Below are 115,343 nucleotides of genomic sequence, written 5' to 3'. Positions count from 1 at the left end.
GTGACCCCGGGCAGCAGCTCGGACACCAGGGCCCGACACGTGCCGGGCGCGGCCCCGGCGTCCCGGTCGGCCTGCGCGCACTCGGCGGCCACCGTGTCGGCGTACAGCAGGTCGCGCGGCTCCTGCGGGACGAGCCCGACGCGGCGTACGAGGTCCCGCGGGGCCGTACGGTGCGGTACGGCACCGCCGGCGCGCACCGTACCGCCAACGGGCTCGACGAGCCCGACCAGCGCGGACAGCAGCGTCGACTTCCCGGCGCCGTTGCGGCCCATGAGGGCGATCGCCTCGCCGGCGGAGACGGACAGGTCGACGTGCCGGAGGGCGTCCACGCGACCGCGCCGGACGGCCAGGGAGCGGGCCTCGGCGACGGGGAGTGGAGCGCCGGGTGATGCGGTGCCGCGGGTGGCCGGGGTGCGGCGCCCGATAAAGAGGCGTCGGGCGAGAGGAGACGCGGCCGGTCGTCCCTCGGCGGCGGCTTGCGCGGACCGGCGGCGCCCGAGCATGCGGCGGGGGCGAGGTGTTGTGGCCGGGGGTTCGTGGGTGGCGGCCGGGTGCTCGTGGTCCGAGGCTGGCTGTTGGTGGGGCGCGGCCGGGGCTGGCTGTTCGTGGGGCGCGGCGGGGTGTTCGTGGGCTGCGGCCACGCGTCCGGGGGCTGCGGGCTGCTCGGGGCGGTCCTGTGCGAGGCGGTTGCGCTCGGCAGGTGCCTCCTCCGCCTTCCGGCCGCCCGGCTCTGCCCGCACGGCGGTCCCCGGCTCCCGCGTGGCGGCTTCCGGTTGCTGTGTGGTGGTCTCCCGTTTCTGCGCGGCGGCTTCCGGTTTCTGCGTGGCGGCGCCCGGCTCCCGCAGGACAGCGGCGCGCTGCTGCTGCGCGGCGGCTTGCGGTTCCTGTGCGGTGGTGTCCGGTTCCGGGGCGGCGGCGCCCGGCTGCCGGGGCGCGGCGGCGTGGTGTTCCTGTGCGGCGGTCTCTGGGTTCTGTGCGGCGGCTTCCGGTTTCTGTGTGGCGGCGCCCGGCTCCCGCAGGACAGCGGCGCGCTGCTCCCGCGCGGCGGCTTGCGGTTCCTGTGCGGTGGCCTCCGGCTCCCGCAGCGTGGCGGTGCTCTGCTTCTGCATGGCCGCCTCCGGTTCCCGTGCGGCGGCGCGATGCTCCCGTACGGCGGTCTCCGGGGTCCGTCCCGTCAGCCGTTCACGCAGGGCTGCCGCTCTGCGTCGGGCGTCTCGGACCGTCAGTGGCAGGGGGGACCAGCCTGCGGTTCGGGCCAGGGCCACCACCGGTGGAAAGACGGGGGAGACCGTCATCACGTCGGCCGGAGGGCCGAGCACCGGGGCGGCTCCTTGGCCTGGGAGCAGAAGGATCTGGTCGGCGTAGTGGATGACCCGCTCCAGGCGGTGTTCGGCCATCAGGATGGTGGTGCCGAGGTCGTGGACCAGGCGTTGGAGGACGGCCAGGACCTCCTCGGCGGCCGCCGGGTCCAGCGCAGAGGTCGGTTCGTCGAGCACGAGGACGCTCGGGTGGGCGGTGAGGACGGAGCCGATGGCGACGCGCTGCTGCTGGCCGCCGGAGAGGGTGGCGATCGGGCGGTCGCGCAGGCCGGCCAGGCCCAGCAGGTCCAGGGTCTCCTCCACGCGGCGGCGCATCACCTCCGGGGCGAGGCCCAACGACTCCATCCCGTAGGCGAGTTCCTCCTCCACCGTGTCCGTCACGAAGTGCGACAGCGGGTCCTGCCCGACGGTGCCGACCACGTCGGCGAGGTCGCGCGGCTTGTGGGTACGGGTGTCACGGCCGGCGACCGTCACCCGGCCGCGCAGGGTGCCGCCGGTGAAGTGCGGGACCAGGCCGCTCACCGCGCCCAGGACGGTGGACTTGCCGACGCCCGACGGGCCGACCAGCAGGACCAGTTCGCCCTCCGGCACCTCGAAGTCGACGCCCCGCACGGCGGGTTCGGGCGCCCCCTCGTACGTCACGGAGACGTTCTCGAAGCGGATCACGGCGGCTCCTCGGAGGCGGCGACGGGAGGTGGGGTGACGAAGGCGGGCAGCAGGCCCAGCAGGATGGCCGCGGCCGGCCAGAGCGGGAACTCGGGGGCGACCAGGGGGATGACGCCGGGGTGCAGCGCCGTCGGGTCTCGCTCGGCGGCCAGGGCGAGCAGTGCGGCCGCGGCCGCGCCCGACACGGTGACGAGCCAGGCGCGGGCGTCCCAGCGGTCGGGGCGGTAGCGGGTGCGGGGGGTGCGGCGGCCGCCCAGCCAGAGCCCGGCGAGTGCGGCCACGAGTCCGGTCAGGAGCACGGGCATGCCGTAGGTGCCGCCCTCCGCGGTGAGCAGTCCGTACGTTCCCGCGCACACACCGAGCAGGCCGGTCAGGGTGAGCGCGGTCGTCGTACGGCGGAGCGCGGGTGGGACGCGGACGGTACGGCCGTAGCCGCGGGCGTCCATCGCGGCCGCGAGGGCGACCGACCGCTCCAACGCGCCCTCCAGCACCGGCAGTCCGACGTGGAGGAGGCCGCGGATGCCTCGGTCGGGGCGGCCGCGCAGGCGGCGGGCGGCGCGCAGGCGGTGGACGTCGGCGATGAGGTTCGGGGCGAAGGTGAGGGCCACGACCACGGCCACGCCCGTCTCGTACAGGGCGCCGGGGAGGGCTTTGAGGAGGCGGGAGGGGTTCGCGAGGGCGTTCGCGGCGCCCACGCAGATGAGGAGGGTGGCGAGCTTCAGGCCGTCGTAGGCGGCGAAGAGGAGGCCCTCGGCGGTCACCCGGCCGCCCAGGCGGATGCCCTGTGCCCAGGTGGGGAGGGGGGCTTCGGGGACGGTGAGGAGGGTGTGGGTGCCGGGGATGGGGGAGCCGAGGAAGATCGCGAAGAGGAGGCGGATGGTGAGGACGGCGAGGGCGAGTTTGACGAAGGCGGTGTAGGAGCGGGCCCAGGGGGCGTCGGGGCGGCGGGTGGCCACGACGTACGCGGAGACGGTGATGAGGAGGGCGAGGAGGAGGGGGTTGGTGGTGCGGGTGGCGGCGGTGCCGAGGGCGAGGGCCCAGAGCCACCAGGCGCCGGGGTGCAGCTGTGCGTGGGGCTGAGCCGGGGGTGGATGCGCAGCCCGGCGCTGCGGGGTGCCTCCCCCACTCTCGGCTTCGCTCGAGCGGGGGGACCCCCACCGCCCACCCGTGCCGCCCCTGGGGGTACCTCCCAGGCCCTTAAGGCACTGGGGGAGGCACGACTGCCCGCAGCTACGTGGGTTCCTAAGCATGCCTGCGCCGTCTCGCCTGCCATACGGCTGTGCCGGCGAGCAGGGTGATGACGCCGAGGCCGGTGAGGAGGCCGAGGGAGGGGCCCTCGCTCTCGTTCGAGGTGTTGTTCTTCGTCGAGGTGTTGTTCGTCGACACCTGCTCCGCGCAGCCCTTCTCCGGGTAGCCCGCGATGGCGCACAGGAGGGCGTTGGGGTCGTAGCGGAGGGGCTTGGCGACCGAGGCCAGGGCCTCGGCGGTGGTCGCGTCGGAGGCGACGCGGGCGCAGGCCGTGCGGGGAGCCGGTGGCGTCTCGCCGGACGGCGCGTCGGTCGGGGTGCCGAAGTCGATGATCAGGGCGACGCGCTTCGTGCCGTCCTGGGCCGGGGTCCGGGCGCAGATAGGGCCGAAGGCGGCCGCGCCGCGCGGCTGGGCCGCGTTCGCCGAGTCGTCGCTCACCGCGAAGCGGAAGCCGTGGACGTCGCCGTCGGAGGGGCGGGCCGTGGAGGGACCCTCGGTGGCGTACGTCCAGCCCTTGCCGTCGTGGGTCCAGAAGGACCAGTAGCGGTAGCCGGTCGCCGCCCCTGCCGCGCCCGCGGTGGGCAGCGGCAGGAGCAGGGCGGACAGGGCGGACAGGGCCGACAGGAGTACGACGGTCAGGGCGCGGCGGCGGCTCACGGCTGCCGCTTCCGTGCCCGTACCACCACCACGACGCCGCCGGCCACGATCAGGAGGAGGATGCCGACGCCCGCGATCGCGGTGGCGCCCAGGGTCTTCTCGTCGTCCCGCTCGGGTGACCCGGTGGCGGGGGAGGCCGAGGCGGTGGCCGCGGCGGGCGTCTCCTTCGGGGCGGGGCCCGTCTTGTTCAGGCGGTCGACCAGGTCCGCGCCGCCGAAGTCGCGCGGGTCGGCGCCGGCGGCCAGGGAGGTCAGGATCAGCTGGGCGTAGGCCGCGGGGCCGCTCATGTCCGCCCAGCCTTCCGAGTTGGCCTTCAGCCAGGTCAGGGTCTCGGTGGCCTCGGCCTGGTGGCCGGCGGTCGCGAGGGCGAGGGCCGCGTCGGCGGTGTTGCCGATGTCGGGCTGGTTCTCGGCGCCGGGGAGCGTGGAGATCAGGTGGTGGTCCTCGGCCAGGGTCCGGACCAGGTAGGAGGCGGCGTTGAGGGCGGCCCGCTCCGGGTCGGTGGTCTTCTCGCAGCTCGGCGCGGACGTCGTCCGCTCGGTGTGGGCGCCGGCCAGCGTCCGGCCGAGACCGCCGAGGACGGCGGACGCCGTCGCGTCCGCGTTGGCGACGAGCTTGCCGTCCTTGTCGGGCTGGAAGGCGAAGGCGCCCGCGTCCGTGCCGCCGTCGCAGGGCAGGGCGAGGGCCAGCAGGGCGTCGTACGGGGACTTGCCGTCCTTGAGGACCTGCCGCGGCTCCACGCCCGCCGCGCTGAGCGCGCCGATCACGACGGAGGTCGAGTTGGTGTCGCTGGGGCTGCCGGGTGTGTACCCCCAGCCGCCGTCCTTGTTCTGGATCGACTTCAGCCAGGTGACGGCCTTGGCGGTCGCCGCATCGTGGCCGCCGAGCGCGTCCAGGGCCTGTACGGCGGCGGCCGTGCTGTTGGTGTCGACCATGAGCTGGGCGTCGCAGGGCTTGCCGGTGTCCGCGCGGAAGGCGGCGAAGGCGCCGTCGGCGCACTGCTGGCCGGCCAGCCAGCCGACCGCCGTGTCGGCCGGGACCACGCCCACGGCGTGCTGGGCGAGCAGGGCGTACGACTGGCGCCACACACCGTCGTACGTCGGGTCGGACAGGCCGTACAGGCCGTCGGGTATCGCCACGGTGGGGGTCGGCGACGGCGTGGCGGCCACGACGGGCGTGGCGGCGCCGATCACGGCGATGGCGGCGGTGGCGGCGGCCAGCGCCGCGGCGCTGCGGCGGACGTTCATGATCGGCGGGTGCCTCTCCCCTAGGGGGAGCCGGGCAGCGCGGGACATCCCGGCGGCTCGGCTCCGTAGACCTCGACGGTGCCTGTCGTACGGCGGCGGGTGCCGGCGCACGTGAGCCGGTCACGTCCCGTACGGGGCAGTCCGGCTCACCATCGGACGGACGGACGAACGGCCGACGACGGTTCACGGTTGCGGGTCAGCGCCGGAATTGCACCGGCTTCCCCCCGTACGGGTGTGATGACGACGCGGCTACTGTACCGGGCGGTAGGCGCGGCTCCGAGGGGCCCTGTGGCCCCCGGCTCAGCGGACCGCCGCGTACGCCACCGGGTCGCTCCCCGGGGCCGCCTCCGCGCGGCCCTGCTTCACCAGATGGCGCAGGTGGGCCTCCGCCTCCGCGACGGCGATGTTGCGGGAGGCGTGCGGGATGTCGGGCCAGGGCCGGTTCCACTCCATGCGCTCGGCGAGCTGCCAGGGGGTGAGGGGGGTGGAGAGGAGGGCGAGGAGGCCGGTGAGGCGGGACATGTGGTGGGTGAGCAGCTCGCGGACGCGGGCCGGGGCGTCGCTGAAGGGGTACTGGTGGGCGGGGAGGATCTCGGCGGGGGCGAGGCGGCCGACGCGTTCGAGGGAGTCGAGGTAGTCGCCGAGGGGGTCGGTGACGGTGGTGTCGTCGGGGTCCTCGTACAGGCCGATGTGCGGGGTGATCTCGGGGAGGAGGTGGTCGCCCGAGAACAGGCGGCCCTTGCCGGGGAGTTGGGCGGGGTGGTCCTCCTCCAGGTGGAGGCAGACGTGGCCGGGGGTGTGGCCGGGGGTCCAGATCGCGCGCAGGCGGCGGCCGGGGAGGTCGAGGAGTTCACCGGGGGTGATCTCGCGGTCGGGGAGGGCGGGGGAGAGGCCCGGGAGGGTGCGGCGGTGCGCCCTGCGCAAGGGAGCCACATGGTCGTCGGGCGCGCCGGCCGCCAGCAGCTTGTCCGCCATGTACGTGTACCAGCGCTCGGGGCGGGTCCCGCGGGCCCGCCGGACGATCGACGCGTCCGCCGCGTGCATCGCGATCCAGGCGCCCGACGCCTCGCGGACCTTGCCCGACAGGCCGTGGTGGTCGGGGTGGTGGTGGGTGATGACGACGCCGTGCAGCTCGGTGACGTCGGTGCCGAGGGACGTCAGGCCGGCGGTCAGGGTGTCCCAGGAGGCGGGGTCGTCCCAGCCGGTGTCGATCAGCACCGGGCCGCGGTCGGTGTCGACGACGTGGACGAGCGTGTGCCCGAGCGGGTTGTCCGGGATCGGGACCCGGATCGACCGGACGCCGCCGCCGTGATCGTACGTCTGCGCCATGGGCTCCCCAATCACCGCGCTCCGGCACCCTGACCGCCACTATAACTAGAACGCGTTTCGATGGGAGCCCGAGTCACTCGACGGCTGCCGGGTGGTGCGCGATGCGTGGACTCCTCGAAGGGGAACTGGTATCTGTTCCACAAGAATCTGATGGACCGTCAGAGAGTCTGTTCAGAGAGTCTGTCAGAGAGTTCGTCGGAGAGTTTCAGAGAGTCAGGCTCCGGGAGGCAGTCGGCCATGACCGAGCTCGTGGAACACGGACAGCTGTGCATCGGCGGGGAGTTGACCGACCCCCTCGGCAAGGGCGTCATCGAGGTGATCTCGCCGCACACGGAGGAGGTCATCGGACGGGTGCCGCACGCCTCGACGGCCGACGTGGACCGGGCGGTCGCGGTGGCGCGCAGAGCCTTCGACGAAGGGCCGTGGCCGCGGCTGCCGTTGGAGGAGCGGATCGCCGTCGTCACCCGCATCAAGGACGGGATCGCCGCCCGGCACGAGGAGATCGCCCGGGTGATCTCCGCCGAGAACGGCTCCCCGTACTCCTGGAGCGTCCTCGCCCAGGCGCTCGGCGCGATGATGGTGTGGGACGCGGCGATCACGGTCGCCCGGGACTTCACCTACGAGGAGCGGCGCGACGGGGTGCTCGGGCGGATCCTCGTACGGCGGGAGCCGGTCGGGGCCGTCGCGGCCGTCGTCCCCTGGAACGTGCCGCAGTTCGTCGCCGCCGCCAAGCTCGCCCCCGCGCTGCTGACCGGCTGCACGGTCGTCCTCAAGCCGTCGCCGGAGTCGCCGCTGGACGCGTACATCCTCGCGGAGATCGCGAAGGACGCCGGGCTCCCGGAGGGCGTGCTGTCGATCCTTCCGGCGGACCGCGAGGTCAGCGAGTACCTGGTCGGGCACCCAGGCGTGGACAAGGTCTCCTTCACCGGGTCGGTCGCCGCCGGCAAGCGGGTCATGGAGGTGGCGGCGCGCCATCTCACGCGCGTCACGCTGGAGCTGGGCGGCAAGTCGGCGGCCGTCGTACTCCCGGACGCGGACGTCGGGACGGCCGTCGCCGGTATCGTCCCGGCGGCCTGGATGAACAACGGCCAGGCGTGCGTGGCCCAGACCCGCATCCTCGTCCCGCGCTCCCGCTACGACGAGTTCGCCGACGCCTTCTCGGCCGCCGCGAGCGCGCTGGTCGTCGGCGACCCGCTCGACCCCGCCACCCAGGTCGGCCCGCTCGTGGCCCGCCGCCAGCAGCAGCGCAACCTCGACTACATCCGCATCGGGCAGGAGGAGGGCGCCAAGATCCTCGCCGGCGGCGGACGCCCGGCCGGCCTGGACCTCGGCTGGTACGTCGAACCGACCCTCTTCGGCGACGTCGACAACTCCATGCGCATCGCCCGGGAGGAGATCTTCGGCCCGGTGATCTGCCTGCTGCCCTACGGCGACGAGGCCGAAGCCGTGAAGATCGCGAACGACTCCGACTACGGGCTGAGCGGCAGCGTGTGGACCGCCGACGTGGAGCGCGGCATCGAGATCGCCCGCCAGGTCCGTACCGGCACGTACTCCGTGAACACCTTCAGCCTCGACATGCTGGGCCCCTTCGGCGGCTACAAGAACAGCGGACTGGGGAGGGAGTTCGGGCCCGAGGGGTACGGGGAGTACCTGGAGCACAAGATGATCCACCTGCCGGCGGGGGCGTAGGACCGATGGGCGACCGCTGGCACATCGAGGTCGACCGCTCCCTGTGCATCGGCTCGGCCCAGTGCGTCCACCGGGCGGCGGACGGCTTCCGGCTGGACGCGGCCCGGCAGTCCCACCCGGTCCATCCGGACACCGACGCGAACGAGCGGGTGCTGGAGGCGGCGGAGAACTGCCCGGTGGAGGCGATCGCGATCACGCTGCTGGGGAGCGGGGAGGCGGTGTTCCCGCCGGACGAGTAAAAAATTCCCCGTTCGGGTGGTTTATATCTCTCCAGGAGGTTTACCCTATAAGTGGCCTACGAGGCGAGTGAGGGAGTTCGACCGGAGTAGCCGACTTTGGCGAGACGCTACGGCATCCGCCGAGGCCGACATCGACGGTCGGGCTGAGAGGCCGGAAGGCAGCAGTAGGGCCGGAAGGCGACCCCCATAACCTGATCCGGACAATGCCGGCGAAGGGAACCCGTCTCGTAGGTTCTTTCTGTGCCCGGGGGCCTGCCGAAGGTCTGATCGGCCCGGCGGGCGGCGCGGTCCCGGTGCCGTCAGGCCGAGCCCGCCCCCGGGTCCGTCAGGTCGATCAAGCGGCACACCGTCTCGATGTCGATCTTCACCTGGGCGATGGAGGCGCGGCCCGAGAGCCAGGTGATCAGGGCCGAGTGCCACGTGTGCTCGATGACGCGGACCGCTGAGAGCTGCTCCGGGGTCGGCGTGTCGAGGCCCATCGCGTCGAGGATGATCGCGGTGGTCTGGCGGGACACCTGGTCGACCTCGGGGCTGACGCTGCGGTCGGCGAAGGTGAGCGCGCGGACCATGGCGTCGGCGAGGTGCGGTTCGCGCTGGAGGGCGCGGAAGGCGCGCATCAGCGTCTCCGCCACGCGCTCGGCGGCCGTGTCGCCCGCCGGGGGCTTCTTCTTCAGCGTGCCGTGCATGTGCTCCAGCTGGTCCTGCATGGTCGCGACCAGCAGATGCACCTTGGAGGGGAAGTAGCGGTAGAGGGTGCCGAGGGCGACCTGGGAGGACTCGGCGACCTCCCGCATCTGGACCGCGTCGAAACCGCCCCGGCTGGCGAGCTGTGCGCTCGCGTGCAGAATGCGCCGGCGGCGGGCCTCCTGCCGTTCGGTGAGAGGCGGCGAGGCCGGGTGTGCGCCACTGGTTTCCGCAGGCATTGGGTACCGTTCCGTGACAGTCGGTGAGCTGGTGATCACACAGCATGCCAGGGCCCGAGCCGTGGCGTGAATCACCTGATCCACTGGTCACAGTGCCCTTACCTGCCGGTAGATTCAGAGCCTCCCGAACGATCAAGTCTGAAACTTGTTCTAGATTAGCGTCCCGTCGTAGTCTCGCGGGACAGTGCAGGCAGAAGGGGGCCCAGAGTGACCGCTGAGGCCAGTCGGGCCCGGTCCGGGCAGGACTTGGCGGCCGACGGTGAGCGACCGCTCGACATCGCGCTTCTGACCTACAAAGGGAACCCGTTCTGCGGCGGGCAGGGCGTCTACGTACGGCACCTCTCGCGTGAGCTGGCCCGCCTCGGCCACCGTGTCGAGGTCATCGGCTCCCAGCCGTACCCGGTCCTCGACGAGGGCGCGGACTACGCGGACCGCCTGACCCTCACCGAGCTTCCCAGCCTCGACCTGTACCGCCAGCCGGACCCCTTCCGCACCCCCGGACGCGACGAGTACCGCGACTGGATCGACGCCCTCGAAGTCGCCACCATGTGGACCGGCGGCTTCCCCGAGCCGCTGACCTTCTCGCTGCGCGCCCGCCGCCATCTGCGGGCCCGGCGCGGCGAGTTCGACGTCGTGCACGACAACCAGACCCTCGGCTACGGCCTGCTCGGTGACGTCGGCGCGCCGCTCGTCACCACCATCCACCACCCCATCACCGTCGACCGGCAGTTGGAGCTGGACGCCGCCGAGGGCTGGCAGCGGCGGTACTCCGTGCGGCGCTGGTACGCGTTCACCCGCATGCAGAAGCGCGTCGCGCGCCGGCTGCCGTCCGTGCTCACCGTCTCCGGCACCTCCCGCCAGGAGATCGTCGACCATCTCGGCGTACGGGACGACCGCATCCACGTCGTCCACGTCGGCGCCGACACCGACCTGTTCTCCCCCGACCCGTCGGTGCCCGTCGTGCCGGGCCGGATCGTCACCACCTCCAGCGCGGACGTACCGCTCAAGGGCCTGGTCTTCCTCGTCGAGGCACTGGCGAAGGTCCGTACCGAACACCCGGGCGCCCACCTCGTCGTCGTGGGGAAGCGGCCGGCCGAGGGCCCGGTCGCGCAGGCGATCGAGCGGTACGGCCTCGAAGGCGCCGTCGAGTTCGTCAAGGGCATCTCGGACGCGGAACTGGTCGACCTGGTCCGCTCGGCCGAGGTCGCCTGTGTGCCGTCGCTCTACGAGGGCTTCTCACTGCCGGCGGCGGAGGCGATGGCCACCGGCACACCCCTGGTCGCCACCACCGGCGGGGCGATCCCCGAGGTCGCGGGGCGCGACGGGGAGACGTGCCTCGCGGTGCCGCCGGGCGACGCGGGGGCGCTGGCCGCCGGTCTGGGCCGACTGCTGGGCGACCCGGGCCTGCGTGCGCGGCTGGGCCGGGCCGGACGCGAACGGGTGCTACGGCACTTCACCTGGGCCCGCGCGGCCGAGGGCACGGTCGCCCGGTATCGCGAGGCCATCGCCGGTTCCGCCGCTCCCCACGCTGTACAAGCTGTCCCGACCCCCGAAAGCAGGGCCACGTGCTGACCGTCGACTTCTCCCGGTTCCCGCTCGCCCCGGGCGACCGCGTCCTGGACCTCGGCTGCGGGGCCGGCCGGCACGCGTTCGAGTGCTACCGGCGCGGCGCCCAGGTCGTCGCGCTGGACCAGAACGGCGAGGAGATCCGCGAGGTCGCGAAGTGGTTCGCGGCGATGAAGGAGGCCGGCGAGGCGCCCGAGGGGGCCACCGCGACCGCCATGGAGGGCGACGCGCTCGCCCTCCCCTTCCCCGACGAGTCCTTCGACGTCGTCATCATCTCCGAGGTGATGGAGCACATCCCCGACGACAAGGGCGTCCTCGCCGAGATGGTGCGGGTGCTCAGGCCGGGCGGCCGGATCGCCGTCACCGTCCCGCGCTACGGCCCCGAGAAGGTCTGCTGGACCCTCTCCGACGCCTACCACGAGGTCGAGGGCGGCCACATCCGCATCTACAAGGCGGACGAACTGCTCGCGAAGATACGCGAGGCGGGCCTCAAGCCCTACGGCACCCACCACGCGCACGCCCTGCACTCGCCGTACTGGTGGCTGAAGTGCGCGTTCGGCGTCGACAACGACAAGGCGCTGCCGGTGAAGGCGTACCACAAGCTGCTGGTCTGGGACATCATGAAGAAGCCGCTCGCCACCCGGGTCGCCGAGCAGGCGCTCAACCCGCTCATCGGCAAGAGCTTCGTGGTGTACGCGACCAAGCCCCACCTGCCCCGGGTGGACGCCAAGTGACCACCCCCCGCACCGAGCATCTCGTCCTGCCCGGGGTGCTCACCGCCGAGCAGGCCGCCGAGACCGTGCGCGGCATCCTCGCCGCGCAGCGGGAGGACGGGGCCATACCCTGGTTCCGCGGCCACCACCTGGACCCCTGGGACCACACCGAGGCCGCGATGGCCCTGGACGCGGCCGGCGAGCACGCGGCCGCCGAACGCGCCTACACCTGGCTGGCCCGGCACCAGAACGACGACGGCTCCTGGTACGCCGCCTACGCCGACGGCGCCTACGACGACGTCACCGACACCGGGCGAGAGACCAACTTCGTCGCCTACATAGCCGTAGGCGTGTGGCACCACTACCTCTCCACCGGCGACGACACGTTCCTGGACCGCATGTGGCCGGCCGTGTACGCGGCCGTCGAGTACGTGCTGCGGCTCCAGCAGCCCGGGGGGCAGATCGGCTGGCGGCGGGAGGACGACGGCACCGCCACCGCCGACGCCCTGCTCACCGGCTGCTCTTCGGTCCACCACGCCCTGCGCTGCGCGCTCGCCATCGCCGAGCAGCGCGAAGAGCCGCAGCCGGACTGGGAGTTGGCGGCGGGCGCGCTGCGGCACGCGATACGACGCCACCCCGAGCGGTTCCTCGACAAGGACCGCTACTCGATGGACTGGTACTACCCGGTGCTGGGCGGCGCGCTCACCGGCGCGGAGGCCAAGTCCCGCATCGAGGAAGGCTGGGACCGCTTCGTCGTGCCCGGCTTCGGCGTCCGCTGCGTCGTCCCCAACCCCTGGGTCACCGGCGGCGAGTCCGCCGAACTCGCCCTGGCGCTCTGGGCGATGGGCGAGTCCGACCGGGCCCTGGAGATCCTCCAGTCCATCCAGCACCTGCGCGACCCGGAGTCGGGCCTGTACTGGACCGGCTACGTCTTCGACGACGAGGCCATCTGGCCACGCGAACTGACCACCTGGACGGCCGGCTCCCTCCTCCTGGCCGTCGCGGCCCTCGGCGGCCACGAGGCGACCTGCGCGGTGTTCGGCGGAGAGCAACTGCCGAGGGGGCTGGACCCCGACTGCTGCACCTGATGACCTGATTACCAGCGGCGGCGGTGCCCACCGGGTTCCGCAGCGTCTTGCGCCCCAGGATGACTCAGGAGCAGCTTGGCGGGGCGGCCTGCGCAGGTTTTGTCAGCGGCGCTGCGCGGCGACGGCGCCCGTGTACGTCTCCCGAGTCAGGTCGTCCGGGCCGACGCCCAGCTCGGCGAGCACCGCGCGGATGTCGTCGAGAGCTGCGGCGAGTTCGTTCTCGTCGACGAGGGTCTCGACCTCGAGGAACGTACCGTCGATCTCGGGGACGCGGACCAGGGTGGCGAGCATCTTCCGGCCGCGCGCCTCGAACTGGTAGTTGCGGCACCGCTTCTCGAACGCGATGAGCACGACGTAGCCCAGGCCGCGCAGGATCGCGTGCGCGGCGTCGACGTCAGCGACGGCCGTCTCGTGCTCCGGCTTGGACCCGGATGCCTCGTCGACAGCGGCCGCCTTCCAGGTGAGTACCGTGCGGGTGCTGTCCGGCCCGTGCACCGTCCGCACCCGCAGCTCCTGGTCGGACTTCTCCAGCACGCCGTCCGGCCGGTCGTAGTACGTGTCCCGGTACACCTCGACCCGGGCCCGCGCCCGCTCCTCCAGCTGCCGCATGACCGCCTCCGGCGCGTGGACGCGCGCCTTCAGCTCCGCCTCGATCGGCACTGTCGCTCCCCTCTCGTTCACACTGTGCGCTCGGCGTCGGCGATGACCGCCTCGAACATTCGCCGGAAGCCCCGGAACAGGGGGCCATGCGGCGTGGCCATGACCTTGTACGTCGCCGACTCGTGGCCTTCCCAGCCCGTGTCGAAGGCGCCGACGAACATCGTGGCGTCCGTACGGATCAGCCGCCAAGTGGGCAGCATCTTGTACCGCCATACGCCGATGTCGCACGTGTCGGCGAGTTCGCGCAGCCGCGCCTCAGCGAGGCGTACGCCTCCGGCGAGGGACCCAGCGGACTCCCCGATTTCGGCGGCGCGCCGGGCCAGGGCGTCGCTGTCGGGGTCGAGCAGCGCCACGCGGACACGCAGGCTGCGGCTTCCCTGCTCGCGTGGCAGACAGGCGCGGAGCAGGCTGTCATTGAGCCCGACCAGTCCGAGGCCACGCACAGCCAGAACGTCCAGCTCCGCAGCCTCGCGGGCCTGCTGCTGGATCTCCGCGGCGGCAGCCTTCTGAGCGGCGTACACGCGCACGATCTCCGGAAAGGCAGCGAGGTCGAAGGCGGCCCCGCCGACGCGCTTCTCACGGCTGGCGGCGAGCCCCATGAGGTGGCGGGCGTCATCCGGCATGTGAAGGCCGTCCGCGATCCGCTCGTACACATCGAGTCGGGAAACCTCCCGACGGCCGTTGATGATCTCGTTGACGCGGGCCTGCGTCATGCCCGTCGCTGTGGCGATACGGGCCTGGCTCGCACCGGCGTACTGCTGCACGTGGCGGAAGACGGCACCCATGTCCCGGCAGCGCAGGGACTCGCGAACCTCAGCGCGTTCCCATGCCCAGTCGGGCAGTTCGATCGGTTCGAGCGCGGTCGGCATGTCGGCCCCCGGATTCCCATGGCGGGATTGGAAGTTATCTCACCGTGAGATTACCGGCGGGGGATCGCATGCCCATCGACTCGCGTACAAGGCTGACCACATGAAGGACCCCGGCGGTGGGCGAACACCCCGGGGCGTGGCCAACGCTGGATAGGAGCGCCGACGATGGCAACAAATACCATTCATCCGCTGGCAACGGCAGGGCGGGATGAGGTTCCGCCCACCGACCGCCCACTGGCCGGTGGCATGACGATGCGCGTCTACACCGTGGACCGGTACGGCACGATCACGGCCGACCGGGGCACGCGCACCGTGCCGTGCGAGGCCGACCCGTTCCCGGAGCTGATGAACACGGGCAACCCGCCGTGCCAGTGCCCGAGCCACCGAGCGCAGGTGATCCGGTGAGCGTCACGTTGGAGATCACGCCGGAGGTGCTCGCGTTCCTGGGCCTGCCCGCCCGGGAGGAGTTGGACGACGAGCAGCGGCGGGGCGCCGCGTGCGTGTGGTGCGGCCACGCGCTGAACGCCGTGTCGGCTGTCGATCTCGGGGAACAGGCGCCGCCGGAGCGGTGGTTCCCGCGTGCCTGCCGACCCTGTGTTGGTACGCGCGCGTGGCCGGGTTTCATCAACCACACCATGGCCTGTACGTCGAGGTGCGGGGGCCCGTCCGGGCTGCTGTGCGACACGGGTCGTCTGCTGAACCGGCTGTGGAAGCGGCACTGGGTGAGCTGCGACCGCTGCGGCAAGCGCATCGAGCCAGGCCAGTCGTACGACGAGTTCGTCCCGGAGTCCGGTACCGGCTTCCCGCCCACGGTGTATATGCACCGGGAGCCGTGCGAGCGACCGCCGCGCAGGTGGCAGCCGGCCTAACGCCCCCGGTGGCGACCAGGGTTCAGGGTCGCACCCCGAACACCCCTCCCGCCAAGGACCGCAAGCTTCGGCGGGAGGCCAGCAAGCCCCGCCCCTGCTGCGCAAGGCGCACGAGGTGCTGCCCAAGCTGCCGACCACCGCGCGGTCCTGCTAGCCCTGCGGCGCGGCGGGAAGGCCCCGGCTGGGCCCGGCACGGCCGATACGATGCCCACGCCCGACCACTCCGACGAGAGGACCCAGCCGTGCCCCAGCGCCGATTGGCCCGCGCGGCGGTGTTCTCGGCCGGGTCCTGGGGTACCGCCGTGGCCAAGATCCTGGCCGACGCCGGCACCAGCGTCATCGTGCACGCCCGCCGGGATGAGATCGCCGACGCGATCAACACACAGCACCGCAACCCCGGATACTTTCCGGACATCGAGCTGCCCGCCGCGCTGACCGCGACGACCGACCCGGCCGCCGCGCTGGACGACGCGGACTTCCTGGTGCTGTCCATCCCCGCGCAGACCCTGCGGACCAACCTCGCCGCGTAGGCGCCGCACATCGGGCCCGACACCGTGATCGTATCCCTGATGAAAGGCATCGAGCAGAGCAGCCATCTGCGGGCGAGCCAGATCATCACCGAGGTGACCAGCGTGAGCGCGGAGCGGATCGTGGTGCTGTCCGGCCCGAACCTGGCACGCGAGATCATGGACGGCCAGCCCGCCGCGGCCACCATCGCCTGCCCCGACGAGGGCGCCGCCCACCGCTTCCAAAAGGCATGCCACACCGGCTACTTCCGCCCCTACACCAGCACCGACGTGACCGGCTGCGAGCTGGGCGGCGCGGTGAAGAACGTCATCGCCCTCGCGGTCGGCATCGCCTCCGGCATGGGCCTGGGCCACAACGCACAGGCCATGCTCATCACCCGCGGCCTGGCGGAGACCACCCGGCTGGCGGTAGCCATGGGCGCCCACCCCGCCACCCTCGCAGGGCTTGCGGGCCTGGGCGACCTGGTCGCCACCTGCTCCTCCCCGCTGTCGCGCAACCGTACCTTCGGCACCCACCTCGGCCGGGGGCTGAGCGTCGAGGAGGCGACGGCCGCCACCCGGCAGACCACCGAGGGCGTCAAGTCCGCCCAAGCGATCTTCGCCCTGGCCCGCGCCCATGATGTCGAGATCCCGATCACGGAAGTGATCTCCGCCCTGCTGCACGGGAAGGTCACTCTCGACGAGGCCGCGGCCACTCTGATGCAGCGGCCTCCCAAGCCCGAGCGCTGACCCCCGGGCGCCCCCGCGGGCAGCCAGGGCGTGTGGGCTGCTGAACGGCCTGCTGGCGGGGAAGACTGCGGGTACCGCCGGCGGATGGGGAGGGGGCGGTCGCAGTGGCCGCAGCCAGTAGCAGGGAATCGGCGCTCAAGCGGGCTCGGCTCGCGCTGAACATGACGTTGGAGGAGGCGGCCGACGCGCTGAACGCGATCACGGGCGGGGCGACGGACGCGAGCCTGATGAGCGCGTGGGAGTCCGGCCGACGCCGTACGGGCAAACGGAACCGCGCGGGCCTTTGCCGGCTGTACCGCGAGCGCCCGGAGGTGTTGTTCGCCCACCAGGACGGCGCGGCCACGAGCGTGCTGGAGACCTCCGGCACCGCCGTGGTGGTTAAGGTTCTCACCCGCTGGACCGACTTGGTCGAGGCGATGGTCGACGTCGTCGCCGGCGCGCGCGAGCAGCTGGTCGTCACTGGCTCCCGCTCGCGGGAGAAGGCGTATCTCGCGGCGATCGAGACGGCCGTCGCCCAGCAGCCGGACATGGTCCACTACCGCGTGCTGTACGGCCCGCCACGTCACCGGGCGCTCGCCGATCACCTGCTGCGGCTGCTGGAGCTGCGCGATCCGTCCGCCCGCCGCAACGGCATCAAGACGCTCCACATCGGGATGGTGGAGCCCACCGAGGCGCTGGAACGGTTCTTCGTCGCCTCCGAGATCGCCGCCGTGGTGCCGCTGCCGTCCTTCCACGGGGCCGAGGGTTTCGACTGCGGCGTCTTACTCAGTCGTGAGGCGGCGGTGTGTCTGGTCCACCATGGGCGAGAGGCGTGCGCGTCCGCGCGGCCGGTGGAGACGATCGACGCCGTCCACTCACTGCCGGTATGGCACAACTAGGGGGCGAGGGAGAAGCGTGATCGAGGACTTGTCGCAGGCGGCCCGGGTTCGTACGGCGTCCGTGGTCGAGCTGGCCCAGGAGCTGATCCGCCGTCCGAGCCGGGCGGGGATCGACGACTACGGGCCCGTACTTGGCGTGCTGGAGGACTGGCTCACCGCCCGCGAGCTGCCGCACCGCCGCCTGCACGACGACTCCGGGAGCCTGGTGGGGCTGCTGGTGGAGATCCCCGGAGGGCGGCCCGGCGCGTGGTGGACGCTGGACGCGTGCGTGGACACCGCCCCGTATGGCGACGAGGCCGCGTGGTCGTTTCCGCCGGACTGCGGCGACGTCGTGGACGGCTGGCTGCGCGGCCGGGGTGCGGCGGACTCCAAGCTCGCCGCCGCGGTGTTCTGCCACATCGCCGCCGACCTCGCACCCCGCGCCGCTGACCTGGTCGGAGGGCTCGCCGTGCTCCTGGACGTCGACGAGCACACCGGCGGCTTCGGTGGCGCCCGCGCCTACCTCACCGACCCACACGCGGCCCGCCCTGCCGGGGTGATGATCGGCTATCCCGGCATGGACGAGGTCGTGGTCGGCGGCCGGGGCCTGTGGCGGGCCACGATCACTGTGCACGCCCCCTCCGGGCACTCCGGCTCCAGCAAGACCGTGGTCGGAGCCATCTCCCGCGCCGCCCACCTCGTACGGCTCCTGGACACCGCCGAACTGCCCGGCGCGGATGACGGCTCGGGGTTTCCCTTGCCGCCGAAGCTGTCGGTCACCGCCTTCCACGGCGGACAGGGTTTCTCGGTCACCCCCGACCGGGTCGACATCAACGTGGACGTCCGCACCACCCCGGCCTTCGACGCGCACGACGCGGAGACCCTCATCCGCAAGGCCGTCGCCGAGCTCGACGCGGAGCTGCCCGCCCCGGCGCCCACCGAGGTAACCCCGGTCGCCGCGTGGCCGCCGTTCCGCCTTGCCGAGGACGAGCAGCCCGCCGCCGCCCTCCTTGGCGCCGCCGCCGCGGCAGGGCTCACCGTCTGGGCGAAGACCGCGGGCCCGTCGAACATCGGCAACCTGCTCGCCGGGGAGGGCATCGCGGCCACCGCCGGTTTCGGGGTGCCGTACGAAGGGCTGCACGGCATCGACGAACGCGCCCACCTCGCCGAACTCTCCACGGTGTACGCCGTCTACCAGCGGGCCGTCCTCGGCCTCCTCGGAGGCTGACGTCCCAAGCCCATCCCAACCTCCTCCCAGATCCACTCCCAGCAAGTCCCCAACTCCGTCTCTGGGAACAGATCTTCAATCGCGGTGACATAGAGGCAGCACCACCTCCACAACCACCGAGACAAGGGAGGCCGGTCATGGCCGAGCAGACCATCGTCACCACCCAGCCCGCCGTCGAGAACACCGCCGCCACGGCGCCGAGCACCGGCGGCTTCGCGCCGCAGGTCAGCACCCAACCGGTGGCGACCCTCACCCTGGGCCGCCAGACGTTCAACGACTCGGACAAGTCCAACTACTTCGAGGGCTGACACGCCCAGGACACCACCGAGCACCCCGGGGGCCGGCCGTACAACGGTCGGCCCCCGGGCGCGTCTGAAGGGGAGGCGAACAGATGGAACGGGAGTGGATGACCGGCGGCACCGCCGCCCGGGGCGGAACGGAAGTCGAAGGGCTCGAAGGCGTCCGCCGGGCTCTGGCCGCGCGAGTACGCGCGGTCGCGGAGAGGCCGGTGGCGCTCGCGGTCGTGGGCGGCTGCCCGGTCACCGAGCAGGAGCTACGCGGCGCGCTTCCGGCTGTGCGGGCGGGCCGGTGGGCGGAGCTGACCCGGTGGCCGGGCTCGTACTGGGTGGTCGCGGCCAGCGGGCGGCAGCGGTTCGTGTGCGGCGACCTCGCAGGGATCCGGGCCGTCTACTACACGCCGCACGGGGAGGGGACGGCGTGGGCCAGCGAGCCGGGCCTGCTGGAGCGTCCGCTCGCGGCGGACATGCCGTTGCTGGCGGCCCGGCTGGCGGCGGGGGAACACCACTGGCCGCACCGCAGCCCGTACGAGCAGATCCGGCAGGTCCCCGGCGGGTTCGGGCTGCTGCTCGCGCCCGGGGCGCCGCCGCAGCTCGTCGACATCCGCCGCGTCGAGCCCGTGGACGAGCTGTGCGAAGGCGCCGAGCGGTTCGGCCGCGTCCTTGCCGACGCCGTCCAGCACCGGGTCCGCGCCGCCAGCGGGGTGGTGGGGGCGGATCTGTCCGGCGGGCTGGACTCCTCGGCGGCCGTCGTCCTCGCCGCCGGCGTTGGGACCGTGCACGCGGTCACGTACACCGACGGCTACACCAGCGGGGAGGACATGGCCTTCGCCGCCCGCGTCGCCGAACACACCGGGACGCGGCACACGGTCGCCACCGGAAGCGAAGAGCAGCTGCCTTTCGGCTTCCCCGCGGGTCAGCCAACCGGGGCGGAGCCGGTGCTGGATGCGGCGATGTACGCCATGGACACCGCCTACCTGCACCCCGTGCGAGGGCTGCCGCTGCACCTGACCGGGCACGGCGGGGACATCGTGCTCGACGCCTCCAGCTCCTGCTGGGTCCGCCTCCTTCAGGACGGCCGCCGCCGGGAGGCCCACCGCCAGGTCGTCGCGTTCTCCCGGCTGCGCAACGCCGCCCCCGGCCCCTACTGGAAGGCTCTCAAGCAGGCGGCCGACCTCGGCCGGGCCGGGTCCCTCGAACGCGCCGCCGAGGCCCTGGATCGCGGGCCCATCGTCCCGGAGGCCGCCGTGGGCGGCTGGTCGTGGTGCCGCCTCGGCGCGGGCGCGTCCTGGCTCACGGCGGACGGGCGGCACCAGGTGGCCGCGCTGCTACGGCAGGCCGTCCGCGACCGGCAGCCGGAGTACGCCGACGAGTTCGACCAGTGGGCCGCCCTGCGCTCGGTCGGCGCCTGCGCCCGCAGCTGGGCCCCGTACGCCGAGACGCTCGGCGTGACGCCGGTGTACCCGTACCTGGACAACGAGGTCGTCCGGGCCGCGTTCGCCGTCCCGGCCCTGGCCCGGCGCGGGCTGGTGACCTACAAGCCGCTGCTGCGGGCCGCGCTGCCCGGGCTTCCGGACTGGCTGACCTCCCGCCGCTCGAAGGGCTCATTCACGGCCCAGCGCATCGCCGGACTCGCCCGTCACCGGGACCTGCTGGGCGAGCTGATCGCGTCGAGTCCGCTCGCGGCCGGAGGGCTCATTGACCCTTCGGTCGTCCGTGCCGCGCTCGCGCAGGCGGCCCGGGGCCAGAGCGCCACGGTGATCGCCGACCTGCACCAGCTGATCGTGACGTGCTGGTGGCTCACCGGCCAGACGGCCTGGAAGGAGGTGGCGGCGTGCTGACCCCCGCCCTCCACGTCCATCACGCCATCGGTCCGTACGGCACAGCGGTGCTCGACATCCGGCGCGGGACGTGGCTCATGCTCGACCCGGACGCCTCGAAGATCTGGCACGCCGTCATCGTTCGCGGCGGCACGGCCGAACTCGCCGACGAGATCGCCGTCCCCACCGGTCAGGACCCGCAGGCCGTCGGCGAGCAGATCGCCGCGTTCGTCGCCGAGCTCCTGGCCGTCGGTGTGCTCGTCGACACCGCCCGTCCGGCCCGGCGAAGGCGGTGGTGGCGGTGACGGTCATGGTCCCCACCGCCCGGCCCACCGCGCCGAGGCGGGACCGCCTGGTCGCGGCCGTCGCACTCGCCCTCTCCCTGGCGATGAGTCGGTTGCCACTGCGCTGGCAGATCGCCGCCGCACGGCTACTGTGCGGCCTGCCCTACGCGCGCCTTGACCCCCTCGAAGCCCTCTACACGGCGGTACTGGCGGTGATCCCCTTCTGGTGGCCGGGCCGGATCGCCTGCATGGAGATCAGCCTCGCCACCGTCATCGCGACCGCCCTCACCGGCCACCGGGCCCGGTGGGTGCTCGGCGCGCGGTTCCTCCCCGATGCCGCGCACGCGTGGGTCGAGGTCCCCGAGGGCGCGGTCGGCCGGGACATCGGCGACGCCGTCGACCGGCCGTGGATGCCCGTCCTCGCCGTGCCGTAGGCGGCATCAGGGCCGCCGTGGTCCGGGCCGGCACTGTGCCTCCCCGCCCCGGACCACGGCATCACTCGAACGAGTGAATATGAGGTGTCGTGGCTGACGCCTGGTTGGGGCGACCTGCGCCGCCGGGCGGGGTGCGGAACAATCCCGTTGCCCGGCCTTTCGGTCCGGCTCCCTGATGGGGTCGTGAGTTCTTCCGTTTCCTCGCCGCCCGTCGCCGGCGCGAGCCAGCCGCCCGTGATGCGCCTGGTCTCCGACCGGCATTTCGAGGCGAGCGTCACCCTGTCCACATGGGCGATAGCGCGCCGACTGCCTCGCACCCTCGCCGAGGCGGCCCGGCTCGGCTGGCACACCGACCACCGCGCCGTCCTGGCCCTGCTCGGCTGCCAGATCGGCGCCGCCGTCCTCACCGCGACCGCGCTCGCGGCCACCACCCGCGTGCTGGCCGCCGTTTTCGCCGGCGGCGACATCGCCGCCGGGCTGCGCGAGGACCTGACCGCCGTGGTTGTCCTTGCCGTCGCCGCCTCCGGCCGCTACCTGCTCGACGCCGCCGCCCGCGCGGCCGCGGCCCGGCTCGCGCCGAAGGCCGTACGAGAAGCCGACCTTCAGGTCATCACCGCAGCCACCGCCGCCGAGCTGGTCGCGTACGAGGACCCGGACTTCGAGGACGCCCACGCCGCCGCCTCCGACGGGGCGGAGAAGACCGGCGACCTCATCCTCGACGCTCAACTGCTGACCTCCGCCGCCGCGCAGATGGCCGCCGCGGCGACCGTCGTCACCGTGCTCCACCCCGTGATGCTGCCTCTGCTGGTCCTCTCCGTCGTGCCGTGCGCGTGGGGCGCCGTACGCGGGGCGCGGATCGAGCACGCCGCGCATCACCGCAACCTCGCCGACTCCCGGTTGCGGAACGTGTTCCGCTCGTACACCACCGAGCGCAGTTCCGCCGACGAGGTCCGCGCGGGGACCATGGCCGGGTTCCTGATCCGCCAGTACCGCATCGTCTCCGGCCGCCTGGAGGCCGAACAGCTCACGGCCACCCGGCAGGCCCTGGTGGTGCAAGGGATCGGTGACGCGCTCACTGCGGTGGGCACCGCCGCGACCTGGGCCGTGCTCGTGCTCTTGGTGGCGAGCGGCCGGATGGAGCTCGCGGTCGCGGGAACCGCGGCCCTGGCGGTGCGGACCTCGGGGGCGGCGCTCGCCACAACGGTGCGGGCCGGGGCCCGCCTGTTCCGCACCTCGCTGTCCCTGGACGACTGGGTGCGCTTCCTCACGGTGGCCAAGCCATGGACGACCCGACGCGGCACTGCCGCCGTCGCCGAGGACGGGCCGCAGGTCATCACCGCCGAGGGCGTCTCCTTCACCTACCCCGGCGCCGACACGCCCGCGCTCGACGGCATCGACCTGGATCTCAAGCGCGGCGAGGTCATCGCCCTGGTGGGCGAGAACGGCGCCGGCAAGAGCACCCTCGCCCGGATCCTGACCGGCCTGTTCCTCCCCACGAGCGGTTCGGTGCGGTGGGACGGGGTCGATTTGGCGGACGCCGACTCGGCCGGCGTGCTCGCCCAGGTCGCGCTGGTCCCGCAGGACTACACCCGCTGGCCGCTGGCGGCCCGCGAGAACATCACCCTCGGCCAGCCCCGCGCCGAAGGCGACAGCGCCGTACACACCGCCGCCGAAGCCGCCGGCGCCGACAGCGTCATCGCCGCCCTGCCCCACGGCCTGGACACCTCGCTGGCCCGCTCCTGGTGGGGAGGACACGACCTCTCGGGCGGGCAGTGGCAGCGCATCGCGGTCGCCCGCGCCTTCCACCGCGACGCCCCCGTCCTCGTCATGGACGAGCCGACCGCCGCGCTCGACGCCCGCGCCGAGCACCGGATCTACACCCGGCTCAAGGCCCTCGCCGCGGGCCGGGCAACCGTGTTCATCACGCACCGGCTGGCCAACACCCGCCTCGCCGACCGGATCATCGTCCTCGACCAGGGCCGGATCTCCGAGATGGGCACGTACGACGAGCTGATCGAACAGGCCGGGGGCTTCTTCGAGATGCTGAAGCTCCAGGAGGACCGGGACTGATCCCCTCCGCGGCCGCGGCCGGCTATCACTGTCGCGCGCGGATCACGCCGATGATCAAGGAGCGGGCGGTCCCACCGCGTCGACGTCAGCGACGGCCGTCTCGTGCTCCGGCTTGGATCCGGATGCCTCGTCGACAGCGGCCGCCTTCCAGGTGAGTACCGTGCGGGTGCTGTCCGGCCCGTGCACCGTCCGCACCCGCAGCTCCTGGTCGGACTTCTCCAGCACGCCGTCCGGCCGGTCGTAGTACGTGTCCCGGTACACCTCGACCCGGGCCCGCGCCCGCTCCTCCAGCTGCCGCATGACCGCCTCCGGCGCGTGGACGCGCGCCTTCAGCTTCGCCTCGATCGGCACTGTCGCTCCCCTCTCGTTCACACGGTGCGCTCGGCGTCGGCGATGACCGCCTCGAACATTCGCCGGAAGCCCCGGAACAGGGGGCCATGCGGCGTGGCCATGACCTTGTACGTCGCCGACTCGTGGCCCTCCCAGCCGGCGTCGAAGGCGCCGACGAACATCGTGGCGTCCGTTGGGTTGTCCGGAATCGGTCTCACGCTTCGTCGCGGTGAGTGAGGTGGCCGTCGGTCAGCCGCCAGTAGTGCTGGTGGTCAGTCAATTGCCAGGTCTCGTCGGCGGCGATCGCTTGCGTGATCCATTCGTGGAGTTGCGGGAGGGCCTGGGCTCGTAGAACATCGCGGGTGGCTGCACGTTCAGCGGCATCGACGGGGTGGACGTCTATGCGGAAGCCGACCATGTTCGGGTGGATGCCGCGGCCGTAGCTGCGGGGGTACGGAGCGATCCATGCTGCTCCCAGGACGATGTTCCCGCTGTCATGTCCGGTGAGGAATGCCAGGTCCGTGACTCGGGTCATGTGGGGGCCGAGACACTCGTTGATGTCGGTGGTGGTCAGTGGCCAGGCACGGTGCCGGGGCAGTCTTCGATTTCGTGCGGACATGGCAAGCAGAATGGCAGAGGTGTTCGGCGGGGAGCAGCTGCCGACGGGGCTGGACGCGGACTGCTGCCGCTGATCACCGATCACCGATCACCCGCGGCGGCGGTGCAGCGTGCCGGCGGAAACACCCCGCCCATTTCCCCTGTGTTTGCGTGGAGTTGGGAATTCCGGGGGACGACGTTCGAGGGGATCGCTGATGATCCTGCCCCCTTGAGTGGCAGGAGGGACGTTGTCCGACGCCGGTGCACGTGCGATGGAGGAACCTAGACTCACCACCCGCAGGGTGCGGCACCGCCGCCGCGTCCCACGGCATGTCCTCGTCGCGCTGCCGCTCGCTGTGGCCGGGCTGATATCCCTGGGAGTCACGGGCAACACGCTCCGACCCTTCGACCGGATCATCACCCTGGACGCGCGCATGGCCTCCAAGTCCGACTACTTCCGTGACCCCGAGGTGCGCCGGCTGTTACTGGAGCACGGCATACGGGTCGACATCCGCCGGCTCGGCTCCCGCGGCATCGCCACGCAGTCCCTGCGCGGCATGGACGTCGTCTTCCCGTCCGGCCAGCCCGCCGCCAAGCTGGTCCTCGACCGGCAGGACCGCTCGGTGCGCTCGGTGCGGCCCTTCGTCACCCCGCTGGTCCTCGGCACCTTCCGCGCCTACGCAGAGACCCTGGTCGCGGCCGGCGTCGCCACTCGGCAGCAGACCCAGGGCGGCGCCCCGACGCTCTACTACGACCTGAACATGCCCGCCTTCATGAACCTGCTCGACGGTGTCCACGGCGGCAGCCCACGCGCGGACCAGGATCGCGACGGCAAGGAGGAAGGCGCCGACACCTGGAACGGCATCGGCTACGACAACTCCGGCGAGCACAGCAACAGCGGCCGTGTCCTGGTGCGTACCTCCAACGTCTGCGAGTCCAACTCCGCCGGCACCTACCTCAGCCTCCTCGCCTTCGTCGCCAACGGGAACAGCACGCCGGGCACCCAGAACGTCAACGACCCCGAGCTGGCCCGCGCGGCGGTGACCGCCGTCGCCGAGAAGATCAAGCCGCTGATCAACCTTCAGGGCATGTGGGCCGACGAACAGGCCGACAGCTACCTCTCCGACCTCGGCGAGAGCATCGCGCCCATCTCCCTCATCTACGAACACCAGTACCTGGCCCACCAAGTGGCCCACCACGCCAAGTACGACGAACAGGACACCTCCCGCGTCCTGCTCTACCCCACGCCCTACGCGCTCACCGAGCCCCAGCTCATCTCCCTCACCGACGACGGCGACCGGCTCGTCCAACTCATCGAGGAGGACGAGGCTTTGCGCGACCGCGCCATCGAACTCGGCTTCCGCGTCCGCTTCAAGGGCGAGTACGGCACCAGCGAACGCCTCAACGCCTACCTCGGCGAGCGCGACATCCAGGTGCCCGTCCCCAACCGCGATCAGACCAAGTCATACGAGCCCGAACTGAGCGTCCTCGAACAGATCATCGACTACGTGGGCAGCTGCCCGCCGCCCGACCGGAGCGCACCATGAGGGCCGCGCGCCGGGCAGTGACCGCCGTGTGCTCCCTCGCCCTGCTCGGCGCCCTCACGTCCGCCTGCACGACCGAGTCCGACCACACCACCCTGCGCGTCCTGGCGAGCCCGGAGCTGGCCGACGTAGAGCCCCTGCTGGACGAACTGAAGAAGGACACCGGCGTCGAGCTGGAGCTGGAGTACAGGGCGACCGCCGACCTCGCCGACCTCACGGGTCCCTCCGCGTCCTCCGCCGGTTCCACCGACCGCCCCTCCGGCCCCCAGCCCCCCGCCTACGACCTCGCCTGGCTCGCCTCCGACCGGTCCTTCCTCCTCCGTGTGCAGGAGTCCGGCGGCGCGCTCACCCGGCCCGAGTCCACCGCGATCATGCGCTCGCCCGTCGTCGTCGGCCTGACCCCCGCCTTCGCCAAGGAGCTGCGCGCGAGCGCTCCGGGCGGGCGGATCTCCTGGGCCGACGTCGCGGACGCCGCCGCCGACGGCCGGCTGCGCTTCGGCATGGCCGACCCGCGCCGCAGCGACACCGGGCGGGCCGCACTGGTCGGGGTGGCCACCGCGGCGGCCGGGACCGGCAGCGCGCTGCGTGAGGAGGACGTCTCCTGCGACCGGCTGCGCGGCTTCCGCTCCGGCCAGACCCTCACCGCCGCCAGCTCCCGCGACCTCCTCGCCGACTACGCCGCCCACCAGGACACCGCCGACGCCCTGATCGCCCACGAGTCGGAGCTGCTCTCCCTGAACGCCGGCGGCAAGCTGCGCCGGCCGCTGGAGCTGGTCTACCCCGACGACGGCATGGTGCTCTCCGACTTCCCGCTGCTGCTCCTCGACCCCGCCGAACGCACCGCGTACCGCAAGGTCGTCGACTGGCTGCTGAGCACCGACGTACAGAAGAAGCTGATGCAGCGTACCCAGCGGCGGCCCGTCAACCAGGACGTCCAGCCGTCCGAGCCGCTGCGCGCGCAGGTCGGCAACGCGCTGTCCTTCCCGGACCGGCTGGCCATCGTCGAGCGGCTCGTCCAGAACTACGGCGACCCGGCGCACCCCACGACCGACCAGGTCGTGTTCCTGCTGGACTTCTCGACCTCGATGCGCGGTGAGCGGATCGCCGAGCTGCGGGCCGCGTTCGCCGGGCTCAGCGGCGCCGACCCCACCTCCACGGGCAAGTTCGCCCGCTTCTACCGAGGCGAGCGGCTGACCGTCGTACGGTTCGGCGGGCGGGTGCTCCAGGAACACACCGTGACCGTGCGCGGCGACGCCGACCTCAAGAGCCTCGACCGGATCGTCGCCGAGGGCGGCTTCGACGATGCCACCGCCGTCTGGTCGGCCCTGGACCGTGGTTACGCCATCGCCGCCGACGCCGTACGGGAGGCGCCAGAACGGCCCGTCGCCATCGTGCTGATGACGGACGGCGAGAACAACTCGGGGATCCCCTACGCGGAGTTCCTGCGCCGCCACCGCGCGCTCGGCGGCGCGGCCGGGGCGGTGCCGACCTTCCCCGTCTACTTCGGAGAGGCCGACGCGGCAGCCCTGCGGCGGGCCGCCGAGGCGACCGGCGGCCGCATGGTCGACGCCGGACTCTCCTCCCTCACCGACGCGTTCAAGGAGATCCGTGGGTGTCATTGACAGTGCCTGGTGGAGCCTGTGGTGGCCGTGGCTGCTCGTCTGGGCGGTGACGGCGGGCTGCCTCGCCGTCCTGCTGCGGCACGCGCTCCTGCGCCTGGGCCGGTCGCGTCGCCGCCGCCGTACCAGCGGGCGCACGGTGCACGGCATGTGCTTCTTCCTGCACGAGAAACGGGTCATGGACCTCTACCAGCAGGGCGGCTTCAGCGCGGCCCTGGAACAGGAGGTCGCCGACCGGATCAACGTCGACAGCCGGGTCGGCGTGCTGGCGAAGCTGGGCTGGGGCTCGGCCGGCGGACACCGCAACGTCACCAAGGAGACCGTCACCGCCTACATCAAGGAAGAGACGCCGATCACCGTGATCCGGCTGCTCATGGACACCATGGGCAAGGAGGACGTCGTGGTGCACGCCGACCTCACCACCGGCGAGGTCACACCCAACCGGGCGCTCACCGACACCCTGCGCGAGCGGGGCGGCGACAGCCGGGTCGAACTGACCTCCCTCGGTGTCGCCTCCGCGCTGTCGATCACCGGCCGGTTCACCGCTCGCCGCGCCGAGAACGGGGACATCGAGCTGCGCGCCCGGTACGGCACGGGGCAGCCCGCCGCCCAGGTGTCCATCACCTGCGAGGCGTCCGGGGTCCGCGAGGGCTTCCAGAACGCCGACTACTTCACGGGGGAGTTCCAGGCCCGTTGCCTCGGCAAGGTGCCCACCTGGAACCGGGAGCGGGGGGAGCTGAAGCTGAACCCGATCGCCGTGTTCCTGTGACCGCCGTGACGTTCATGTGTTGAGCTCGGCCAGCACCCGCAGGGTGTCCGGGTCGGTGGCCAGGACCAGGAGGTCGGTCACCGGGCCCTTGCGCCAGGACTCCAGGCGTTCCGCGATGCGTTCGCGCGGGCCGACGAGGGAGATCTCGTCGGCGAAGGCGTCCGGGACGGCCAGCACGGCCTCCTCGCGGCGTCCGGCGAGGAACAGTTCCTGGATGCGCCGGGCCTCCTCCTCGTATCCCATGCGGGCCATGAGATCGGCGTGGAAGTTGCGGCTGGCGTGCCCCATGCCGCCGATGTAGAAGCCGAGCATGGCCTTCACCGGCAGCAGGCCCTCCACGAGGTCGTCGCACACCTTCACCCGGGCCATGGGGGCGACGAGGAACCCGTCCGGCAGCTCCGCCACCGCAGGCCCGTACGCGTCCGGCCGGCTCGGCGACCAGTACAGCGGCAGCCAGCCGTCGGCGATCGCCACCGTCTGCGCCACGTTCCGCGGCCCCTCCGCGCCGAGCAGCACGGGCAGATCGGCGCGGAGGGGATGCGTGATGGACTTCAGCGGCTTGCCCAACCCGGTCCCGTCCGCCCCCCGGTAGGGGTGCGCGTGGAACCGCCCGGCCACCTCCACCGGCGCCTGGCGCCGCAGCACCTGCCGTACGACGTCCACGTACTCCCGGGTCGCGGTCAGCGGCGACGCCGGGAACGGCCGCCCGTACCAGCCCTCGACCACCTGCGGCCCCGACAGCCCGAGCCCCAGCCGCATCCGCCCGCCGGAGAGATGGTCGAGGGTGAGCGCGTGCATGGCGGTGGTGACGGGGGAGCGGGCCGCCATCTGCGCGACGGCCGTTCCCAGTTTGATCGTCGAGGTGTGGGCCGCGATCCACGTCAACGGCGTGAACGCGTCCGACCCCCACGACTCCGCCGTCCACACGGAGTCGTACCCCAGCCGCTCCGCCTCCCGTGCGAGCGCCACATGACCGGGGTCGGGGCCGCGCCCCCAGTAGCCGAGTGCGAGGCCGAGCCGCATGGACACACCTCCTGACGAACCGTCAGATCTGTGAGCCCTGCGACTGTACGACAACGGCCCCCCGCCCGGAAGGGCGAGGGGCCGTGCACCGAGGCGAGGGGGCGACTCAGCCGCGCTGGATCCCGGAGGTGTCCCGCAGCACGCCGCGACGGCCGTCCTGCGTCTGCGCGACCAGACCCTGGCCACCCTGCTCCACCGCCAGGTACCAGGTGCCCGGCGCCAGTTCCGCGATCGGCATCGGCGAGCCGTCCTCCGAGTACAGCGGACGCGGCACCGGCACGGCGAACCAGAACGGCGAGAAGTCCGGGGCCGCCTGCGGCTGCGGCGCCGGCGCGGCGGCCGGCTGAGCGCCGTAGGGCTGCCCGGGCTGCGCCTGGCCCGGCTGCGGGTGCCCGTAGCCACCCGGCTGCCCCTGCTGAGGGGCGCCCGGGTACCCGTAACCCCCGGGCGGCTGCGCGCCGTAGGGCTGCGGAGCGGCCGGCTTCGGGGCCGGGAGCAGGGCGCCCTTGAGGGCGGGGACGAGGGGGGTGGCGACGGCGGCGCCGGCCATGACCAGCGTGGCGATCAGCGCCAGGATCAGGCCGATTCCGGCGTCGGGGCCGTCCCCGCCGCCAGGACCGTTGTTCGCGCCGCCGGCCGGGTCGAAGATGTTGCCGAGCGCGCTCCACGCGGCGAACACCGTGAAGGCGACGCCGAACTGACCCAGGTCCAGGCCGGCGACCTTGCGGGGCTGCGGCAGACCACGGGAGACGACGACGAGCGCTGCGCCGATGAGTCCCGCCAGCACGACGCTGAGCAGGACCGGCCCGCTCTCCCAAAGGTTGGGAAGGTCGTAGTTGTCCGGGACACCGTCGATCGAGTAGTTGTCGAGGAACGACGCGATGAACAGCAATACCGCTGCTCCGATCACCACGCCGTCGCCTCGAGTGAGGGAGCGGATATTCACTTCAAAGTCCTTCAGCTAAGTCGTCTCGTCATCGGTGGAGGCGTCGCTGTCACCATGTCGCCGTCAGGCCCCTGTGTGAAGCGCGGGGGTGGCCCCACATCGTAGAGAGGACACTATCGTCCGTACGATCAGGCTGTCCGCCCGGTTCCGAGCGCTGGGCGTCACCCGCGCAGGAACCTCACGATTCCCTCAGAGATCCCTTGCGCCGCCTTCTGTCGCCAGGTGCCGCTGGTCAGCAGGGCCGCGTCCGCGCTGTCGCGCATGTTGCCGCACTCGATGAACACCTTGGGAACCGTTGACAGATTGAGACCGCCCAGGTCCTCCCGCGTGACGAGACCGGTGCCGCCGCCGGCGTAGTTGGAGGGGGAAGTGCCGGTATTGCGGGCGAAGTCGGCGGCGATGTGTTCGCCGAGGGTTCGGGAAGGGCCGACGATGGGCCGGGTGTCGGCGGCGCCCGAGTGCACCGCGCCCGGCAGGATCACATGGAAGCCGCGGTTGCCCTTGCCCGAGCCGTCGGCGTGGATGGAGACCACCGCGTCGGCGTGCGCCTCGTTGCCGATCCGCGCCCGCTCGTCGATGCACGGCCCGTATGGCCGGTCGGCGTCCTGGGTCAGCCTGACCGTGGCGCCCTGCTCCTCCAACAGCGTGCGCAGCCGGTGCGCCACGTCCAGCGTGAACTCGGCCTCCGTGTAACCGGCGTTGGTGGATGTGCCGGTGGTGTCGCACTCCTTCCAGGTGGTGCCGATGTTCACCTTGCGGTTGATCTCGGCGGTGTGCTGGAAGTTGGCGGGGTTGTGTCCCGGGTCGATGACGATCGTCCGGCCCTTGAGCGGGGCGGCCGAGGTGTCGGCCTTTGCGTCGCCGTCCGTGGGGGAGGTGGCGGGAGGGGAGGGCGGGGACTTCTGCGCCGCCGACCCACCGCCGGTTCCGGCCGCACGCGCGGCCCCGTCGTCCGACCCGCCCACCGCCCCGTACACCAGCCACCCGGCCAGCGCCCCCGGCACCAGCGCGGCCAGAGCCACGACGAGCGGGCGGCGCAGCCGGGAGCGGCGGGTCCGCGGACCATCGAATTCCGGACCATCGATTTCCGGACCTGTGTACGACACGGCAGCCACCCTAACGGCCGATCCCGCCACCCACCGAGGCACGGCGGCCGGACTGATGACGCGGAAACGCCGGGACTACCCGGTCACCTTCGCGTCCCGGAACTCCGTGCCTTGTGGAGCCAGGCACACGAACCAGTCGTAGGGCGAGTTCACGACCGAGCGGATGGCCAAAGTGTTGGTGCCCGTCTCCCTGTCCAGCTCGGCCCTGCGCACCTCGGTGGTCGTACCGTCCTTCCAGGTGCAGGTCACACGCTGGGCGGTCTCGGCGACCCGGCCGATGACGAGGCGGTGCGGGTCGGCGGGGTCGTCGAGCGACTTGGCGTGGGCCACCAGGTCGTCTCCGGAGTGGGCGTCGCTCTCGGTGGTGACGCCCTTGAGGACGACCCTGCCGAGGGCCCGGGGCTCGTCGAGGCTCAGGCGCACGAAGTAGGCGCTCCGGCCCAGCAGGTCGGACGGCTCGTCCACCTCCGCTGGCTCTTCGCCGTGGGACCGCATCGCGTTCAGCAGGGCCTGGGCCTCCTCGACGTCCCCCGGGGCCGGCCACGCGTCCACGCTGAGCTTCCACGGCCTGCCCCCGTCGGAGCCGGTCGCCAGGGTGACCGTGGTGGCGGGCTGGAAGGTGTCCGAGAGTGAGGTCGCCGTCGGTGTCACCCGGTGGCCGTCGTCGCCGCCCGGCAGTCCCGTCACCGCCAGCGCTCCCGTCGACGCCGTCACCACCACGCTCGTGACCGCCGCGATGGCCCAGCGTCGTGCTCTGCGGCGGCGGCCGCCCCTAATGACAGCCTGAGTGGGGGCTATGCCGATCTCCACCTGGTCCGCAGCGTCGGCCAGCAGGTGGGTGATGTCGTCGTGGCTCATCACGTGGTTCGTCTCCCGGTCCGCGCTCATCACTTCCGCCCTCCATGTGCCGGCGTCTCCGCCAGTGCAGGTATGGCGCGCAGCTTCGCGATCCCCTTCGCCGCGTTGCTCTTCACCGCGCCGACCGAGCAGCCCATCGCCTCGGCGGCCTGCGTCTCGGTCAAGTCCTCCCAGTAGCGCAGCACTACCGCCTGCCGTTGCCGGGGCGGCAACTCGGCGAGCGCCTCCAGCAGGGTGTGACGGTCGTCGACCTGAGAGATGCGGTCGCCGGTGTCGGCGACCTCGTGCGTGACGCCCGAGTCGTCTCTCGGGGCGAGGACTTCCCGTAGTCGTCTGCGGTGCTTGCGCGCGTGAGTGTTGATCATCACGCGCCGTACATACGCCTCCGGGTCGTCGGCCGATCCGACCCGGCGCCAGGCGACGTAGGTCCGCTCCAGGGTCGACTGGACCAGATCCTCGGCGGCGTGCTGCTCCCCCGTGAGGAGAAAAGCCGTGCGCATCAGCCGGGGCCAGTAACCCGCGACAAAAGCCTGGAACTCTGCGGTCCCGGCCTGCTTCCCATCCCCCATGGACACCTCCTAGATGTCAAAAGGAGTCCATGAGCGGCGCCGATCGTTGCCTCACCGGCCGAACATTCTCGCGGACCTCAGTCGCTCGCCGCAGGCTTCCTCGGCAGCCACAGCAGCATCAGCACCACCCCGGCCACCAGCACGCCCGTGCTTGTGCGGAAGGCGAGTGCGTAGCCCTCCGTGAGGGCCTCGGGGGTGTCGCGGCCCGCCGTGCGGCTCGCGGCGATCGTGGACATCACGGCGAGGCCGAGGGAGCCGCCCATCGTGCGGGAGGTGTTGACCAGGCCGGAGACCAGCCCGGCGTCGCTCGGGGCGGTGCCCGAGGTGGCGAGGGAGGCCAGGGGGGTGGTCGTCACACCGGCGCCGAGCATCATCAGGATGCCGGGCAGCATGATGTCGGTGACGTAGGTGCCGTCGGCGGTCAGGGTGGACTGCCAGGCGAAGCCCGTCGCCGCGAGCAGGGTGCCCAGGGCGGCGACCGTGCGCGGGCCCGCCGCCCGCATGAGGCGCGGTGCAAGCTTGGAGCCGAGGACCACGGCCAGCGAGCTGGGCATCAGCGCCAGGCCCGCCTCCAGCGGGGTGTAGTCGAGCACGTTCTGCGCGTACAGGGTCATGAAGAACCACATGCAGAACATGGCGGACCCGTTCAGGAACATCGCCGCGTTCGCCGCCGACACCGACCGCAGCCGGAACAGCCCGAGCGGCATCAGCGGCACCGCCGTACGCGCCTCGACCGAGAGGAACGCGCAGAGCAGGGCCAGGCCGACGGCCAGCGGGACGAGGGTGGCCGACGCGGTCCAGCCCTCCGCCTCCGTCTGCGAGATGCCGTACGCCAGGGTGGCCAGCCCGGCCGTGACCAGCACCGCGCCCGGCAGGTCCAGCCGTCGGCCGTCCCCGGTGCGGCTCTCCACGAGCCAGCGCAGTGCCCCGGCGAGCAGGACCACGCCGACCGGCACGTTGATCAGCAGCACCCACCGCCACGACAGCGAGTCGACCAGTGCCCCGCCGACGAGTCCGCCGGCCGCCCCGCCGCCCGCGCCGACCGCCGTCCAGGTCGCGATCGCCCGCGCCCGCGCGGCGCCCTCCGGCACGGCGGAGGTGACGATCGTCAGCGTCGCCGGCGCCAGGATCGCCGCTCCCAGCCCCTGCACGGCCCGCGCGAGCAGCAGCTGCCAGTCGTCCCGCGCCAGCCCGCCGGCCAGCGAGGCCAGCGTGAACAGGGCGAGCCCGACGAGGAACATCCGCTTACGGCCGTAGAGGTCGCCCGCCCGTCCGCCGAGCAGCATGAACCCCGCGAAGGCGATGGCGTACGCGTTCACCACCCACTGCAGTCCGGAGGGGCTCAGGCCGAGGTCCGTGCGCATCGACGGCAGAGCGACGTTCACCACCGACACGTCGAGCACGACCAGGAACTGCCCGGCACACGCGAGAGCCACCAGCAGCCAGGCGCGGGGAGTGGTGGGAACTGGGGCGCGGGTGACGTCGGTGGCTTCGAGCATGCCGGTCATGGTCTCAGCCCGTCCGCGGCGCCTGCATCGGCATTTCGGCGTAGGGCGGGGGGCCGAGGGCGGGGGCGGGGCCGAGGAGTCGGCTGCGCGTGCCTGGACGAATCCGTACGGGCCTGCGGCCAGGTGCCGTCAAGGCGCGGGAGCGTATGGTGTCGCGCCGCCCTCCCCCATTGGGCGGCGCGACCGCCGACTCCGCACGCGCGTATCGCGCCGGGCCGTCGACCAGTGAAACGGTAGCCCCGGAAACCCCGGGCGTGTGACGGTCGTTCGACCCACATACCGGGAAGAGTGCGGACGACGGCGGAACCGGGGACGCGTCTCCACGCGAGGGGACGGGACGGGGGGACGAGTGGCGGGCGAGGAACAGCCTCCAGGCACCGGCACCGGTACTGGCACCCGCATCCGCACCGGCGTCCGCACCGGCACCGGCGTCCGCACCCCCACCAGCACCGGCCCCGCCCGGGAACCGGGCCCGGCGGAGCGCGAATACACCGGCTTCGCCCGGCGGTACGCGGGCCGGATCCGCCTCGTCGTGGTCGTCCTGTGCGCCGTGCTCGGCGCGGTCGCGATGCCCCTGGGCCCGCTGCCCGCGGCCGTGGCCCTCGGAGTGATCGGCTGGAGCGTCGTCGAGTACCGGCTGGCCCGCACGGGCCGCCGGCCCGGTCTTGTGCTGACCGCCGACACGGCGGTGATGACGGCGCTGTGCCTCGGCCAGGGGCTCACCGTACCGGCCGCGCAGACCCTGCACGGCAACACCTGGGTGCTGGTGATGATCAGCATGGTGATGACCGCCCACCAGCTGATGTACCCGCCCGTGCCCGCGCTGTCCGTCGCGGTGCTGCTGGCCGCCGCCGACCTGGCGGGCGCCGCGCTCGACCGCCCGGAGGGGTGGACCTACGCCCTGCCCAACGCGAGCTGGCTGCTGGTCCAGGCCGCACTCGCACAGGCGCTCCACCGCTTCGTACTGCGCAGGAGCCGGTCCGCCGACGCCGCGGCCGCGGCCGCGGCGAAGGAACGCCGGGGCTACGAGGTCGCGCGGGCCCAGCAGCGGGCCGAACGCGAGTTCCTGGCCACCCTGCACGACACGGCCTGCGCGACCCTGCTCATGGTCTCGTTGCACGGCAGGGACCTCGATCCCGGGGTGCTGCGCGGCCAGGCCGCGAAGGACCTGCGCACGCTCACGGCGGCGACTCTGCACAGCACCACCGGCGAAGCGGACGTGGCGGACGCGCTGCGCGCGGAGACCGTGGGCCGGCCGTTGTCCGTCCGGACCGAGTTCGACCCCGGGCTGGGTGCCATGTGGCGGCCCGCGGTCATGGCGCTGTGCGGCAGCGTGGGCGAGGCGCTGCGCAATGTGGAGCGTCACGCGGGCGTGGACCGCGCCACCGTGACGGCGAGCAGGGTGGGGGAGCGTGTGCTGGTCACCGTCAGCGACGAGGGGGCCGGATTCGACCCGGCCCGTGTGCCGGAGCACTGCCGCGGACTGGAGGGATCGATCATGGAACGCATGGCCTCGGTCGGCGGCGGGGCGACCGTCGACTCCCGGCCGGGCGAAGGCACCCGGATCCGTCTGGAGTGGCCCCTTGTCCGATGAACCCCCGGCCACGGCACCGTACGCGCCCCCGCACGTCGACGACGTCGCGGGGGACATCACCCAGGACCTGCACGGCGGCCTGCGCCATGCCGGGCTCGTCGTGCTGACCGCGATCCACGTCGGACTCGCCCTGCCCGGCCTGCTCGCCGGCCTGGACGACTACCGCCACCCGTGGATTCCGGTCACCGCCTACGGAGTGCTCACCCTGATCGTCGTGGGACACGCGCTGCTCGGGCGCACGGGCCGCGCGGGCTCGGCCGTCTGGACGGCCACGGCGCTGACGGCCGCCCTCGCGGCGGCGATCGCCGCGAGCTCCCAGCTGTCACCCGAGCACTTCTTCGCCAACCCGCACTGGTCGTTCCTGGAGCTCGGCTGGTTCGGGGTGCTGCTTCTGCTCGGGCGCCCGCTCGGGCTCACCCTGCTGTTCATCGGCGGCCATCTCACCGTCATGCTGGGGCTCCTGACGCTCACCGGTCTGCCGTCCCGCCCGGTCGCCGCGGGCATGGCGGTCAGCGCGTTGGCCGTCTGCGTCTTCCAGGTGGCGACAGCCGTGATGGCCGGCCTGCTGCGCACAGTGGCGGCGACGGCCGCCGCGACCACCCACGAGCAGGAGCGGGTCCGTACCGACGGCGAGGTGTCCGCGCGCGTCCAGGAGGACCAGCGCGCCCGCTACGGCGAACTGCGGGAGTCGGTGCTGCCGCTGCTCGCGGGCCTGGCGGACGGCTCGCTGGACCCCGCCGACGAGGCCGTACGCCGCCGCAGCGCGATCGAGGCGGCCCGGCTGCGGCGGCTGTTCGCCGAGCGGGACCACGCGGCCGACCTGCTGGTGCACGAACTGCGGGCCTGTATCGGCGTCGCCGAACGCAAGGGCGTGGACGTGCAGTTCGCCGTCCGGGGAGCCTCCGCTCCGGTGCCCCGGCCGCTGTGCCGGGCCCTGACCGAACCCGCCCTCGCCGCCCTGGCCACGGCGGAACGCACCGCCCGTGCGACCGTGGTGCGGGGCGGGGGGATGATCCGGGTCAGTGTCGTCACCGACGCGCCGGACGCGGAGATTCCGCGGCAGGGTGCGCACGGCGTCGAGATACGGACGCTGCGCCGCGACGGCCGCCTGTGGACCGAGGCGACCTACCGTCTCGACGGTCAGAGTCTCGACGGTCGGAGTCTCGACGGTCGGAGTCTCGACGGTCGGAGTCTCCACGGTCAGAGCTCGTCGAGCGAGACCAGACCGTCCTGAATCGCCCTGGCCACCAGGTTGGCCTTCGTCGGCGCGGGCCGGCCGGCGTTGGCGTACTTGATCCGCACCCGGTCCAGGTAGGTGTTCACCGTGCGCACCGAGATGCCCAGGCTCTCGCCCACCATGGCCTTGGACTCCGACTGGAACCACTCCAGCAGCACCTCGATCTCGCGGGGCGCCAGCGCGGGCCGCCCGCTGCCGACGTCACTGCCGAAGGCGCCCGCCAGCATCGGCGGCATGTACGGGCGGCAGTCGGCGGCGGCCAGGGTGGCGGCCACCAGATGGCTCTCGCCCTCGGCCTTCGTCAGATAGGTGAACGCCCCCAGGTCCAGGCAGGTCAGGGCGTCCTCCTGACTGTCGCGCATGGTGTAGACGATCACCTGCCGTTCCTGGGCGACGAGTTGTCTCAGCTCGCGGTAGGCAGGCGTGCCCGTGGACAGCTGCAGATCGAGGACGACCACGTCCGCCGCCGCCCCCGGGCCGCGGAGGGCGAGGGACACCTCGGGGCCCTTGGCCACGGTGACGATGGGGCGCTCCGAAGCCGCGTACCAGGACTCGATACCGGCGAGCACCACGGGGTGGTCGTCGATCAGGGCCACGGTCACGGGTCGTAGCGGCGAGGGCTCGGGTGCGAGGGGGGTGGGCTCGGGCATTCTGGCTGGCGTCTCCCGTCCTTGCGGCGGCTGCGCGGAACGGATTCCGCGCAGTCACTGAGCGCAACGCCCGGGAACCGGGAAGTGTTCCACGGGCCGGCCCGGCACGCAGGAGGGGGCGCTTCTCAGGGGTGTCGCCCCACCCCCTGTCGTGAAGCCGACGGGCGTGCGGCAGCATGGGCGCCCGGAAGGACGTACGACCGAGAGGACCCCCATGACCGCGGCGCCCAAGCCCGACATCCTGGCCGCGTTCCAGGCGGCGAAGGGGTTCATGCCCGTCGACGAGGGGCTCGCGCTGTACGCGGCCGCCGTCGAGGCGGGGAGGCTGGGGCTGCCGCTGCTGGAGGTCGGTACCTACTGCGGGCGGTCCACGATTCTGCTCGCCGACGCGGCCCGCGCCGCCGGTGTCACCGCGCTCACCGTCGACCATCACCGGGGGAGCGAGGAACAGCAGCCGGGCTGGGACTACCACGACCCGGAGACCGTCGACCCCGAGCTCGGCCTGATGGACACCCTGCCCCTCTTCCGCCGCGCCCTGCACCGGGCCCGCCTGGAGGAGCACGTGGTCGCGCTGGTCGGCCGCTCCCCGCAGATCGCCGCGCTGTGGAACACCCCGCTCGGCCTCGTCTTCATCGACGGCGGTCATACGGACGAGCACGCGAGCGCCGACTACGAGGGCTGGGCCCCGCATGTCGCCGAGGGCGGGCTCCTCGTCATCCATGACGTCTTTCCGCACCCCGAGGACGAGTTCACCGGGCAGGCCCCGTACCGCGTCTATCTGCGCGCCCTGGAGTCCGGGGACTTCACCGAGGTGTCGGACACCGGCTCGCTGCGGGTGCTGCGCCGCGGCTGACCGGTCAGCGCCGGGTCGACGACCGTCTCGCCGGTCAGCACCCGGCGGATCGCGTCGGCCAGCTCCGCCACCGGGCCGTCCTTGATCAAGAAACCGGCCGCGCCCGCGTCCAGGGCTCTTCGCAGCCGGTCCGGGCTGCCGGACGTCGCGAGCACCAGCACTCGGCAGTCGGGCATCTGTTCGCGCAGCTCGGCGGCCGCAGCGGGCAGACCGTCGTCCACGAGGACGACGTCCGGACGGTGGGCGAGGGCCGCGTCGGCGACCGACTCACCGGGCCCGACCTGTGCCACGACGCTGATGTCCGGCTCCATCCCCAGGGGCAGGGCGAGCGCGGCCCCGCGTGCCGTGCCGGGAGCCTCCGCGAGCAGGACCCTGATGGACCGGACGGGGCGGTCGTCCCGTGGCATCTCGTTCACGGACCAAGCGTAGGGAGGTGTACGGCCTCCCGCCCGACCTGACGCGGTGTCAGGAGTCTTCACAACTGGCGAGGGCTCGGCTATACAGAGGGCGCCGGACTGGAACGCGTTCTAGATCCCGCCCGGGACGACCTCGGCGCGGCCGACGGTGCGGACGGTCGCGCCGGGGTCTTGAGACCGTGAGCTCGTCGGATCAGTCAGACGTCAGGAGCCCCATGCCCATCGACGCAGCCAAGGCCCTCGCCGCCGAGCCCCGGACGGGAGAGATCTCCTGGACCGCCAAGGACGTCCTCCTCTACCACCTCGGCATCGGCGCCGGGCTGCCCGCCACCGATCCCGACGAGCTGCGCTACACCCTGGAGTCCCGGCTGCACGTCCTGCCGAGCTTCGCCACCGTCGCGGGGTCCGGCGCACCCGGCGTGATCAGCGGGCTGTCGATGCCGGGCGTCGAGGTCGACCTCGCCCGCGTGCTGCACGGCGGACAGTCCCTCACCCTCCACCGCCCGATCCCGCCGCAGGGCACCGCGACCGCCACCTCCCGGGTCGCCGCCGTGTACGACAAGGGCAAGGCCGCCGTCCTCGTCCTGCGCACCGAAGTCGCCGATGCCGACGGCCAGTTGTGGACCAACGACGCGCAGATCTTCGTACGGGGTGAAGGCGGCTGGGGCGGTGACCGCGGCCCGTCGGCACGGCTCGCCCCGCCCACCGGGGAGCCCCAGCGCGTCGTCGAGCGGCGGCTGCGCGAGGACCAGGCCCTCCTCTACCGCCTCTCCGGCGACTGGAACCCGCTGCACGCCGACCCCGAGTTCGCCGAGCTCGCCGGCTTCGACCGGCCCATCCTGCACGGGCTGTGCACCTACGGCATCACCCTGAAGGCCGTCGTCGACACGCTGCTCGGCGGGGACACCGGCCGGGTGCGGTCGTACGACACCCGGTTCGCCGGGGTCGTGTACCCCGGGGAGACCCTGCGCATCCGCATGTGGCGGACCGGGGGAGACGCCGTACGGGTCGCTGTGAGCGCTGCGGAGCGGGACGACGCGCCCGTCCTCGCCGACACCGTCGTCCGCCATGCCTGAGACATGCCTGAGACACCTGAGCCCTTGACGAGTTGAGGGGAGCCGCGCCATGCGCGCAGCCGTACTGCACGAGATCGGCCAGGAGAAGCTGGAGGTCCTCGACGACGTCGAGGCGGTGGGGTTCGGCCCCGGCAGGGTGCGGATCCGGGTGCGGGCCACCGGGCTGTGCCACTCGGACCTGTCCGCGATGAGCGGGGTCCTGCCGCAGCCCGGTCCCTTCGTGCCGGGCCACGAGGGCGCCGGCGAGGTCGTCGAGGTGGGGGAGGGGGTGACCCGGGTCAAGCCGGGTGACCGGGTCGTCGTGTGCTGGCTGCCCGCCTGCGGTGACTGCCCCGCCTGCCGGCGCGGGCAGACCCAGCTGTGCCTGGCCGGTTTCGTGAACGCCGGCACCCCCAACTTCCGGCGGCCCGGCGGTGATGTGTTCGGCTTCGCCGGCACCGGCACCTTCACCGAGGAGGTCGTCGTCGACGCGGGCTGCGCGGTGCCGATCCCCGACGACGTGCCCTTCGACATCGCGGCCCTGATCGGCTGCGGGGTGACGACCGGACTGGGCGCCGCGCTCAACACGGCCGATGTGCGGGCCGGTTCGTCGGTCGCCGTCATCGGCTGCGGAGGCGTCGGCATCTCCGCGATCCAGGGAGCGCGGCTGAAGGGCGCCGCCGAGATCGTCGCCGTCGACCCGGTCGCCGCCCGCCGGGAGGCCGCGCTCAGGTTCGGTGCCACGACGGTGGTTTCGCCGGAGGAGCTGCCCGGCGCCAAGCAGGAGATCACGGCCGGCGAGGGCTTCGACTACGTCTTCGAGGTCGTCGGCAGGTCGGCCACCGCCAGGACGGCCTACGAGACGACCCGGCGCGGCGGCACACTCGTGATCGTGGGCGCGGGCGCCATGGACGACCTCCTCCAGCTCAACATGTTCGAGCTGTTCTTCGACGAGAAGCGGATCCTGCCGTCCATGTACGGCGGCGGGGACGTGTTGCGCTCCTACGAGCGGACCATCGCCCTGTGGCGGGCCGGCCGCATCGATCTCGCGGGACTGATCACCCACCGGGTGCCGCTGGCCGAGGTCAACGAGGCACTGGACCAGATGCGCACCGGCACGGCCCTGCGCACCTGCATCGAGATCTGAGGAACCCCTGCCATGTCACTGCCACTTGAGGGTCTGTCGGCGATCGTCACCGGTGCCGGACGCGGGCTCGGTCGCGCCGAGGCGCTGGAGCTGGCCCGGCTCGGCGCGGCCGTCGTCGTCAACGACTACGGGCAGCCGGGGCGGGACGGCTCCGGCGAGGCGTCCGACGGACCCGCCGAGCAGGTCGCCGCCGAGATCCGCGCCGCGGGCGGCAAGGCGTTCGCGCACACCGGCGACATCGCCGACTTCGACCGGGCCCGCGAACTGGTCGGGTCGGCGGTCGCGGAGTTCGGCAAGCTGGACATCCTGGTCAACAACGCGGGCATCCTGCGCGACCGGATGGTGTTCTCCATGTCCGAGGAGGAGTGGGACGCGGTGATCCGGGTCCACCTCAAGGGCCACTTCAACACCATCCGGTTCGCCGCCGCGCACTGGCGGGAGCGGTCCAAGGCAGCGGGAGGGCCGGTGTACGGGCGGATCGTGAACACCTCGTCGGAGGCGTTCCTGGCCGGCTCGGCGGGTCAGCCCAACTACGCGGCGGCGAAGGGCGGAATCGTCGGCCTCACCACGTCCACCGCTCTGGCGCTCGCCCGGTACGGCGTCACCGCCAACGCCATCTGCCCGCGCGCCCGCACCCGGATGACCGAGGACGTCTTCGCCGGGTTCGAGCGCCCCGCCGAGGGCCTCGACCCGCTCGCCCCCGAGCATGTCGCCCCGCTCGTCGGCTACTTGGCCTCCCCGGCGGCCGGGCGGATCAGCGGGCAGCTGCTCGTCGTGCACGGCGGCATGGTCGCCGTCGTGGAACGGCCGCGTGTGGGGGCGAAGTTCGACAGCGAGGGCGACACCTTCACGTACGACGAGCTGGACGCCGTCCTCACGCCCCACTACGCGGGCCGGCCGGCGGGGGAGACGTTCGCGGCGGCGGAGGTGCTGGGGCTGCGGCGCGGCTGAGGCGGCACGCACGGCGAAGGGGGTGGCCGACGGCCACCCCCTCCTCGTGTTCCCTACGTACCGTCAGGCGGCCGCCTCGGCGTCCTGCCGGGCGGGCTTGCGGTGCCGGCCGCGGGGGGCCACGTCGCTGTCGTGCTGCGACACCGGCCCCCGGTGCCTGCCGTGCCCGGAGATCTTGTGGACCTCCTGGTCCTCGGAAGGCAGCGGCTGCGTGATGCTTGCGTCGCTCATCGGAAGAATTCACCCCGTCAACATGATCTTTCTTACAGCCGGGCGAGTGTAACCGCCGCACCACGGGGCGAATCCAGGCGGCCACGCCAACCGGCACTACTTCGTTACAAGTCGCGCCAGAGGGGCTTGCTGGAGAGGGACGGGGCGGCAGGAGCCGTCGGGTTCGGGTGCGGGTTCGGGTGTGGTTCCGGTGGGGGGCGTCGCGTCGGGCGGGTGCTGTTCGGGCGCGGGGGGCTGCGGTGCCGGAGATGCCGGTACGGCCACCTCGGCCACGCCGCAGGGCCGGTCCTGCGTGGCGTACGGCAGTCGCAGCACCCCGTCCGCCGTCCACAGCCCGGACCCGGCCAACCACCCCTCGGGCGCGGCGAGTTGATGCAGCTGCCGCTCCGCCGGGCGCCACACCCCCACCCAGCTGTCGAACGGCCCCTCGATCCGCAGGGCGACCCCGCAGCTCTCGGGGAGCAGCATCTGACCCGGCTGGATCGCGAACGGCGTCAGGGTGCACCCCGTCAGCCGCAGGGACTCCGGGAAGCGGACCGGGAGCGTGCTGCCGAGGACGCCCCAGCCGAGGCGCGGCTCGCCGGGTGAGGGCGCGTCGGACCCGATGAGCAGCAGTCCGCTGTCGGGGTCGGCGAGCAGCAGACGGTCGTCGCTGCCGGCGGCGATCTGCAGCAGCGGCGAGACCTCCCCGGCACGCTCCAGATCCACCACGATCGCCTTGGTCAGCCCGTCGGCCTCACGGTCCAGGGCGAGCATCCGGCCCGTACGGTCCAGCCAGACGCCGCCCGAGCAGCGGCCCGGGATCTCGGCGAGCCACTCCGGCCCGAAGGCGCCGCCGGCCACCTGCCACAGGGCGGTCGAGCGGCGGCCCACGGCGAGCGCGAAGGCCCGCTCCCCGCCGGGGGCGGGCGGCAGCAGTCGCAGCCGGGTCGCCTCGTCCGGGCACTCCACGGCGCCGAGGGGGAGTTCGCCGGTGCCGGGGCCGGTGGGATAGAGGAGGGAGAAGAGGTGGCGCCCGGCGGTCCGGCGGTGGATCAGCACCCGGCCGTCCGCCAGCGGCTGCACCTCCGTGCCGGGCTCCTCCGGCTGGTTGCCGGGCAGCGGTACGGCGTATGGCTCGGGCCCGTCGAGGGTCCAGCGCTCCGGGAACCAGGAGTCGCCGTCCAGGGCGAGACGCGCGGCGTAGGCGCCGTCCGACGTGATCGCACAGGGCGCGGGCGGCGCATGGGCTTCTTCTCCCGCCGGGGGTTCGATCGCACAGGCCGTCATGGGTCGGTCACCTCCAGCGACGAAGTTACGTTTTCGCGCGCACGGCCGTGGGTCCGGCGAGGTTCCGCTTCCCTCGTAAGAGTGGTGCAGAAGCGATTCGCCTCCGGCGGAAGGGGCGGATGTGCCTTGTTTGCCCACCGGGCACAGTGCGGTGCGGCCCCGCAGAGCGGGCAGGTAGCCTTTTCCCCGTGCCCCGTCTGTCTGAAGTCATCGCCGCGCTGGAGAAGCTGTGGCCCGCCGAGCGGGCCGAGTCCTGGGATGCGGTGGGGACCGTCGTGGGGGACCCCGAGCAGGAGGTCACCCGGGTCCTGTTCGCCGTCGACCCGGTGCAGGAGATCGTCGAGGAGGCGGTGAAGCTCGGGGCGGATCTGCTGGTCACGCATCATCCGCTGTATCTGCGGGGGACCACGACCGTCGCCGCCTCCACCTTCAAGGGACGGGTCGTCCACACCCTCATCAAGCACGACATCGCGCTGCACGTCGCCCACACCAACGCCGACACCGCCGACCCGGGCGTCAGCGACGCCCTCGCCGGCGCGCTCGACCTGCGCGTCGTACGGCCCCTCGTGCCCGACACGACCGATCCCGAGGGCCGCCGCGGCCTCGGCCGGATCTGCGCACTCGACCCCCCGCTGAGCCTGCGCGACTTCGCCGAGCGCGCCGCCGCCCGGCTGCCCGCCACCGCGCAGGGCATCCGGGTGGCCGGCGACCCGGACGCCGTCGTACGGACAGTCGCCGTCAGCGGCGGATCCGGCGACAGTCTCTTCGAGCACGTCCGCGCCGCAGGCGTCGACGCCTTCCTCACCGCGGACCTGCGCCACCACCCGGCGTCGGAATTCATGGCGGCTCGCGCCCACAGTCCTCTCGCGCTGCTCGACGCGGCGCACTGGGCCACCGAGTGGCCCTGGTGCGAGCTGGCCGCGAGCCAGCTCGACGAGATCTCCGACCGGCACGGCTGGAACCTGCGGGTCCATGTCTCCGCCACGGTCACCGACCCCTGGACCGCCCACGCGGCGTCCACCACCACAGCCACTCCACCCACCGACACTCCTGGAGCCCCCAACTGAACGCCGCGCCCGCCGACCAGATCCGACTCCTCGACGTCCAGGCCCTCGACGTACGCCTGCAGCAGCTCGCGCACCGCCGCAAGTCCCTGCCCGAGCACGCCGAGATCGAGTCGCTGACGAAGGACCTCACGCAGCTGCGCGACCTCCTGGTGGCCGCGCAGACCGAGGAGAGCGACTGCGCCCGCGAGCAGACCAAGGCCGAGCAGGACGTCGACCAGGTGCGCCAGCGCGCCACCCGCGACCAGCAGCGCCTCGACTCCGGCGCCGTCACCTCCCCCAAGGACCTGGAGAACCTCCAGCGCGAGATCGTCTCCCTCGCCAAGCGGCAGGGCGACCTGGAGGACGTCGTCCTGGAGGTCATGGAGCGCCGCGAGGCCGCGCAGGAGCGGGTCGCCGAGCTGACCGAGCGGGTCGGCGCCGTGCAGGGGAGGATCGACGACGCCACCGCGCGCCGGGACGCCGCCTTCGAGGAGATCGACGGCGAGGCCGCCACGGTGCGCAAGGAGCGCGAGGTCGTCGCCGGGGCCGTCCCCGCCGATCTGCTCAAGCTCTACGACAAGCTGCGTGAGCAGCAGGGCGGTATCGGCGCCGCCAAGCTGTACGCCCGCACCTGCCAGGGCTGCCGCCAGGAACTCGCCATCACCGAGCTGAACGAGATCCGCAAGGCCGCCCCGGACACGGTCGTGCGGTGCGAGAACTGCCGGCGCATCCTCGTGCGCACCGCCGAGTCCGGTCTGTAGGGGGCCGCTGCGGTGCGGGAGTTCATCGTCGAGACCGACGGCGGGTCGCGGGGCAACCCGGGACCCGCGGGGTACGGCAGCGTCGTCATCGACGCGGCGACGGGGCAGCCCCTCGTCGAGTGCGCCGAGTACCTGGGGGTCGTCACCAACAACGTCGCCGAGTACCGGGGGCTCGTCGCCGGGCTGCGGGCGGCGTACGACCTCGATCCGTCGGCCCGGGTGCACGTCCGGATGGACTCCAAGCTGGTCGTCGAGCAGATGACGGGGCGCTGGAAGATCAAGCACCCCGACATGAAGCCGCTCGCGGCCGAGGCGGCCCGGGTGTTCCCGCCCGGGCAGGTGACGTACGAGTGGATCCCGCGCGAGCGCAACAAGCACGCCGATCGGCTGGCGAACGAGGCGATGGACGCGGGCGCGGCGGGGGAGACCGACTTCGCCGTGCGCAGGGAGGCTCTCGGGGAGGCCGAGGAGGCCGCCGCCGTCTCGCCCGAGCCCCTCGCCGCCGGTGCCGCCCTCGCCGACGCCGACGTACGGGCCGCGCGCAGTGTGGCCGTGCCCTCGGTCGGCTGGGCCGCGGCTCCCGACCTCGGCGCGCCGGCCACCTTCGTGCTGCTGCGGCACGGGGAGACCCCGCTCACCCCGCAGAAGCGGTTCTCCGGCAGCGGCGGCACGGACCCGTCCCTGTCCGACGTCGGCCGTGAGCAGGCCGAGCGGGTCGGCGCCGCCCTCGCCCGGCGCGGCACCATCCAGCACATCGTGGCGTCCCCGCTCACCCGCACCCGGGAGACCGCCGGCCTCGTCGCCGCCCGCCTCGGCCTGGAGGTGACCATCGACGAGGGGCTGCGCGAAACGGACTTCGGCGCCTGGGAGGGGCTCACCTTCGGCGAGGTCCGCGACCGCTACCCCGACGACCTGAACACCTGGCTCGCCGACCCGGAGGCCCACCCCACCGGCGGCGGCGAGAGCTTCGCCGAGACCGCCGTCCGCATCGCCGCCACCCGCGACAAGCTGGTCGCCGCCCACGCGGGCCGCACCGTCCTCCTCGTCACCCACGTCACCCCGATCAAGACCTTCGTCCGCCTCGCCCTCGGAGCCCCACCCGAGTCCCTGTTCCGCATGGAACTCTCGGCGGCCTCCCTCTCGGCGATCGCCTACTACACCGACGGCAACGCGTCCGTCCGCCTGGTCAACGACACGTCACACCTACGACCCTGACGGCGGCCACCGGGCCGCGCCCGGGTGGACACCCTGAGCGGGACCGGCAGCCCGCACGCCGTTTGCCGTGCCGGGCCGATCGCCGTGTCCGTGCTGCTCGGGCGGCGCCGGGCGGCACCGCGAAGGGTCGGCGACAGCCGGCTGCCACACCGGGCGGTGGTCGGCGTGGGTGTCCGGTCGCGTGCAGAAGTGGGCCCCACCGTGTTGCGCACCTGCACTCGGCTGACAGCCGTGTCCGCGCCGCCACCGCGCCGCTGACCCGCGGCGGCCCGATCACCCGTGCCCCCTCCGCCCACCGCCTCCGGCACCGCGGCGGCGACCGCTCGGTTCGGGGCGGATGCGCCCGGCGTGCGCAGCGTCGCCTCTATCACCGGCAGCCCGCCGCCGACGGGCACCTGGCCATGCCCCTTGCGTCACCTGCTGGGCGGCCTGGACGCCCCGGCGGCGCCGGACATGTCCGTCCGGCCTGGGCTCGCGACGAGGGACGCGTCCGTCTCGTTGACCCGCGAGGGGGCGACCATCGTGCCCGTGTGCCTACCGCTTCCGGGACCGCGGCGGCGACCGCTCGGTTCGGGGCGGATGCGCCCGGCGTGCGCAGCGTCGCCTCTATCACCGGCAGCCCGGCCGCGACCAGCGTCCGGCCATGCACCCCTGCGTCAGCGGGTCAGTGGACCTCCGCCACCAGCACGTCCAGCGACCACGGCCGCCCCGCCCTCTCCGGTGCCGCCGCCTCCACCTCGTACCCGAGGTCCCGCAGCGCCTCGACCAGCTCGGCCGGGCCGGCCGGCGCGACACCGGACGTCAGCAGGCTCCGTACGATGCGGCCCTTGGTCGCCTTGTTGAAGTGGCTGACCACCTTCCGGGTCGGCGCGTGCAGCACCCGCACGGTCGCCGTCCGCCCCGCCAGGTCACCCTTCGGCTTCCACGCCGCCGCGTACGCCGACGACCGCAGATCCAGCACCAGCCCGTCCCCGGCGGCCTCCGGCAGCACCGTCGCCATCGGCGCCCGCCAGTGCGCGCCCAGCGCGCCGAGACCCGGGAGCCTCACCCCCATCGAGCAGCGGTACGACGGGATGCGGTCCGTCACCCGGACGGCACCCCACAGGCCGGAGAAGACCAGCAGCCACTGCGTCGCGCGCCGCCGGGCCGCCGCGTCCAGCGAGGCCAGGTCCAGGGCGTCGTAGAGCACACCGGTGTAGATCTCCCCGGCGGGCCGCGCCCCGGCCGTCCGCAGCCCCGCGTTCTTCCCGACCTCGCCGCGCAGCCCCTCGCTCAGCCCGAGCACCTCCCGCGCCTTGTCCTCGTCACCGGCGCACAGCTCGACCAGCTCGTCCAGCACGGCCGTACGGGCCTCGGTGAGACCCGGCAGCGACAGCGACTCCAGCTTGAGCGGGGCACCCCGCCCGGAGGACGCCTTGCCTTCGGAGGGCGGCAGCAGGACAAGCACGGGACATCTCCTTCGGTTGAGCTGGGAGAAAGCGTACGGGGCGCCGGACCGACGGATTCTGCTTAGGCTCGTGCCATGCCCCGCCGCCACATCCGCGTGACCGGCGCCCCCGAAGCCCCTCTCCGGGCCGCCCTCACCGCGCTGCGCACCAAGCTCGCCGTGCCCGACGGCTTCCCGGCCGCGGTCCTGACGGACGCGGACCGCGCGGCCCGCGCACCCAGGCTTCCGGAGTACGACGCCACCGACATCCCCTTCCTCACCCTCGACCCACCCGGCGCGACCGACCTCGACCAGGCCCTGCACCTGTCCCGGCAGGGCACCGGCTACCGCGTCCGGTACGCCATCGCCGACGTCGCCGCCTTCGTCGTACCGTCCGGACCGCTCGACCGGGAGACCCACCGGCGGGTCGCCACCCTGTACTTCCCCGACGGCAAGGTCCCCCTGCACCCGGCCGTCCTCGGCGACGACGCCGCAAGCCTGCTCCCGGACCGGACCCGCCCGGCCGTCCTGTGGACCATCGACCTCGACGCCGACGGCCGCACCCTCGCCGTCGACGTCCGCCGCGCCCTGGTCCGCAGCCGCGCCCAGCTGGACTACGCCGCCGTACAGCGGCGCATCGACGACGGCACGGCGGAGGAACCGCTCGCCCTGCTGAAGACCGTCGGCCGACTGCGCGAGGGCCTGGAGGCCGACCGGGGCGGGATCTCCCTCAACGTGCCCGAGCAGGAGATCCTCGCCCACGACCACGCCTACGAGCTCACCTACCGCGCCCCGCTGCCCGTCGAGGGCTGGAACGCCCAGCTCTCCCTGCTCACCGGGATGGCCGCCGCCGACCTGATGCTCGCCTACGGCACCGGCGTCCTGCGCACGCTCCCCGCCGCCCCCGACGGCGCCGTGGGCCGGCTCCACCGGGTCGCCCGCGCCCTGCACATCGACTGGCCGCACCACCACGTCTCGTACGCCCAGCTCGTCCGCTCCCTCGACCCGCGCCTGCCGCGCCACGCGGCCTTCCTCCAGGAGTGCACCACCCTGCTGCGCGGCGCCGGCTACACCGCCTTCCGCGACGGCAAGCTCCCCGACATCACCACCCACGCCGCCGTGGCCGCCCCCTACACGCACTGCACGGCCCCCCTGCGCCGCCTCGCCGACCGCTACGCCACCGAACTCTGCCTGGCCGCCATGGCCGGCCAGTCCCCGCCCGACTGGGTGACGGCCGCCCTCGACGCCCTGCCGGACGAGATGGCCGCCGGAGGCCGGCGCGCGAACGGCGTCGAGCGGGCCTGCGTCGACCTGGTCGAGGCGGCGCTGCTCCAGGACCGGGTCGGCGACACCTTCGACGGCTGTGTGGTGGACCTCGACGACGACCGGCCCACCACCGGCACCGTCCACCTGGAGTCCCCGGCGGTCATCGGCCGCATCGACGCCGACCACCCCCTCCCCCTGGGCGAACCCCTACGGGTCCGACTCACCCGCGCCGACCCCGCCGTACCGACGGTCCGCTTCACCCCCGCCTGAGCGCCGCCACGAGCGCGTCGGCGTCGTCGGCGTGGAAGCGCACGGTGTCGACCTCCCGGCGGCGGCCGAGCAGGCTCACATGGGCGAGCGGCTCGGCGAGTTCGACGGCGACGGAGGTCTGCCCGCCGACCGTGACGTCCAGCGCGCCCTCGGCCGGAGGGTGCGAGTAGCGCGCCTCCCGCCGCACCGCCGCGATCCGGTCCAGCGGGATCCGCAGATCGAGGTGGCCGGCGTTGCGGACCCGCAGGGTGTCGCCGGAGAGCACGTGCGGGCGGACCACGGTCGCCGCGTACAGCCCCGCGATGATGAAGAGGGTGTGCAGGTCCAGGACGAGCACCCCCTGATGGGCGGCCGGCCAGTCACGCAGCAGGACAGACATCCCGACCGTCTCGACCACGCACACGAAGCCGAGGCCCAGCATCATCGCCCCCTGCCCCCGCGCGTACCCGAAGGCCCGCCCGCCGTCCACGCCGTGCCGCCGCCGGCCCACCCAAAGCAACAGGCTGGCCAGCAACCGCAGTTCATGACGCACCAGCGCGCTCGCCACTCTCATGCTCCCTCCCCGGTCAGCAGGTCCATGGTCCGGCGGAGCGCCGCCGCCTGGGCCGGGGAGAAGTCCGCGTAGAGGGCGCGCAGGAAGGCGCTGCGGTGATCGACGGACGCGTCCGGCACCAGATCACGTGGTGTGCAGGCGGCGAGCGCCCGGGCGGCCGCCTCCACGCGCGGGTCGTCCGGCTCCGCGTCCGCCAGCCGGTCCAGCAGCGCGTACGCCTCCCGCGCCCGGGCCTGCGCCTCGGGCGAGCCGAGGCCCGCCCGCAACGCGGTCACCAGCGCTTCCCGGGCCTCGGGAGGCGCCGCCGTGTCGAGCATCGCGAGGATCTCGCGGTCCTTGGCGGCCATGGGGGAGCCGGAGACCGGGCTCAGCCCGGCGAACAGCTCGGCCAGCTCGGGCGACACGGGCCCCTCGGCGGGCACCTCCGGCGCCTCCAGCAGCACCCGCAGCCGCGCCCGCCGCTCCCTGATCGCCGCCTCCTGTCGGGCCAGGTCCGCGTCCAGCTCGCCCAGCACCTCCACGAGGTCCTTCCCGGCGTCGTCGGCGAGGACGTCCCGCACCTCCGCGAGGCCCATCCCCAGCTCGGTCAGCCGCCGGATCCGGGCGAGGACGACGGCGTGCCGGAGCGTGTAGTGCCGGTAGCCGTTCCCGAGCCGTTCCGGCTCGGGCAGCAGGCCCAGGTGGTGGTAGTGCCGGACGGTCCGCGTGGTGACGCCGACGGCCTCGGCGAGTTCTCCGATCCGCATGGGACCAGTAGAGACGTTGACGTCGCGGCAGGGTCAAGGGCGGAGGGTGGCTTGACGGCTAACGCCGTTAGTCGTAGGGTCGCGCCATGCGGCCGGGCTAACGGCGTTAGCCGGGCAGGTAGGTGTCCCTCAGGAGGCAGCCATGAACAGCAGCACAAGCACCACCACCACCAACGTCGGTGCGACGCTCACCGCACGCCGGGCCGCCTGGCTGGCCTGCGCTCTCTTCTGGTCGGCCTTCGCGGTCCTGGAGGCGGTGAACCACGGCTGGCTCGCCGGCACCCTGGCCGTAGCCTTCTTCATCGCCCCGGACCTGACCTTCCTGGTCGCCGTGAGCGACGCGCCCCGCATGGCGAAGGGGCAGCTGCCGCCGCGCGCGGTGCCGTACTACAACACGGCACACCGGGCGGCGATCCCCCTGACCCTGATCGTGCTCTACACCTTCGTGTCGCCGCTCGCCTGGGCGCCCGCCTTCGCCGCCCTGTGCGCCTGGCTCGCCCACATCTCGTACGATCGCGCCTTCGGGTACGGGCTGCGGACGAAGGAGGGCTTCCAGCGTGGCTGAGCGAGCGACGGCGGGGGAGCGGCTCGCGTCAAGGGCGCGAGAGGACGTGGGGGAGCGGCTGACCCCCAGGGCGCGGGAGATCGCGGCGGTCGCCCGCGCCATCCTGGAGGAGTCCGGACCGTCCGCCCTCACCATGCGCACCCTCGCCGACCGCCTGGGCATCAAGGCGCCCTCCCTCTACAAGCACTTCCCGGACAAGCAGGCGGTCGAGGTCGAGCTGATCGCCCAGCTGCTCGCGGAGTCGGCGGCGGCGATGGAGGCGGCGGAGGCCCGCGCCCCGGGCTCGCTGCCGGTGCTGGCCGAGGCGTACCGGACGTACGCCCTGGCCCACCCCCACCTCTACTGCCTGGCCACCGAACGCCCCCTGCCCCGCGACCTGCTCCCGCCGGGCCTGGAGGACCGCGCCGCCCAGCCCCTGCTGCGGACCTGCGGCGGCGACCTGGACCTGGCCCGCGCGGTGTGGGCCTTCGCCCACGGCATGGTCATCCTGGAGGTCCACGGCCGTTTCCCGCCCGACGCCGACCTCACGGCGGCCTGGAAACGGGGCCTGGCCACCCTGCGCCCCTGAGCGCGGCGGAACGGCCCCGCCGAGCCCGGTACCATGGTCGTCACGGCAGACGAGCCGGGCGGACGGCCGCGTGAAGCCCCCAGGGGCTTCCCGAGGAACGTCCGGGCTCCACAGGGCAGGGTGGTGGCTAACGGCCACCCGGGGTGACCCGCGGGACAGTGCCACAGAAAGCAAACCGCCCGGCGCTCAGGCGCTGGGTAAGGGTGAAACGGTGGTGTAAGAGACCACCAGTGCCCAGGGTGACCTGGGCAGCTAGGTAAACCCCACCCGGAGCAAGGTCAAGAGGGGCCGCTTGGAGACAGGCGACCCTGCGCGGACGTCCGAGGGCTGCCCGCCCGAGTCCGCGGGTAGACCGCACGAGGCCGGTGGCAACACCGGCCCTAGATGGATGGCCGTCGCCCCGGTCTCCGCGAGGAACCCGGGGAACAGAACCCGGCGTATAGCCCGACTCGTCTGCCAGTCTGTATTTCCGCAGGTCAGAGGCCATGTTTCTCGCTGAACAAAGTGTCCGGGTCGAATCCGGGTCGAATTCGGGCACGCGTATTGTCGTCCCTGTCTCGCCATTCATGCGACGAATCCGGGCATTCCGGGTGTTAAAGGTGGTCCAACGCTGGTCTGCAGTGGGCATTCAGGCAGCGGACGAGTTCGGAAGTACATGTACGAGGTGTCTTCTTTCCGACCCCCTCTGGCCTGGTTGCGCCCGAGTACCGATGGTCGCCCGGCGCCGCGCCGCCCTGTTCCGGGTGGATCGGCGACAGGGCTCGTGCAGCAGGTCGAGGTGGCCCTTCGTCTTCAGCGGAATCTTGAAGTGATCACCGGCGAAAGCATCTCGCTGACTGCTCCTGCCGGGAACCACTGGTTCCTGGCGAAGGCGGTCATGTGCGGCATGGTGTTCGGCTCCCGCCTCTGGGATTGTGGCGACATCGTCGGGACAGGCCGCACGGGGGGCGCAACACGACTTCCGTGTTGGGCATCTCCGTTGTATGGCCGGGGTTTTACGTGCTGAGCAGCTGCTGTCGCTGCCAGGCGCAGAGATGGCGGATCAGGTCGTGGTCCTCGTGGGCCGCGTCCATGGCGACCACGGCCTCCGTGAGCGGCTGTAGGGGTTCCGGCATTGGAAGGCGAAGGTGGTGGGGAGCGCCCAGTGGGTGGCGGTGACCGGTCGGGCGCCGTTGTGGATCATCGCTGTCGCCAGACCGAAGGACTCGGCGAAGCGCAGATCGCCGCCGCTCCCGCAGGCGATCAGCGCGACGCGCGGCGGCGCGGGCCAGAGCTGAGCGCCAGGCATGCCGTCCGCGCGCAACGGGAGCGTGCCGAGGAGAAGGTCCTCCGGTCTGGGGCTGGAGTGCCCGATCGAGCACACGTGTCCGGCGGGCGCCCACGACATCATCGTGCTGCGCGTGCTCGCCGTGAGGGCCGACGAGGACGGCAGCCCGGTGGTCTGGCATCGCCACCCGCTCAAGTCGCTGACCGAGTGACCGGGCGGCTTTGCGCCGGCTGGGTCACCCGCACCGGTCGGCGCATGACGGCCCGTCGACACCAGGGCCGTTTGGTCCGGCACCGCTGACGAAGAAGAGCGCGTCGCCCAGCAGGGCAGAGTTTGCGGTCCGGCCGGTACTCCTGGCCGGACCGCAGAGGCCGCAGATGCGTCACGGCCCAAGTCGCCGTTCTTGACGGTGACCCCGACCGGCTCTGCTCAGAACGGGTACCGCTCGATCTTCGCCTGCGCGGTCACCCACTGCACCTCGGTGAAGGTGTCGAGGTTGGCTCCGCCGCCGAAGCGACCGCCGGCCGCGGACGCCTTGGCGCCGCCGAAGGGTGCCACGGCCTCGTCGTCCACGGTCTGGTCGTTGATGTGGACGGCGCCGGACTCGATGCGTTCGGCGAGTTCCAATGCGCCGAACACGTCGTCGGTGAGGATGGCGACCGACAGGCCGTACTCGGAGCGGTTGATCAGCTCGATGGCCTCCTCGACGGTTTCGTAGACGGAGACGGGGGCGACCGGGCCGAAGACCTCGTCGGTGTACGCGGGCGCGTCGTGAGGAACGTCGGCCAGGACCGTGGGCCGGTAGAACAGCCCGTCGTAGCTTCCACCCGCAGCCAGACGCGCCCCCTGGGACACGCTGCGGGTGACGATGTCGTGGACCCTGTCACGCTGGCGCTCGTCGATGATCGGGCCGAGCATGTTCTGAGGATCGGTCGGGTCGCCGACGGTGATGGCCCCGGCCTTCTCCGCGAGCTTGGCCACGTACTGCTCGGCGACGGAGGCGTGCACCAGGTGGCGCCCCGTGGTCATGCAGATCTGTCCCTGGTGCAGGAAGGATCCCCAGGCTCCAGCCGACGCGGCCGCGTCGAGGTCGGCGTCGGGGAGTACGAGGAGGGCGTTGTTCCCGCCGAGTTCCAGGTGCACCTTCTTCAGCAGAGGCCCGGCGGCGGCACCGATCGCGCGGCCTGCGGCCGTCGAGCCGGTGAAGGATATGCAGGGCACGCCGGGATGGGTCACCAGCGTCTCACCGACATCGGCGCCGCCTGGCAGTACGTGCAGGAGCCCTTCGGGTAGCCCTGCCTCGGCCAGGAGTTGGGCGAGAGCCAGTCCTCCCGAGACCGGGGTGCGCGGGTCGGGCTTGAGGATGACGGCGTTGCCCAGGGCGAGCGCGGGCGCCACCGAGCGGATGGAGAGGATGGCGGGAAAGTTGAAGGGCGATATGACCCCGACCACCCCGAGGGGGACCCGGCGGGCGAGCGACATCCGTGGCCGTGTACTGCGGAGCAGCTCGCCGTAGGGCTCCGCGGCGAGGGCGGCGGCCTGGAAGAGCTCGGAGACCACCAGACCTGTCTCGAAGGCGGCCTTGCCCGTTCCCGACCCGGCCTCGGGAACGATCCAGCGCACCAGACGGTCGGGGTCGCTCTCCAGGGCGAACGCCGCCCTGCGGAACACCTCCGCCCGCTGGTCGTAGGGCAACTGGGCCCAGTCCCGCTGGGCCTTCGCCGCGCGTTCGACGGCTCGGTCGACGTCGGCGGGTGAGGCGGCGCCGACCGTGGCGAGCAGCCCGCCGGTGGCCGGTGCCGTCACTTCGAGGGTCCCGCCGTGGCCCTGGATCCAGGTGCCGTCGAAGATCCTGCCGTCCCATGGCAGGCGGTCGGGGGCTGACGAGGTCTCAACTGTCGTGCTCAAGGTGGTCTCCGGGGTCGGTGGGCGGCTCAAGGGGGTGGGCTCAGTGCCTGTCGCTGAGGGCGGACACGCTCTTGTCGAGGACGGCCTGGTCGGCCCAGCTGCCGTGGAAGCCGAACGGCACCCGCACGGGCAGCCGGACCTGGGCCAGCGGCTCTGTGACGAGGTCGGAGGCGTCGTGGATCAGCAACTCGCTCAGACCCGTCTCGGGGTTCCACCACAGGGTCAGCAGATAGCCGTCGTTCTCACTGGCCGGGTTGTCACGGGGGACGAACACCGGCTCGCTGGGGCTGGTGAGCGGGTGCGGTCCCTCGACGACGGTCGTGGAGTCCTTGAGGTAGTCGTGTACGGCCAGGCCGTCGGTCATGGTCTGAGGCGCCAGGTCGCGGGTGGTGACGAAGTAGCCGTAGCGGTGCCGGCGGCCGACGTAAGCGTCGTTGATCTTCGGGAATTCGCCGGCGATGCCGGAGACGCGGCGGTCACTGACCTTTCCGGTCGTCGTGTCGATCCGCCACTGCCATGAGTAGCCAGGGGGGAACCACTCGTGGGAGCCGAGTGGGGTGAGCGCGTCGGCGGGGCTGCCGATGCGGGAGATCCGGTGCATGTCGATGACGACCTCGTCACCGATCTCATAGGCGTTGTAGAAGTGTGTGGGTGCGAACATGCCGCCGGCCTCGTACCACTTCACCTCGTGGGTACGACGGTCCATGAGCACGATCTGGGTGCCGTGCGGCAGCACCGACTCGTCCCAGACCACGCCGGGGCGGCCCTGAGCGATCAGGTCGAGACGGAACAGGTTGGGCGCGACGAAGAAGATCGCGTAGTTCTCGCTCACGACGAAGTCGTGCATGAGTGCCGGGATGCCGATGTCGATGGTGTGGGAGTCGATGACCTGCCCGGTCCGGACATCGGCGCGGTACCAGGTGATGACGGGGCCGGTGGCGGCGAAGAACAGCAGGTCGCCGGTGGCCGGGTCGGTCTTGTAGTGGGCGGTGCACAGGACGTCGATGCCCCCGTGGAAGTCGTAGGCGCCGTACGTCTCCAGCGTCTGCGGGTGCATCGCCGTCGGCAAACCACCCTCGAAGTAGACGAGCAGGTGGTCGTCGAAGATACCCACATTGGTGTTGGCCACGTTCTTCGCGGGCGGGGCGCCCTTGGGCAGTCGCCCGGGCGTGCCGCCGTTGACGAAGCCGCTGTAGACGGCCTCGCCCTGCTCGACCTCGAACTTCATCGAGTCCGTCGCCACCCAGCCGGTACGGAAGGCCGCTTTGCCGTCCCGCAGGTAGAGCCCGGCCACCATCCCGTCGCCCTCCCACCAGTGGTAGCGGTCCAGGTTGCGGGGCTGGAAACGGGGGTTGGAGGAGATGCGGAACAGCGCGCCCGCGAGATCCTCCGGGATGGTGCCCTTCACGGGCAGGTCGTAGCCGTGGCTCTCCTCCGCCCACGGGGAGAAGGGGCCGTTCAGCCACTTGTTCTCCGTCGGCCAGTTCTGGCTGGGTCCGGCAGGCTGAGCCTGCGGCGCAACGGACATCGGTGTGGTCGCGACCACGGGGACGGACGGGGTGCTCATGAAGTCCCTTTCATGAAGTCCCCCTCGGCGGGGAACAGCCTCTGCGCCGGGGCTCTTCGGCTCATGGGCCGCTCCGCTGCCCGGTGGACACCACTTCGTGCCCGGCCCGGTCATCTTCGGATGTCGTCCTGCGCATGTCCTCGGCGCCGTACGACAGATTCGCGCCCCGGCTTTGTCGTCGCGGAGCAGTCGGGGCCCGCGGTCAGGGGGTGATGACCCGGCTGATCTCAAGCGCCAGGAGCAACGGCAGATGGTCCTGCGGCAGGGGCCGGCCCATCAGCTCTTCGGCCCGCTTGACCCGGTAGGCGACGGTGGTGGGCGCCACGAAGAGGTCCTCGGCGGCCAGGCTGCGGCTCCGTCCGTGCGCCAGGTACAGACGCAGCGTCTCCCGGATCACGGCAACCTTCGGGTCGGGGACGGCCAGCGGTCCCAGGACATCGCGCATATAGCGCTCGGCGTGCTCCGCGTTGGCGGTCAGCAGGGACAGCACAGCGATGTCGGCGTAGGCGTACGTGCCCGGGTTGTCGAGTGCCTGTGCCACCCGCTGGGTCTCCCGGGCCGCCAGGTGGCTGGCCCGGAAACCCTGGCTGCCCCTGGCCGGCGGCCCCAGCGCCGTGTAGGCACCGCCGGCGCAGCGTGCTGTCGGCGCCGTACCTTCGCGGATCAAGGAGTTGAGATCCCCCGGCGGTTGCCCGGGCCAGCTCAGCCATACCCATACCTCGGACGTGCCGGTAGGCAGGACGAGGGAGCGTACGGCCTGTGACGCGCCGACGAGATCGGTGGCGAGGCGGTGCAGCGGCGCGGACGAGACCTGCGCCTCCTCCCCGTCGGCCGTCCACAGGATGGCGGCCATGTGGTGGTGGACGAGGTCGAGGCCCAGGGTGTTCTCCACGGCGGTGGGGTCGGCGGGTCGGCCGGCGAGCAGGTCCTCCACGAGCTTGCGGCGGGCCGCCGTGCGACTGCCCGCCCAGTGCTCCCGCTCCGCCGCGTACTGCGTGGTGAACGCCGTGGTCAGCTCTTCCACGTAGGCGAAGGACAGGCGTGCGACGCGCTCGCTCTCGTCGGGCCGGCGGTCGGCTTCGACGAGGAGCCGCAGAGCGGCGAGCAGACGTTCGTAGGTGTGCACGTGAGACGTCCACACGGCCCGCAGGATCCGGTCCAGCGATACGCCCCGGTGCACGAGATCACGGTTGCCGTCGACCGCCTCGGGCGGGACGGCGATGAGGCCTGGGGGAGTGTCGTGGAGCAGCCCCCGCAGGATCGCGATGCAGCACGCCTCCGCCGACCGGCGTGCCGTCCGCAGCCCCACCGGTCCGTCGGCGATCTCGGGAGACTGCCGGACGAACTTCTCAGCGGCCCCGGCGGCCGTCTCCACCGCCCAGGCCACGGGACCGGGGCCCAGATCGGCTTCGGCCTCGGCGACGGTCGCGGGGGAGGAGGCCGGTGCAGGGCCGACCGTGTCGCCGTCCGGCCGCAATCCCAGCAGCCACTCACCCGCGCTCGTCATGACGGCCCCCTCGCTCGCCTCGCTCATCCGCAGTCCATCATCCTCTGGCCACGGCACGCACCGACCCCTGGTCGCCGGCCACCGGCGCACTGCTGTAGCGCGGGATCCTCCCGGTTGTCACCCCGATCGACGTTGTCGACCGCGAGGGCCCGGTGGGACCGGTTGACGACCACTACACCCGCCTGTCCGGTATGTCGATGGCGGCACCCGTCGTCGTCGGCGCCGGGACGCCCCGGCAGGTGGCCCAGACCCTGGTCTCCAGCGCCGTTCCAACCGCCGGTGAGTCGGTGTACGACCAGGGCTCCGGCCTGGTCGACGCGGAGCGCGCCGTCGACCAGCCGGTGTCGGTCACCGCGACCGCCGCGGACTTCGGCCGCCTCACCTGGCCTCGCGACCCCGGCATCGCCCGCGAGGTGGCCTTCTCCAACGCCTCGGACACTCCCGTCACCTTCGACCTCGCCCTCGGGGTCGTCTCGACGCGCGGTGACGTGCCCTGCTCTGATGAACGCCTCGAACTGACGCTTCGGATCCCAGATGACACTGCCGCGGGGGCGTCGTATACGCACCGGGCCACGGCGATGGCGGGCTTCCCATGTGTCGTGGCCTTGGAAAGCGCACCGATCACCTGCTGCGTGTAGGCGTCACCGTCTTCGGTGGTACGGGGCCGCGGTGTGCGCCCTTGGTGGGGCAGGGGACGGCGCCTTGCGTGCTCACCGTGGATTCGAGGCGGCCGACGTGGCCGATATCGACCGTGATGCGGTCGCCCTCGGTGATGGTGCCGACACCGGCCGGTGTTCCGGTGGTGATGATGTCGCCCGTGCGGAGGGTCATGACCGAGGACGCGTAGGCGATCAGCCGGGGAACGCTCCAGATGAGGTCCTTGATGTCGGCGTCCTGCCGCAGTTCGTCGCCGACCCAGGTGCGCAGGGTCAGTGACTCCAACGGGCCGACCTCGTCCGGGGTGACCAGGTAGGGGCCGACCGGGGTGAAGGTGTCGAAGGACTTGCGGGTGGAGCGGTCCTCGCCACCGCGCATGGTGATGTCGAGCAGGCAGGTGTATCCGGCGACGTGCTTCAGGGCGTCGGTTACGGTGATGTCGCGGCCGGGTCGGCCGATGACGAGTGCGAGCTCGCCCTCCTGGTCGAAGCGCCGGTCGGTGTACGGCAGTCGGATTGTGCCCTGGTGGGCGAGGACCGACGACGGGGCCTTGAGGAAGATGCCGAGAGCGTCGATGTGGTAGGCCTCGTTCATCTCGGCTTGGTGGTCGCGGTAGTTGACCGGCGCAGCGATGATTTTCGACGGCTCGGGAACGACCGGCTGGAGAGTGACCTCTCCAAGGTGGAAAACGTCCGCACCACGCGGCGTTCCTTCCGGTATGGGATGGCCGAGCAGCGTCCGCAACGGCCTGCCGAGGTCCACGACGCGGTCGTCGTCGAGTCGTCCGGCGGTGGCGATGCCGTCCGGCCTGATGAAGCTGAGCAGTTTCATGCGGTGTCCTCAGAGGAAGCGGTGTAGAGCCAGTCGAGATCTGAGTAGTCGTCGGGCTGGCGCAACCGGAACACGCGGTTGCGCAGGGCGAGCAGTGTCGGGTCCTGGGTGTGCCAGAGGTTGCCCCACGGTCGGGCCACGGTCTGGCAGCGGGAGGCTCGGGCGATACGCCGTTCCTCGTACTGCTTCAGCGCCCGGTCCTGGGAGTGTTGATGGTCCGAGACGGCGTCGCCCAGCGCGACCGCGTCCTCCAGGGCCTGGCACGCGCCTTGCCCGAGGTACTGGAGCATGGCGTGTGCGGCGTCGCCGAGCAGCGCCGTGTGTGCCGTCGTCCAGGTCGGCAGCGGGTCCCGGTCGTACACGGGCCAGTCCCGGTGGGGATCGAGGAGCGCGACGGCTTCTCGGACACTTGGGTGCGCGATGGCGAAGGCGGCGCGGAACTCCTCCGCATAGCCACGCGGCTCCCGTGCACCTGCGGGGCGCTCGTAGACGGCGACCTGGTTGTACAGCTCGCCGCGTCGCACGGGGTACTGCATAAGGTGGATGCCTGGGCCGATCCAGAGTGTTACGTCGTCGGGCGCCAGGCCCCTGCCGAGTTCTGACCGGTCGCTCGCGCCCCGGTAGGCGACATGACCGCTGAACCGGGGTGGGCTCGTGTCGATGAGGCGGCGCACCTGGGACCGCAGGCCGTCCGCCCCGACCAGGAGCTGTGTGGTCAGCACCTCGCCGTCGGAGAAGGTGACGTCGGCGTGCTCGTCCCGTTCACGCACGCTGGCGGCGGTGCGGCCGGTCCGCAGCTCGATGCCGGGTTCGGCCCGGCAGGCGTCGAGCAGGACGGACAGCACGTCGTGGCGGTGCGCGACGACGTACGGGTAGCCGTACCGGGCACGGAACGGGTGCCCGAGGTCGAGCACGGTGAGTTCATCGCCCGTGACGGCGTCGCGGATCATGGCGCGGGCGGGCAGTACGGCGGTTTCGAGGACCGGCCCGAGCACGCCGAGCCGGTCGAAGGCCCGCATCGCGTTCGGCCCCAGCTGGAGTCCGGCACCGATCTCGGCGAACTGCGGGGCCTGTTCCGTCAGCAGCGTCCGACGGCCGGCGCGGGCCAGGGCCAGTGCCGCCGCGAGCCCCCCGATGCCGCCGCCGACGACCAGTGTGTCGTGCCCGCTCATGAGTCCACCTCCTCGGACCGGTGCAGGTGCAGGGCTTCCAGTACCGGGCTGTCGCTGGTGGTGAACAGGTCCAGACGGGTGCGCGCGTGCAGTTGGTGGGTGCACCAGGACGGCACGACGAACACGTCACCGGGAGACAGGTCGAACGACTCGCCGTCGAGCACGACCGTGCCGGACCCGTCGAGCACCGCAGTGACGCGGGTTCCGGTCTGGCGTTCCCGGCGCGTCGTCGTGCCCGGATTCACCCGCCGCATCTCACAGCGCATCGTTGGCATGACGTCGCGGTCGCGGGAGGGATCCTGGAACCGGACGGTGACGTCGTTCGTGTCCTCGACCTCCAGCAGGTCGTCCAACGCTGCATCGGTGTCCTGCCAGCGGTAGACCAACAGGGGGGAGTGCGGGGGCAGATCGGGTGTTCCGACGGGGGAGAGACCGGCTCCGGCACCCCAGCGGCGCTCGGCGGTCGAACGGGGGATGTCGGTCCGGTCCGCTTCGGAGTCGCCGCCCGGTTCGAAGAAGACCGCGTCGAGCGCCGCGACCACCGGAAGGTCGAGCACGTCCAGCCACATCATCGGCATGTCGCCGGGGTTGTGGTGTTCGTGGAAGGTCCATGACGGTGTCAGGACGAGATCTCCGCGGGCCATCGCGATCGGGTCGCCGTTCACGAGGGTGTACACGCCCTCCCCGTCGAGGACGAACCGTAGCGCGGCCGGTGTGTGCCGGTGCGCGGGTGCCGACTCGTGGGGCTGAAGGTACTGAACCGCCGCCCATAGCGTCGACGAGATGAACGGCGCGCCGCCCAAGCCTGGGTTGGCCATCGCCAGCACCCGCCGGTCGCCGCCCCGGTCGATCGGGACCAGATCACCGGCCCGGCGGCCGAGCTTGGCAAGGTCATCCGCACACCAACGATAGGGTATCGCCCGCACACGGGGCGTCGGAGTGAGCAGTCCGTGAAGTTCCCAGAGTGGCTGAAGTTGCTTGTCAGATAGCTCAAAGTAGAAGGAGTCGAGTGCCGGCTCGTCTGACCTGAACCGGGAAGTGGGCATCGTTCACCTCGCAAGTCTTCCGTACACGTAGTATTAGCTTGCTGCGAATGGTCGAGGTGTGTCAACGGGTCCGACAGACCGTCCAAATGTGGGGGGGCGAAGCCCTACACGTGCCGCCTGGCGAACGCCACTTGCTGGAGGTGGCTGATGAACACCGCTTGCTCGTCGGGTCCGAGCGGAGCCAGGACGTCGGACTGGACTGCTTTCACCGGCTCCGCGAGGGCGTGCAGCGCTGTCCTCGCCGGAGCGGTGAGCCGGACCTGGGTTCTTCGCCGGTCGTTCGCTGCGGTCTCCTTGGTAACCCATCCCTGGGCGCTGAGCCGGGCCACGATGTCGGCGGTGCTCGACGTGTCCAGCGAGGCGGCCTCGCCGATTCGGGACTGGTCGGCGGCGCCCAGCTGTGCGACCGCGGCGAGCAGGGCGTACTGCGGCCCGGTCACATCGGGGACGGCGGCGCTCCAGAGTGCGGTGTGCACCTGTTGGGCGCGGCGGATCAGGTATCCGGGGGTGGTGCGCATGAGCAGTACGCCGTCCTCGTACTGCTGTCCGGCGACGTCGGCCTCCTCGATGCGAGCGACCCGGCCCAGTCGTTCGACGAACTCCCGGCGGTCGGAGTGGGAAAGCGGGGCCAGGATGTCTTGTTGAACCGAGCGCGCAACCTCGGTGACCTCGGCCAGCCGATCCAATGATCCGCTGGTGAGGGTCAACAGACGGCGCCGACCGTCATCCGGATGGCGCACCCGCCGCACCCACCCTTTCCCGACAAGCCGGCTCACCACTGCGGCGACGGTCGACTTGTCCAGCGAGGCCAGCTGCCCGGCGCGTCGCTGGTCGACGTCGTCCCATCCGGCGATCGCCACCAGCGTCGCGTACTGCGGTCCCGTGAGGCTGTCGATTCGTGAGCCCCACAGCTCGGTGTGTACCTGCTGCGCCAGGCGCAGAAGGTGCCCTGGGGCGGTCGTAGGCGACACGACGGGTACCGGCGCGGGCGCTCGCCGGACGGCGCGTCCAGGGTCGCGGAACCTCACCGCTCCCGCTGAAACCGACTCGACCACGTCCTCAGCTCCGTCCTGGTGGAAAACGTACACGGAGTATGTCGGGTTGGGAGTCACATCCTTTCCATTGCGGATGCTGGCGCGCAGCTGGCACCTCGATACTCCGTAAACATACTAATGGCCAGGGGCCTGTTGGGCGGCGATGTGGGCCACTGGTGCGGGACCCGAAGGACTGCTGAACCTGCTGCCGGCCGGAGTCACCATTGACGTCGCCACCAGTTCACGTCCTCCACGAAGCCCTCCGGCGATCCGACCAGCGTCCCGCCCATGCTGGGTATCATGGCCCCGCTGCCTGACGACACCGCGTCCTCGTCACCTAACGCAACGTCGCCGCACCGGTTGCTCATGAGGCCGCGTCGAGCAGCTCGGCGCTCCCCTTGAGGGCGCACTCGTCCCAATCAGAGCCCTCGTCCTGGCAACAGGCCGTCGTACCGAGACTCGCCCGTCCGCCGTAGCCCCCTCGACAGCGAGGGCGAGGCCGTGGCCATCGAGAACGACAGCCCCTACGGCCTGGCCGGCGGCGTCTGGAGCGGCGCCCCGGACCGCGCCCTGGCGGTGGCCCGCCGCATCTGCACCGGGCAGGTCGACATCAACGGCGGTGCCTTCAACCCGGCCGCGGCCTTCGGCGGTTACAAGAAGTCCGGCCTGGGCGGGGAGTCCGGCACCCACGGCATCGACGACTTCACTGGAACCAAGGCGATCCAGCGATGAGCGGCACCACTCCCACCCCTCACCTGGCGACGATCAGCCGCTACTACGACGGCTGCAGTACCGGCGACGCCGACCTGATGTGCACCACTCTCGCCGACGACGTCGTGCACTTCCTTCGCGCCCCCAACCCCGGCTCCCCGCCCGTGCGCGGTGGGGAACACCTGGCTCACTACTGGCGCAAGGTGCGCCGTCTGGTCGACGCCGTATGGGTCGTCGACCACATCCTCGACGGCGACGGCGAGGCCGTCATCGAGTGGACCATGTTCTGGACCCCGCAAGGCGGGCGCCGGCCGGATCGACGAGATCCGCTCGTACTACCGCCAGCAAGACCACCAGGGTCCTCTGCACTCTGCCCTGGTCAGCGGAGTCATCCAGGGGCGCGGGGTCTCGGCCTGGCGCTCCTCCTGTCCCGCGGGTTGCGGAATCTGCGGGTGCGTAGATCATCACATCGATTGGGTCGCGCGCGGTTAGCATCGCCCGCGGCACGGCTTGGGCCTGGACGGGCGGTGTGGTCTCACTCGGTGCGAGGAGCAGCCGTGGCCGCACGGCGGGCGTCCAGTGCGTCACAGCACGCCCAAATTCGCAACCATCGCATAGAAGTAGTTGCGATGATGGAGATTGGTTGCGACACTGGTATCGGAGAGACGGACGGCGTGAGGGGAGGCGGCTATGCGAGGCGGACTGACAGGCATGGAAGCGCTGGGTTCGTTGCTTCCTGCAGAGTCCTTGACCCGGACCGCAAGCCCTGCCGACGTCGGTCGCCGAGTCGGACAGGCCCGTACCCGCCGTGGACTGACGGGTGATGCCCTCGGTGCGCTCGTCGGGCTGGGTAAGGATCAAATCTCAAAGATCGAAAACGGTCGGCGCAAGATCGGTGTCCGGGAGCTGCCGAAGTTCGCGGAAGCCTTGGGTGTCTCGGTAGCCCATCTGCTCGGGCAGCCTTCCCGGCCGACCTTGGCCATGGCTCACCGGCTGGCCGGCGACACCAGCCCAGACGAGGACAGCAAAGCCAAGCGCCGCGCCCTGCAGCTGCTTGAGGTCGAGGACGTTCTGACTCAGCGCGCGGCGCCGCCTCCCGCCGTGCCGACCGCAGCAGGGCAGCAGGTGTTCGACTACGCACGCAAGGAACTGTCCCAGCGTCCGCGCAACAGGGCCGAGGCTGAACGTCAGGGCAAACACCTGGCCGAGCAAATGCGACGCCAACTTGGCTTGGGATCGCACGAGTTGGGTGACCTGCCCGGACTGATCGAGCGGCACTTCGGGGTCGACGTAGCGTTGTCTCCGCTCGGAACTCAGACGGATGGACTATGCATCCACGGTGACGGCGTGGCGCTGATCGTCGCCAGCACTGACTTTTCCCAAGGCCATGTGCGGTTCACACTCGCTCACGAACTGGGCCATCACCTGCTCGGTGACCCGCGGGACGTCATCAACGAGGGCGAGCGGGACATGTTCGCCGACAATCTGCAAGAAAGGCGGGTCAACGCCTTTGCGGGCCACTTGCTGATGCCCGAGGAGGGCATTCGGGAGACCCTGAAATGGCTCAGTGCCGGACGTGTCACCGAGCGCAGCCTGGTGGCACTCATGGAGCAATTCGGCGTCTCCCTGGCCGCCCTGGTCTACCAGCTCTGCGTCATGGGCTTGATCACCTACGATCAGAGCAAACGCCTGCGCAGCCAGAGGGTGACAGATCTCGTCACACGCCACGCCTCGGTGGCTCCCACTGGTGCGGGGATCACGGTTCGGCAGACAGTCCGCGCGCCCGAGCGTCTCTTGAGCGCTGCGGTAGACGCAGCACGCAACCAGCACGTGGGCCTAGGCGTAGTGGCGACCTTGCTGCAACGCGAGGACGACGATGCTCTGTGGGATGCGGTGATGGAAGCTGATCCCGAGGTGCTCGTCTGACGCCGGCCAGCGCGGTGACGACTCCCGCGCCCGCAAAGCCTGCCCTGTGGTTCGTCGATACCTCCTCGCTGTTGTCCCTTGCCGCTGATGACAACTTGCGCCAGACGGTCCAGGGTGAACTGGTGTTGCAACGTCGCGTCTTGCTGGACGTCGTCGTCGACGAGCTGGATCGCCTTGCAAGCCAGGGCCCACCGGGCATCAAAGACCTGGCGGTTGCAGCGCTGGGGCAACTCGACTGGCTCGGCGAACCCGTCGACACCGACGAACTTGTCGCGGCGGAGCGGGTCGTGGAGATTCAGGACATCATGCGCAGCGGCAGGAGCCTGAGACATCCGGCGGAGCACTGGGCAGAGTCAGTGATCATGGCCATGGCCGAGCGGCTTCAGCAGATGGACCCGTACATGCTGTGCGAGGACTACAACGCACGCGTTGAATCACTCCACCACAACCTCACGCCCTTCAGCACCCACAAGCTGCTGGCACGCATGGTCCAGGGTGATCGCCTCGCCGCTGACGAAGCGGTTAGTTTCGCCGATGCTCTCCAGGCTGCTGAACGAGGGAAGGACTACACGGCCGCGGAGTTCATATCCGGCCGGTTGGGACGTGTGGGCCAGCCCTAGCCCGGGGAGCTGGACGGCCGCCGACCTCCAGTCCCGCCGAACGACGTTCGTGGTCAGATGCCAGAGGTGATGGGACGCTGCCCGCAGTGGCTGCCATCTCAGCCTCTCGACGACGGTTGAACGCTGGTTCTGGATCAGCCGCCGACATCTGGTCGAGCACGCCCACTCAGCGCCGTGGGCGGCTGGCGAATGTGAGATGGGGGTGTGGTGGCAGCCCAACTGGCTTACGGGGGTGTCGACGGTCAGCCAATTCCCCACCCCGAACGCCACGGAATGGGCCAAGGGGACGGTGACGCCGCGACCGTCGTGGACATGGGACGATGACCGGGCGTCGGGATCCCCCGGGCGCCAGAGGTTCCCGGGCCGCCCGATAGCCAGACCGTCGTTCAGGCTGGTCAGGGCTGTCCAGGGTGGCCGCAAGGCCAGCGCGGAGCGCCGCCGAAGGCGCCCTTGACCGACCGGACCAGCCGCACACTCAGCCGTCGGGCGGCCCGTCACGGCCTCAGCCCGGGTGGGGAATTACGTGAAGCTGATCATGGAGATCGTGGGGAATTGCATGACCGCTGACACGGGGGCGTATCGGGCTGGCGGACCAATGCGGCGGGCTGTCGTCTGCAGGCGGTGAGCGTGCCTCGACGTGGATGCGTCCTGCGTGGCCTGGATGAGGCGCACGAGCCGTGGTGAGCGGGCGGATCGGCTAGGGGACCAGGGCCGGCCTCTACGCTCGCGTGACCGTCCGCGTCCTGGGTCTGGCTGAGTCGAATCGGCCATGGCCGGCTTGCGCTCTTCCGGGCTGGTTCTTCGTTATGGACACTCTCGGTTCACGACGGTGCGGGGGGAGTGCCGAGATGGCTGTTCGACGTGGACGGGTTCCGGCTGGTCGTCGCTGGCGGAGGGCGGGGGCGAAGCCGATCGTGCTCGGTGGTGGCGGGTTGCTGATCGTGCTGATGGTGTTCTGGTCGCAGGTGTGGCTGTACGTCGTGGGGAGTGTGGTCCTCGGCGGGGTGGGAGCGGCGGGCTGGTGGCTGTGGCGTACCGACCGGAGGGTGCGCGCTCGGGACCGCCGTTGGCGCCAGGACGAGGCGGTGAAGGCGGGTCGGCGGACCCTGGCCGAGGTGGATGCGATGGCGGGCACCGAGTTCGAGGAGTTGGTTGCCGACTTGTGCCGTAGGGACGGGTGTGCGGAGGTCCGGCGGGTGGGTGGTTCGCACGACAACGGTGCCGATGTCGTCGGTCGTCTGCCGGATGGCCGGACGTTTGTGATCCAGTGCAAGCGGTACGCGCCCAGCAGCACCATCGCCAGCCGTGAGCTGCGTGATCTGCTGGGTGCCAAGGTCCACTTTCAGGCCGACGTGGCGGTGTTTGTGACGACCACCAGGTTCAGCCGTCCCTCTGAGAGGTTTGCCGTCCAACATGGCATTCTGGCTGTGCACCGTGATCACCTCGGCTTGTGGAACAACGGAGCGTCCCTTCTGGCGCTGAGCCGTGTGAACGGTCGCGGCCAGGGGGACTCCCGTCACCGGGTGCGCTGGAAGCAGGCCTACGGGAAGTGACCGGCGTCCAAGAGCCGTTCACCGGTCAGCGGGTGCTCGTGTCGTACAGTCGCCACGCCGGGTACCGCAGGGCGTGAGCGCTCTCTTCGCCGTTGTCCACGAGCCGACGGCGGTGCAGCATCAGGCGCAGGTGGCGTGCTGCGTCAGCGCTTTCGTCTGGTCCGCGGTCGAGCAGGACGGCCTGTGGACGGGCAGTGTCCTGGGTTCGTACCAGGACGTCGACGGGGTGGCCGTGGACGCTCTCGCCGAGCGCCGCTGTCGTTCCCGGCTGTGTGGACATGACCTGGTAGAGGCGTTGCAGCAGGTCGTCTCCCGCATGGTCTTCGATGCGAGGCCCGGTCGTGGTGGCGGCGTTCAGGAGCTCGGTGGCGACACCGCCCCATTTGCGCCACAGGTTCATGTCGCCGACCACGATGAGGTGGCTGCGGGCGCGGGTGATGGCGACGTTCCAGAGGTTGAGCTGGCGGTGGACCCAGCCGATCGCGCTGTCGTGCATGCCTTCACCGGCGACGAGGGAGAAGACCATGACGTCGCGCTCACCGCCTTGGAAGGTGTGCACGGTGCCGACGCGCACGCGTTGCCGGCCGTATTGCCTCAGTTGCGCGCGGAGTTCGTCGGCTTGGGGCGTGAAGGGGGTGACCACGCCGATCGTGGCTTCGTCGGGGAGTTCCTCCAGCAGGGCACGCACGAAACTGTCCACCTGCCGGATCTCGTCGTGGTTAACCCAGGAGCCGCCGTACGGGGGCCGGGTGGCCCGTCCGGGAACGTGGGACCAGAAGATCGGTTGCCTGGGCAGGGACGGGCGGTCCCGGGTGTCGGTGAGGACCGTCAGTCCCTGGTCGTAGAAGAGTTCGTTGGACACGGCGGCGATGTCCGGGTGGCAGCGGAAGTGCTCGTCGAGGAGGAGGGTGCCTCCTGCGGAGCGCTCGGCGGCGTGGAATGCGGAGTGGCGGCGGTGGGCGAGTCGGTGCTTCTCCAGCCAGCCGGAGCGCAGGCCGGTCTTGCGGCGGATCAGAGCCTCGCGTTCGGGACTGATCTTGGCGATGTGCGGGAGCTGCATGGCGTCCCCAATGACCAGGGCTCGCCGCGCCCGGAACAGCAGCGGAAGCACGTGCGGGATGGCGCACTGGCTGGCCTCGTCGATGACGACCAGGTCGAACAGGGCGGGACCGAGCGGGAAGCGCCGAGCGGAAAGGCTGGTGACCGCCCAGCCGGGTGCGGCAGGGAGCACCTCGCGCACGGCGGCCCAGTCGGTGCGGTTGCTGTCCCTGGCGCTCAGAAGATTGCGGATGCGCTGACGGCCGTTCCGCGCCTTGCTCCGTACGGTGGTCTCCAGCAGGATGCGCGAGGCGTTCTGCACGCCCGCTTCGGCAGCGCCGACCGTCGTAGCCAGCGCGGTGTCATCGACAAGGGCGACCTGCGCGTATCCGTTACGCCAGGCTACTTCCGCATCAGCGAAGCTGGCCAGAGCGAGGCAGCCTTCTGCCCGGTCCCCCTCGAAGGTCTTGAGACCGATCTTGCTCAGGAAGCGGCCGCGCCGCCAGGTGCCGAAGAACCGGGCGTCGGCCAGACGCCGTGCCCGGGCCTCCACCTGATCGAGGCTTCCTGCTTGTGAAAGGACCTCGGCCAGTTCGGTTACAGACTGGCCGAGTTGGGCGGCGTGCTCCTCACGCAGTTGGCCGGCTTGAAGCAGGTCCTTTTCGGTCATGGTGACCTGGGCCAGATCCTGCCGGACGCGGGCGAGTTGGCCGCGGGCGATGTCGACGTCCATGGCGGCCGTGGCCACGTTGGGGACGGGTTCCGGCGCGGTGCGCAGGGCGTCCAGGCCTTTGGCCTCGGTTTCGACGTAGTTCCCGGTCTTGGCCTTGGCCGAGCCGGTGCGTATGACACTGCCGGGTACGAGCGTGTCGCAGCGGCGCCAGACCTCGTCCACCGCCTCGTTGTTGTTGGAGGCCACGAGAACGGTCTGCCCGCTCGTCACCGCTGTAGCGACGAGGTTGGCCACGAGCTGGCTCTTTCCGGTGCCCGGCGGTCCCGTGGCCACGGTCAGCCGTCGGGTCATGGCCGAGTGCAGCACGGCGGCTTGGGCCTCGTTGCAGGGCAGTGGTGTGACCAGACGTGTCGGCTCTGGTTCCGACAGGACCAGTGCGCGGGTGCGTTCGGCCGCGTCGGGCGCAAGGGCGGCGAGCGCTGTCGCCTGGATGCGGCCCGTCTGCTCCGCGATACCGGCGAAGTCGTCCAGGAGCTTCTTCGTATAGGCGGTGTCGGGCAGAGCTGTGAAGAGCACGGCGGCGTTGCGCGCGCCGTCGCCGGGCGTGTGAATGTCGATGCGGTCGGCGAGCTGATCGGGAAGGAGTTCCTGGATGCAGGGGATCTCGAACTCCTCCCTCAGGAGCTTGCTCGCTTCCACTGCCATGCGGTCGTGTTGGCCGCGATGCCAGGTCGGCTGGAAGGTGTCGGCGAGCTGGGCGGCCTCTTCGTCCCCCAGCCAGTCCCTCGCCAGCTTAGGGTGCGGCTGGACGGGACCGTAGGGCTTGAGCCGTACCCGGCCGTCTTCGGAGACGACCTCCACGCGGCGGGTCAGCAGGGGCGCGAATTTCGGGTGCCGCCAGGGGCGGCCGCCGCGTGGCCCGGTCAGGACCACGGCCGGGTATCCGGCCCACAGTTCGGCCTCCTGCTCGACGGCGGACTCGATCAGCCCGCCTGCCTCTGTCGGGACGGGGATGCAGCCGTCGTCGTCGACGTCGCCGGAGAGAAGTCGCTCCGAGCCGGAGAGGCAGACGTATGAAGTGTCTTGGTCGCCGACCGACATCAGCGGTGTCTCGGTCTCGTCAGACAGCACGCACTCGCGGTAGTAGTCCAGGAGGTGGTGCCACGTGGGTTGAGACGAGGCGGATTTGCGAGTGGGGGCCTGGGCCTGCGGCGCGGAGGAGAGGGTGGGGCGACGGGTGAGTGGTGTGAGCAGCGGGGCCGCGCCGAACGGGCAGTCGGCGATGACGATACGGTCGTCGACGCCGTGCGCGAACTTGACCGGCACCTGGCGGGCACCCTGGGCGCGCATGCGTCGGTTGACGTAGTGGAAGAGGTCCTCCACCGACACGTCGCCCTTGCCGTCCTTGCTCACCTTGCCGGTGCGCAGGGCTTCGATGACCTCGGCGGTGAAGGCGGACGGCTGCACCTCGCCGGTGCTGTCCGTGTCGGCGTATGAGTCCTCACCGGCCCGTGACGACGACAGCACGTACACGCCGCGGCTGGTGAGCAGAGGCTGCTCCTGCTCGGCGGACTTCGCGACGGAGTCGGGCTGCCGGTCGGAGGTGCGCAGGCCCACGGCGAAGCCGCCGCTGCGGCAGCAGTCGATCATTACGACCTTCTGCGGGGCCCAGCACTGCTCCAGCTGCTCGTTGACGAAGCCCGCGCTCACGCCCGTTTCCGCGATCCGATCGAAGTCGGTGTCGGTGGCGATGAAGTGGAACTCCCCGCCGTCCCGCACGAGTCGCGCACCGTGTCCGGATACGTAGACCAGGGCCAGTTCATCCTGCTCACAGGCGTCCAGGAACTCACTGACGGCCTCCTGCATATCGGCGGCGGTCAAGTTCTCCCGGGACGTGATGGAGACGAACCCGCCGATGTTGCGGTGTCTGAGGACCTGCTCCATGCCCCAGATGTCGGCCCGCGTGGAGGGCAGCGGGGGGAAGCGGCTGTCGTCGTAGTGCTCATTGCCGATCAGCAGGGCGCGGCGCCTGACAAGCCGGGTCACTCGCCGTCACCTTCCGGTCCGTTGGACGGGGCGTCACCCACCTTGTCCAGGAATTCGCGGACCACGCGCTCTTGAGCGGCGTCCGGGCGGCCCGTGATGGCGACGGAATGCCCGTCGTAGGTGACCTCGACCTTGCGGTGACGGTCCCTGGCGCACCATTCCTTGATCGCGGTGATCAGGACCTGCGAAGCGGGCCGGGCGACCGCGGTTGCCGTGGCAGCCCACAGTGCCACCTCGCCGACGCCGACGCCCTTGCGGCCCGGCTGCAGGGCCGCGTCGTCTTCGGTGAAGCCGGCGACCACGCCTTCCGTTCCGTGCAGGGCCGCGCACAGATCGCGTGTGAGACGTTCCTGCCGCAGCGCGTCCCCGCCGGCCGCCACCACGAGCTGCCACCGGCGCCCCCCGTCCTGCATGCACCACTCCTTGCTATCGGATCATCACGTGGGATGACTTTGGCATGAAGATGCCCCTGGAAACAGCTCGACGAGGATCCGCAGGGGCACCATTCAGCCAGCCATGAGCTAGAGCATCTTGTCGGCTCGACTCAGAGCGCGCGCAGCCGGCGGCGTGTGCGGGGCAGCTCGGGCAGCAGCCGCATGGCCATGATGGACCCGTCCTCGCGCAGCGAAACGGGTCCGTCCCAGTCGTCCTGGCGGCGGACAGCCCTCCACCTCGATCGCAGAGCGTGTGCCTGGCGCCGGTACTCCTCCACCCGCCCGTCGCGCAGGTGATCGAAGAGGCTCGCCTCGAGACCGGAGAACGCCTCCACCCGCGTGCCGTTCAACCGGAAGACATGATCCGTCCCGACAAAGGACATCCCGCCGATCTCGTGATCGATGTCCTGCACGATTCCCGTACCGGCATGCGTGAAGCCCTTGAAGTGCCGCTTCCCCTGCCGCTCCGTCAGGTACTGCGCCGTCGGCCCACCGCCGCCGGTGAACCCCATCAGCCCGGCTGCCCCTGCCCGCGCGAGAGCCCTGCGGAACCACGGGTACTGGTCCGGCATCACCTGGAAGCCGCTCACGTGCTGCTCGCCCTCGCCGTCACCGCCCGGGACGCGTACGTCGGGGTAGATGTTCAGGTCCTGCAGCTCGCGATCCGCGTCCAGAGCGTCCGGTGGCATGGGCAGGGAGCCGTCACCGGGGGCATGCAGCACGTGCACGATGATGCCGCCCTGCCCGAGCAGCTCCGTCGACGTCACCAAGGTCGGCGTCTGATCCCAGGGGCCGATGTGCACCGCCTCGACCTGCGCTGAGGCAGCGGCCAGCTGGGTGTGCGCGTAAGCGCCCTTCGCATGGGTCCCCTTGCACGCGAGAGGGACGACCTTCGACGGCGCGCCGGGCTTCCACGCCTCCAGGAGGAAGTCGGGGCGCAACTTCACCCAATCCCGTCGCTTGACGTCCTTGCCCACCAACGCCCAGCCCGCCTGCAGGGCGATGTCCGCGTCCACGACCGAGATCAAGTGGTCCGGGTACCGCTTCTTGAGCGCTCGCTCGGCGACGGCGAGCGCGAATCCGATGCCCAACTCGCCGGACTGCACAGTCTTGTAGTGGCGCCTGGGGTTCAACCCTTCCTCCGACAGCGCCATATACCGACCAGGGCTGCCGTCCAGTGCCTGGCAGTACTTCAGACAACCCCAGTGCTCAGCCAGCCCACGCCCGGCTCCCTGCCGGGACAGCACAGCGGCACGCCCCAGCGCGTGCAGCACATCCCACGGAGTGAGCCTGAATGACGGGCCGACCTCGGTGGCAGGCAACGCCCTCAACCCCGGCTTCCGCCGAAGCGGTTCGCGCCCGTCCTCCCGTCGTTCCTTGTCGTCCTTCGCGGCGGCATCGGCAACGGCTCCCGCCAACGCGCTGGTCGAGTCGATCTGCACACTCCAGGCCTCCACCAGTTCCTTGAGCACCTGTGCTGCTTCTGCCACGGATTCTCCCCCTGCGTCGCATCGGTGGCGTCACGACAAGATCGAGACGCTAGGTCGGATACGACGGGCGCACACAAGGGGACATACCCGCGCACAGTCCGAAAACGGACGCCAGAGCTGCTGCCGTGCTGCTCGACGCGGCCAGGGCCCAGCCAGGAGCCGAACCTCGATCGAAGATTCGGACGGGGGCAACGGGGAATCGCTGCGAATTGGCTGGATCCCTGTGAGGGCTGCAGAGGGAGGGGTGGTCAATCTGCTGAGACGGCCATCGCAGCGAGGTCCGGCTCACACCGCTCCTGGACGCGGAGTTGGAGGCAGAGGGGGCAGGCGCTCAGGACGCGGACGACGCGCAAGCAACGAAGGTTGACCCGTTCCGTAACGACGTCGTCGGAGCGTCGATGTGTGAGAACGCGGTTCCGAACACGGTGACCATGACCTCCTCCACGGCGAGGGGCGGGTGGGCGTAGGTGTCCCAGGTCTCGGAGAATTTGGCGTGCCGGGAGAGTGCTTGCACGGTTTTCGGGTCGTGCTTGCCGGAGCCGCCGAGCGTGCTGGTGTAGAAGTGCTTGAGATCGTGGAAGCGGGTCCTTTCCGGAAGCCCGGCTTGCTTCACGGCCTTTCGCCATTTCTGGTGGAAGTCGCTGATCAGTACGGGTCGGCCGTGACGGTTCGTGACGATCAGGCCCTCGTCCGGCGGCTCGGCGTAGCCGCGTGCACGGCGGCGGCGCTCGGCGCCTGGTGAGACGGGCTCCGGCTCAGAGAACCGTGACACGTGGTGTAGCAGCCGCTCGATCAGGAAGTGATCCACTGGCAAGGTGGCGTAGCTGGCCTTGGTCTTGAGGCGTACGGCCTTACCGCGCTGCCGTTGTTCTTCGATGTGCAGCAGGTCGTGTTTCCAAGCCACCTGGCTTCGCTTCAGCCCGAAGGCCTCGCCCTGGCGCAGTCCGGCGCAGGCCCCGAGCCAGATCAGGACCTCATAGCGCGGCGCGACCGCCCGCATTGCCGCTGCGACAGCGGCGACCTGCCCAGGAGACAGTGCGACTTTCACGCGGGGTGCGACATCCGGGAGGTCGATCCGCGCCACGATGTTGGGAGAGAGCAGGACGTCCTCGTCCAGCATGTAGTGCACGAGGATGCGCCAGGTCTTGAAGATCTGGACGACGGTGCAGGCAGAGTCGATGCCTTCCTTGTCGAGGAGGTAGTCGACGAAGGCCATGGAATCGGGGCGGCGCAGGCTGCTTGCGGTGCGGTGGCCGGCGAAGGGCAAGATGTGGTTGCGGAGATGGCTTTCGTAGGTGTCGCAGGTATTGGTGTTCTTCTTCCGCTTGCGTCTCCTTTCCATCATCTCGGTTGCGAAGTATTCAACCGGCAGGCTGCCCGGATTGTTGTCTCGTGACGTCTGTCTTTCAGTCTCCGCGAGCACCTTGTCCAGGCAGTCGCGGGCTTGCTGCCAGGTGGCAAAGGCCGGCCGTTTCTCCTTTCCTGCGGAGTCGGTGTACCGGGCCTGCCAGCGATGGCCTCGGCCGTGGTCCGCGGACGGGTACAGAGGTTGCTGTGGCGTGCCGCACCGGCACGGGATGTCACCGCGCGGTGGTTTTGGATATCTCTTGTGCCAGCGGTCGAACGGCTCGATTGGCTTGCTCAATGTGCCCTGCCCACGAAACTGAGCTGCGTGCTGGACCTGTCGCCGCCCCTTTCGCACTGGCTCGGCGACGTGCGCGACGGCGTTGTTGCTGTCTCCCAGGGCGATGCTGTCCGCTACAACCAGTAGTTATGCACAGCTGTTCATGGTGCAGGCAAAGGTGTGACGGTCGAGTCACCGTGTGCCAGCACGTGAACCGTCACCGGACCCGCGACTCCTGTCCCTGGGTATGCAAATCCGTCGCCTCAGAGAGGAGCGGGGATACAGCCTGGAAGAACTCGCAGAGCGCAGCGGGCTGAGCTTCCGCGGCCTCATCTATATCGAGCACGGACAGCGCAGCCCCAGCGTTCTAACGCTCTTGGACATCGCTGCAGGGCTCGATGTGGAACCGGGGGAACTCGTCAATCGCATCGCCCAGGAAGAATCCGGTAAATCTGCCCCTGGTGGTTCTAGGTGACAATCCGAGGATCGTGATTTTGTCAGGCGTGCTGGGGCCGTGGCTTGTCCTCGCTGTCCGGCGGTTCGTCCTGAGGCCCGCGCGTGGGGTGTGCAGGAACCGGCCTGTGGTCTCAAAGCCCTGACCACGGAAGAACAAGCGATCTTCCTGGAACTGCTCACCACCGATGACGACGGCAACGTCGCCCCCTACGTCACCGTCAAGCGGAGTTGATGGACCCGCTGCGTCCGCACCGCGTCTCGGTGACCACGCGCACGTGAAGGCGGCCACGAGGTAGGGCGGCAGGTCCGAGACCGCTGGGCGAAACGTGCGTAACGCGGCATGCCGCGGCCTACCGCGTAGGTGCCTTATTCGCCACGACCGACGGCGCCCGGGACAAGCTTTACGGATGGACGGTGCCCGAAGCGAACCAGTCGCGAGCTGTTGCCTCCGCTCCGTCTGGGAGGTCGTTGATGAAGACCACGGCCAGGCCGTGGATGGCTCGTGAGCAGCAGACGTAGAAGAGGTTGCGTGAGCGCTCGGTGCGCTCAGGTTTGTCGGTGCCGGCAAGCATCTTGCCGATGTTGTACATGGTCCAGACAGAGTCGTCGATCACTACGACGACATTCTCGAACTCGTCACCTTTGACGCCGTGTTGGGTTGAGAAAGGTGTGAGTTCATCGATGAACTGGGTGACGCTGATGACTTCCCGGTAGGAGACACCACGGATGTTGTTGGAGAAGTCCGCTTGCCGCTTGTGTCGCTCGTCGAGGTCGACTGCGGTTCTGCGGCGCTCGCGGTCTTTCACTCTTCCGGGCATGGCCAAGAGGGGGCTGTCGGCCATGAGGTCCAGCACATCGCCGATGGTCCCGGTCGCGCGCACCGTGTCGAGCTCGCGAATTGCTTCGCTGATGATCCTCTTGTCGGTGTGCCGGGTGATGCGTCTCTTTCCCTGGCCCAGCAGGTCTGTCAGTTCCACGAAGTCCCTGGCCTGGTAGGCCGCGCACACGGCTTCGATCTGCGTCAGGTACTGAATGTAGGGCTCGTTGCGCGCCATGAGGTCATCGGGGCCGTGGCCGCCGAGCTGCCGGTACTGTTCCAGCAGGTTGGCGTATTCGAGGGTGCCCGCGATGCCACGATGCGTCAGCAAGAGGTACTTCGCGTTCTCAAGTGACCAGCCCCTGCTCGCGAGGATGGCTTGAGCGGTATCCAGCCGTCCCGGGCCGGGCGGCACGTCGGTGCTGAGGAAGAGGTGTACCTCGCCCTCCTGCTGCTTCCCGGAGGCCTGCTGGCGGAGTTCGGGCCGCATCTTGTTGAGAACGTCGACTACAGGGCGCGAACACCGGTAGTTCTCGATTTTGGTGATGGGCGTGAGCTTGTCGTGCCGGACTGCCCCGACGCCGGATCGGTAGATCTTCTGCATGGAGTCGCCGAAGAGGCCGATCACACAGGGTTCCTTGCCTACTCCTGCCAGGTGGTTCAGCAGCAGGTCGATCGTCTTCGGCGAGGTGTCCTGGTACTCGTCGACGAAGATGACCGGATATTTGCTGGTGATGATGCGTATGAGTTTGGGGTGGGTAGCGACGAGCCGCAGGGACAGAGCGATGACATCGTCGTGGGATATGCGACCCTCGCTCAGCTTCCGCCCGCGGTCGGAGTACTCGATCACTGAGGGAGCGGCCACCTCAGTGAGGTCTTCAGGCTTTGACAGGTTCTCGTTGTAGTCGAGGATCTGCTGCCAGAGCTCACGCGGGTAGGCCTGGATGACGCTCCAGAGGAACTCGTGGATGGTGCCGACGGCGACGAGCGGGTCCGCCGAGATGCGTTCGAGGATCTTCTTCTTGGCGACGTTCGTGTATGTGATGCAGGCGATCAGTCGGCCGTGCGCCTCAAGTTCCGTACGCCGGTGGCTGAGGAGGTACTGAAGTGCGCGGACGAGATCGGTCGTCTTGCCGGCGCCTGCTCCTGCTTCCACGAGGAAGCTGCGCCGGGCGTCCAGTTCTTCGACCACGGCTTCGAGGGTGCTCAGGCGAGCCACTGGAGTCCTTCGGCGATGTAGCGGGGGACGGCCCAGTCCTCCAGGAGCATGACGTCGAACGCGAAGTCGGTCTTGTGCTTGGAGAGCCGTTTGGCGATGGCGAACGCGTGGCCTTCGATGTCTTCAGGGGCAGGGTCGGCCCCGACTTCCTGAACGAAGGCTCTCTTCAGCTCCAGGTGCCGCAGGTCTCGGGCGAGGACTGCTGCGTTGGCGATGATGAAGGCGTCCTCGAAGCTGCGCGCACAGACGCCTGCCTGCTTCTCCGGAACCTGGTACGCCACGCGCACGTGACCGTGCTCCTTCTCGTCCGCGCCGACGTCGAGGAGCTTCGCGATGCTGGAATGACCCGGAAGCCAGTTCTTCAGCGTGGAGTTCGAGGTGACCGCCTGCGCGGCGCTCGGCGGGCAGGCCTTCTGATCTGTGGGGCTGACGGAGTCGATGTCGGTGATGACCAAGGTCTTCACGTTGAGGAAGTCGAGCAGTTCCCGGAATCGGACCGCGTAGGCGTCACCGACCTCGATGACCGACACGTACTGGTGCAGGAGGCCTTCGGCGCACCGACGGACCATCTCCGGCAGCAGCAGTCGCTCCGCGGTGCCCTCGATGAGGATCACCTTGTCGGCGAAGAACATGTCGCAACGGTGCAGGACCATGTACTGGCGCAGGAACCGCAGCGTCTCGTCACCGTCAGGAGTGGCTTTGACCTTCGCCTGGAAGGTGGAGAGGTCCTTGACCTTGCCGTCCGGCTCGGAGCGGTCGAAGTACCGCACTGAGTGAAACCCGCCGCTGGCGACGATGTGCGAAGAGTGCGTGGTGATGACCACCTGCACCTTCCACGGGGCCTTGCGCTTGATGAAGTCCTGAATGTTCTTGATGAAGACCTCCTGCATCTGGGGATGCAGGTGGGCCTCGGGCTCCTCGATGAACAACACCTGGAGCGCCGGCTTCGGGGCAGCACGCTCGTACGCCTGGTGAAAGCTGATGACCTGCAGAATCGTGAAGATCAGCTTGCTGTAGCCGAGCCCATTGTGGCCCTCAGGAAGGTGGTAGTCGCCGTCTCCAGACGGATACTGGAGCCGAGTGCTGCCCCTGAGGATGCCTGAGCCCTCCATGAGAGACACGATGCGGGGCTTCTCGACGGGTGTGATCGTCCCAACCCCGAAGCTACGGAGGTCTTCGAAGACCGGGTCGAACAGCGATTTGTAGCTGGTGTCGAGCTCCAGCGACGCTGCGGCCAGGGCATCCTCGATCTGCTCGATGCTCTGATGACGCCCCTCAGGCCCGCTCTTCACCTTGTAGTAGGTCTCGAACGTCTTGGACAGCGTGCGGGCTTTGTCTCCTGGGGTGTCGTCGACCTTGGTCTGCGCGTAGACGAACTTGACTGAGACGATCGCCTGCGCGGCACTGCGCTTGATCTCCTTTGTCACCTTCTCGTCGAGCGGGCTCACTGCTCGGAAGACGGGGGCGAAGTAGTCCGTGAAGTTCTTGCGCAGCCACTTGATGGGCTCGAACTTCGGCCTCTGACTCGCCGTCCAGAAGTCCTTGAGCAGGTCGTGCGGCCTTGCTGCCTCCAGCGCCGCTTCGATCTTGACCGTGAAACAGGAGTCGTCGAGGTCCAGGATCACGTCCGTGAGCGGAGCGAGGTCGTCGTCCTCGGCGTACTCGATCGTGAGTCCCAGCCGGATGGACGGCACGAGCTCGTACGCCTTGGCCAGCAGGCCCTCCCGCGTCTCCTGATCGCCTTCGGCCGCATGCCGCTGTGCTTCGCCGAAGATCTGCAGTGCCTGCTCGATGTCGGGGATCCGGCAGGTGGAGAAGTCCTCCAGCACGAAGCGTGTGTCGTCGTCACCGAAGAACTTCTCGAAGAGGTTGACGAACGATGTCTTGCCGCTGTTGTTGCGTCCCACGATGAGCGTGGTTTGGTGATCGATGCGCACGTCCGCCTTGTCCAGGGCGCGGAAATTGATCACGTTGGCATGGGTCAGCTGCATCGCACTCCCGACATCGTTCCAACCCCGCTCACGCGGAGACGCACCCCTGCGGCCGCCGTGAGTCAAAGCAGTATCCGATACTGAAGGGACAGAGGTGTTTCCTTGGCTCAAAGTGGTCGATGGTGCCTCAGATCGTGTCTGTTTCGATCTGTTTCCGACGTCTTGGTGGGGCAACTGGTGCACGTGCAGCAGCCCGAGGGGGATCCGCGCACACACCTGAGTCGCGCTCCTGGCGAGGTCGGGTGGCGGTTCAGCCCCGGTGGTAACTTGCCGGGGGACATCGGCTCCCCGGCCTTCCGGACGAAGTGAGTTTCTTCAGCAAGTAGTTGGCCGGGTTGCTCGGTCATGGTGCTTCCGCCTCGGACTGGGGGAAACTGGGCGGGTAGCCCTTGGCGCGGAGCCAGGTGTCCACAGCCATAGCCACGATGTCCCCGTGTGGTAGGCCAGTGTCGGCGTGGAAACGGCGGATCCGGCGCTGGAATTCCAGTGCCTCGGGGACTGCGTAGTTGAGTTGTCCGCGTTTGGTGTGCCGGTTGCTGATGACCTCCAGAGTGTCCGGGTGCGGCGTAAGAGCGTCGACGGTTGGCTGGGGCTCAGCGTCGAGCGCGTCGGCGATTTCCCGCAGCCGGTGGGCGTAGAGGGAGTGATCAGGCACGAGAGCTGCTCCGGTCGGTCCGGCTAGGCGGATAGCTAGCCGCCTAACGGGCTATTGGAATAGTCGGCAGGAGGGGCGGCCGGACCCCGATGTGGGGGCGGCCGCCCCGTGCATTTCGGACGGGTTCAGAAGCCGCGGGCGGTGAGCCACTCGTCCAGTGCGACGGAGACGATGTCGCCGATGGGCAGGTGATCGAGTTCGTTGTCCAGCGCGAAGCGCTTGATCCGCTTCTTCAGCTTCAACGCAGCGGGAACCGAAGAGTCGAGACTCTCCCGCGCGATGATCCGCTGGTTGAGAACGACGGCGACCTCGGGAACGTCCTTGGGACGGCCGGGACCGTGCGCGTACGGTGTCCCCTCGCTTGGCGCCTCCTGCGATCGAGTGTCCTGTTCCTGGTGAGCCCCCGGACCATCGGTCCTCACGGGGAACGCGGTGCCGCCTGCCACCGGGGGAACGGCCGGGCGAATGGCGACCTCGGCGGCCGGAGCCGCACCAGCAGCCGCGGACGTGACAGGAGGCGGACCATGCTGCGCAACAGGTTCGGCCGGCTGCGTGGCCTGGACCGCAGGTGGGGCAGGCTCGGGAGCCGGGACCACAGGCGGCATGTGCCGCTCCACCGGCATCCCAGCGGACTCTGTCCCCGCCTCGGGCACGTCGACGGCCGGGTGAGTCGGCTGACTGGCAGCCGGCTCCGGCACCGGGCCGCTCGGCGCCTCGGCAGTCGGCTGGGCTGAGGTCTGCGCCACTTCGGGCACCGCCTCGGTCCGGCCGTGCGCCGATGCCTCGGCGGGAACGGCGGAAGGAGCGGGCTGAACCTGCGCCTCGCCCGCAGTGGGACGGCCTTCGGCCTGTTCGGCGGCGTACTGCTCGGGGGTGAGCTCGGCGGCCGGGGGAGGGGGCGGCGGGGTCGCCTTCTTGGCCCCGCCCAGGGTGCGGCCGGTGCGGCGGGTGGGGGGCTTCATACGCTCGCTCATGCCGTGAGCTCCTTCATCAGCTCGGCGTACTCGCTCAGCTCGGTGGGGATCTCGCCGAAGGCCTCCATGTAGTGCACCCAGGAGTGGATGACGGTCTCGGCGAGCGGGAACGGCTCGTCGCGGTCCGGGCCGATGCCCTCGCCCTGGGCGGGCTCCAGCAGCTTGTCCTTCGCGTTGCGGGGCAGGCTGGTGCGGTCGTCGGCCTTCACGAGGACCACGTGGGCGGTGACGTCGCGCTCGTTGCGGGCGGCGGCGCGCTCGGCCTCGTCGAAGGTGGCCACGAGCTTGCGACGCTCGATCTTGGTGGGGGCAACCGGCACGATCAGCCGGTTCGCCTCGGTGACAGCCTCGTGGAAGATCCGTGCGCTGCCGCCACCGGCGTCGACCACGATCGCGCCGAACTCGGACCGCTTCTCACGGATGTACTCGGCGATGTCGTCGAACGGGTACCGCTCGACCACCAGGTTGGCCGGGATCTCGAAGCCCTCGGCCTGGGCGACCTTGAACCAGTCGTAGGCGGACTGGCTGGTGGCGTCGGCGTCCAGGAGCAGCGTCGGCAGGTCGAGGACGACGGCGTAGTAGAGGGCGATGAACCAGGCCGAGGTGGTCTTGCCGGTGCCGCCCTTGAGCATGCCGACGACGATGACGAAGGCGTCCCAGGCGTGGGCTGTGGCCGCCGCCAGGGTCTTGATACGGGTGTTCTCGTTCACGTGTGCTTGATCTCCTGAAACTGGAAAGTGCGTTGACTTGGCGGGAGTCGACGACGTCGACGCAGGCTTCGGGCGTGGCGGCGTGCGGGGGAGCCCTTGCTGGGCAACTGCGGCCGGGATGGTGGATGGGCGAGTCGTTGGGCCGAGCGGCACGTCGGGGGATACATGCAAGGACGGAGGCGCTCATGGCCGCTTCCTCATGTCGCGCGCCGAGCCGTGACTGTGCTGGGGCCGCATGCGGGCGCCCGCTTGGTGTAGGAGCCGGTAAACCGTGGCCACGGAGTAGTTGCACTCCTGGGCGAGTTCCGGCACGGTGGCGCCGGCCTCGTACCGTGCCCGCAGGGACAGTGCGAGCTTCTGCCGCTCGGCGGCCCGGGCTGCTGCGCGCATCCGCAGCGTCTGCTGCGGGGTGCGCACAGCGCCGCCGGCCTCGATCAGCAGGCGCTGGGCAACACGCCTCGTCCCAGCCCCCGCCGCGGCGAGCTCGGTGAGGGTCGCGCCGTGCTGCTCGTACAGGGTGCGCAGGTGGGCCGCGAGACGCTGGCGCGCGTGCGGATCCTGGCGCATCCGACGGGTCTGCCACGACGTACGCATCTCGGTCCCGGCCTCGTGCAGCCGGTTGAGGACCGTGCCGTACGACAGCCCACTCGTGGCCACGAGTTCGTCGACCGTGGCACCGGACTCGTACTGCTTGCGCAGGGCCTCGGGTGTTATCGCCTCGCTCGTATCGGATGTGACTGGGGGTTCTGGGTTCATGCGGCGGACTCCCATTCGCTGAGGGCTTCGGCATGGGCGGCGGCCAGCTCGTCGTAACTGCGCTGGTCGGCAGGGGTGATGAGGATCAGGCGGCCGTCGGTGGCGACCCGCCAGTCGGCGGCCGGACGACCGGTGACCGGGTCGAGGACGCGCCCATCCGGGGCGTGCCACGTCGGCGGGATCTCGTCGGGACGTGGTGTGGGGACCAGGACCTGGCGGCCGTCGCGGACGATCACCTCAGCCTTGCTCCGGTGCTCCGCAAGCCGGTCCAACGCCTCCCGGTACGCCGACCGCTCGGCAGCGTGCAGCGCCTTGCGCCGGGCCGCGACGCCCGCGGTGCCGTACTGCCGGGCGACCGCGTCCCAGCCCTGTGCCGGGTGCGCGGTCGGGCCGGGAACCGCATCCGGCAGGCTGGTACCGAAGCCCTCCAGCGCGCGAGGCGCGAGGCTCCAGGTCTCTCCGCTGTGATGCACGAGGCCGTGGTCGGCCAGGCGACGCAAGGTCCGGTAGGCGGTGGCCCGGGACACCGATGCCGAGCCGACGAGCTCGCCAATGGTCTGGGCGGGTCGGGCGTGCAGCGCGCCGATGAGCATGAGGGCGGAGCTGCCGAGGCCGTGGTGGGCGAAGGCGTCGTGGCCCATCAGGCGGCTGATGACGGTGGAATCGATGTCGGCCGCCGTCCCTGTCTCAGGGGTGGGCCACTCCTCAAGTGTCGGGTCGGGGGGGTACTGAGTGGTCCGGAAACGAGACAGCGAAGCGGGGGCGTTGCCGTCAGCGAGGTACCAGGTGGAGCCCTCCCGGCCATGGCCGACCCGCAGGCGGCGCAGCCAACCCTGTGGCTTGAGGACCCTCTCATAGACGACCCGAAGGGTCGTCCGGGAGACACCTGCCTCCTCGGCGGTCTGCCGCTCACTGGCGTGGTGCAGGGGCCCGCCGGCGATCTCGGCGAAGGTCAGATGCGCCCGCAACACGCGCAGCGCGGTCCGCCCCCGCTCCCCGCGCCAGGGCGTCGTCTCGATCCGATCCCGCAGCGCGGCGAGAACCTCGTGCGCCTGCTGACGCGACTCCACAGCCCCCGTGCTGGCGACCGCGGCCGAGGCGCTGGCCCACACCCGGCGGATGTAGTCCAGGGCGCGCGCCTGCCCGGAGCGCAGCGCGATGTGCTGGACGTGCCGACCACCCTCGTGGTCGGGGTGCCGCAGCAGCCGGGTCAGCTCGTCGATGGTGCCGCCGGCGCGGGCGACGTGGCAGGCAATGGCCGCGGTGATCCGGTGGCCGTGCTCGGCCGCGCCCTGACGGTCTGGGCGCGGGACCACGGTTCGGCCGTCGGAGCCGAGCCTGCTGTAGCTTCCCGCCGAGTAGCGGCCGGTGAGGTCTCCGAGCAGGACAAGGTCAGCCGCGGCTCGGGGCAGCCGGTGAAGCCCCAGTCGCTCGCTCGGGTGAAATGTCCGTCGGGATGGGTCTGCCCGGTGGGTGTGGTGTGGCACTGTGGGGTCGTCTCGCAAGGACGTGGACGCCACCCCGGCCCGCTAAAACCACGGGTGGTGTCCGGAACCGACCTCCAATCGGTGCCAGGCGAAGCCTCCAGGATGGCCGTCCTGGAGGCCTTCGTATGCCTGGCTCCTCAGCGGAGGCAGGCGTCCCCATCGCGGCTCGACCGAGATCGACTCGGAGTGCGGCCTGAGGAACCCTGACTCGTCCAACACCGCCCCGACCTCGGCCGATCGGGGCCAGACAGAGGGCGACTGCCTCTGACTGGTTCCGAGCAGCTCGGGTCGAATCGGGGTCGAATCAGAGCGGTTTCCTCTGACTGCCTCCGATCGCCTCTGCAACCCGTCCTAGCAGGTCACAGCCGGTCCGATCCCGGAAAACCGCAGGTCAGAAAGGTGCCCCAGAAATACCCGGCGTACAGCCCGACTCGTCTGCCGCTCTGTATTTTCGCGGGTCAGGGCCTCGACAAGCTGTTCGCGGGGCTGCCCTGTGCGCCCACGTGCTCTGCAGGGAACGGCACTGCCCGCGGGTGGGAGAACTGCAGCATCGGTATCCGCTGCCCCCGTCGTGAACGAGCGGTGAGAGAAACACGGATCCGGGCTGTCAGTAGGTCGCGGTAAGGTCAACCACGGGTTTCTCCCCAAGGCAGGAGCAGACAGCGGAGGTCGGACGGTGACGGCAGGAAGTTCGCGTCCGGTGCCCAAGCCGGGACCGCCGCGTCCGGTGCAGCAGTGGTTCCAGGAGCGGCCTTCGCCGTTCCCCTGGGAGCAGGACGCCCTCGACCATGTACGCCGACTGATGCCCTCCGTCGAGCCCTACCGGGCCTGGGCGACCTTTTCCTTCACCGCTCAGTCGGGCCGCATCAACGAGTGCGACCTGTTGATCGCTGTGCCCGCAGGTCTCTACCTGATCGAGATCAAGAGTCATCCGGGACGACTGGAGAACATCGGATCCACCTGGAACTTCCACGGTTCCGACCGCACCAGGACGATCAGCAACCCACTGCACTTCAACGACGCCAAGTCCAAGGACCTCAAGAGCCAGCTGCTGTGGGCGGCCCGCAAGTTGGGCATCCCCGAGCGGTCAGTGCCCCGCGTGGAACCGGCCATTTTCCTCTCCTCGCCGGACCTCGAGAGCCACCTCGACGACGTCCAGAGGGTCAAGGTGTACGGCCGTGACGACCTGCACACCGGCCTGAAGCGCATCTGGCAGGACTTCCTCGGCCTGCCGCCCGACCGTCCCGAGCGTCGCATCACGCCGGACTTCTCCCGGAATACATTGCCGCGGCTGCTGAAGGCCATCGGTATCGCTCAGTCCACAGCGCATCTGCGGTTCGGCGACGCGTGGAAGATGCAGCCCCACCCGCTGGACGCGGGGCCCTCCTGGGAAGACCGCCTTGCCACGCGTGACGACGGTCTGGTCCAGGAAGAGGGCCGTGTGCGCGTCTACTTGGTCAGTCAGGGAGCGACCGAGGCGGCGAAGAAGTCCATCGACCGCGCTGCCCGTCGCGAGTACCAGGTCCTGCAGGGCATCACCCACCGCGGAATCGTCGAGGCCGTCGAGATCCGCGAACACCAGGGCGGGCCCGCGATCCTCTTCCGCCACCGCCACACCGATCTACGTCTCGACCAGTACCTGGCGACCTACGGCGGCAAGCTCACCCCCGAGATCCGCCTGGACCTGGTACGCCAACTCGCCGAAGCCGTCCGCTACGCGCACAACCGCTCCCTCTACCACCGTGCGCTGGCAGCCAGGTCCATCTACGTCTCGTTCAAGGCCGATGGGCTGCGACCCGAGCTGCGCATCACCGACTGGCAGACCGCGGCCCGCGACTTCGACAGCAACGCCACCTTCTTCCGGTCCATCGGGGGCTCCGCGCTCGACGCCGCCCTGATCGAGGACACCGCACGTGTCTACCTCGCCCCGGAGACGGACCAGCCGTACGCCGATCCCGCGGACCTGGACGTCTTCGGCCTCGGCGCCATCTCGTACCTGATCCTCACGGGTCAGCCCCCCGCACCCCAGCGAAGCGGTCTCAGCGAGCGGCTTCGCACGGACGGAGGCTTGCGCCTCTTCGCCGTCGCAGACGGCTTCTCCGACGCGCTCGACGACCTCGTCTTCCAGGCGACCCGCGCCGACGTCAACGAACGTCTCGGCTCCGCCGAGGAGTTCCTCGACCTGCTCGACAACGCCGAGCGGGCCAGTGTGCTTCCGGAGACGCCCGCATCCGTCGGCGTCGACCCGCTGGACGCGCTGCCCGGCCAGTCCCTGGATGCCGAATGGTCCGTCGGCCGGGTCCTGGGCACCGGGGCCACCGCCCGCGCCCTGCTCGTAGAGCGCCTGGTCGAGGACGAGGACGGCCGTGTGGACGTCGACGAACGCGTCTTCAAGGTCGCCCTCGACGAACAGAAGGCCGAGCGACTGCGCGTTGAGGCCCGCGTCCTGAAGGAGGTCGGGGGCGGCGCGGTGGTGCAGCTGCGCGGCGAGGGTCTGTGCGAGGTCCACGGACGGACCGTACTTCAGCTGGAGTACGCGGGTGAGCAGTCCCTGGGCGCCCGGCTGCGCAGCAAGGGGCGGTTGACCTACCACGAGCTGGAGCGCTTCGGCGACGACCTGTTCAAGGCCCTCGACCAGCTCGCCGCCAACGGCGTACGGCACCGTGACCTGAAGCCCGACAACTTCGGCATCCACCACAGCAAGGACCGCATCTGGCGGCTGAAGCTCTTCGACTTCTCTCTCGCCGACGCTTCGGAGCGGGACGTCAAGGCCGGCACGCGCGGCTACCTCGATCCATTCCTCGGCTCACTCCGGCGGCCGTACTACGACGACCACGCCGAACGCTACGCGGCGGCCGTCACGCTGCACGAGATGGCGAGCGGGGAGCGTCCCATGTGGGGCGACGGCCAGATGGACCCGCTCACCAACGAGTCCGCCGAACTGTATGTCGCGACGGAGCTGTTCGAGTCCGCGCTGAGTGACGGCCTCACCGCGTTCTTCCGGCGTGCGCTGCACCGGGACATCGAGCAGCGCTTCGACACGCTGCGACAGATGAACGACGCGTGGCGCGAGATCTTCCGGGTGGCGGACTCGACGCGGCCCGCCACCACGCCGGCCACCGTCGGCCAGCTTGCCGAGGACACCGAGGAGGCGCGTGATGCCGCGGCTGCGGCCGCCGACGCGTCGACGCTCCTCGAAGCCGCCGGCCTCTCGCCTCGGGCCGTCTCGGTGGCCAACGCCCTGGGCGCGACCACGGTGGGAGAGCTGCTCGAGATCCCGCCGTACGCGATCTCGAAGGCGCGCGGCGCCGGAGCGCTCGTCCGCAAGGAGCTCAACCGCCGCCGCAAGCAGTGGGCGAGTGCGGTCCGCGCGGCGACCGTCCCGGAATCCCGCCGCCCGGTGGCGTCCGCCGAGTCCATGGAGGACGAGACGGGTGCGGCTCTCTCCTCGATCCTGTCGATAGACGACATGGCGGCCCGGCTCACGCCTGCCCCCCGTCGCAAGGGATCCCACCGCGCGGACGTGGTGCGGCTCACGCTCGGCCTTCCTCCAGAGGAGGGCGGACTCTCGCCGCTCGGCCCTTGGCCGGTCCAGGCCCGGATCGCCGACCACCTCGGGATCAAGCAGCCGCCCGTCTCCCGTCACCACCGCCTCGAGATCAAGCAGTGGGCCGAGCTGGAGTGGCTCGACCACGTGCGCAAGGAACTCGTAGAGGTCGTCGAGGCCGCGGGCCGCGTGATGACGGCGCACGAGGCCGCCGTCGAGCTGCGCGTCAGGCACGGCGCCGGCAACGACACCCCCGAGCGCACCCTGGCGAAGTCGCTGGCCGTCGTACGGGCCGCTGTCGAAGCGGAGATGTGGGAAGGCGAGGGTGCCGAACAGCACGAACCGCTCCTAGCCGTCCACCGGCGCGGAGAAACCGTACTGATCGCGGCGGAGTCCCTGCCCGGGACCGACGACCCGAGCCCGCGCGAACTCGCCGACTACGCGACTGAATTGGGGACTGCAGCCGAACGCCTGGCACGCCAGGAACCGCTTCCCGGCCGGGCCGCCGTGGTGCGGGAACTGAGGGCCGTCGCGGCGCCGGACGGGTTCGTCCCGCTCGCGGACACCCGCCTGGTGGCCTTGGCCGCCGCGGTGGCCCCGATGATCGAGGTCACACCGCGCCTTGAGCTGTATCCGCGTGACCTGACCCTGGAACGCGCACTGCGGATCTCCCAGGCGGGCGCCGGCGTGCGCAGGGACCGAGGCATCACGGTCGCCGAACTTGTGACCAGGCTGCGGGCCCGTTTCCCGGACCTCGACGTGCTGTCCGGAGATCGGGAACCAACGTATGTGGAAATGGAGTCGGCGCTCGCCGAGGCACGCTTCGACCTGACCTACGACGCCAAGTCGTCGGCGTTCTTCCCACCCGCGCTGGAGTCGGTGGTCTCGTGGACGTCGACCGGCACCCACACGAGCTACCTGTCCTATGCCGCCCGCGTTCCTGTGCTGGGCGACGCGCCGATGGACCCGCACGAGGTGATCCGAGCCAAGCTCACGGCTTGCGTCGAACGCGGAGGCTTCCTGGCACTGACGGTGCGGGCATCCCGGCTTCCGGGCGCCGCCCAGGCGGTGGCCGCGTCCTACCAGGTCGAGAGTGCCGACCTGGGACGTGAGTTTCTGGCCGAGTTCCGGGCACTCGCCGCGGAGAAGGGTCAGGACTGGGAGAAGGTTCTGCGCGCCGACGCGGGTTCTGCCCCGGGCCAGATCAAGCGAGGGCTCGCGTCCTTCGTCCGTGTCGTCTGGCCGCGTGTGGAAGCCCGCCTGCTGGCCCGAGCGGCCGCACCACGCACGGTGCTGTTCCTGCACAACGCGGGCCTGCTCGCCCGCTACTGGGACGAAGGCGGCCACGACAGCCTCGTCCGCCTGCAGGCAGCGGCCCGTCGACCGGCTGACGATCCGCACGGGCTGTGGCTGCTGTGCCCGATGGAGGTCCGCTCGCGGATGCCGCAGCTCGACGGGAAGACGGTCGAGGTGATCGGCGGCGACGGGGAACGGGCTCACCTGGACAGCAGGTTCCTCGATTCGCTCGCGGGCGAGCAGGAGGCGGAAGAGGCGTCCTGAGGGCGGTGGCGCACCGCCAGGCAGGCAGGTCTGCTCGGCAGTGCGCCTGGCCCTGGCTCCCGAATCAGCCGACTCAGTCGGTCGGCCAAGTCTTGTTGACAGCGGGGTTTTTGATGGCGTAGATGGCAGGGCCGCCGCGTATCACGGCCCGGTAGATCTGTGCCTGGGCCTGGTGGATGCGCTGAACCATCTCGTCGATCCTGAGGCTCTGATTCTCCAGATAGAAAAGGACCCCGCCGAGGCGTTCGATCGGCTCACGTTCGCGGTCTCGCCCCTTGATACGGCCGTCCTTGCAGAGTGGGACCCAGCCACGCAGGAGGCCGTGTTCGACCCATTCCTCGTCCGGTGTCCGCTGCCCGTCATCCGGAAACTCGTCTGCGACAAGGTGTAGTTGCCATCCCAGGCCCCTGAGCCGCGAGGGCACCGTCTTGCCCAGGTTGCGGTCCACGAGAAACTCAGGCGGCGTGGTCTCGCGTCGCGACTTGGCAGATCGCTTCGACCTGGTCACGAGACAGCTCGTACTCTGCCGCCACCGTTTCCAGTGACTCGCCGGCTTTCCACATGCCGACAATGGCGTCGACCTGGATGTTCGGTCCGTCCACGACCGGAGCGCCCCATCCGAAGCGCGGGTCGATGATCACTGGCGCGACATCCGGGTACTGGCGTAGCCGGAGCCGGTAGGGATACTGCTCGCCGGGCTCCCAGCTGATGTAGTGGAGATAGTCCGTGATGACCTCGCGGATCGGCCGCTGACCGTCGCGCGCCCGAGCCAGCTCGCCATCCGCGTACTCCACGAAGATGTCCACGCCGTCCGTCGCGATGCGGCGTGTGGCCAGCCCGTACTCGTCGTCGAACGTGTTGCGCACAGCCTCTGTGGCGTCCCGGATGCGGGTCATACTCAGGTATCCGCGCAGCGAGCGCAGGACATAGGCTTCCACGATCGCCACGAACGGAAGCGAGGGCCAGCCGCGTTTCACCGGCTCGACGCTGTGGACCAGTGGCGCTCCTGCCGCATTCTCGTGACGCAGCCAACGCTGCAGTGTGCGGTCGGGCAGCTGGAGGTGCCTGGCCGTCTCTTGGATGCTCAGCAGCGGGTCGCCGAACCTGTCCACCATTGTCGACACCTCCGTCCTCTGTGTAGCTGCATTCGGGCACAGCGCTGTTCCTCCCCCCACGGTAGGCCGAGGCCCGCACGGTAGCGAGACAACCCTCACTTGGGGAGGACAACGCCAGGCTGATTCACCGAAATGAGTCTTCGCTGCTCCTCACACGACCCCGGCGCGGGTGCGCTGCGCCGGACCGGCTGTTACTTGGCGGTCCGCCGGGGCCGGGAGACTCCGCCCTTGCGGCCGATGTCGAAGGCCAGACGGTAGACGTCGGGGAGATCCACGGCGCCGCTTGCGCGTTCGGTCATGACGCCGAGGGCCGTCAGTTCCTTGATCAGACCGAAGTAGTCGCCGACGTCGGCTGGGCCGCTGCCGTCCTCGCTGTCCTCCAGCAGCTTGCGCAGTTCGGCGGCGAGGGACTCCGTGGACCAGATGTGGATGACCACGGACGGCTCCATGGGAACCTGCGTGCCGCGCAGTTTCTCCACGGCCGCGGCGGCCCAGCGGATGTCCTCCTTGATCTCCGCCACGCGGATCTGGGACGCATCCTGGACGGCCTGCCGTATCGCGTCGTGGTGGAGGGCGAAGTCATGACCGGGATGCCGGTCCCGCGTCACCTCGGCGGCCTTCGACACCGCGCGGAGCATGGTGCGAGGGCTGATCTCCCCGTTGCCGTCCTGGAGGTGGTTGGGCAGCCAGGTGTACGTGTAGCCCTTGCGGTGATCGGAGCCCATGTACAGGCCCGCCATCTCGCCGAAGACCTGTTCCTGCCGCTCGGGATCGGCGATGACGTCGACGGGAGCGGTGTACCTTCCATCGCCCTGCGGGTGCCACGGGCCGGTCAGAGCCCGGAACTTCTCGGCCTCCGGGGCGGGCTGGTTGCCGAGCCGGTGGAAGAGCATGCCGTAGAGGTTTTCGGGGGTCCAAGTGAGTTCGGCGCGGTTTGCGTCGAGTTTCGAGGCGTCGGCGAAGTCCTTGGGGGCGCTGGCGTACATGTCCGGGCGGACGAAGATCTTGGCCCGGATGTTGCGGAAGCTCAGTCGCATGTCCAGGGCCACTGCGAAGAGGGCTGAGACGAGTTTGTCGACCACGGAGCGGTCCTGGTGCAAATGCTCCAGAGCATCGAAGATCAGCAGATGGGGACTGCCGTCTTGTTGGGCTTCCTTGTCCTTGTCCCATAGGGCGCTCTCGCATGCCTCGACATGCTCAGCCACCCAGTCAATCCGAGCTTGCCAGTCGGGGAGGTGCAGAATAGCTGGTACTTCCAGGGCGACGAGAATGACAGCGAACCAGAAATTCTCGCAGAATACGTCGAAATCCTCCCCATCTGGCGCTTGTTGAACCAGCTTGCGGACGATCTTTCGTGTTGGGTAAGCAGCTCCGCTGCCCCCGCCTCGGCCGTGACCGGTCGTCACGGTCAGCCCGTTCAGGCGCGGGATCATGTAGGAGGCCGCGGCGATCTTCCGTAGCTCCTCGGTCTCGAGCACCTTGGTCCAGTACGTCTTGCCCGTGCCGCGTGCCCCCAGAACGACGGTGACGTCGGGGTCGAGGGCACGCCGGTGGCTGGACGGCGTGAACATTTTCAGCAGGTCCGGCTGTTCGGTGTCCGCGTCGAACGCACTGCCGGGTGCCTGGAGCAGCAGAGTCCGGTACTCGTCGGGGGTCAGGTTGTGAGTCATGACGCCTCCGTACGGGGGTTGGGGACCAGCCGGTCGAGCGCGGCGAGGAACCGTGCGTAGGCGGCCTCGATGAAGGGCAGTTCGAGCCAGTCGCGGCTGCGGTACGGGTCGAGGCCCACCAGGTCGTTGCCGAAGAGGATGGGGATGGGCGCGTGAGGCGCGTCGCTGTCCAGCGGGGCGGGATGGAAGACCGCCGGAACGTCCGCGTCGGGGGCGTACTCATCCACGGCATCTGCTTCCACGTCGTCGTACAGAAGCTCCGAGAACGTTTCGTACGCCTGGTCGCGCAGCGCGCCGAGCCGCTTGGCGTCGCCCGCGGAGTGGAACATCGCGGCGACGATACGCAGTCGGCTGCGCAGCTCGCTCGCCCGGTCCGGGCGCTGGGCCCACTGCCCGAACATCATCCGGTAGCCCTCCCAGGTGGAGGGGTTGTTGACCGCGAAGAGCAGAGCAAGCCCGCTGAGCTGCGTCAGGGTGACTGCCGCGATGTCGTGGATGCCGGCGCGGCTGTCGAGGAGCACGATGTCCGGTCGCCGGGAGCGTTCGGCCACCAGGTCCTCGCATGCCTTGATGGCGTTTTCGAGGCGCAGGCAGAAGGGGCGCGGCTCACTGCCGGGCTCGGCGGCGGGCAGGTCGCTGTAGATGCGGTTCAGCTTGGCGAGATAGTCGTACGGCTCTCCCTCGCGCGGCTTCCCGCTTGCGGGTGCGAGCCACACCTCGCCGTTGCCCTCGATGCCGGGCAGGACGCTGCTGCGGGTGACGAGGTCCAAGTCGGCCTCGTTGCCGACGGCGGACTCGACGAGGTGGTCGACGATGCCGTGGGCGGGCAGGCCGGCAGGGTTCTCCAGGAGGGACGACACGCCGGGGGACTCGAGGTCCAGGTCGACAACGAGGACGCAGTAGCCGCGGCTCGCCAGGTGGCGCGCGAGTATCGCCGTCGCCGTGGAGCGGCCGACGCCGCCCTTGAAGCCGTACAGGGCGACGCGCCTCTCGCGTCGTTCGGAGGAGGGCGAGGTATCGGAATCGGTGTCGCGGGACCAGTCGGCGCCGACGACGGTGCGTTCGAGGATGCCGACCTGGCCGGCTCCTCCTGGTTCGCGTTCGCTGCGCACGACGAGTTCGGCGGAGTCGAGGAACATCTCCGGGGCGAACATCGACGAGGCGGTCTGAACCGGCTCACCTCCGCTGAAGGGCCGGGTGGCCTCGATGAACTCCTCGCGCAATGCGGTCAGTTCAGCGGAATCGGCGGTCAGTGGCTTCTCACGGTCGTCGACGAGGAGCGAGATACGGCCGAGGAGGTCTCGTACGAGGACGACGTCCTGGCCGGAGGCGGCTGTCTGGTCGGCCAGGCGCAGAGCGGCGTCCCAGGCGGTGTCGAATCGAGTGGGCTTCATTCGGCTGCTGCTTCTCCCGGCCTGCGGCTCTACTGCTGCTCTGCTTTCACTGCGCGAGGTAATACGCAGCTATGAGGGTACGGGCCGCTTCCAAGTGACGTGCGACGCGCTCCTTGGATATCTGCTGGCCGTCGACGTAGCGGTGGTCCACGCTCCATTCGTCGGTGGCCTCGGCGAACGGGTTGTCCTGGGGAAGGTGACTGAGGATGAGGGCTCCGCGTCGTCCGTCCGCGAGCTTCATGAGGTCGTTCCAGACATCGGGCATGTGCCAGTGCAGCGACTCCTTCTCGGCCTTCTTCTGCTGCGTCTTGCTGGGCACCGGCCGGTTCCTGATCTTGGGGCTGTACGGGATTCCGAGCGGCGTGTCCTGTACGGAACCGAAGTAGTCGAGGAGCATCGCCTTGACCGCGCACTCGGCGGCGAGCCCTGCGAGGTGGTCGGCGGGGCCGACATGCTTCGGCTCCTTCGCGAGCTGCGCCGCCGCGCCGTAGTGGCCGCGGCCCGCCTCGAGGAAGGTGTGCCGAGGTGCTGGAGCTGGTGTCTGAGGTCCCCCCGTCATGATGTGCACTCTATCTGCGTGATCTTGGCTGGTGGGGGCGGTTTCCGCGTTCTGCCTGTAGTGCCGTGAAGACGGGGTCGCGGGGGCGGTCGGCGCGAGGGCGGGGCTGGCAGGATGGGGGAGAGGCTTTCGGTCGTGGCTCCTCGTGACAGGGTTCGGCCACACGGAAGCCGACGAATACGGCGCAGTGCGGTCAGAAGGATGCGAAGAGTGACGGTCACGGATGCGGTTGCGGGGTCGGGTTCGGAGTCCGGTTCCGGGGTGGACAGGGTTGCGCTGCTGAAGGACCTGAAGCGGCAGGTGGCCGCCCTGGAGGATGATCTGCGCGAGCGCAGTGAGTCCGTCGAGGAGTTTCGTGTCCGGCTGCGCGCGGAGTACGACCAGGCACTGGAGGCGTCGCGTACGGCCGCGACGTACGGGGCGTGGCGGGACGAGCGGGTCACGCAGGCTGCGGCGGCGTGGGTGCTGGCCTGTGTCTTCGTACGGTTCTGCGAGGACAACGGGCTGATCGAGGAGCCGTTCATTGCCGGCCCTGGTGAGCGGCTGGTGGAGGCGGAGGAGCGGCACGAGGCGTACTTCCGGGAGTTCCCGCACCTCAACAACCGGGACTGGCTGATCGCGGCGTTCGATCATGTGGCGTCGACCAATGAGACGGCGGCCGGGCTGTTCAGCCGTGCGCACAATCCGCTGTGGGGGCTGACGCCGAGCTATGAGGCGGCGACCGAGCTGCTGGGCTTCTGGCGGAGGTGGGGGGCGGACGGTGAGATCCGGTACGACTTCACAGACCCTGAGTGGGATACGCGGTTCCTCGGTGACCTGTACCAGGACCTGAGTGAGCATGCGCGCAAGACGTATGCGCTGCTGCAGACGCCGGAGTTCGTCGAGGAGTTCATCCTCGACCTGACGCTGGAACCTGCCGTGAGCGAGGAGGAGTTCGGGCTGGATCCGGTGTGGGTCGGGCCTGAGGGGGAGGAACGGCGGGGGCTGCGGACGATTGACCCGGCTTGTGGGTCCGGGCACTTCCTGCTGGGGATCTTCCGGCGGCTGGTGGAGAAGTGGCGGGTGGCTACGCCTGCTGCGGATGACTGGACGGTGGTGCGGCGGGCGTTGGAGTCCGTGCACGGGTGCGACAAGAATCCGTTTGCCGTGAGTGTTGCGCGGTTCCGGTTGCTGGTTGCGGCTATGAAGGAGGCGGGGGCGCGGAGGTTGGCTGAGGCGCCGGTGTTTCCTATTAATGTGGCTGTGGGGGATTCGTTGCTGCATGGGCGGGGGGCGGCGGGGATTCAGCAGGAGCTGGATCTGTTTGCCGTGGTGGAGGAGGGGGGCGGTGCCGCGGAGACGTTTACCTATGGTACCGAGGATGTTTGGGAGTTTGCTCGGCGAGTGGATTTGTTGGGGCGGGGAACTTATCACGTTGTCGTAGGGAATCCGCCGTACATTACAGTCAAGGACAAGCAGGAGAACGAGAATTATCGCGCCGCTTATGATGCTTGTTCCGGGACCTATGCCTTGTCGGTGCCATTTGCTCAGCGGTTCTTTGAGCTTGCCATGAAGGGGGCTGGTGGCTCGACTGGCGGCGGCGGTTTTGTTGGGCAGATCACCGCGAATTCCTTTATGAAGCGGGAGTTCGGGAAGAAGCTCATCGAGGTGGTCTTCCGGAACAGGGTTGAGCTGTCCCATGTGATTGACACGTCAGGCGCCTTCATTCCGGGGCATGGGACGCCGACGGTGATTCTTGTGGGGCGGAACCGGGTGCCGAACAGCGGGCGGACGGTTCGGGCGGTGCTTGGGGTCCGGGGCGAGCCATCGCAACCGGAGGACGCAGCTGAGGGGTTGGTTTGGCGAGCGATTGTTGAGCAGGTGGGAAGGCCCGGAACCGAGTCGGAATGGGTGTCGGTTGAGGATGCGGGTGCGGCCGTTTTCTTGGGGCATCCATGGTCGGTCAGTGGGGGTGGTGCCGGCCAACTACTGGAGCGCATTTCAGTTGAACGACCGGTCCTACGCCAGAGGATCGCTCCCCCTATCGGCCGCGCTATCCGCGCCGGTGCCGATGAAGCTTTCATGAGACCGACGCGTGCGACATATCAGACGCGAGTGGACAGAGAGGGCCTCCGGCCGTTCCTAATCGGTGAAATTGTTCGAGACTGGAGCGGAATCCCCAACGCGGCGATCTGGGATCCCTACTCGTCCGCTGTGGCAGGCGGAGCGCTTGCTGAAGAACTGTGGCCATGGCGAACTCTGCTTGCTGCTCGCCGCACGTTTCAAGGTGAAATGCAAGATGCAGGATTGGAGTGGTGGGAGTATATGCAGCATACTGCCTCTGCGTATATGACTCCACTGTCCATCCCCTTCGCGTTTGTGGCCACGCATAATCACTTTGTGCTTGATCGCGGGGGGAAGGTATTCAACAAGTCCGCACCGGTGATCAAGTTGCCAGATGAGGCAGATGAAAATCAGCACCTGGAGTTGCTGGGAATTCTCAATTCATCGACTGCCTGTTTCTGGCTGAAACAGGTAAGTCAAGCCAAGGGTGGTACGGATAATTCAAGTGGGGGTGGTAATCGCTGGGCGCCGGAAGCGTGGATTGAGCGCTACGAGTTTACCGGGACTAAGCTTCAGGAGTTCCCGCTGCCGGAGCGGCTGCCGCTTAAATTGGGGTGCCTCCTGGACTCGCTGGCCCAAGACCTTGCGCAGTCCGATCCTTCTGCCGTCTGCGATGCTGCCACGCCTGCGCGCCAGACTCTCGAGGACGCTCGTGTTGAGTTCACTCGCACGCATCAGAGAATGATTGCCCTGCAAGAAGAACTGGATTGGCAGGTATACGGCTTGTACGGGTTGTTGTCCGACGCCGACGTGGCGCGGACCACGGACTCGTCGTCCGCACTCGACAGAATCCCCGAAGTGCAGCTTGGCGAACGAGCGTTTGAGATTGTGTTGGCTCGGAAGATGGCCCGAGGTGAGACCGAGACGGCATGGTTCGAGCGGCATAGGTCGACGCCCGTCACCCAGGTTCCCACCCGTTGGCCTGACTGGTACCGGGACATCGTCCAGGCTCGTATTGACATTATCGAGAGCCGTAAGGACATCGGGATCATCGAGCGGCCTGAGTGCAAGCGACGGTGGGCTACCGAACCGTGGGAGAAGAGGGAGAAGGCAGCTCTCCGCACTTGGTTGTTGGACCGGTGTGAGGAACGCTCCCTCTGGTTCATCCTCCGTGACGGAATCGAGCAGCCCCGGGTTCTTACTGTCAACCAGCTTGCCGACGCGCTCAGTTCAGACGTCGAGGTCACTTCTGTCGCCTCGCTCTACGCCGCTGACCACCTCGGTAAGCCGGACCTTCCCCTCGCTCAGGTTCTCGTCGACATCGTCGCCGACGAACACGTGCCCTACCTTGCCGCCATGCGCTACAAGGACTCCGGTCAACGTAAGCGTGAGCAGTGGGAAGAAGTCTGGAAGCTGCAGCGGGAAGAGGACGCGGTCGGCGAGCGGTTCGACGTTCCTGTACCGCCTAAGTACACGTCGGCCGACTTTCTCAGGTTCTCCTACTGGTCAAACCGCGGCAAGCTCGACGTCCCCAAGGAGCGGTTCATCTCCTACCTGGAAGCTAGCCCTGATGCCGACTCGACCGTGTTGCTCGGGTGGGCAGGCTGGGATCACAAAGACCAGGCCCAGGCTCTGATCAACCTCATTGAGGACCGTACGAAGCAAGGCGGTTGGGGTACCGAGCGGGTTACGCCGCTCATTGCCGGGCTGCGGGAACTCATGCCCTGGGTGCGGCAGTGGCACGGTGAGTACGACGCCGAGTGGGAGAGTGTGCCGGCCGAGGACTGCGATGCCTATCTGGAGGAGCAGATGGCCAAGCACCGGCTCAGCGCGGCGGACCTGAAGGCGTGGCGGCCCGTGAAGAAGGCGCGGGGGCGGAAGGCCGCCGCCAAGAGGACCGAGACCGCTTCCGATCAGTCCGCGCTTGTCATCGAGTAGTCCCTAGAGTTGGGGCGGCCAAGGCGCGAAGTCTTTGGCTGTCCCAGGGCTGCCGTATTGCTTCAGACCTGGGCTTCGGTCGCGTACGTGACGAACTTCGACCAAGCGGTGGGGGAGAGGGCAAGCTGACCACTCTCCCGCTGCTTCGAGTCGCGGACATGGATGGTTTCCGTCATGGCGACCTCGACACAGTTGTCCCCCTGCGTGCCGCTGTAGCTGCTCTTGAACCACGCCAGCTCGGTGGTGCTCATAGCGCTCCTCGCATCTGCTTCAGCAGGCTCACGGTTGCCTCCTGGCTGAGGGCCTGCGAGCGCATCTTGCCATAGCGCTGAAGCAGAGCGCTGGTGTCTTTTGGGTCGCTGATCAGGGCGCTTCCCTGTTGGCCCTCGAAGTAGCCGAACCAGTGGTGCTCCGGTGTCTCGGCCAGGTACATGGGGCCATCAAGTCCTGCGTGATCGGGCTGATGCAGTGGCATGAGCTGGAGCTGGACGTTGCGCAGTTCGGATCGCTCCAGCAGGTGGTCGATCAGGATTCGAGTGACCTCATCTCCGCCGGTTCGACGCTCGATGACGGCCTGCTCGATGATGAAGCTGAAGGCGACGTTCTGCCTCTCTGTCAGCAACCGCTGCCGCTCCAGTCGTGCCTGAACCTGCTGCTCCAGCAGATCATCAGTCAGCGGAGGCAAGCTACTCAGGAACACCGCCCGTACGTACGCCTCCGGCTGCAGCAACCCAGGAACAGCCCGGCACTCATACGCATAGAGCGAGATTGCCTCCTCCTCGATCCCAGCCCACTGCTGGAACCACGACGCCAGACCCTGCCGCCGCGTCAGATTCAGTGCCGCCGCCCGCAGCACTTTCGGCGCCTCCAGCACATCCCCCGCCCGCGCGATGAACTTCGGTTGCGGGAAGCGCCTGCCCTGCTCAAGCTTGGCGATGGCGTGTACTGAGTAGCCGACGATCTCGGCGTACTGCTCCTGCGTCAGCCCGACCGTCTCACGCAGCGCCTTGTGCACCGCGCCGAAGGTCTTGAGGCTGTCCGACGCCTCTGGTTCACTGCCACCGACTTCGGTTCCCGCGTCCCCGACGTTCACCACGCCCGGCCACCTCCCGCACTTGCCCGCCGCCCCGCTGGAACATCAACTCACCCATGGTTACGGAACGCTACTGACACTGTCCACTGCGTGAACCAGTACAGCGCGGTTGTACCAGTGTCGTGCCTGTTGAACCGCCTGCCCCACCGGAACGCTGGGCGCCATGACCGCACCACACCCTCAAGTCCCCGTCACCGTACGTATGTTCAGTCAGCGGCTCAGCGCCACCCGCCGCGGTGCCCGACTCGCTCGCCGCTTCACCGCCCAACAACTCCACGCCTGGGGAATCCCGTACGGCTCCGATCTCTCCGAAACCGCCGAGCTGATCGTCGCCGAACTGGCTGCCAACGCCGTACTCCACGGACGCGTACCCGGCCGGGACATCGCCCTGCGCCTCACCTCCGGCGCGGGCACGGTCCGCGTAGAGATCGCCGACGCCCGAGGCGAGCGCCTTCCGGTTCTCTCATCCGCCCCTCCCCGCGGTGACGCCGACACCGGCCGTGGCCTCCTCCTGGTCGACGCCCTCGCCACGCGCTGGGGCGTCGACACCGAGCCGGGACCGGGCAAGGTGATCTGGGCCGAGGTCGATCTCTGAATCCGCCTCAGCCGCCTGACCGAGGACTACGGGCGGTTGATGGAGGCGGCCGGTCGCGCCGACTGTCTGGTCATGGTCGAGCGCGCTCGGACGAGGTGCGGCCTGGGGTGGTTCGTGGCGCGTGCAGGTGAATTGTGATGGCGCCGAGACTGCGACCTTGTCGGAAGTCGGAAGTCGGAAGTCGGAAGACGGGGGGCGCAGGCGAGGGCGTGGACACGTGCGATTTTCGGATCAGGGGACGCTTCCGGGTTCGACGACCCACTGGGAGGGGTGTCCGGCGATTTTCGCGATCATGTCGAAGTCGCCGTCGTAGTGCAGGACGGTGACTTGGTGCCGCTCCGCGCAGGCGGCGATCACCAGGTCCGGGATGGACAGTGCGCGGTGGAAGCCCCGGTCCAGGGCGGCCCGGTGCAGTTGCTTTGCGCGGTCCCAGACTTCGTCTGGGCAGGTGAGGTAGTCGAACCCGGAGAGCATCTTCTGGAGTTCGTCGGCTTCCTTCCGGTCCCGGGCGCTGTGCAGGATCTCCATCTCGATGACGGCGGTCACGGCGAGGAGCCCCCGTTGGTCCAGCTCGTCCAGGACGTGCGCGACGGCGGGAATGTGCCATCGGGCGAAGGCCGACTTGTCCAGGAGGAAATGCGCGGCGGTCATGCCGCGTCGTTCTCGCCGCTGTCCTTGGGGCCGCTGCTGTTTATGATCTCGGAGAAGTCGAATCGGCCGGCCTTGATGGCGTCGATGCCGCGTCGGCGGCGGCCGCGCTTGGCGACGTCGAGGAGAGCTTCGCGGATGGTGGCCACCTTGGTGGTGGTGCCGAGGAGTTCGCGGACTTCTTCGAGGATGGCGTCGTCGATTTCGACCAGGGTCTTGGACATGGTGATCGGGTCCCTTCGGTGCGCACTGACGCCACTATATCATTTTAGTGGGTGAATCTATATATCGAGTCGGACCCGGCTGTCTGGCAGTACCCGCCCGGAAGCCCAAGTCCGAGCGCCGGAGCGGTTCGGGGCCGCATAGTAGTCCGCTCGGTGAACCTGGGCGGGCATTTCACAAGGCGGATGTGCCGAGCGCGTACGGGGCTGATAGACAACAGAAGTCGAACCGGCCCCGACCGACAAGGACACGAGGACATGCTGCTTGCCGAGCAGGCGCTCGTCCGGCTGAGGCTGCGAGGCCAGGAGGTGCAGGCCGCCGTCACCGTGTTCGCGGACGAGGTCCGCCGCCGCTCCGACGCCGGCCTCGGAGCCGTCGACAGCCGGGCTCTCCTCACCGCCCTGTACGACCTACCCGTGGGCCTCCCCGTACCGCTTGGGTCGCTGGACGCCTACGCCCTGCGGGTGCTCCACGCGGCGCCCCCAGGCGTCGTAGACATGGACATGGACGCCGCCACAGCCGTTCGGCGCTTGGTCCCCGCCGCCCGAGTCGAGCTGGTCCTCGTCCACGGCCCCGACGGCATCCCGCCCCGAGAGTGGGACCCAGCCGTCGGAAACGCCTCACAGTTCGCACCGTTCTGCGCCCGCGGAGTCGTCGTATCAAGTACGGCGGAACCCGAACATGAGCTCGACCTGCTCCTCCTCAAGGCCCGCTATTACGGCGTCGGCGTCGCCACCCAAAGCCCCAAAGGGATGAGCTGGCTCCTGGAACCCGACCCCTACCGCCCTCAGCGGCACTCACCCGCCCAGTGGCTGTTCCACGAGCATGCCTGGCGTCAGCTCGGGCCGGACTGTTCCTGACCCCGGGGTTCCTCCGTCGTGGGCAGCGGCAGAGGGCTCGGTCGGCGCCAGGACTGAAGCACCTTCGGGACCGAGACCTCCGTGTCCGTCTGTGCCGCCAGCAGCCGGTGGTGCTCCCAGGAGTCCGCGAGTTGCTGCCGCCACCAGTCCTCGCGTTCGTGCCCCGGCAGCGTCGAGTCCAACTCATCGTGCAGTGCGTAGAGTTCGCAGACTGTGTGCTGCAGGGCCGCAAGCACATCGGCGTCGCTGTCCGTGAAGCGGGTGAGAGCCGCGCCCTTGCACACAGCGCAATCGCACGTCCACGGATCGACACGGGCGAACCAGTCCTGCAGCGTCGCCACGCGCAGGTAGCGCAGCAGCCGTCGTACCAGCACCACCGTGTACGGCTTGTGCCCGCCGCCCCCGGTGTCGGGCCGCGGAGCCACGCCGAAGCGGAGGACGGCCGATGCCCCGACCGCCGCTCCCAGTGCGCCGTGGGCCATCGCGTCGAAGGCTGCGAGATCGGTCCGCCACAGCAGCAGGCGCGGGCACGAGCGGCACAGCTGCCGTAAGCCTTCAGGTACGCGGGATCGTTTGAGGGGATCCTCATCCGCCTGCATGATCAAAGCCACCGGGTGCCGGCAGCCCCGTATCTGCTCCACGAGATGCAGCAGCGAAACACCCTGCAGCCACCGATAACTGCACGGCAGCAGCACCACGGTGTCCTCGCGGCGAAGCCGGTTCGCGCCCCTGATCACCGCCCTGAGCACCGCCGCGTCACCCGTCTCGTCCGCCGGAATGAAACACGTGGGTGTCACCGCGAACGACGCCTTGTTCTCGCGCTGACCGTCCAGAACCTCGTTCAAGTCCGTCAGGCCCAGCGAACGCCAGCCATAGCTGGTCCTGAGGCCGAAGGGCGCGTCGGCCGTGGCGACCTCCCGTGTGTGGCTCTCCAGGTCCATGGCCACGACCATGCCGGGGAACGCGTTGCGGATCTCCCTGCACCTGACCGGTGCGTCGGCGCCGGTCAGGACCAGCCCTCCTGCCCGGGAGCGGACGTGTGGCAGTACGTCGATCGCCGACCGGTCCCTCACCATGATCAGCAAACGGTCCCGCAACAGTTCGTCGATCCCCTCGATCCCGTCCCCCATGAGATCGTCCCCCTCACGGTCATCAAGGCCGCCCCGCCGCTCCTCACTGTCAGAGCCGCCAGACGAGGCCCGCAAGACCGCCTGCCTGCAGCGGAGCCGTTCCAAGCCACGCCATCCGTGCCACCGTCACGACTCCTTACGCGGCCTGTGCTCGCCGCATACGCCCCTTTCGTCACGCACAGCGACAGCAGTCCGCCCGGTCATTGCCGAACGTGACCGGGGCGTCACCGAACTTGCTCCCGGCCTGGGCGCCAGGCATGCCAAGACTGGCAAGATTGGAGGTCGCGCCCGTGTCAGCGTGGTCCGAGTGCCGTCGAGGCCGTCGAGTGAGTAGAGGGAACGAGAGCCGGATGCCCACCAGTGAGCTCTTCCTGCGGGATGTCATCGAGATCAAGGAAGACGTCCATGCCGGCGACTTCAAGATCGAGCTCTCCAGTGGGTTCACCGAAACCGATGCCCGGATCGCGGAGTACGTGGTCACCGACCAGCTTCAGGACGCCTTCCGCACCGCCCTCGGTCTGGTCAGGACGGCCGTCAGGTCGGGCAACTCGCACGCCGCGTATCTCCACGGCTCCTTCGGCGCCGGTAAGAGCCACTTCCTGACCGTGCTGCACGCCGTACTGAACAATCACCCGGCGGCTCGCGCCAAGCCCCGTCTCCAGGAAGTCATCGCCGACCACGACGACTGGCTGCGCGACCGGCGCTTCTTGATGGTGCCCTACCACCTCGTGGGGGCGACCGACCTGGACTCGGCGCTGCTCGGCGGGTATGTGCAGGCGGTACGTGATCAGGAGGAGGGCAAGCCCACGCCTCCCGTCTACCGGGCCGACGCCATGCTGGCGGACGCCCGGCGGCAGCGGGAGTTCCTCGCCGACGACGCGAAGTTCGTGCAGTGGCTGGGGGAGGGCGCCCTCGCGGTGGCTCCGGGGGGCGCCGTCGCCGCCGCGGAGGAGGACGAGGACGACCTGGAGGTCCTCGACGCGGGTGACGCGCCGGCCAGGAGCAGCTGGACCCCGGCCGACCTCGACCGTGCCTTCGAGGCCCCGGCCGGAGACGCGGACCGCGACGCGCTCGTCTCCGCCCTGCTGTCCGGCCCCATGGCGTCGTATGCCCAGGGTGCGCGTGGCGACAAGGAAGCCTTCCTGCCCTTGGAGAACGGGCTGTCGGTCATCTCCCGGCACGCCAAGTCCCTCGGCTACGACGGCGTCGTACTGTTCCTGGACGAGCTGATCCTGTGGCTGCAGGCGCACATGGGTGAGCAGGACTTCGTCCGTGAGCAGGTGCAGAAGCTGGTCAAGCTGATCGAGTCCGGCGACAGCGACCGGCCGGTGCCGATCGTGTCGTTCATCTCCCGGCAGCGTGACCTGTCGCAGCTGATCGGCTCGGACGTGGCAGGCGCCGACGTCCAGAACCTGGAACAGCAGATCACCTACCTGGCGGGCCGCATCGAGGTCGTCGACCTCGAGGACAGCAACCTGGTGGAGATCATCAAGCATCGTGTGCTCGCACCCAAGCCGGGGATGGAGCAGGTACGCGACGACGCCTTCAAGATCGTGGAGTCGTCGAAGGACGAGGTGCGGCAGGTCCTCCTGGACGCGCACGGGCGCACCGACGCCGACTGGGACGATTTCCGCACGGTGTATCCGCTCTCGCCCGCGCTGCTCAACGTACTCGTCGACCTGTCCGGTGCTCTCCAGCGGGAGCGGACCGGTCTGAAGCTGGTGCAGGAGCTGCTGAAGCGGCGCCGCGACGACCTCAAGATGGGCGAGCTGATTCCCATAGGTGACCTGTGGGACGTCATTGCTCAGCGCAAGGGCGAGGCATTCACCGCCAAGCTGCGCAAGGAATCGGAGATCGCCGACCGGTTCCACGCACGCGTGCAGGCACATCTGCTGCAGAAGTACGGCTCCGCCGACCATCCGCACTACCGGCGTGACGACCGGCTCATCAAGACGCTGCTCCTCGCCGCGCTCGCGCCCAACGTGCCCGCACTGGCGAGGCTGACCGGCGGACGCCTTGCCGCCCTCAACCACGGCACCATCAAGACCCGTGTCGGATCGGCCGGTTCGGTCGCGGCGAAGGCACTGAAGGAGCTGCAGGCCGCGGAGTTCGGTGAGCTGCGGAGCGAGGGCGACAGTACGGGTGACCCCGTCTTCCACCTGCACCTGTCGGACGTCGATGTCGAGCCGCTGCTCGAAGAGGTGCAGGGCAGCGCCGACCAACCCGGTCTCAGGCGGCAGTGGATCAAGGATCAGCTGTGGGCGGCGCTCGGCATCCGGGACACCCAGGCGTTCGTGTGCGAGCGGGACATCGTGTGGCGCGGGACCAAGCGGACCGCCGAGTTCATCTTCGGCAACGTACGGGATCCGCATCTTCCGGACGAACAGTTCCAGCCGCAGACGGACGGCAACATCCGCTTCGTACTGGACTACCCCTTCGACGACGGTCAGCACTCGCCCATGGACGACGTGCAGCGTATCGAGACGCTGCGGCGGGCGGGCAAGGACGAGGCCACCGTCGTATGGCTGCCGGACTTCTTCTCCGAGCAGAAGCTGACCCAGCTCGGACGCCTGCTGAAGATCAACTACCTGCTGGAGCGCGACCGGCTGGACGAGGCCACCGCCACCCGCTCCGCCGACGAGCGCATCCAGATCCGCCACCAGCTCAAGGCACAGAGTGAGAACCTCACCTCTCAGCTCACCGCCGTACTGCAACAGTTGTACGGCATCGCCAAGGCGGATGCGGCCAACATCGGCGCGGAGGTGCCCGAGCGTCAGCACCTGTGGTCCCTCAAGTCCGGCTACACCAGGACGCGGCCCGAGGCGGGGGCCGGCTTCGAACAGAACCTGTTCATCATCGCGGACGAGCTGTACGCCGTGCTCTACCCGAAGCACCCCGACTTCGACCCGGGTGCGACTCCGGGACCCGCACGCCGCGCCGTCACCCCGCGGGAGCTGAAGACCGCCCTCGAATGGATCGGGCGCGCCATGGAGGACGGATCCCGCCGGGTCGTCGTGGACGGGCACCAACTGGCCACCGTCCGGAAGATCGTGCACGCCCTCGGACTTGGTGAAGTCCACGACGGGCCGCTCAACCTGACCTTCGACTGGCGGCTGCGCATCAACCAGAAGGCCGCCGACGCCCAGGCAGGACCGGACTTGTCCGTGGAGGACATCCGCACCTGGATCCGCGAACTCGGCTACACCGGCCTCGACAAGAACGTCGTCAACCTGATCATCGCTACGTACGCGCTGCTCGACGACCGGACCTGGGTCTACCAGACCTCGCCGCTGCCACAGGCCCCCGAACTCGAACGCATCGGCCCCGGCTACGGGCTGCGGGCTGTCGAACTGCCCAGCGAGGAGGAGTTCGCCATGGCCCGGGAGCGGGCCGGGAGGATCTTCGGCGTCCCCGTGCCCCCGGTGCGGTTCGCGCGGAACGTGGCCAAGCTGGCCAGCGGAGTGCTCAAGGAGGCCGCCGAGTACCGCGAGCACGTGGACGGCATGCGGACCTCGCTGCGCAAGCACGCGGAAGCTCTCGGCCTGAGCGGGCCGCACGGAGCGGACGCCCCGCGCATGAAGTCCACCGACGCGGCCGCCGACCTCATCGCCCGGCTGGTACGTCTCGGCGACTCCACCGCGGTCGTCCGCGAACTCGCCGCTGCCGCCTACGACGCGACGGACCAGGAGATCGGGACCGCACTCAAGCAGGCTCCCGAAGTGCTGCGCGCCCTGGACAGCACCAACTGGCGGCTGCTGGCGAGCGTGCGTGCCTTCGCGGAGCGCGACGACAGCGTGGGGGACCGGGCGGCACGGCTGATCGAGGTCCTGCAGGACACGGCGAACGACCATGAGCAGGTGCGGTCCCTCGTGCCCGTGCTCGACCGGCTCCAGGAGCAGGCCCTGGGCCTCGTCAACGAGGTGGCGCGGCTGGCCCAGGTCACCCAGCCCGTAGCGCCGCAGCCCCGGCCGACCGCGGACGATGTCAGCTTCACCGAGCATGGGAAGCCGGCGGTCTCCTCCGACCCGGTCGTGGAGTCCGACGGGCCGCGGCAGTCGGTCACGCGCAACGAGTCTCAGGGCGGTGGCGGCGCGCGTACGTCCCGTCCTCGCACCCCGCATGTGGTGGAGCCGACGCGACTCGAAGCGAACCTCGCAGCCACGCTCGCCGACGTCCAGGACGAGATCAGGCAGTACGTCGAGGCGCATCCCGGCAGCCGGATTCAGGTCTCCTGGCAGCCGGTGCCCGCCGAAACCGAGGAGACCGGGCGCTGATGGCCGCAACCCTGCCGCCGGTCGGCCGCCGTACGGTCGAGGCGCTCCTGGCTGCTTACGCCAAGGGCTTGAAGGACCGCAGGCTCGTCCTGGTGCACGGACGGTACGCGGACAACGCGCCGCCCGAGTTCAGCGTCAAGCTGGGGGAGGACACCCGGCGGGTCCGGGTGAGCCACCAGTCGTCGGTGCTCGGCATCCTCGGCGAATGGGCTGAGCACCAGCAGAAGTCGGCCGACGCCGACCTACTCGTCGTCACCACCGGGGTCGACGACGACCAGCTCGGGTGGGACCTGCGCGGTCATGCGGTGAAACGGCAGACCCTCACCGTGGACAACGCCGAGATCGTCATGCAGCGGTTCGGCGCCACGAGCCTCGACCCGCGCATGTACGCGCGCGAGGAGGCATGGCTGCTCGAAGCCTTGCTCGAGGCCGAGCCCGGCCAGGGCTGGCAACGCGGCCGTGCCGTCCTGACCCGCGACGCTGCCGTGCGCGCCCTCGTCGTGGCCAGACTCGGGCTCGGCGACGACGGGAACACCGGTACGGCGGGGCAGGACGTCGCCGTCGACGCGGACACCCTGCTCGCCTGGTCCCGCACGCCCGCGGGGCCGCTGCGCTTCGCCGAGCTGGAGCAGACCGAGCGCACCGAGATCAAGAAGTGGCTCGGCGAGACCGCCGGCCAGGCGGTGCCCGTCCTCATGTCTCTGGTGGAGGCCGGGCGTGGGCACGACGCGATGGCGCTCGGGCTGCTCGGCGCCGCCCTGCGCGACCCCGCTGCGAGCCCGGACACCGTGCTGGCCCTCGGCGGGCTGTTCGGTCAGGTGATGCCACGCCGCGGTGAGCTTCAGGCATTCACAGAGGCGGTCGAGGGGACGCTGATCCGCTGGATCGGCGAGGCACGTGGCCATTCCGCGGCCCGTCAGCGGGTCTTCGCCGTGCTCGACCGCGCCGACCAGCTGGCCGCGGACGCGGGGCTGACGTCGGGGCTTGCCTCCAGCCGCTTCCTGCCGTCGAGTTTCACGGCACAGCTGCGCCACGTGGCCGCCGCGGCACGGCAGTCACCGGCAGCGGCTCAGGCCGCACTCGACGAGCTGAACGCACACGCGCTCGTGAAGCTGTACGCGGACCGCCACCGGGCAGCCGCCATGGCCGTGCGGATCGCACGCTGGCTCGCTCTCCCCAAGCCCCAAGTCCTTTCTGTCGGGGCAGGAGTCCAGACCCATCTCGCGGACTGGGGTTGGGTCGACCGGGCGCTGGCCGTGCTGTGGGCCGGCGATCCGGGCGGAGATCATGGCGTGGCACAGGACTTCCGCGTCCTGTACGACCTGGCGCAGGCCCAAAGGGAGCGCCTGGACGAGGAGTTCGCCGGGAAGCTGGCCAGTTGGACGGAGAACGCCACCGCTCAGTTCCCCGGCGGCTGCCTGGTCGTCGAGAACGTGCTGTCCGATGTGGTCAAGCCGGTCGCCGCCACGGGCGCGGCACCTCTGGTCCTCGTCCTGGACGGCATGAGCAGCGCGGTTGCCGTCCAGCTCGGTGAGGAGGCCGAGCGCGAAGGCTGGACCGAGGCCGTTCCCAGGCCCTCCGAGGGGCATGCCCTCCGGCGCCTGGCCGCCGTGTCGATGCTGCCCTCGGTCACCGATGTCAGCCGCGCCTCGCTGCTCACGGCTTCAGCCACCAAGGGCGGTCAGGCCACGGAGAGTTCGGGGTTCGCCGCGTTCTGGAAGGCGCAGCGCAGGGAAGCGGTCCTCTTCCACAAGGCCGGCATAGGAGGAGACGCCGGGCGCTATCTGTCCGAGGACGTCGTGGCCGCACTCGCCACCGAAGCGGTCGTCGGCGTCGTACTGAACACCATCGACGACGCGCTCGACAAGGGCCAGCAGGGGCAGCGGACTCGCTGGAGCCTCGACGACATCACCTATCTGCGCGAGTTGCTGGCCGCGGCCAAGGGATACGGCCGCCCCGTCGTGCTGGTCGCCGACCACGGCCATGTGCTGGAGCGTGGCACGAGCGACGGTCCGGCGAACAACGGGGGAGGTGCGGCAGCGGCCAGGTGGCGTACGGGGACGGCCCGTGACGGCGAGGTTCAGCTGACCGGTCCTCGCGTGTGGGAAGGCGGCGGCACCATCGCCGCCCCCTGGCGGGAGGACATCCGGTACACCGGCCGCAGGGCGGGGTATCACGGCGGGGCGTCCCTGGCAGAAGTGACCGTACCGGTACTCGTTCTCCTTCCGGACAAGACACTGATGCCCAAGGCATGGGAGGTGCTGCCGCGCGAGCAGGCGACGCCGGCGTGGTGGCAGTCGTCGGTGCCCGAGCCGGTGGTCGAGCAGATGGCGACGGCGGTCGAGGAGAGGCCGAAAGTGTCGGTCAGGTCCAAGTCCGGCACCAGGCGGGCGCAGCCCGAGGGCGAAGGTCTCTTCGACGAGACCGACCTCGACGTGTCGTCCGGCGAAAAAGCCGCCGCGCGTGAAACCCCCGCCACCCTCGGTGCACGCGTCGTGGCCAGCGAAGTCTACGAAGCACAGAAGGAATACGTGCGGAAGGCGCCCGAGGCCAACGTGGTGGCTGCCGTCATCGACGCACTGGCCGAGGCCGGCGAGACCATGTCGCCGGCCGCGCTCGCCTCCGCCGTCTCCGCGACCGGCCGGGTACGGCGCAATATCGACGGTTTCATCGCGACCCTGCAGCGACTGCTGAACGTCGAGGGATACCCCGTGCTGGGGTTCATCGACGCCGGGCACACCGTCCGACTCGACGTGAAGCTGCTGCGGGACCAGTTCTTCCCGAAGGAGAGAAAGTGAGCTCCGCCCCTGAGGTCAGTGCCGTCCGGCGACGGGAAGTCGTCGACGCGCTGCGTCGCGGCACCGTGCCGCACTCCGGCCTCGATCTCTTCGCCGTCGGTCTCGACCGGTTCACCGGCGCCCTCGACGAGGACGTGGCCACCGTGGCGCGGGGCGGGGCCGCCTTCCATGCCATTCGCGGCGAGTACGGCTCCGGCAAGACCTTCTTCGCACGCTGGCTCGCCGAGCGGGCCAAACGCGCCGGGCTCGCCACGGCCGAGGTGCAGATCTCCGAGACGGAGACGCCGCTGCACCGGCTGGAGACGGTGTACAGGAGGCTCACGGAACGGCTGTCCACGGCGACGCATCAGCCCAACGCCCTGCGCGCGATCGTCGACTCCTGGTTCTACACACTGGAGGAAGAGGTCCTCGACAACGGGGACGTCGACGAGGAGGACGAGACGGCGCTGGGTGAGGCCGTCGACGTGCTGATGGAGCGCAGGCTCACCGAAGTCGCACGCACGACACCCGCGTTCGCCGCAGCCCTACGAGGTTATCGGCGCGCGGTCACCGTCGGGGACGCGGTGACGGCGGAAGCCCTCATCGCCTGGCTCGGCGGCCAGAAGTCCGTCGCCGCCTCGGCTCGCAGAGCTGCAGGCGTACGCGGCGACCTCGACCACTTCGCAGCGCTCGGCTTCCTGCAGGGACTGCTCACCGTGCTGCGGGACTGCGGTCATCCCGGCCTGCTGGTCGTCCTCGACGAGATCGAGACCCTGCAGCGGGTGCGCGGCGACGTACGGGAGAAGGGGCTCAACGCGCTGCGGCAGCTTCTCGACGAAATCGACGCGGGGCGGTTTCCCGGGCTGTTCCTCGTCATCACCGGGACTCCGGCCTTCTTCGACGGTCACCAGGGCGTGCAGCGGCTTCCGCCACTCGCTCAGCGGCTGGCGACCGACTTCACCACGGACCCGCGTTTCGACTCCCCGCGCGCAGTCCAACTGCGGCTCGCCGGCTTCGACCTGGAGCGGCTCGGCGAGCTGGGCAGGCGTGTGCGTGATCTGTACGCGGGGGCAGCCCGCAACCCGGAGCGGATCGGGCAGCGGGTCGACGACGCGTATCTCATGGAGCTCGCGACGGCCGTCACCGGCGGACTCGGCGGCAAGGTCGGCGTCGCCCCTCGTGTCTTCCTGCGCAAGCTCGTCGCCGATGTGCTGGACCGGGTCGACGAGTTCGATGATTTTGATCCACGCAAGCACTACGCGCTCACCATCTCCGACGGTGAGCTGACCGAGGTGGAGCGCAACGCGGCGGTGGGCGCGCGAGCCGACGACATCGACCTGGAGATGCCGTGAGCGGCATCGACGACCTGGAACCCGCGCTCGTCCACCACATCGTCAACACGCTCGGCTGGCCCCGACTGCGCCCCTTGCAGGAGGAGGCCATCGGGCCGCTGCTGGCGGGCGACGACGCGATCCTGCTCGCGCCCACCGCGGGCGGTAAGACCGAGGCCGCGTCGTTCCCGCTGCTGTCGAAGATGGTGTCGCACAGGTGGTCGGGGACCTCGGTCCTGTACGTGTGTCCGCTGAAGGCGCTGCTGAACAACCTGCTGCCCCGGTTGGAGACGTACACCTCGTGGCTCGGGCGCACCGCCGCCCTGTGGCACGGTGACGTCACGTCGATGGCACGGAAGCGGATTCTCGCCGCGCGGCCCGACGTACTGCTCACCACGCCGGAGTCGTTGGAGGCGATGCTGGTGAGCGCCAACGTCGACCACTCCTCCTTCTTCTCCGGATTGCACACCGTGGTCGTCGACGAGGTACACGCCTTCGCCGGGGACGACCGGGGCTGGCATCTGCTCGCGGTGCTGGAGCGGTTGCAGCGCGTCGTCGGGCGTCCCGTCCAGCGCGTCGGCCTGTCCGCCACAGTCGGGAACCCGGAGGAACTGCTGGAGTGGCTCCAGGGATCAGGGGTGGGAAAGCGGCCGTCCACAGTGGTGGCACCGCACCTGGCTGAGCCGAAGCCGGGGACATCGGAAGCGGCGGCACCACCCACGGCGGACATCCAGCTCGACTACGTGGGTTCTGTCGACAATGCCGCCACCATGATCGCGGCCCTGCACCGAGGCGAGAAACGGCTCGTCTTCTGCGAGTCACGCAGGCTCGTCGAGGAACTGGGCGAGAAACTGCGGGCCAAGGGCGTGACCACCTTCCTCTCTCACGCCTCCCTCTCCGTCGACGAACGCCGGCGTGCGGAACATGCCTTCGCCGAGGCCCGCGACTGCGTCATCGTCTCCACGAGCACCCTAGAACTCGGCATCGACGTCGGCGACCTGGACCGGGTCATCCAGATCGATGCCCCGCTCACCGTCGCCTCCTTCCTGCAACGGCTCGGCCGCACAGGACGCAGGCCCGGAACGTCACGCAACTGCCTGTTCCTCGCACTGGACCATGACGGACTCCTCGGCGCGGCCGCCCTTCTCCTGCAGTGGTCGCGCGGCTGGGTGGAGCCCGTCGTCGCCCCGCCGGAGCCGCGGCACATCGTGGCTCAGCAGCTTCTCGCGCTGTGCCTTCAGGAATCGCAGGTCGGTGACCGTCTCTGGCAGGAGTGGTGGAACGGCCTCGGCCCGTTCGGCCAGTCCGCCGAGCCGATCGTCCGGCACTTGGTCGACAACGGCTACCTGGACCAGGACGGAGGGCTCCTGTTCATCGGGCCCGAGGCCGAACGGCGCTTCGGGCACCGGCACTTCATGAACCTCACGGCGGTGTTCACCGCACCTCCGCAGTTCACCGTGGTGCAAGGCCGTCGGGAGATCGGCAGGACGGACCCCAGTCTGCTCACCGAACGGATCGATGGACCACGGCGGTTGCTCCTGGCCGGGCGGAGCTGGCAGGTCACGTACATTGACTGGAAGCGCAAGCGGTGCTTCGTCGAACCCGTCGACGGCGGCGGGAGAGCGAAGTGGAGCGGTGCCGGGCTCGACTTCGGTATTTCCTTCGAGCTGACGCGCGCGGTACGGGAAGTGCTCCTCGGGACGAATCCGTCGGTGGACCTCACGGCGCGTGCGGAGAAGTACCTGGCCGAAGCACGGGAGCACTTCATGGAAGAGGTGCATCCCGGAGGCACGGTGATCACCCGCGGCTCCGGCGGGTATATGAAGTGGTGGACATGGGCCGGCCGTCGGGCGAATGCCACGCTGGCAGCGACGCTTGCCGAGGTCGCCGTGCCTGCCCAGCAGATCAACGACTGCTGGATCCGTCTGCGTGAGGACCTCGGTCCCGAAGCTTGGAAGCAAGCCTCGGCCGCCGCTCCAGACCACCTGTGTCTGCCGGAGGTCGACGAGCGGGCGGTCAAAGGACTGAAGTTCGCGGATGCACTGCCGCCCAGGCTCGCCGAATCAACGCTGGCGAGGCGGCTGGCGGATCTGGAGTCGGCAGCGCAAGTGCTCTCGGAACCTGTGCGCTTCGTTATGCGTCCATGATGAGTACCTGGTCCCCGTCAGCAGTCGTGTCAGGTCGTCAGGCTTCGGGCACGGCCACTCCGTCACCGAACCGGCGCCGCCACCGCGTAGCTGCGAAGGCGGGTACCAGGATGCGACTGCCGCCTCGCCTCACCCTGGACACCCACTCGGGCATGCTCTGCATCAAGATCACTGACTCTCAGACTAAGGAACTGCTTTCCCGGGACACGAGTCAGCAGACTCGTGCCCGGCACGGAGCCCGGTCGAGTGATGCTGTCTTCCGCCTACTTCCCGAGGTCGTGCTGCCGCTGCCCCAGGCACCGCAGCCACAGCGCATAAGCTGCTTGTGCCTCCCGCAGCGAATCCTGTGCAAATCGCTCGTCCGCGAAGCCGGTCTTTGCGGCGCGCTGCACGACGGTGACCAGATGTTCGGCGACGGCTGAGATGCGTTCCTTGTGCGTCTCTTCCAGATGAGGTGTGAGCTCCGCCCCACGGTCGGCCATCGCCAGAAGGTCGTCGTACTCCGCATCGTCGCCGTAGGTGGATGGAACCTCGCGCAGATCGACCTCGCGCAGCTGGGACACGTCGGCAGGCGCCGCGTCGTCCTCGACGGCTGCCTCCCGGCCCAGAATCCGATTCAGGAGACGCAGCGTCGCCACCGACTGCCGTACCTCTTCGGCGAGCACGTCGAGAGCCTTCAGTTCCGCTGCGACCTCTTCCCGGGCCTCCCGCGTGAGCAGTTGCCGCAGACGGTCCGCGGCATCCTCGCCGCGGGCACCCGCCTCGTCGATCACGCTGTCGCATGCGTTCAGCTCAGCGAACGCCCGCTCCGCCGTGGCGATGGAGGCTCTCAGCATTCCCGCCGTGTCCTCGTCGAAGTGGCCCACCGCACCCCGTAGTTCGGCCACCGTGATGGACACCGCCTTCAGCAAGTCCTCGACCCGAGGTCTGCCGACGAGCAGCCTGTCGTCCATGTTCTGTCCCCCTCGCTCTGCGGCCGCCCATGAGAACCGGCCGGAAATGTGCGAAGCGTGAACATCGTGTGCCACGCACACCTCAGAATATGCGTGTGATCACACAGGACACCGGCTTCGTCTACGTGATGCAGAATCCTGCGATGCCCGACATGGTGAAGATCGGTCTTACTGCGCTGCTGCCGGAGGAACGTGCGGCGAAGATCTCCAGCCACGAGGGCGTACCACTGCCGTTCGAGGTCGCCTTCCGGGCGCTGACCATGCGCTGGCCCGAGGTGGAGAAGCTCGTCCATCAACGCCTGGGTGAACAGAGGGTCAACCCGCGCCGGGAGTACTTCTCCGTGTCTGTCGACGTCGCCGTGGAGACCGTCCGCGAATGTGTGTTGGAGGTGAACGGGAACGACGCCTGGGAGGTCGGGGAGATCCATCCCATCGGCGGGGAGGATCGCATCGCGCTCTCTTTGGAGGCAGGCGAGGTCTTTGTCCTGCTGGCCCAGCCGTCGTTGTTCGGCGGAGGCGGGTGGGAGCCGCTCGACCTCTGGCAGGCACACGCCGACGGCGACCAGCTGGAGATCTACGCTGCGGACGGGCCGAACGAGGTCGCTGGGTTCAGTGACAGTGACGTCGGTGGTGATGACGACCCTGTGCCTTATCTCGACGCTGCGGGAAAGGTCGCCAACGGAGTACTCATCGGCCGTGAGCGCCTCGCGCCGGGTGACCGCATCCTGTGGATGAGGGAAGAGCAGCAGCCGGGAGCGTGCAGAGGCGTGCTCTTCGAGGCTCGGGAGTACTGCCAGATCGCGTGCCGCACTTGGAACCCACAGGTGACCTCGGACGGGATGCCTCTCATCCTCAACTACCTCGAGCGCGACCCTTCGCCCGCCATGGTCGCTGTCTCCCAACTCGCCCTCCGCCTCCCCGGCCCACGCACCTGGGCGCCGCGCCCGACGACCCGCGAAGAGTCGGCCCTCGCGCTGCCCGGACCCGAACGCTGGCTCCCTCAGCTCAGGCCGAAGAAGGACCGCCCTCCTCGCGGGGGCAAGCGTTCAGCGTGAACAGCGTGGCTGTCACCGCCCTGCATAGGCTGCTGCGCGACATGAGCCCCAGGACATACGAGGAGACCGATGACCGACGCATATCCCGAGCTCTATCTGCGACTGCCGAGAGGCGGGCCGGAGGCCCGGGGCCGACTGCTGGGGGAGAAGGGTGCCAGCGGGAGCCAGAGGTTCGTCATCGCGGCGGGATCTCCGGCCCAGACCAAGGTGGTTCCCTCCTTCGCGGCGCGCAAGCCGACCTCGTACCG

At 70.1% G+C, this 115,343-nt stretch carries 98 protein-coding genes, 1 other RNA gene, 3 pseudogenes and 2 riboswitches (2 of these 104 cut by a window edge); of the genes and pseudogenes, 49 read left to right on the top strand and 53 right to left on the bottom strand.

Annotated features, from left to right (window positions below):
- From ACH5AC_RS22440 to ACH5AC_RS22420, 5 genes are all read right to left on the bottom strand, one after another.
- Positions 1-1,985 carry the 5' portion of an ATP-binding cassette domain-containing protein gene (locus ACH5AC_RS22440; protein ID WP_398863769.1) on the bottom strand. Its footprint begins 391 nt before the window's first position, so 1,985 of the gene's 2,376 nt are visible here — the first part of the coding sequence; the start codon lies at positions 1,983-1,985; its stop codon lies beyond the left edge, outside the window.
- The gene (locus tag ACH5AC_RS22435; RefSeq protein ID WP_398863768.1) at positions 1,982-3,235 is read right to left on the bottom strand and encodes an energy-coupling factor transporter transmembrane component T; all 1,254 of its coding nucleotides are present in this window, start codon (positions 3,233-3,235) and stop codon (positions 1,982-1,984) included. The genes ACH5AC_RS22440 and ACH5AC_RS22435 overlap by 4 nt, the downstream gene beginning before the upstream one ends.
- On the bottom strand, positions 3,228-3,890 hold the full coding sequence (locus ACH5AC_RS22430; RefSeq protein ID WP_398863767.1) for an SCO2322 family protein: 663 nt from the start codon (positions 3,888-3,890) through the stop codon (positions 3,228-3,230). The genes ACH5AC_RS22435 and ACH5AC_RS22430 overlap by 8 nt, the downstream gene beginning before the upstream one ends.
- Positions 3,887-5,137: a prenyltransferase/squalene oxidase repeat-containing protein gene (locus tag ACH5AC_RS22425; RefSeq protein ID WP_398863766.1), complete on the bottom strand. Its 1,251-nt coding sequence runs from the start codon at positions 5,135-5,137 to the stop codon at positions 3,887-3,889. Before ACH5AC_RS22425 ends, ACH5AC_RS22430 begins: the two co-directional genes overlap by 4 nt.
- Positions 5,138-5,271: 134 nt before the next feature.
- A riboswitch (cobalamin riboswitch) is annotated at positions 5,272-5,361 on the bottom strand.
- A 76-nt stretch (positions 5,362-5,437) separates the two neighbouring features.
- Positions 5,438-6,466, bottom strand: coding sequence for an MBL fold metallo-hydrolase (locus tag ACH5AC_RS22420; protein WP_398863765.1), 1,029 nt, complete (start codon positions 6,464-6,466; stop codon positions 5,438-5,440).
- Positions 6,467-6,703: 237 nt separating this feature from the next.
- On the opposite strand from ACH5AC_RS22420, the gene ACH5AC_RS22415 reads away from it, so the two are divergent.
- A complete protein-coding gene (locus ACH5AC_RS22415; protein WP_398863764.1) occupies positions 6,704-8,155 on the top strand; it encodes an aldehyde dehydrogenase in 1,452 nt (483 codons plus the stop codon).
- Between the two features lie 5 nt (positions 8,156-8,160).
- Positions 8,161-8,394 carry a ferredoxin gene (locus tag ACH5AC_RS22410; RefSeq protein WP_398863762.1) on the top strand — a complete coding sequence of 78 codons (234 nt, stop codon included), beginning with the start codon at positions 8,161-8,163 and terminating at the stop codon, positions 8,392-8,394.
- Positions 8,395-8,453: 59 nt separating this feature from the next.
- Positions 8,454-8,629, top strand: a riboswitch (TPP riboswitch).
- A gap of 64 nt (positions 8,630-8,693) precedes the next feature.
- On the opposite strand, the gene ACH5AC_RS22405 is transcribed toward ACH5AC_RS22410, so the two are convergent.
- Positions 8,694-9,317, bottom strand: coding sequence for a TetR family transcriptional regulator (locus ACH5AC_RS22405; protein WP_398863761.1), 624 nt, complete (start codon positions 9,315-9,317; stop codon positions 8,694-8,696).
- A gap of 207 nt (positions 9,318-9,524) precedes the next feature.
- Between ACH5AC_RS22405 and ACH5AC_RS22400 the strand changes: the two genes are divergently transcribed.
- From ACH5AC_RS22400 to ACH5AC_RS22390, 3 genes are read left to right on the top strand one after another with little or no spacing between them, the layout of a single operon-like run.
- A complete protein-coding gene (locus ACH5AC_RS22400; protein WP_398863760.1) occupies positions 9,525-10,889 on the top strand; it encodes a glycosyltransferase family 4 protein in 1,365 nt (454 codons plus the stop codon).
- Positions 10,883-11,617, top strand: coding sequence for a class I SAM-dependent methyltransferase (locus ACH5AC_RS22395; RefSeq protein WP_398863759.1), 735 nt, complete (start codon positions 10,883-10,885; stop codon positions 11,615-11,617). The genes ACH5AC_RS22400 and ACH5AC_RS22395 overlap by 7 nt, the downstream gene beginning before the upstream one ends.
- Positions 11,614-12,684, top strand: a complete 1,071-nt coding sequence (locus ACH5AC_RS22390) for a prenyltransferase/squalene oxidase repeat-containing protein (protein WP_398863758.1) — start codon at positions 11,614-11,616, stop codon at positions 12,682-12,684. Before ACH5AC_RS22395 ends, ACH5AC_RS22390 begins: the two co-directional genes overlap by 4 nt.
- Before the next feature lie 102 nt (positions 12,685-12,786).
- Here the strand turns inward: ACH5AC_RS22390 and cyaB are convergent, their stop codons facing one another.
- Entirely contained in the window at positions 12,787-13,344 is a 558-nt protein-coding gene (cyaB, locus tag ACH5AC_RS22385) for a class IV adenylate cyclase (RefSeq protein WP_398863757.1), read from the bottom strand.
- Between the two features lie 17 nt (positions 13,345-13,361).
- Complete coding sequence (locus ACH5AC_RS22380; protein WP_398863756.1) at positions 13,362-14,213, bottom strand: helix-turn-helix domain-containing protein; 852 nt, start codon at positions 14,211-14,213, stop codon at positions 13,362-13,364.
- 246 nt (positions 14,214-14,459) lie between these two features.
- Between ACH5AC_RS22380 and ACH5AC_RS22375 the strand changes: the two genes are divergently transcribed.
- From ACH5AC_RS22375 to ACH5AC_RS22330, 10 genes and pseudogenes are all read left to right on the top strand, one after another.
- Positions 14,460-14,618 (top strand): hypothetical protein, encoded by a 159-nt coding sequence (locus tag ACH5AC_RS22375; protein WP_398863755.1) that lies wholly within the window; start codon positions 14,460-14,462, stop codon positions 14,616-14,618.
- On the top strand, positions 14,615-15,082 hold the full coding sequence (locus ACH5AC_RS22370) for a hypothetical protein (RefSeq protein ID WP_398863754.1): 468 nt from the start codon (positions 14,615-14,617) through the stop codon (positions 15,080-15,082). The genes ACH5AC_RS22375 and ACH5AC_RS22370 overlap by 4 nt, the downstream gene beginning before the upstream one ends.
- A 257-nt stretch (positions 15,083-15,339) precedes the next feature.
- Positions 15,340-16,338: pseudogene (locus ACH5AC_RS22365) on the top strand (NAD(P)H-dependent glycerol-3-phosphate dehydrogenase).
- Positions 16,339-16,442: 104 nt separating this feature from the next.
- A complete protein-coding gene (locus ACH5AC_RS22360) occupies positions 16,443-17,216 on the top strand; it encodes an XRE family transcriptional regulator (RefSeq protein ID WP_398863753.1) in 774 nt (257 codons plus the stop codon).
- A 16-nt stretch (positions 17,217-17,232) separates the two neighbouring features.
- Complete coding sequence (locus ACH5AC_RS22355; protein WP_398863752.1) at positions 17,233-18,423, top strand: M20 family metallopeptidase; 1,191 nt, start codon at positions 17,233-17,235, stop codon at positions 18,421-18,423.
- A 137-nt stretch (positions 18,424-18,560) separates the two neighbouring features.
- Entirely contained in the window at positions 18,561-18,731 is a 171-nt protein-coding gene (locus ACH5AC_RS22350; RefSeq protein ID WP_398863751.1) for a hypothetical protein, read from the top strand.
- Between the two features lie 83 nt (positions 18,732-18,814).
- Positions 18,815-20,560 (top strand): asparagine synthase-related protein, encoded by a 1,746-nt coding sequence (locus ACH5AC_RS22345; RefSeq protein ID WP_398863750.1) that lies wholly within the window; start codon positions 18,815-18,817, stop codon positions 20,558-20,560.
- The gene (locus ACH5AC_RS22340) at positions 20,554-20,844 is read left to right on the top strand and encodes a PqqD family protein (protein WP_398863749.1); all 291 of its coding nucleotides are present in this window, start codon (positions 20,554-20,556) and stop codon (positions 20,842-20,844) included. Before ACH5AC_RS22345 ends, ACH5AC_RS22340 begins: the two co-directional genes overlap by 7 nt.
- A gap of 5 nt (positions 20,845-20,849) precedes the next feature.
- Positions 20,850-21,257, top strand: coding sequence for a lasso peptide biosynthesis B2 protein (locus tag ACH5AC_RS22335; RefSeq protein ID WP_398863907.1), 408 nt, complete (start codon positions 20,850-20,852; stop codon positions 21,255-21,257).
- 183 nt (positions 21,258-21,440) lie between these two features.
- Complete coding sequence (locus ACH5AC_RS22330) at positions 21,441-23,327, top strand: ABC transporter ATP-binding protein (RefSeq protein WP_398863748.1); 1,887 nt, start codon at positions 21,441-21,443, stop codon at positions 23,325-23,327.
- 54 nt (positions 23,328-23,381) lie between these two features.
- Here ACH5AC_RS22330 and ACH5AC_RS22325 read toward each other — a convergent pair whose 3' ends face one another.
- The 3 genes from ACH5AC_RS22325 to ACH5AC_RS22315 are packed head-to-tail and all read right to left on the bottom strand — an operon-like array spanning position 23,382 to position 24,276.
- On the bottom strand, positions 23,382-23,678 hold the full coding sequence (locus ACH5AC_RS22325; RefSeq protein WP_398863747.1) for a CYTH domain-containing protein: 297 nt from the start codon (positions 23,676-23,678) through the stop codon (positions 23,382-23,384).
- 17 nt (positions 23,679-23,695) lie between these two features.
- Positions 23,696-23,875 (bottom strand): hypothetical protein, encoded by a 180-nt coding sequence (locus ACH5AC_RS22320; protein ID WP_398863746.1) that lies wholly within the window; start codon positions 23,873-23,875, stop codon positions 23,696-23,698.
- A complete protein-coding gene (locus tag ACH5AC_RS22315; protein WP_398863745.1) occupies positions 23,872-24,276 on the bottom strand; it encodes a hypothetical protein in 405 nt (134 codons plus the stop codon). Before ACH5AC_RS22315 ends, ACH5AC_RS22320 begins: the two co-directional genes overlap by 4 nt.
- Before the next feature lie 250 nt (positions 24,277-24,526).
- Between ACH5AC_RS22315 and ACH5AC_RS22310 the strand changes: the two genes are divergently transcribed.
- The 3 genes from ACH5AC_RS22310 to ACH5AC_RS22300 are packed head-to-tail and all read left to right on the top strand — an operon-like array spanning position 24,527 to position 28,186.
- Positions 24,527-25,801 (top strand): hypothetical protein, encoded by a 1,275-nt coding sequence (locus ACH5AC_RS22310; protein ID WP_398863744.1) that lies wholly within the window; start codon positions 24,527-24,529, stop codon positions 25,799-25,801.
- Positions 25,798-27,420 carry a substrate-binding domain-containing protein gene (locus tag ACH5AC_RS22305; protein WP_398863743.1) on the top strand — a complete coding sequence of 541 codons (1,623 nt, stop codon included), beginning with the start codon at positions 25,798-25,800 and terminating at the stop codon, positions 27,418-27,420. Before ACH5AC_RS22310 ends, ACH5AC_RS22305 begins: the two co-directional genes overlap by 4 nt.
- Entirely contained in the window at positions 27,407-28,186 is a 780-nt protein-coding gene (locus tag ACH5AC_RS22300; protein WP_398863742.1) for a hypothetical protein, read from the top strand. Before ACH5AC_RS22305 ends, ACH5AC_RS22300 begins: the two co-directional genes overlap by 14 nt.
- Positions 28,187-28,198: 12 nt before the next feature.
- Here ACH5AC_RS22300 and ACH5AC_RS22295 read toward each other — a convergent pair whose 3' ends face one another.
- The 6 genes from ACH5AC_RS22295 to ACH5AC_RS22270 form a co-directional block, all read right to left on the bottom strand.
- The gene (locus ACH5AC_RS22295; protein WP_398863741.1) at positions 28,199-29,209 is read right to left on the bottom strand and encodes an LLM class F420-dependent oxidoreductase; all 1,011 of its coding nucleotides are present in this window, start codon (positions 29,207-29,209) and stop codon (positions 28,199-28,201) included.
- Between the two features lie 106 nt (positions 29,210-29,315).
- On the bottom strand, positions 29,316-30,155 hold the full coding sequence (locus ACH5AC_RS22290; RefSeq protein ID WP_398863740.1) for a DUF5336 domain-containing protein: 840 nt from the start codon (positions 30,153-30,155) through the stop codon (positions 29,316-29,318).
- A gap of 161 nt (positions 30,156-30,316) precedes the next feature.
- Positions 30,317-31,261, bottom strand: a complete 945-nt coding sequence (locus ACH5AC_RS22285) for an N-acetylmuramoyl-L-alanine amidase (RefSeq protein WP_398863738.1) — start codon at positions 31,259-31,261, stop codon at positions 30,317-30,319.
- A 75-nt stretch (positions 31,262-31,336) separates the two neighbouring features.
- On the bottom strand, positions 31,337-32,149 hold the full coding sequence (locus ACH5AC_RS22280; RefSeq protein ID WP_398863737.1) for a hypothetical protein: 813 nt from the start codon (positions 32,147-32,149) through the stop codon (positions 31,337-31,339).
- Entirely contained in the window at positions 32,149-32,688 is a 540-nt protein-coding gene (locus ACH5AC_RS22275; protein ID WP_398863736.1) for a SigE family RNA polymerase sigma factor, read from the bottom strand. The genes ACH5AC_RS22280 and ACH5AC_RS22275 overlap by 1 nt, the downstream gene beginning before the upstream one ends.
- A gap of 77 nt (positions 32,689-32,765) precedes the next feature.
- Positions 32,766-34,196: an MFS transporter gene (locus ACH5AC_RS22270; protein WP_398863735.1), complete on the bottom strand. Its 1,431-nt coding sequence runs from the start codon at positions 34,194-34,196 to the stop codon at positions 32,766-32,768.
- Positions 34,197-34,545: 349 nt separating this feature from the next.
- On the opposite strand from ACH5AC_RS22270, the gene ACH5AC_RS22265 reads away from it, so the two are divergent.
- Together ACH5AC_RS22265 and ACH5AC_RS22260 are read left to right on the top strand one after the other, a co-directional pair.
- On the top strand, positions 34,546-35,790 hold the full coding sequence (locus tag ACH5AC_RS22265) for a sensor histidine kinase (protein ID WP_398863734.1): 1,245 nt from the start codon (positions 34,546-34,548) through the stop codon (positions 35,788-35,790).
- On the top strand, positions 35,780-37,024 hold the full coding sequence (locus tag ACH5AC_RS22260) for a hypothetical protein (protein WP_398863733.1): 1,245 nt from the start codon (positions 35,780-35,782) through the stop codon (positions 37,022-37,024). The genes ACH5AC_RS22265 and ACH5AC_RS22260 overlap by 11 nt, the downstream gene beginning before the upstream one ends.
- Here ACH5AC_RS22260 and ACH5AC_RS22255 read toward each other — a convergent pair.
- The gene (locus ACH5AC_RS22255) at positions 36,991-37,677 is read right to left on the bottom strand and encodes a response regulator (protein WP_398863732.1); all 687 of its coding nucleotides are present in this window, start codon (positions 37,675-37,677) and stop codon (positions 36,991-36,993) included. The two genes, ACH5AC_RS22260 and ACH5AC_RS22255, sit on opposite strands and share 34 nt — an antisense overlap.
- Positions 37,678-37,891: 214 nt before the next feature.
- Here ACH5AC_RS22255 and ACH5AC_RS22250 point away from each other — a divergent pair, with 214 nt between their 5' ends.
- The gene (locus ACH5AC_RS22250; protein WP_398863731.1) at positions 37,892-38,530 is read left to right on the top strand and encodes a class I SAM-dependent methyltransferase; all 639 of its coding nucleotides are present in this window, start codon (positions 37,892-37,894) and stop codon (positions 38,528-38,530) included.
- A 5-nt stretch (positions 38,531-38,535) separates the two neighbouring features.
- Here ACH5AC_RS22250 and ACH5AC_RS22245 read toward each other — a convergent pair.
- Positions 38,536-38,937, bottom strand: a pseudogene (locus ACH5AC_RS22245) (response regulator); the annotation flags it as partial.
- Positions 38,938-39,161: 224 nt separating this feature from the next.
- Here ACH5AC_RS22245 and ACH5AC_RS22240 point away from each other — a divergent pair.
- From ACH5AC_RS22240 to ACH5AC_RS22230, 3 genes are read left to right on the top strand one after another with little or no spacing between them, the layout of a single operon-like run.
- Positions 39,162-40,022 carry a MaoC/PaaZ C-terminal domain-containing protein gene (locus tag ACH5AC_RS22240; protein WP_398863730.1) on the top strand — a complete coding sequence of 287 codons (861 nt, stop codon included), beginning with the start codon at positions 39,162-39,164 and terminating at the stop codon, positions 40,020-40,022.
- A gap of 49 nt (positions 40,023-40,071) precedes the next feature.
- Positions 40,072-41,148: a Zn-dependent alcohol dehydrogenase gene (locus ACH5AC_RS22235; protein ID WP_398863729.1), complete on the top strand. Its 1,077-nt coding sequence runs from the start codon at positions 40,072-40,074 to the stop codon at positions 41,146-41,148.
- A 12-nt stretch (positions 41,149-41,160) separates the two neighbouring features.
- Complete coding sequence (locus ACH5AC_RS22230) at positions 41,161-42,099, top strand: 3-oxoacyl-ACP reductase (protein WP_398863728.1); 939 nt, start codon at positions 41,161-41,163, stop codon at positions 42,097-42,099.
- A gap of 63 nt (positions 42,100-42,162) precedes the next feature.
- Here the strand turns inward: ACH5AC_RS22230 and ACH5AC_RS22225 are convergent, their stop codons facing one another.
- Complete coding sequence (locus ACH5AC_RS22225; protein WP_398863727.1) at positions 42,163-42,330, bottom strand: hypothetical protein; 168 nt, start codon at positions 42,328-42,330, stop codon at positions 42,163-42,165.
- Positions 42,331-42,426: 96 nt separating this feature from the next.
- Positions 42,427-43,599, bottom strand: a complete 1,173-nt coding sequence (locus tag ACH5AC_RS22220; protein WP_398863726.1) for a hypothetical protein — start codon at positions 43,597-43,599, stop codon at positions 42,427-42,429.
- A gap of 188 nt (positions 43,600-43,787) precedes the next feature.
- On the opposite strand from ACH5AC_RS22220, the gene ACH5AC_RS22215 reads away from it, so the two are divergent.
- Genes ACH5AC_RS22215 through ACH5AC_RS22205 form a run of 3 tightly spaced genes read left to right on the top strand, consistent with a single transcriptional unit; the run spans position 43,788 to position 46,621 of the window.
- Positions 43,788-44,666 (top strand): Nif3-like dinuclear metal center hexameric protein, encoded by an 879-nt coding sequence (locus ACH5AC_RS22215; RefSeq protein ID WP_398863725.1) that lies wholly within the window; start codon positions 43,788-43,790, stop codon positions 44,664-44,666.
- Positions 44,663-45,406 carry a zinc ribbon domain-containing protein gene (locus tag ACH5AC_RS22210; protein ID WP_398863906.1) on the top strand — a complete coding sequence of 248 codons (744 nt, stop codon included), beginning with the start codon at positions 44,663-44,665 and terminating at the stop codon, positions 45,404-45,406. Before ACH5AC_RS22215 ends, ACH5AC_RS22210 begins: the two co-directional genes overlap by 4 nt.
- Before the next feature lie 12 nt (positions 45,407-45,418).
- Entirely contained in the window at positions 45,419-46,621 is a 1,203-nt protein-coding gene (locus ACH5AC_RS22205; protein ID WP_398863724.1) for a bifunctional RNase H/acid phosphatase, read from the top strand.
- 664 nt (positions 46,622-47,285) lie between these two features.
- Here ACH5AC_RS22205 and yaaA read toward each other — a convergent pair.
- On the bottom strand, positions 47,286-48,068 hold the full coding sequence (gene yaaA / locus ACH5AC_RS22200) for a peroxide stress protein YaaA (RefSeq protein WP_398863723.1): 783 nt from the start codon (positions 48,066-48,068) through the stop codon (positions 47,286-47,288).
- Between the two features lie 75 nt (positions 48,069-48,143).
- On the opposite strand from yaaA, the gene ACH5AC_RS22195 reads away from it, so the two are divergent.
- Positions 48,144-49,583 carry an RNB domain-containing ribonuclease gene (locus tag ACH5AC_RS22195; RefSeq protein ID WP_398863721.1) on the top strand — a complete coding sequence of 480 codons (1,440 nt, stop codon included), beginning with the start codon at positions 48,144-48,146 and terminating at the stop codon, positions 49,581-49,583.
- Here ACH5AC_RS22195 and ACH5AC_RS22190 read toward each other — a convergent pair.
- Both ACH5AC_RS22190 and ACH5AC_RS22185 read right to left on the bottom strand, forming a co-directional pair.
- A complete protein-coding gene (locus ACH5AC_RS22190; protein WP_398863720.1) occupies positions 49,570-50,136 on the bottom strand; it encodes a hypothetical protein in 567 nt (188 codons plus the stop codon). The genes ACH5AC_RS22195 and ACH5AC_RS22190 overlap by 14 nt on opposite strands.
- The gene (locus ACH5AC_RS22185) at positions 50,133-50,882 is read right to left on the bottom strand and encodes a MerR family transcriptional regulator (protein WP_398863719.1); all 750 of its coding nucleotides are present in this window, start codon (positions 50,880-50,882) and stop codon (positions 50,133-50,135) included. The genes ACH5AC_RS22190 and ACH5AC_RS22185 overlap by 4 nt, the downstream gene beginning before the upstream one ends.
- A 142-nt stretch (positions 50,883-51,024) precedes the next feature.
- Here ACH5AC_RS22185 and ACH5AC_RS22180 point away from each other — a divergent pair, with 142 nt between their 5' ends.
- The 4 genes from ACH5AC_RS22180 (at position 51,025) to ACH5AC_RS22165 (ending at position 53,493) form a co-directional block, all read left to right on the top strand.
- Positions 51,025-51,447 carry a DUF4260 family protein gene (locus tag ACH5AC_RS22180; protein ID WP_398863718.1) on the top strand — a complete coding sequence of 141 codons (423 nt, stop codon included), beginning with the start codon at positions 51,025-51,027 and terminating at the stop codon, positions 51,445-51,447.
- A 58-nt stretch (positions 51,448-51,505) separates the two neighbouring features.
- Positions 51,506-52,015, top strand: coding sequence for a TetR/AcrR family transcriptional regulator (locus tag ACH5AC_RS22175; protein ID WP_398863905.1), 510 nt, complete (start codon positions 51,506-51,508; stop codon positions 52,013-52,015).
- 50 nt (positions 52,016-52,065) lie between these two features.
- Positions 52,066-52,471: RNase P RNA component class A (rnpB, locus tag ACH5AC_RS22170), an RNA gene on the top strand.
- A gap of 854 nt (positions 52,472-53,325) precedes the next feature.
- Entirely contained in the window at positions 53,326-53,493 is a 168-nt protein-coding gene (locus ACH5AC_RS22165; protein WP_398863717.1) for a flavin reductase family protein, read from the top strand.
- Positions 53,494-53,711: 218 nt separating this feature from the next.
- On the opposite strand, the gene ACH5AC_RS22160 is transcribed toward ACH5AC_RS22165, so the two are convergent.
- From ACH5AC_RS22160 to ACH5AC_RS22150, 3 genes are all read right to left on the bottom strand, one after another.
- Entirely contained in the window at positions 53,712-55,190 is a 1,479-nt protein-coding gene (locus ACH5AC_RS22160; RefSeq protein ID WP_398863716.1) for an aldehyde dehydrogenase family protein, read from the bottom strand.
- Between the two features lie 40 nt (positions 55,191-55,230).
- The gene (locus ACH5AC_RS22155; protein WP_398863715.1) at positions 55,231-56,757 is read right to left on the bottom strand and encodes a carotenoid oxygenase family protein; all 1,527 of its coding nucleotides are present in this window, start codon (positions 56,755-56,757) and stop codon (positions 55,231-55,233) included.
- Between the two features lie 202 nt (positions 56,758-56,959).
- Complete coding sequence (locus tag ACH5AC_RS22150; protein ID WP_398863714.1) at positions 56,960-58,291, bottom strand: PucR family transcriptional regulator; 1,332 nt, start codon at positions 58,289-58,291, stop codon at positions 56,960-56,962.
- Between the two features lie 125 nt (positions 58,292-58,416).
- On the opposite strand from ACH5AC_RS22150, the gene ACH5AC_RS22145 reads away from it, so the two are divergent.
- Positions 58,417-58,902, top strand: coding sequence for a hypothetical protein (locus ACH5AC_RS22145; protein WP_398863713.1), 486 nt, complete (start codon positions 58,417-58,419; stop codon positions 58,900-58,902).
- Here the strand turns inward: ACH5AC_RS22145 and ACH5AC_RS22140 are convergent.
- The 4 genes from ACH5AC_RS22140 to ACH5AC_RS22125 form a co-directional block, all read right to left on the bottom strand.
- Positions 58,886-59,752 (bottom strand): fumarylacetoacetate hydrolase family protein, encoded by an 867-nt coding sequence (locus ACH5AC_RS22140; RefSeq protein ID WP_398863712.1) that lies wholly within the window; start codon positions 59,750-59,752, stop codon positions 58,886-58,888. The genes ACH5AC_RS22145 and ACH5AC_RS22140 overlap by 17 nt on opposite strands.
- Positions 59,749-60,924, bottom strand: coding sequence for an FAD-dependent monooxygenase (locus ACH5AC_RS22135; protein ID WP_398863711.1), 1,176 nt, complete (start codon positions 60,922-60,924; stop codon positions 59,749-59,751). Before ACH5AC_RS22135 ends, ACH5AC_RS22140 begins: the two co-directional genes overlap by 4 nt.
- On the bottom strand, positions 60,921-61,742 hold the full coding sequence (locus ACH5AC_RS22130; RefSeq protein ID WP_398863710.1) for a cupin domain-containing protein: 822 nt from the start codon (positions 61,740-61,742) through the stop codon (positions 60,921-60,923). Before ACH5AC_RS22130 ends, ACH5AC_RS22135 begins: the two co-directional genes overlap by 4 nt.
- Positions 61,743-62,074: 332 nt before the next feature.
- Entirely contained in the window at positions 62,075-62,941 is an 867-nt protein-coding gene (locus ACH5AC_RS22125; RefSeq protein ID WP_398863708.1) for a MarR family winged helix-turn-helix transcriptional regulator, read from the bottom strand.
- 555 nt (positions 62,942-63,496) lie between these two features.
- Between ACH5AC_RS22125 and ACH5AC_RS22120 the strand changes: the two are divergent.
- The 5 genes and pseudogenes from ACH5AC_RS22120 to ACH5AC_RS22100 all read left to right on the top strand — a co-directional run.
- Positions 63,497-63,736: pseudogene (locus tag ACH5AC_RS22120) on the top strand (aldehyde dehydrogenase family protein); the annotation flags it as partial.
- Complete coding sequence (locus ACH5AC_RS22115; protein ID WP_398863706.1) at positions 63,733-64,539, top strand: nuclear transport factor 2 family protein; 807 nt, start codon at positions 63,733-63,735, stop codon at positions 64,537-64,539. The pseudogene ACH5AC_RS22120 and the gene ACH5AC_RS22115, both read left to right, overlap by 4 nt.
- The gene (locus ACH5AC_RS22110) at positions 64,427-65,641 is read left to right on the top strand and encodes a helix-turn-helix domain-containing protein (RefSeq protein WP_398863705.1); all 1,215 of its coding nucleotides are present in this window, start codon (positions 64,427-64,429) and stop codon (positions 65,639-65,641) included. The genes ACH5AC_RS22115 and ACH5AC_RS22110 overlap by 113 nt, the downstream gene beginning before the upstream one ends.
- Positions 65,642-65,655: 14 nt before the next feature.
- Complete coding sequence (locus ACH5AC_RS22105) at positions 65,656-66,261, top strand: hypothetical protein (RefSeq protein WP_398863704.1); 606 nt, start codon at positions 65,656-65,658, stop codon at positions 66,259-66,261.
- Positions 66,262-67,202: 941 nt separating this feature from the next.
- Positions 67,203-67,814: a restriction endonuclease gene (locus ACH5AC_RS22100; protein ID WP_398863904.1), complete on the top strand. Its 612-nt coding sequence runs from the start codon at positions 67,203-67,205 to the stop codon at positions 67,812-67,814.
- Between the two features lie 25 nt (positions 67,815-67,839).
- Here ACH5AC_RS22100 and ACH5AC_RS22095 read toward each other — a convergent pair whose 3' ends face one another.
- The 4 genes from ACH5AC_RS22095 to ACH5AC_RS22080 form a co-directional block, all read right to left on the bottom strand.
- On the bottom strand, positions 67,840-71,571 hold the full coding sequence (locus ACH5AC_RS22095; protein ID WP_398863703.1) for an AAA domain-containing protein: 3,732 nt from the start codon (positions 71,569-71,571) through the stop codon (positions 67,840-67,842).
- The gene (locus ACH5AC_RS22090) at positions 71,568-71,984 is read right to left on the bottom strand and encodes a hypothetical protein (protein WP_398863702.1); all 417 of its coding nucleotides are present in this window, start codon (positions 71,982-71,984) and stop codon (positions 71,568-71,570) included. Before ACH5AC_RS22090 ends, ACH5AC_RS22095 begins: the two co-directional genes overlap by 4 nt.
- A 131-nt stretch (positions 71,985-72,115) precedes the next feature.
- Positions 72,116-73,477 (bottom strand): hypothetical protein, encoded by a 1,362-nt coding sequence (locus ACH5AC_RS22085; protein ID WP_398863701.1) that lies wholly within the window; start codon positions 73,475-73,477, stop codon positions 72,116-72,118.
- 349 nt (positions 73,478-73,826) lie between these two features.
- On the bottom strand, positions 73,827-75,140 hold the full coding sequence (locus ACH5AC_RS22080) for a tyrosine-type recombinase/integrase (RefSeq protein ID WP_398863699.1): 1,314 nt from the start codon (positions 75,138-75,140) through the stop codon (positions 73,827-73,829).
- A 226-nt stretch (positions 75,141-75,366) separates the two neighbouring features.
- Here ACH5AC_RS22080 and ACH5AC_RS22075 point away from each other — a divergent pair, with 226 nt between their 5' ends.
- On the top strand, positions 75,367-75,594 hold the full coding sequence (locus ACH5AC_RS22075; protein ID WP_398863698.1) for a helix-turn-helix domain-containing protein: 228 nt from the start codon (positions 75,367-75,369) through the stop codon (positions 75,592-75,594).
- Positions 75,595-75,976: 382 nt separating this feature from the next.
- Here ACH5AC_RS22075 and ACH5AC_RS22070 read toward each other — a convergent pair whose 3' ends face one another.
- The 7 genes from ACH5AC_RS22070 to ACH5AC_RS22040 all read right to left on the bottom strand — a co-directional run bounded on the left by ACH5AC_RS22070 (position 75,977) and on the right by ACH5AC_RS22040 (position 84,013).
- Entirely contained in the window at positions 75,977-77,584 is a 1,608-nt protein-coding gene (locus tag ACH5AC_RS22070; RefSeq protein ID WP_398863697.1) for a UvrD-helicase domain-containing protein, read from the bottom strand.
- A gap of 14 nt (positions 77,585-77,598) precedes the next feature.
- Positions 77,599-79,602 (bottom strand): ATP-dependent nuclease, encoded by a 2,004-nt coding sequence (locus tag ACH5AC_RS22065; RefSeq protein ID WP_398863696.1) that lies wholly within the window; start codon positions 79,600-79,602, stop codon positions 77,599-77,601.
- 343 nt (positions 79,603-79,945) lie between these two features.
- On the bottom strand, positions 79,946-80,257 hold the full coding sequence (locus ACH5AC_RS22060; protein ID WP_398863695.1) for a hypothetical protein: 312 nt from the start codon (positions 80,255-80,257) through the stop codon (positions 79,946-79,948).
- A gap of 125 nt (positions 80,258-80,382) precedes the next feature.
- The gene (locus ACH5AC_RS22055; protein ID WP_398863694.1) at positions 80,383-81,231 is read right to left on the bottom strand and encodes a hypothetical protein; all 849 of its coding nucleotides are present in this window, start codon (positions 81,229-81,231) and stop codon (positions 80,383-80,385) included.
- The gene (locus ACH5AC_RS22050; protein WP_398863692.1) at positions 81,228-81,941 is read right to left on the bottom strand and encodes a ParA family protein; all 714 of its coding nucleotides are present in this window, start codon (positions 81,939-81,941) and stop codon (positions 81,228-81,230) included. The genes ACH5AC_RS22055 and ACH5AC_RS22050 overlap by 4 nt, the downstream gene beginning before the upstream one ends.
- Before the next feature lie 183 nt (positions 81,942-82,124).
- Positions 82,125-82,697 (bottom strand): helix-turn-helix domain-containing protein, encoded by a 573-nt coding sequence (locus tag ACH5AC_RS22045; protein ID WP_398863691.1) that lies wholly within the window; start codon positions 82,695-82,697, stop codon positions 82,125-82,127.
- Positions 82,694-84,013, bottom strand: a complete 1,320-nt coding sequence (locus ACH5AC_RS22040) for a transcriptional regulator (protein WP_398863690.1) — start codon at positions 84,011-84,013, stop codon at positions 82,694-82,696. The genes ACH5AC_RS22045 and ACH5AC_RS22040 overlap by 4 nt, the downstream gene beginning before the upstream one ends.
- A gap of 871 nt (positions 84,014-84,884) precedes the next feature.
- Here ACH5AC_RS22040 and pglW point away from each other — a divergent pair.
- Positions 84,885-89,291: a BREX system serine/threonine kinase PglW gene (gene pglW / locus ACH5AC_RS22035; RefSeq protein WP_398863689.1), complete on the top strand. Its 4,407-nt coding sequence runs from the start codon at positions 84,885-84,887 to the stop codon at positions 89,289-89,291.
- A 73-nt stretch (positions 89,292-89,364) separates the two neighbouring features.
- Here pglW and ACH5AC_RS22030 read toward each other — a convergent pair whose 3' ends face one another.
- The 5 genes from ACH5AC_RS22030 to ACH5AC_RS22010 all read right to left on the bottom strand — a co-directional run bounded on the left by ACH5AC_RS22030 (position 89,365) and on the right by ACH5AC_RS22010 (position 94,029).
- Positions 89,365-89,739, bottom strand: a complete 375-nt coding sequence (locus ACH5AC_RS22030; protein WP_398863688.1) for a toxin-antitoxin system, toxin component, PIN family protein — start codon at positions 89,737-89,739, stop codon at positions 89,365-89,367.
- 7 nt (positions 89,740-89,746) lie between these two features.
- Positions 89,747-90,406, bottom strand: a complete 660-nt coding sequence (locus tag ACH5AC_RS22025) for a DUF433 domain-containing protein (protein WP_398863687.1) — start codon at positions 90,404-90,406, stop codon at positions 89,747-89,749.
- 191 nt (positions 90,407-90,597) lie between these two features.
- On the bottom strand, positions 90,598-92,076 hold the full coding sequence (locus tag ACH5AC_RS22020) for a hypothetical protein (protein WP_398863686.1): 1,479 nt from the start codon (positions 92,074-92,076) through the stop codon (positions 90,598-90,600).
- The gene (locus ACH5AC_RS22015) at positions 92,073-93,470 is read right to left on the bottom strand and encodes a KGGVGR-motif variant AAA ATPase (protein WP_398863685.1); all 1,398 of its coding nucleotides are present in this window, start codon (positions 93,468-93,470) and stop codon (positions 92,073-92,075) included. Before ACH5AC_RS22015 ends, ACH5AC_RS22020 begins: the two co-directional genes overlap by 4 nt.
- Positions 93,471-93,516: 46 nt before the next feature.
- A complete protein-coding gene (locus ACH5AC_RS22010; protein WP_398863684.1) occupies positions 93,517-94,029 on the bottom strand; it encodes a hypothetical protein in 513 nt (170 codons plus the stop codon).
- Between the two features lie 210 nt (positions 94,030-94,239).
- On the opposite strand from ACH5AC_RS22010, the gene pglX reads away from it, so the two are divergent.
- Positions 94,240-98,010, top strand: coding sequence for a BREX-2 system adenine-specific DNA-methyltransferase PglX (gene pglX / locus ACH5AC_RS22005; protein WP_398863683.1), 3,771 nt, complete (start codon positions 94,240-94,242; stop codon positions 98,008-98,010).
- A 62-nt stretch (positions 98,011-98,072) separates the two neighbouring features.
- Here the strand turns inward: pglX and ACH5AC_RS22000 are convergent, their stop codons facing one another.
- Together ACH5AC_RS22000 and ACH5AC_RS21995 are read right to left on the bottom strand one after the other, a co-directional pair.
- Positions 98,073-98,261 (bottom strand): DUF397 domain-containing protein, encoded by a 189-nt coding sequence (locus ACH5AC_RS22000; protein ID WP_398863682.1) that lies wholly within the window; start codon positions 98,259-98,261, stop codon positions 98,073-98,075.
- Positions 98,258-99,106: a helix-turn-helix domain-containing protein gene (locus ACH5AC_RS21995; protein ID WP_398863680.1), complete on the bottom strand. Its 849-nt coding sequence runs from the start codon at positions 99,104-99,106 to the stop codon at positions 98,258-98,260. Before ACH5AC_RS21995 ends, ACH5AC_RS22000 begins: the two co-directional genes overlap by 4 nt.
- Before the next feature lie 160 nt (positions 99,107-99,266).
- Here ACH5AC_RS21995 and ACH5AC_RS21990 point away from each other — a divergent pair, with 160 nt between their 5' ends.
- A complete protein-coding gene (locus tag ACH5AC_RS21990; protein ID WP_398863679.1) occupies positions 99,267-99,698 on the top strand; it encodes an ATP-binding protein in 432 nt (143 codons plus the stop codon).
- Positions 99,699-99,929: 231 nt separating this feature from the next.
- Here ACH5AC_RS21990 and ACH5AC_RS21985 read toward each other — a convergent pair whose 3' ends face one another.
- Together ACH5AC_RS21985 and ACH5AC_RS21980 are read right to left on the bottom strand one after the other, a co-directional pair.
- A complete protein-coding gene (locus tag ACH5AC_RS21985) occupies positions 99,930-100,349 on the bottom strand; it encodes a PIN domain nuclease (RefSeq protein ID WP_398863678.1) in 420 nt (139 codons plus the stop codon).
- Positions 100,346-100,570, bottom strand: coding sequence for a type II toxin-antitoxin system VapB family antitoxin (locus ACH5AC_RS21980; RefSeq protein ID WP_398863677.1), 225 nt, complete (start codon positions 100,568-100,570; stop codon positions 100,346-100,348). The genes ACH5AC_RS21985 and ACH5AC_RS21980 overlap by 4 nt, the downstream gene beginning before the upstream one ends.
- 255 nt (positions 100,571-100,825) lie before the next feature.
- Here ACH5AC_RS21980 and ACH5AC_RS21975 point away from each other — a divergent pair, with 255 nt between their 5' ends.
- A complete protein-coding gene (locus ACH5AC_RS21975; protein WP_398863676.1) occupies positions 100,826-101,428 on the top strand; it encodes a hypothetical protein in 603 nt (200 codons plus the stop codon).
- On the opposite strand, the gene ACH5AC_RS21970 is transcribed toward ACH5AC_RS21975, so the two are convergent.
- Positions 101,404-102,558 carry a hypothetical protein gene (locus tag ACH5AC_RS21970; protein WP_398863675.1) on the bottom strand — a complete coding sequence of 385 codons (1,155 nt, stop codon included), beginning with the start codon at positions 102,556-102,558 and terminating at the stop codon, positions 101,404-101,406. The two genes, ACH5AC_RS21975 and ACH5AC_RS21970, sit on opposite strands and share 25 nt — an antisense overlap.
- Before the next feature lie 350 nt (positions 102,559-102,908).
- On the opposite strand from ACH5AC_RS21970, the gene ACH5AC_RS21965 reads away from it, so the two are divergent.
- The 4 genes from ACH5AC_RS21965 to ACH5AC_RS21950 are packed head-to-tail and all read left to right on the top strand — an operon-like array spanning position 102,909 to position 113,087.
- On the top strand, positions 102,909-106,832 hold the full coding sequence (locus ACH5AC_RS21965; protein WP_398863674.1) for a PglY protein: 3,924 nt from the start codon (positions 102,909-102,911) through the stop codon (positions 106,830-106,832).
- Positions 106,832-109,630, top strand: coding sequence for a BREX-2 system phosphatase PglZ (gene pglZ / locus ACH5AC_RS21960; protein WP_398863673.1), 2,799 nt, complete (start codon positions 106,832-106,834; stop codon positions 109,628-109,630). Before ACH5AC_RS21965 ends, pglZ begins: the two co-directional genes overlap by 1 nt.
- On the top strand, positions 109,627-110,961 hold the full coding sequence (brxD, locus tag ACH5AC_RS21955; protein WP_398863672.1) for a BREX system ATP-binding protein BrxD: 1,335 nt from the start codon (positions 109,627-109,629) through the stop codon (positions 110,959-110,961). The genes pglZ and brxD overlap by 4 nt, the downstream gene beginning before the upstream one ends.
- Positions 110,958-113,087 (top strand): DEAD/DEAH box helicase, encoded by a 2,130-nt coding sequence (locus ACH5AC_RS21950; protein WP_398863671.1) that lies wholly within the window; start codon positions 110,958-110,960, stop codon positions 113,085-113,087. The genes brxD and ACH5AC_RS21950 overlap by 4 nt, the downstream gene beginning before the upstream one ends.
- A 263-nt stretch (positions 113,088-113,350) precedes the next feature.
- Here the strand turns inward: ACH5AC_RS21950 and ACH5AC_RS21945 are convergent, their stop codons facing one another.
- On the bottom strand, positions 113,351-114,040 hold the full coding sequence (locus ACH5AC_RS21945; protein WP_398863670.1) for a hypothetical protein: 690 nt from the start codon (positions 114,038-114,040) through the stop codon (positions 113,351-113,353).
- 95 nt (positions 114,041-114,135) lie between these two features.
- On the opposite strand from ACH5AC_RS21945, the gene ACH5AC_RS21940 reads away from it, so the two are divergent.
- Together ACH5AC_RS21940 and ACH5AC_RS21935 are read left to right on the top strand one after the other, a co-directional pair.
- Positions 114,136-115,095 carry a GIY-YIG nuclease family protein gene (locus ACH5AC_RS21940; RefSeq protein ID WP_398863669.1) on the top strand — a complete coding sequence of 320 codons (960 nt, stop codon included), beginning with the start codon at positions 114,136-114,138 and terminating at the stop codon, positions 115,093-115,095.
- Positions 115,096-115,164: 69 nt separating this feature from the next.
- Positions 115,165-115,343, top strand: partial view of a DUF4357 domain-containing protein gene (locus ACH5AC_RS21935; protein ID WP_398863668.1) — the 5' end (the start) only. The gene runs 1,651 nt beyond the window's last position; only the first 179 of its 1,830 coding nucleotides appear in the window; it begins with the start codon at positions 115,165-115,167; its stop codon lies beyond the right edge, outside the window.

This window comes from Streptomyces sp. NPDC018693 (genome assembly GCF_044391385.1).
In the GTDB taxonomy this organism is placed as follows: Bacteria; Actinomycetota; Actinomycetes; order Streptomycetales; family Streptomycetaceae; genus Streptomyces.
This window is presented reverse-complemented; position numbering and strand designations above follow the sequence as displayed.

Coding starts and splice junctions, on each gene's coding strand:
- ACH5AC_RS22435 (WP_398863768.1), bottom strand. CDS start 3,235: ATGCTTAGGAACCCACGTAGCTGCGGGCAGTCGTGCCTCCCCCAGTGC.
- ACH5AC_RS22425 (WP_398863766.1), bottom strand. CDS start 5,137: ATGAACGTCCGCCGCAGCGCCGCGGCGCTGGCCGCCGCCACCGCCGCC.
- ACH5AC_RS22420 (WP_398863765.1), bottom strand. CDS start 6,466: ATGGCGCAGACGTACGATCACGGCGGCGGCGTCCGGTCGATCCGGGTC.
- ACH5AC_RS22415 (WP_398863764.1), top strand. CDS start 6,704: ATGACCGAGCTCGTGGAACACGGACAGCTGTGCATCGGCGGGGAGTTG.
- ACH5AC_RS22410 (WP_398863762.1), top strand. CDS start 8,161: ATGGGCGACCGCTGGCACATCGAGGTCGACCGCTCCCTGTGCATCGGC.
- ACH5AC_RS22405 (WP_398863761.1), bottom strand. CDS start 9,317: ATGCCTGCGGAAACCAGTGGCGCACACCCGGCCTCGCCGCCTCTCACC.
- ACH5AC_RS22380 (WP_398863756.1), bottom strand. CDS start 14,213: ATGCCGACCGCGCTCGAACCGATCGAACTGCCCGACTGGGCATGGGAA.
- ACH5AC_RS22375 (WP_398863755.1), top strand. CDS start 14,460: ATGACGATGCGCGTCTACACCGTGGACCGGTACGGCACGATCACGGCC.
- ACH5AC_RS22350 (WP_398863751.1), top strand. CDS start 18,561: ATGGCCGAGCAGACCATCGTCACCACCCAGCCCGCCGTCGAGAACACC.
- ACH5AC_RS22345 (WP_398863750.1), top strand. CDS start 18,815: ATGGAACGGGAGTGGATGACCGGCGGCACCGCCGCCCGGGGCGGAACG.
- ACH5AC_RS22335 (WP_398863907.1), top strand. CDS start 20,850: ATGGTCCCCACCGCCCGGCCCACCGCGCCGAGGCGGGACCGCCTGGTC.
- ACH5AC_RS22315 (WP_398863745.1), bottom strand. CDS start 24,276: ATGTCCGCACGAAATCGAAGACTGCCCCGGCACCGTGCCTGGCCACTG.
- ACH5AC_RS22310 (WP_398863744.1), top strand. CDS start 24,527: ATGGAGGAACCTAGACTCACCACCCGCAGGGTGCGGCACCGCCGCCGC.
- ACH5AC_RS22305 (WP_398863743.1), top strand. CDS start 25,798: ATGAGGGCCGCGCGCCGGGCAGTGACCGCCGTGTGCTCCCTCGCCCTG.
- ACH5AC_RS22295 (WP_398863741.1), bottom strand. CDS start 29,209: ATGCGGCTCGGCCTCGCACTCGGCTACTGGGGGCGCGGCCCCGACCCC.
- ACH5AC_RS22280 (WP_398863737.1), bottom strand. CDS start 32,149: ATGAGCGCGGACCGGGAGACGAACCACGTGATGAGCCACGACGACATC.
- ACH5AC_RS22275 (WP_398863736.1), bottom strand. CDS start 32,688: ATGGGGGATGGGAAGCAGGCCGGGACCGCAGAGTTCCAGGCTTTTGTC.
- ACH5AC_RS22270 (WP_398863735.1), bottom strand. CDS start 34,196: ATGACCGGCATGCTCGAAGCCACCGACGTCACCCGCGCCCCAGTTCCC.
- ACH5AC_RS22255 (WP_398863732.1), bottom strand. CDS start 37,677: ATGCCCGAGCCCACCCCCCTCGCACCCGAGCCCTCGCCGCTACGACCC.
- ACH5AC_RS22250 (WP_398863731.1), top strand. CDS start 37,892: ATGACCGCGGCGCCCAAGCCCGACATCCTGGCCGCGTTCCAGGCGGCG.
- ACH5AC_RS22240 (WP_398863730.1), top strand. CDS start 39,162: ATGCCCATCGACGCAGCCAAGGCCCTCGCCGCCGAGCCCCGGACGGGA.
- ACH5AC_RS22235 (WP_398863729.1), top strand. CDS start 40,072: ATGCGCGCAGCCGTACTGCACGAGATCGGCCAGGAGAAGCTGGAGGTC.
- ACH5AC_RS22230 (WP_398863728.1), top strand. CDS start 41,161: ATGTCACTGCCACTTGAGGGTCTGTCGGCGATCGTCACCGGTGCCGGA.
- ACH5AC_RS22225 (WP_398863727.1), bottom strand. CDS start 42,330: ATGAGCGACGCAAGCATCACGCAGCCGCTGCCTTCCGAGGACCAGGAG.
- ACH5AC_RS22220 (WP_398863726.1), bottom strand. CDS start 43,599: ATGACGGCCTGTGCGATCGAACCCCCGGCGGGAGAAGAAGCCCATGCG.
- ACH5AC_RS22195 (WP_398863721.1), top strand. CDS start 48,144: ATGCCCCGCCGCCACATCCGCGTGACCGGCGCCCCCGAAGCCCCTCTC.
- ACH5AC_RS22190 (WP_398863720.1), bottom strand. CDS start 50,136: ATGAGAGTGGCGAGCGCGCTGGTGCGTCATGAACTGCGGTTGCTGGCC.
- ACH5AC_RS22185 (WP_398863719.1), bottom strand. CDS start 50,882: ATGCGGATCGGAGAACTCGCCGAGGCCGTCGGCGTCACCACGCGGACC.
- ACH5AC_RS22180 (WP_398863718.1), top strand. CDS start 51,025: ATGAACAGCAGCACAAGCACCACCACCACCAACGTCGGTGCGACGCTC.
- ACH5AC_RS22155 (WP_398863715.1), bottom strand. CDS start 56,757: ATGAGCACCCCGTCCGTCCCCGTGGTCGCGACCACACCGATGTCCGTT.
- ACH5AC_RS22150 (WP_398863714.1), bottom strand. CDS start 58,291: ATGAGCGAGGCGAGCGAGGGGGCCGTCATGACGAGCGCGGGTGAGTGG.
- ACH5AC_RS22140 (WP_398863712.1), bottom strand. CDS start 59,752: ATGAAACTGCTCAGCTTCATCAGGCCGGACGGCATCGCCACCGCCGGA.
- ACH5AC_RS22135 (WP_398863711.1), bottom strand. CDS start 60,924: ATGAGCGGGCACGACACACTGGTCGTCGGCGGCGGCATCGGGGGGCTC.
- ACH5AC_RS22130 (WP_398863710.1), bottom strand. CDS start 61,742: ATGGCCAACCCAGGCTTGGGCGGCGCGCCGTTCATCTCGTCGACGCTA.
- ACH5AC_RS22115 (WP_398863706.1), top strand. CDS start 63,733: ATGAGCGGCACCACTCCCACCCCTCACCTGGCGACGATCAGCCGCTAC.
- ACH5AC_RS22110 (WP_398863705.1), top strand. CDS start 64,427: ATGGAAGCGCTGGGTTCGTTGCTTCCTGCAGAGTCCTTGACCCGGACC.
- ACH5AC_RS22090 (WP_398863702.1), bottom strand. CDS start 71,984: ATGCAGGACGGGGGGCGCCGGTGGCAGCTCGTGGTGGCGGCCGGCGGG.
- ACH5AC_RS22075 (WP_398863698.1), top strand. CDS start 75,367: ATGCAAATCCGTCGCCTCAGAGAGGAGCGGGGATACAGCCTGGAAGAA.
- ACH5AC_RS22065 (WP_398863696.1), bottom strand. CDS start 79,602: ATGCAGCTGACCCATGCCAACGTGATCAATTTCCGCGCCCTGGACAAG.
- ACH5AC_RS22055 (WP_398863694.1), bottom strand. CDS start 81,231: ATGAGCGAGCGTATGAAGCCCCCCACCCGCCGCACCGGCCGCACCCTG.
- ACH5AC_RS22045 (WP_398863691.1), bottom strand. CDS start 82,697: ATGAACCCAGAACCCCCAGTCACATCCGATACGAGCGAGGCGATAACA.
- ACH5AC_RS22025 (WP_398863687.1), bottom strand. CDS start 90,406: ATGGTGGACAGGTTCGGCGACCCGCTGCTGAGCATCCAAGAGACGGCC.
- ACH5AC_RS22020 (WP_398863686.1), bottom strand. CDS start 92,076: ATGACTCACAACCTGACCCCCGACGAGTACCGGACTCTGCTGCTCCAG.
- ACH5AC_RS22015 (WP_398863685.1), bottom strand. CDS start 93,470: ATGAAGCCCACTCGATTCGACACCGCCTGGGACGCCGCTCTGCGCCTG.
- ACH5AC_RS22010 (WP_398863684.1), bottom strand. CDS start 94,029: ATGACGGGGGGACCTCAGACACCAGCTCCAGCACCTCGGCACACCTTC.
- ACH5AC_RS22000 (WP_398863682.1), bottom strand. CDS start 98,261: ATGAGCACCACCGAGCTGGCGTGGTTCAAGAGCAGCTACAGCGGCACG.
- ACH5AC_RS21990 (WP_398863679.1), top strand. CDS start 99,267: ATGACCGCACCACACCCTCAAGTCCCCGTCACCGTACGTATGTTCAGT.
- ACH5AC_RS21985 (WP_398863678.1), bottom strand. CDS start 100,349: ATGACCGCCGCGCATTTCCTCCTGGACAAGTCGGCCTTCGCCCGATGG.
- ACH5AC_RS21980 (WP_398863677.1), bottom strand. CDS start 100,570: ATGTCCAAGACCCTGGTCGAAATCGACGACGCCATCCTCGAAGAAGTC.
- ACH5AC_RS21975 (WP_398863676.1), top strand. CDS start 100,826: ATGCTGCTTGCCGAGCAGGCGCTCGTCCGGCTGAGGCTGCGAGGCCAG.
- ACH5AC_RS21970 (WP_398863675.1), bottom strand. CDS start 102,558: ATGGGGGACGGGATCGAGGGGATCGACGAACTGTTGCGGGACCGTTTG.
- ACH5AC_RS21965 (WP_398863674.1), top strand. CDS start 102,909: ATGCCCACCAGTGAGCTCTTCCTGCGGGATGTCATCGAGATCAAGGAA.
- pglZ (WP_398863673.1), top strand. CDS start 106,832: ATGGCCGCAACCCTGCCGCCGGTCGGCCGCCGTACGGTCGAGGCGCTC.
- ACH5AC_RS21945 (WP_398863670.1), bottom strand. CDS start 114,040: ATGGACGACAGGCTGCTCGTCGGCAGACCTCGGGTCGAGGACTTGCTG.